This window comes from Ferrovibrio sp., from assembly GCF_041906005.1.
Classification (GTDB): domain Bacteria; phylum Pseudomonadota; class Alphaproteobacteria; order Ferrovibrionales; family Ferrovibrionaceae; genus Ferrovibrio.
On sequence record NZ_JAYRJY010000001.1, the window covers coordinates 2,176,673 to 2,287,406 of the forward strand.

A 110,734-nucleotide genomic window follows, 5' to 3' on the forward strand; every position below is an offset into this window, starting at 1 on the left:
CGCGCCGGCGTCGACCTGATCGAGCTGCACGGTGCCCATGGCTATCTGCTACATCAGTTCACCTCGCCGATTTCCAACCGGCGCAATGACCTTTATGGCGGTAGCCTCGACAACCGCCTGCGTTTCCCACTCGAAGTGTTTGATGCCGTGCGCGCCGTCTGGCCGGCGCACAAGCCGCTCGGCATCCGCATCACCGGCAGCGACTGGATGGGCGCGGAAGGTATGGAAGTCGCCGATGCGATCCGTTTCGCCTCCGCGTTGAAGGAGCGGGGCTGCGATTTTGTTGATGTCAGCTCCGGTGGCGTCTCGCCGCAGCAGAAAATCGTCACCGGTCCGGGTTATCAGGTGTCGTTTGCCGAAGCCGTGAAGAAGGCCACCGGTCTGGTCACCATGGCGGTCGGCCTGATCACCGAGCCGGCCCAGGCCGAAACCATCGTGCAGGAGGGTCGTGCCGATCTGGTGGCGATGGCGCGGGCTTTGCTGAACGATCCTTTCTGGCCCTGGCGTGCCGCCGATGCGCTTGGCGCCGACGTTCATGTGCCGCCGCAGTATCTGCGCGGTCGTGTGCGCGGCGTGGATACCCCGCGCGAAATGCTGAAGGCCGCGCGTTGACGTTACGATAGTCTTGCCGTTGGCCTCGTCCCGTCCTATTCAGGATGGGACCGTCCGGATGAGCCGGCCGGTCACGTTCTCAGGGCGGGGTGAAAGTCCCCACCGGCGGTAAGCATCTTCGGATGCAAGCCCGCGAGCGCCCGGCCGCTTTCATGCGGTGGCCGGGGTCAGCAGATTCGGTGCAAGGCCGAAGCCGACGGTTACAGTCCGGATGGAAGAGAACGGTGCGCAGTCCGTGTCGGACGGCTGTGCGGCTTTGCGCCGCACAGGCGGCCGCGCCTCTGTCGCCGTGCGCCCTGATTCTGGCAATGGCAGAGGAAAGGACGCCATCATGAATCAGAGCCAAGCAGAACATATCCCCTCGTCGTTCCATCTCGATGCCGGCGGCAGTCAGGCCGTCAGGGTCGCCTTCGTGCAATCCTGCTGGCACCGCGACATCGTGGACAAAGCCTGGGAGAGTTTCCTGGCCGAAATGGGCAAGGCCGGCCTGCGTCAGGGCAGTATCGACCGTTTTGAACTGCCCGGTGCCTTCGAAATCCCGCTGCAGGCCAAATTGCTGGCCCAGAGCGGGCGCTATCACGCCATCGTCGCCGCCGGCTTCGTGGTGGATGGCGGCATCTATCGCCACGATTTCGTGGCCGATGCGGTGATCAAGGGCCTTATGCAGGTGCAGCTCGAAACCGCGGTGCCGGTGCTGAGTTGTGTGCTCACGCCGCTGCGGTTCCACGAGCATGAAGAGCATCGGCATTTCTTCGCCGATCATTTCGTGGTGAAGGGCCGCGAGGTGGCCTTGGCCTGTGCGGCGACGCTGAAGAATATTGGTAGTCTAAAGCGCGCTACCTAGAAACAAGCGTCATGCCCGGCCTTGTGCCGGGCATCCACGTCTTTGAAGGCATCGGAATGGCCGGGTCAAGAGGCTTTCCTGGGCCCGGCCATGACGGTGGGGGCCTTAATTTCAGCCTTTGCTGATAAATTTCGCAATCCGCTCCACCGCGCCGTCCAGCTTGTCGTAGCTCTTGGCGAAGCAGAAACGCACCACGCTGCGCACATGGTCCTCGGCATAGAAGGCGCTGACCGGGATGGCGGCCACCTTCGCCTGTTCGACCATGCGGGTGCAGAAATCGGCATCGTCGATGGCGTTGCTGCCCTTTTTTGCATAGATCGGCGCGAGGTCGACATTGAGGAAATAAGTCGCCTTGCTGGGCAGCACGGTGAGGCCGGCCTCGGTCAGACCTGAAGCGAAACGGTCACGTGCCGTCTGCAGGGTCTGGCGCATGCCGGCGAAATACTCATCCGTCTTGCCCAGGCCATAGGCGACGGCGGTTTGCAGGTTGGGCGGTGTGGTGAAAGTGACGTATTGGTGCGCCTTGGCCAGCACCTTCATGATCTGCGGCGCCGCGCAGACGAAGCCGACCTTCCAGCCGGTGAGCGAAAAGATCTTGCCCGCCGATCCGATCTTGATGCAGCGTTCGCGCAGGCCGGGAATGGCAATCAGCGGCGTGTGGCTCAGGCCATCGAACAGCACATGCTCCCAGACCTCGTCGCAGATCGCGATGGCGTCGTATTTCACCAGAAAGCGGCCGAGCAGCTCCAGGTCCTCGCGCGGGAACACCGTGGCGGTGGGATTGAGCGGGTTGTTGAACACCACCGCCTTGGTTTTCGGTGAGAAGGCGGCTTCCAGCGCGGCTTCGTCCAGCCGCCAGTGCGGCGGGCGCAGGGTGACGAATTTGGCGATGCCGCCAGCACGCTGCACCAGCGGCAGATAGGCATCATACATCGGCTGGAACAGCACGACCTCGTCTCCCGGCTCGATCAGCGCCAGCAGGCTGTCGGCCAGGGCTTCCGTGGCGCCCGAGGTGATCATCACCTCGCTCTGCCAGTCGAGGTCGAGTTTGTGAAAACGTTTGTAATGCTCGGCCACCGCCTGGCGCAGCTCGGGCAGGCCCATCATCGGCGGATACTGGTTCCAGCCCGACACCACGGCCTGCGCCGCCTTGGCGCGTACGTCCTCGGGGCCCGGATCGTCGGGGAAGCCCTGGCCCAGATTGATCGCATCATGCTGCAACGCCAGCCGAGACATGGTCTCGAAGATCGTGGTGGGGGCGTCGGCGAAGATCGGATTCAGGCGGATGGTCATGGCGGCGGACAGGCTGGTTTTATGGATGGCGCCATGTAGCACGCGGCCGGGCCGGCCAAAAGGGTCAGGTTGGGTGTCAGGTTGTGTTAACCCGTTTCATCTGCCGCCGGCGCAGCAGGCCAAGCGTCAGCGCCACCAGCAGGGAACCGGTAACCCCCAGCGTAAAGGCGGCAAATCGCGGCAGGCCGGCGGCGGCAAAGGCAGGTCCGAGCAGGATCAGGCAGCAGAAAAAGGGGATATGGCTGACCATGCCGATCTGGGTCGCGCGCATGGCGGCACGGATACCGGCAGCATCCAGCCGGCGCGGCAGGAACCAGCAGACCGCCAGCAATGCCACCGGGAAGGATGCGAAGATGCCGGCGATGCGCGGGCCGAACAGTTCTGCCAGCAGGCTGACGCCGATCACCAATGCACCGGCCATGGCGCCGCGCAGCACAATCTCGAATATCGGCGAACGGCTGCGCGCGGCCGGCGCGGTCAACGGCACGGCGCGGCCTGCCTGCCAGGCGATCAGCGCAGCAATTGCCAGAACACCCAGCGAGGTCAGCAGACTGGCCGGCAGCAAGCGGATCGTCAGGCCGACGGCAAACCATGTGCCCAGCGCGCAGGCCAGCGCGGCCGGCATGGGCAGGTGCCGTATCAGGCCGATCACCACGGCGATGAACAACAGCACGGCGCCGATGGTGGCAAGGCTGCCTTGCGCGGCGGTGGCGATGAAGCCCGCATCATGCTGCAGCAGCAGAAACAGATAGGCCGGCGCGGTGACGATCGGCAAAGCCAGCACGATCCCGCCGATGAATGGTGAGCTGCGCTCCATCAGTGCGATCACACCGCCGACGAAACAGGCGGTGGCAAGGCCGCGGGCCAGAATGGCCAGCCATGCGATATCCAAGATGTTCATGGCGTCTTGTCGGTGGATTGGTCGCCGGGTTGCAGCGGCGTACCCTGGCTCAGGCGCTGGGTCGGCGCGAACAGGCGATGACCGCTGACCGCTGCGCCGGCATCGGCCGGCAGGCGCAGAAAAATGATGGTCGACAGCATCGCGGTGACGCCAACCGTGAGGAAGGCCGGGGTGAAATCGGCGGGGCCGATTTTCTCCATGCCGCCACTCCAGGTGACGGTGGCATGCAGCACCATGGCCCCCACCGCCACGCCTGCCGACAGCGACAGTTGCTGCATCATGCTGGTGAAACTGGTGGCGCGGCTCATGCGCGCATTCTCGATGTCGGAAACCGCGAGGGTGTTGATGCTGGTGAATTGCAGCGAACGGAAGAATCCGCCGAACAGCAGCAGGCCGAGGATCAGCAGATGCGGCGTATCGGGCCGGAACAGGCCGCAAATGGCGATGAAGGCGCCGCTTAAGACCGCATTGCCGATCAGCACGTTGCGAAAGCCCAGGCGGCGCAGGATCGGTCCGGCCGCTATTTTCATGGTGAGGGCGCCGGCGGCCGAGACGAAGGTGAGCATGCCCGACTCAAATGCCGTGAGCCCGAAACCGAGTTGCAGCATCAGAGGCAGCAGGAAGGGCAGGGCGCCGACGCCGATGCGGAACAGAAATCCACCCAGCACGCTGATGCGGAAAGTCGGCACGCGCAGCAGTTTCAGATCCAGCACGGGATGGGGATGGCGCCGTGCATGGCGGATATAGAGTCCGATGCCGATGCTGCCCATCACCAGCAGGCCGGCCACCACGGCATCGGGCAGCAGGCCGCGCCCGATGGTCTCGAAGCCAAAGACCAGGCCGCAGAGCCCAAGCGCTGAGAGCAGGAAGCCGCGCCAGTCCAGCGGCGGCACATTATCCTCGCGTATGTTGGGGATATAGAGCGTGACCAGCACCATCCCCAGCAGGCCGATCGGCAGGTTGATCCAGAAGATCCAGCGCCAGGAGAGATAGGTGGTGAGGAAGCCGCCCAGCGGCGGGCCGATCACAGGGCCGACCAGCGCCGGCACGGTAAGCCAGGCGATGGCGCGAACCAGTTCGGATTTCGGAATCGAGCGCAGCATGACCAGCCGGCCCACCGGCACCATCATGGCGCCGCCCAGCCCCTGCAACACGCGGGCGCCAACCAGGGTCCAGAAGGAATCCGCCAGGCCGCAGAGCAGGGAGCCGATGGTGAAAACGGCAATGGCGGCGCGAAACACGGTCCGCGCCCCGAAGCGGTCGGCCACCCAGCCGCTGACCGGGATGAAAACCGCCAGGCTGAACAGGTAAGAGGTGATGGCGAGGTTGAGCTTGAGCGGGCTCTCACCCAAGGATGCCGCGATGCTGGGCAGGGCGGTGGCCAGCACGCTGGAGTCCAGGTTTTCCATGAACAGCGCGCAGGCAACGATAAGCGGAATCAGCATCGGTGATGAGGTTGGGGTTGGCGGACAGGAAACGGCAAATTGGCATCATACACGCAATTGCCGCCACGATCCCTGCAAATGCTGCAGGGCCGATCTGCAATATCCGGCATTATCGCCGCGCGACCCCATGCCGCAGTGCGGCAATTCGCGCGGCGCGCCTGCAATTGACCATCGGCATCCATGCGGCATTTCTTTTCACATCCGGCAAATGGCGTTAGCCTGATCGAACGCTTTGCCACATTCCGCGTTGTTCCCTCGACCGGAGGCCCCTGATGCAAGCGCTGCTCGATCCCGTCTTTCTCGCCCGGCTGCAATTCGCCTTCACGGTGTCATTTCATATCGTCTTCCCGGCCTTCACCATCGGGCTGGCTAGCTATCTCGCCGTATTGGAAATCCTGTGGCTCGCGACCAAACACGAGATCTATATGCAGGTCTTCCGCTTCTGGCTGAAGATTTTCGCCGTCACCTTCGGCATGGGCGTCGTGTCGGGTCTGGTGATGAGCTATCAGTTCGGCACCAATTGGTCGGTCTTTTCCGACAAGGCAGGGCCGATCATCGGGCCGCTCATGGGGTACGAGGTGCTGTCGGCCTTTTTCCTCGAAGCCGGTTTTCTCGGCGTCATGCTGTTCGGCATGCAGCGCGTCGGCAAGGGGTTGCATGCCTTCGCCACGCTGATGGTGGCTGCCGGCACCTTCTTCTCGGCCTTCTGGATCCTGGCGGTGAATAGCTGGATGCAGACGCCGGCCGGCCATGCCATCGCACCGAACGGCCAGTTCGTGCCAGAGGATTGGTGGGTGGTGATCTTCAATCCGTCTTTCCCCTATCGCCTGGTGCATATGGTGCTGGCGGCCTATCTCACCACCGCCTTCGTGGTCGGCGCGGTAGGTGCCTGGCACCTTTTGCGCGATCGCGGCAATGCACCGGCGCGGGTGATGTTCTCGATGGCGATGTGGATGGCAGCCATCGTGGCGCCGGTGCAGATTTTCGCCGGCGACCTTCATGGACTCAACACGCTGGAGCATCAGCCGGCCAAGATTGCGGCAATGGAGGGGCATTACGATACCTATCGCGGCGCGCCGCTGATCCTGTTTGGCCTGCCCGACAACGACGCGGCGGAAACCAAATATGCCATCGAGATTCCGAAACTCGGCAGTCTGGTCCTGACCCACGACTGGGATGGTGAGGTGAAGGGCCTGAAGGATTTCCCGCGCGAAAACTGGCCGCCGGCCGCCACCGTATTCTGGAGCTTCCGTATCATGGTCGGTCTCGGCCTGCTGATGGCGGCACTGGGGCTTGTCAGCCTCGTCATGCGCCTTGGCGGGCGAATCTACCGCAATGCCTGGCTGCATCGTGCCGCGATCCTGATGGGGCCCAGCGGTTTCGTCGCCGTATTGGCCGGGTGGATCACCACGGAGGTTGGGCGCCAGCCCTTCACCATCTATGGGCTGCTGCGCACGGCCGAGTCCGTCTCGCCCATCGGCCTGCCCGGCGTGACTGCCTCGTTACTGGCCTTCATCGTCGTGTACTTCGCCGTTTTCGGTGCTGGCGTGTTCTACCTGCTGCGCCTGATGGGCAAGACGCCCGGCAGCGGCCAACCCGAAATGCACGAGCCATTGCGTGCTGCCGGCATCACGCCGGCAGCGGGGCTGCTGCCGCAGCAGCTTGATCGTCCGGCCGAGTGATGGGAGGTGCCGTCATGACCCTCGATCTTCCCCTTATCTGGGCCGTACTGATCGCCTTCGCCGTGCTGGCCTATGTGATCCTCGACGGTTTCGACCTCGGCATCGGCATTTTGTTCCCGCTGTTCAAGCAGGAAAAGGAGCGCGACACGCTGATGAACACGGTTGCGCCCGTGTGGGACGGCAACGAGACCTGGCTGATCCTGGGCGGCGGGGGCCTGCTGGCGGCGTTCCCGCTGGCCTATGCGATCGTGTTGCCGGCGCTCTATGCCCCGATCACCGTCATGCTGCTCGGTTTGATCTTCCGCGGCGTGGCGTTTGAATTCCGCTGGCGCACGCGCCGCTGGAAAGCGGTGTGGGACTGGAGTTTCGCGCTCGGTTCGCTGGCAGCCGCGCTGATGCAGGGTATTGCATTGGGCGGTCTGGTCCAGGGCATCCGTGTGGTGGACCGTGCCTATGCCGGCGGCTGGTGGGATTGGCTCACGCCATTCAGCATTCTCACCGGTATTGCCCTGGTGGTGGGATACACCTTGCTCGGTGCCTGCTGGTTGATCATCAAGACCGATGGCGGCATCCAGGATCGTGGCTATCTGCTGGCGCGGCGACTGAGCGTTTTACTGATTGTACTGATCGGCCTGGTCAGCCTGTGGACACCGCTGCTCGATCCGCAATTCCTCGGCCGCTGGTTTGCCTGGCCCAATATCGCGCTCACCGCGCCGATGCCATTGCTGGTGCTGCTGGCGGCCGGCTTTCTGTGGCGCGGCCTGCATGATTACAAACGTCCGGCCCAGCCATTCCTTGCTGCGCTGGCGCTGTTCGTGCTGTCGTATACCGGCCTGGGCATCAGCTTCTGGCCTCTGATGGTGCCGCCATCCATCACCATCTGGGATGCGGCGGCACCCGATGCCTCGCTGGGTTTTCTGCTGATCGGCGCCGTGGTGCTGCTGCCCATCATCTTGGCCTATACTGGCTATGCCTACTGGGTTTTCCGCGGCAAGGTGGATCGTCATGCGCATTACCACTGAAGGCCGTATCACTGAAGAATCAGCGGCCCCGTTATGGCAGCGGCTGCTATGGTTTGCCGCCTTATGGGCCGGTGGCGTGCTGGCCGTCGCCGGTATCGGTCTTGTCCTGCGGCTCGTGCTCAAGGGCTGAATAGCCGCAGGCTGCCAGTGCGACCAGCATATGCGCGGGTGGTGGTGCGCTGATGCTGACCGGCGCGCGCGAGGGATACAGCGGCAGGGTGATGCTGCGGCTGTGCAGATGCAGGGTCTGCTGCGATGTCTCGCCGTATTGCGCATCGCCCAGGATAGGGCAGCCCAACGAGGCCAGATGTACCCGGATCTGATGCGTGCGTCCGGTACGTGGCCGGCATTCGATCCAGCTCATCCCGTCGGCGGCACCCAGCAGGCGGTAATCGGTCACGGCATGCTGGCCATCCTCGGCGATCGCCATATGCCAGCCACCATTGCGCGTGGTGAGTTTCTTCAGCGGCGCATCCACGCGGCCTTCGGCCTGGTCCGGCCGGCCGCGCGTCACCGCCCAGTAGACCTTCTCGACCTTGCCCTCTTGGAACAGCTTGCCCAGTTTGCGCAACGCCTTGGGATGCCGGCCCAGGACCAGACAGCCCGAGGTGTCGCGGTCCAGCCGATGCGCCAGGGCCGGCGGACGCGGCAGGCCGAAGCGCAGGAAGGCGAAATAGCGCTCCAGGTTGTCGCCGCCGCCCGGTCCGGCATGCACCGGCAGGCCGGCCGGCTTGTCGAGCACCAGCATCAGCCCGTCGCGATACAGCAGACGGGCCTCGATCTGGGCGGCGGTGAGGATCGATTTCATGCTCGACACCTTCGGCATCCCGGCCTCCGCGTCAAGTCGCATGTTGCTTCAGGGGCGTGCTGTGCCCGTTCCGGTACAGTCGGCGCGACGATAACTCAGCCAGCCAAGCAGCCGCCCATCACGGGCCAGCACCGGCTCGGGCAATATGCAATCCGCGAAGGGTTCGGGCATGTTGGCCGGGGTGAAGGCCGGGCCTTTCAGCGGCCGTCCTTCCACCGGGCTGAGGCGCGGCGTCGGATTGCCGCCGCTGCCAGCCTCGCAGTCATACCCCTTTCCGTCGCTGCCGGTGACGCGTACCAGGATCATGCCGTGATTCTGCGGCACCACCTCGTCGGCCCGCGCGGGCTGCGCCGGGTGCGCGGCAAGACAGGCCATCAGGCCGGGATAGAGGCCTGGCAGGAACCGACTCCAGTCCTCGCCCTGCTGCGCGCGGACCGGCAGCATGATCTGGTCCGGTGCCACGCGGTCGGCGCAGGCGGCCAGCAGCGCAAGAAAGCCGAGCAAGGGAATGAGGAACCTATGTTTCATGCAGCGATCCAGACAAAAGAATGCGGCAGCTTCGCGGCGGCTTGACCGTTCCGTTTACGGATTCCTACCCTCGCGGTCATGCCTCACAGCACGCGATTGCCTGAAGACATAGTCCTGACACCCTATCAGCCCAGCGATGCCGCCGCCGTGCGCGTCCTGCATGCGCTGGCTTTCCGCCAACTCGCCGCCGGCCACCATACGCCGGCACAGATCGTCGCTCATGAAGCCCTGATCGCCGCCGAGGCGTACGCGGCCGATCTCGCGCGCTCGCATCTGATCCTGGCGTGCCATCCGGCAGGCACCCTTATCGCCACAGCCGGCTGGCTGGAATTCCCCGACCGACCGCAGACCGCCCGTATCCGCAAGGTCTTCGTGCATCCCGACTGGGCCCGACGCGGCCTGGGTCATGCGATGGTACGCGCCGCCGAGGCCGCCGCTGCCGCCGCGGGGTATCCGCATCTGTATGTGCGCGCCAACATCAATGCCGTGCCTTTGTATGAGCGGCTTGGCTATGTGGCCGAAAGCCATGGCGTGATGCCGGCTGGCGGTGAAAGCCTGCCGGTCGTCTATATGTCGCGCCGCGTATCCTAGATCGGAATTCTGCCGCACAAATCGGCATTCCGGCGCAATCGCGTTGCCGCGTAATGCGGCATCACATGAAACCGACATTGTCGCGCGCTGGCGAATTGGTTCGCGCCTTGCGGTGAAGCAATCAGGAAAACAAGGCTGTACCAATTTCATAGGCATGGCGCAGCCATGGCATATCGATTGCATACACGGCTAGGTCTTTCCCGGACTCATACCGCAGCAAGAAAAGAGGCATGCCATGAAACGCCGTTCCTTCGTGAAAGCCGGTCTGCTCGGGGGCGCTGCCGCAGCCGCCACCTTCGCCAAGCCCAATATCGCCACGGCGCAGGGTAAAACCTTCCAGTGGAAGATGACCAATGCCTATGGCCCCGGCTCGCCGTTCTACGTGGCCGGTCCGGGCAGCCCGACCGATTTCTGCGAAATGGTGAAGAAGATGTCGGGCGGCCGGCTGGTGATCCAGCATTTCGCCGCCGGCGAACTGATTCCCGCGCTGGAAGGCTTCGATGCGGTGTCGAAGGGCATCGTCGAGATGAATGCCGCCAACAGCTATTTCTGGGCCGGCAAGATTCCCGCCGCGCAGTATTTCACCACGGTTCCGTTCGGCCTGAATTTCCAGGGCATGACCGCCTGGCTCTATCACGGTGGCGGCCAGAAGCTTTGGGAGGATCTCTACGCGCCCTTCGATCTGTTGCCGATGGCAATGGGCAATACCGGCGTGCAGATGACCGGCTGGTATCGCAAGCCGATCACTGGCGTGGAGGATTACAAGGGCCTGAAGATGCGCATCCCTGGCCTGGCCGGCAAGGTCTATGCCACGCTGGGCGTCGATGTGAAGCTGCTGCCCGGCGGTGAAATCTTCCCAGCGCTGGAGCGCGGCGTGATCGATGCCGCCGAGTTTGTCGGGCCCTACCAGGATCGTCGCCTCGGCCTGCAGAAAGCGGCGAAATACTACTACACCACCGGCTGGCACGAGCCGTCCAACGTCACCGAACTGATCATCAACAAGAAGGCCTGGGCATCGCTGCCGGCCGACCTGCAGGAAATCGTGCGCGCCGCAGCCGCCGCCTGCAACACGATCAGCCACACCTGGTGCGAGGCCACCAATGCCGAGGCCTTGGACGATCTGGTCAAGAACCAGGGTGTGATCGCCCAGCCGCTGCCGCCGCAGGTGGTGGCCAAGCTGAAGGATGCCACCGAGGCGGTGCTGAACGACGGCGCCGCCAAGGATCCGTCGATCAAGAAAGTTCATGATGCCTTCATGACCTTCAAGGCCAACCACGACAAATGGGCTGGTATTTCGGAATCGGTCTACCAGACACAAATCCGCGGCCAGCTCAGCAAGGCATGATCTGATTCCATGTTTGCGTCGCGTCTTGAGTCCGGCGCCCGCATGCTCGATCTCGTAGTCGAGCATGCGGGGCGCCTCGCATCCTGGACCGGCTTCGCGCTGGTCTGCGTCATGGCCTTCAACGTGCTGCTGCGCTACGCCTTCCATACCGGGTCGGTGGCGATGCAGGAACTGGAATGGCATCTCATGGCGCCGGTATCGCTGCTTTGCATGGCCTATGCGATCAAGCACGAAGGCCATGTGCGGGTGGATATTCTCTATGGCCGCTTCCCGGCGCGCCTTAAACAGGTGCTGGAAGTCATATCCTGCCTCGTCGCCGTCGCCTTCGCGGTCATCATCATCCAGCTGTCTCTGGGTTATGTGATGCAGTCCTATGCGATCGGCGAGAAATCACCCGATCCCGGCGGCCTGCCATATCGTTTCATGCTGAAGGCGATGATCCCGCTTGGCTTCCTGCTGCTGCTGATCCAGAGCCTGGCCGCCACCCTGCGTGCCCTGATCCCGTTCTTCGGCGGCCATATCCCGCCCGAGTCCCAACCCGATCGTCCGTTTGAACATGCCGCTGAATGAAATCCTGGCGCTGTCCTGCATCGCCTCCTTCTTCGTCCTGCTTGCACTCGGTATCCCGGTTGCGCTCACGCTTGCCATCAGTGGTTTTTTCTTCGGCTGGATCGGCTTCGGCTCGCTGCTGTTCAACCTGTTGCCGGCCCGTATATTTGGCGTCACCGCCAATTACACGCTGATCGCCATCCCGCTCTTCGTTTTCATGGGCATGATGCTGGAGAAATCCCGCATCGCCGACGAACTGATGGAGGTGATCGGGCATCTTTCCGGCGGGCTGCGTGGCGGCATGGGGATCGGCATCGTGCTGGTCGGCGTGCTGATGGGCGCCACCACCGGCATCGTCGGCGCCACCATCGTCACGCTGGGCCTGCTCACGCTGCCGACGCTGCTGCGGCGCGGCTATAACAAGAGCATCGCCTGCGGCACCATCTGCGCCTCGGGCACGCTGGGCCAGATCATTCCGCCCAGCACGCTGATCATCCTGCTGGCCGACATTCTGGGCCAATCGGTGGGCACGCTGTTCGCTGCCGCGGTGTTGCCCGGCCTGCTGCTGTCGGGCATTTTTTGTGTCTTCCTGCTGCTGATTGGCATCTTCAAACCCGAGATGGTGCCGCCGATTCCGCAGGAAGAGCGATTCGCCATGAGCCGGCAGGAATTGCTGCGCAAGACCTTCAAGGTCGGTCTGCCGCCGATTGCGCTTGTGCTCTCCGTGCTGGGGTCGATCATTGGCGGCATCGCCGCGCCCACAGAGGCTGCCTCAATGGGCGCGCTGGGCAGCATCCTGGTGGCTGCCATCGCCGGCCGGCTGAACTGGGCCATGCTGAAGGAAACCGTTTACGCCACCGGTCGGATCACGGCGTCGATGATGTTCATCCTGATCTGCGCCCAGGTCTTTGCGCTGGCTTTCCGTGGCCTGCAGGGCGAACAGCTGGTGCATGATTTCTTCAAGCTGGTGCCCGGCGGCATCGAGGGTGTGCTGTGGTTCATGATGATCCTGATTTTCATCCTCGGTTTTTTCATCGAGTGGATCGAGATCAGCTATATCGTCGTGCCGCTGTTCCTGCCGATCCTGCAGGCAGCCAATGTTGATCTGGTTTGGGTCGCCACCCTGATCGCACTCAATATGCAGACCTCCTTCCTGACGCCGCCATTCGGCTGGGCGCTGTTCTACCTGCGCGGCGTGGCGCCACCGCAGGTGACCACCATGGATATCTACAAGGGTGTGGTGCCGTTCATCGCCCTGCAGATACTGGCCGTGGTGATCCTGTTCTACACGCCATCGATCGCCACCTGGCTGCCACGCGCCATTGGGTGGTGAAAGGGCTGGTGAAGGACGATGGGTGGCGCTGGCATCCGGCGCAGCCTTGTCGTAAAGAGCAGTCATGCTGAACACACCGCGCGCCCGCCGGGGCATGGTCACCGCCCCCCATCATCTGGCCGCCGAGGCCGGCCTGGCCGTTCTGCGCGAGGGCGGCAACGCCATCGAGGCCACGGCCGCGATGGCCGCAGCGCTCACCGTGGTCTACCCGCACATGACCGGCATCGGCGGCGATGGTTTCTGGCTGATCGCCGTGCCGGGGCGCGACGTGATCGCCATCGAGGCCTGCGGCCGTGCGGCGGCAAAGGTGACGCCGGACCTGTACAAGGCGCAGGGCCTGAGCAGCATTCCCTGGCGCGGCCCGCTGGCAGCCAATACCGTAGCCGCCACGGTCAGCGGCTGGGGCGAGGCGCTGAAGCTCAGCGCCGAACTGGGCGGCCAGTTACCACTTTCTCGTCTGGTGCAGGATGCCGCCTGGCATGCCGAAAACGGTTTCGCGGTGACGCAGAGCCAGCATGATCTCACCACAGCCAAGCTGCCCGAGCTGAAAGATGTGCCCGGCTTCGCGGCGCGCTTCCTGCCCAACGGCAAACCGCCCGCCGAGCGCAGCCTGATGAAGCTGCCTGCATTGGGTGCCACGCTGAAGGTTATCGGTGCCAAGGGCACGGAGGATTTCTATCGCGGCGATCTGGCTAGGCGTATTGCGGCCGATCTGGCTCGCATTGGCAGCCCGGTTTCGGCCGAGGACCTCGCTCGCCACCAGGCTCGCCGCGTTGCGCCGCTCAGCGTCGATATCGCGAGGGCGAAACTTTTCAACTTCCCGCCGCCCACGCAGGGTTTGGCCTCGCTGATGATCCTGGCCTTGTTCGACCGGCTGGGTGTGCGCGCGGCGGAAGGTTTCGATCATATCCATGGCCTGGTGGAAGCCACCAAGCAGGCATTCATCGTGCGCGATCGTATCGTCGGCGATCCGGATGTGATGCCCGAGGCACCGGAGAAGTATCTCGAAGCGGCCAAGCTGGATGAACTGGCCGCTCGCATCGACCGTAAAAAGGCGCTGCCCTGGCCGCAGCCCGCCTCGGGCGGCGACACCACCTGGATGGGCGCCATCGATGGCAATGGCGTGGCGGTCAGCTTCATCCAGTCGATCTATTTCGAATTCGGCTCGGGCTGCGTGCTGGAGGAAACTGGCATCAACTGGCAGAATCGCGGTTCCAGCTTCCTGCTCGACGGAAACTCCCCGCGCCTTCTCGCGCCCGGCCGCATGCCTTTCCACACGCTCAACCCGGCGCTGGCGCGCTTTGCCGATGGCCGCGTCATGGTCTATGGCACCATGGGCGGCGAGGGCCAGCCGCAGACGCAGTCCGCCTTGTTCACGCGCTATGCCATGTTCGGCGAGGGACTGCAGCAGGCGATCACTGCGCCGCGCTGGTTGCTGGGCAAGACCTGGGGCGAAAACAGCGTGACGCTGAAACTGGAAAGCCGTTTCGATCCGGCCCTGGTCGCGGCGCTGAAAGCCGCCGGCCATAATGTGGAAATCCTGGAGGATTTCACCGGCACCATGGGCCATGCGGGCGCCATCGTGCAGTATGCGGACGGCGTGCTGGAAGGCGCCACCGATCCACGCAGCGACGGCGCCGCCGCCGGATTCTGACGCTTCTGCCTAAAAATCCGCCGCCGTGGCCCGGCTTAGGGCAACAGGTCTGCCGCATTTCCGGTTTAGGCTGGACAAGCCGGCCGGCATACCGATTGCATCGTTCCGGCTGGAAACCGCCGGGATCGGACATGAGCATTCAGGTCGCGCTGCACCACCGCACCACCTATCGTTACGACAGGCTGATCAGCCTCGGGCCGCAGACGGTGCGCCTGCGTCCGGCCCCGCATAGCCGTACGCCGGTGCTGAGCTATTCGCTCAAGATCCAGCCCAAGGATCATTTCATCAACTGGCAGCAGGATCCGCAGGGCAATTATCTCGCCCGCCTGGTCTTCCCCGAACGCACCGATGTCTTCGAGGTGGTGGTCGATCTGGTCGCTGACATGGCGGTGATCAACCCCTTCGATTTTTTCCTCGAACCCGACGCCGAGCATTTCCCCTTCGACTACGACCCCGGCCTGGAGCAGGAACTGGCGCCGTTCCAGCGCGTCGATCCGCCCGGCCGGCTGCTCAGTCAGTGGCTCGCCACCGTGCCGCGCGACAAGGCCCGCACCGTCGATTTCCTCGTCGGCCTGAACCGGCGCCTGAGCCAGGAAATCAAGTACCTCATCCGCATGGAACCGGGCGTGCAGAGCGCGGAGGAAACGCTGCAGCGCAAAAGCGGCTCCTGTCGCGACACGTCATGGCTGCTGGTGCAGGCGCTGCGGCATCTGGGGTTCGCCACGCGTTTCGTCTCGGGCTACCTGATCCAGCTGGTGGCCGATATCAAGCCGCTCGATGGTCCCGAAGGGCCGGTCGCCGATTTCACCGACCTGCATGCCTGGGTCGAGGTCTATCTGCCCGGTGCGGGCTGGATCGGCCTGGATCCCACCTCGGGCCTGATGGCGGGCGAGGGGCATATCCCGCTGGCCGCCACGCCCGAACCGCAATCGGCGGCACCGATCAGCGGCGCGTTGGAAAAAGCCGAGGTGGATTTTTCCTACGAGATGAAGGTGACGCGTTTCCACGAAACGCCGCGCGTCACCAAACCGATCTCGGACGAGAACTGGCAGAAGATGCTGTTGCTTGGCGACGCAGTGGACGCCCGGTTGCAAAGCGGCAATGTGCGGCTGACCATGGGCGGCGAGCCGACCTTCGTTTCCCTCGACGATATGGATGGCGCGGAATGGAACACCGCCGCGCTGGGGCCGAACAAACGCCTGCTGGCCGGCCGCCTGCTGCGCCGTCTGGCCGACCGTTTCGCGGTCTCGCCCCTGCTGCATTACGGCCAGGGCAAATGGTATCCGGGCGAGCAGTTGCCGCGCTGGGCATTGTCCTGCCACTGGCGTCGCGATGGCGAGCCGGTCTGGCGTGACCGCGCATTGCTGGCGGCCGATGAGGATGCCGGCGACGGCGCCACGCCGCGGGATGCCGATATCTTCGCCGCCGCGCTGGCCGAACGCCTGCAACTCGATCCCGGCTATCGCATCCCGGGTTACGAAGACCTCTGGTATTACCTGTGGCGCGAGCGCCGCCTGCCGGTGAATGTCGATCCCTTCCAGTCGCATCTGGACGATCCGGAAGAACGCGCGCGGCTGGCCCGCATATTCGAACAGGGACTCGACAGGGTGGTGGGTTATGCCCTGCCGTTGCAGCGCGAAGGGCTGAACGGATCGAAACGCTGGCGTTCGGGCCCTTGGTTCTTCCGGCCGCAGACCATGTACCTGCTGCCCGGCGATTCACCCATGGGCTTCCGGCTGCCGCTCGATTCCCTGCCCTGGGTGGTGGCGAGGGATTATCCGTATCAATACGCGCCCGATCCGATGCAGAACCTGCCACCATTGCCGCCGCATGAACGCTTCCGACAGGCACACCATGTGGTGGCTGATCGCATGCAGGCCTGGGCGCGCGGGCAAACTTACGAGACGCTTCCGCGCGAGCAAAGACCGCTGCCGGCCAACCAGCAATCCGATGCCGGCGCGGTGCGCACCGCCATGTGCATCGAGCCACGCGGCGGCCTGCTGCATGTATTCATGCCGCCGCTGGAACAGGTCGAGGATTACCTCGATCTCGTTACCGCCATCGAGGATACGGCGGCGACGCTGGGCCGCAAGGTGGTGATCGAAGGTTACCTGCCGCCACGCGATGCGCGGCTGCTACATTTCAGCGTCACGCCCGATCCCGGCGTGATCGAGGTGAACATCCATCCCTCGGCCGACTGGCGCGAACTGACCGAGCGCACCACGGTATTGTATGAGGAGGCGCGGCAGACCCGGCTCGGCACCGAGAAATTCATGCTCGATGGCCGCCATGTCGGCACCGGCGGCGGCAATCATGTTGTCATGGGGGCGGCCACGCCGCCCGACAGCCCCTTCCTGCGCCGACCCGACCTGCTGCACAGCCTGGTCGGGTATTGGCAGAACCATCCTTCATTGTCCTATCTGTTCTCCGGCCTGTTCATCGGCCCGACCTCACAGCATCCGCGTGTGGACGAGGGGCGCGACGATGCGCTGGTCAACCTGGACATCGCCTTCGAGCAGGTGGCGAATAATCCGAACCCGCCCCTGTGGCTGGTCGATCGCATCTTCCGCAACGTGCTGGTCGATATCACCGGCAACACGCACCGCACCGAATTCTGCATCGACAAGCTCTATTCGCCCGACGGCCCCACCGGTCGGCTTGGCCTGGTGGAGTTGCGCGCCTTCGAGATGCCGCCGGATGCGCGCATGAGCCTGGCGCAGCAACTGCTGCTGCGCAGCCTGATCGCCGCCTTCTGGGATCGGCCCTATACGCGCAAACCCGTGCGCTGGGGCACGCGCCTGCATGACCAATTTCTGCTGCCGCATTTCTGTCTGCAGGATTTCAGCGATGTGCTGGAGGATCTGGTCGAGCGTGGCTTCGGCTTCGACCCCGAATGGTTCGCCGCCCATGCCGAATTCCGTTTTCCAAAAATCGGCGAGATCGCCACACGTGGCATCGAACTGGAATTGCGGCATGCGCTGGAGCCCTGGCATGTGCTGGGCGAGGAGGCGACCGGCAGCGGCACGGTGCGCTTCGTCGATTCATCGGTCGAACGCATGCAGGTGAAGGTGAGGGGGCTGGTCGATGGCCGCCATGTGGTGGCGGTGAATGGCCGCGCGCTGCCTTTGCGGGCCACCGGTGTGCCCGGCGAATATGTCGCCGGTCTGCGTTACAAGGCGTGGGACCCGCCCAGCGCCATGCATCCTTCCATCGGCGTGCATACACCGCTCAGCTTCGATCTGTTTGATGGCTGGAACGGCCGTTCGCTTGGCGGCTGCAGCTATCATGTGGCCCATCCAGGCGGGCGCAATTACGACACCTTCCCGGTGAATGGGAACGAGGCTGAGGCGCGGCGACGGGCGCGGTTCTTCGCCATCGGCCATACGCCGGGCCCGATGCCGATGCCGCCGCTGGGCCCGGCGCGCGAACAGCCGCTTACCCTCGATCTGCGAACCGGGTAAACTCTCGCCCGATTCGGACGGGATGATGAATTCGCCCCTGCAGGCCAAGCTTTCCCCCACCGCGACGCCGGTTTCGCCCGCGCCGGGGGAAGCCTATGACGAAATGGTCACCGGGCAGGGCGTGATCCGTCCGCATTGGCAGCCTCTGCTGGCGACGTTGAGCGAACTTGGCGCCGTCGGTCTGGCCGAACGCGCCGAACGCGGCCGACAGTATCTGGAAGACGAAGGCGTCACCTACAATCTCTACGAATTGCCTGGCAGCCCTGGGCCCAGCGGCGCGGCCATTGCGCCGCCCTTGCCGGAACAGCGTCCCTGGCGGCTCGATCCGGTGCCCGTGCTGCTGTCGGCAGAGGAATGGGCCAGCATCGAGGTCGGCCTGATCCAGCGCGCCCGCCTGCTCGATACGCTGTTGCGTGATCTCTATGGCCCGATGGACCTGCTGACGCAGCATCGCCTGCCGCCGGCTTTGGTCTACGGCCATCGCGATTTCCTGCGCGCCGCGCGCCGCACCGATGGTCAGCCGCCCAATCAGTCTTCCGGCCGCATGCTGCAGCATTATGCCGCCGAACTGGTGCGTGGACCGGATGGCATCTGGCGCGTGATCGCCGACCGCACCCAGGCGCCGGCCGGCGCGGGTTATGCGCTGCAAAACCGCCGCGTGATGTCGCGTCTGCTCGGCCAGGCTTTGCGGCAATGCCGTGTGCGGCCGCTGAATGCCTATTTCGAATACTGGCAGGCCGATCTGGCGGCCCGCGCACCGCAGCAGACCGACAATCCGCGCGTCGTTCTGCTCACTCCGGGCCCATACAACGAGGCCTATTTCGAGCATATCTATCTGGCACGCGAACTGGGCGCGACGCTGGTAGAGGGCGCCGACCTCACCATGCGCGATGGCCGCATCTTCATCAAAACCCTGGCCGGTCTTGAACCGGTGGATGTGATCCTGCGCCGGCTGGATGGCGAATGGTGCGATCCGCTAGAGCTGCGCGCCGATTCGACATTGGGCGTCGTCGGCCTGATGCAGGCTTTGCGCGATGGCCAGGTCAATATCAGCAATGCCATCGGCAGCGGCCTGGCCGGTGCCCCGGCCCTGCAGGCTTTCCTGCCGAAACTGAGCGAGCATCTGCTGGGCGATGAACTGTCGCTGCCGTCGATCGCCACCTGGTGGTGCGGCCAGGCCTATGCGCTAAAGGAAGTGGAGGCGCGTTTCGACGATCTGGTGGTGCGCAGTGCCCACGGCCTGAACGACCGGCCCGTGGTGGTCGCCTCTCTGCCTGAAGCCGAACGCGCCAGCTTTCTGGCCCAGATCAAGGCGCGGCCCGGCGATTACGTGGCGCAGGAACGCATCACGCCATCCGTCTCGCCCGGCCTGGGCGAAAAGGGACTGGAGCCGCAGCCCATCCTGCTCCGCGTGCAGGTGGTGGCCGATGGCGAGGATTATGTGGTGATGCCGGGCGGCCTGGCGCGCGTGCCCAGCAGTAACGATCCCTTTGCCGCCACCTTGCAGCGCGGCGGCATCAACAAGGATGTCTGGGTGGTGGCCAAGGATCAGGGCCCCACTGTGATTCGCGGCACGGCGACGCGCCAGCGGCTCGCGCTACGCCGCTCCTCCGGCACGTTGCAAAGCCGCGTCGCCGACGATCTTTACTGGCTCGGTCGCAGCGTCGAACGGCTGGATGGCGGCGCGCGATTGCTGCGCGCCGTGTTGTCGCGCGTGGTCGGCGAATTCTCCTCGGCCCGCGATCTGGTCGAGATGGCGGTGCTGGCACGTGCCATGGCGCGTTGTGGCCTGCTGGATCAGAAAGCCGCCGCCGCGCCGCCGGATTCGGCTTTGTTCGTCGGCAGCATCACGCGGGCCTGCGCGCCCAGCCAGTTGCTGGGCCAGACCATCGACGGCATCGAGCGTCTGGCCGCCGTGTCGCGCCACCGTTTCTCCGCCGATATGTGGCGCATGCTCAACCACCTGCTGGGTGAATTGCGCATCAGCCAGCCGGCGGCAACCGGCGATGCCGATGCCATGCTGGAATTCTGCGACCAGATGATCCGCGCCACGGCCGCCATCGCCGGCATGCTGGCCGAACATATGACGCGCGGTTCGGGTTGGCGCTTCATCGATTTCGGCCGCCGGCTGGAGCGGGCCATCTTCATTGCCCGCAGCGTTTCGGCCGCCACCACGGTTCTGAGCCAGAATAGCGAATCCGCCTTCCGCGTCGCACTCGAGGTCAGCGATTCCACGCTCACCTACCGACGCCGCTACCGTGCCGCCCTGCAGGCCGCCGCCGTGTTCGATCTGCTGCTGCTGGATGGCAGCAATCCCCATGCGCTGGCTTTCCAGCTGCAGACGATGGCGCAACACCTGGATGCTCTGCCCAATCCCGATGCGCCGCCGCGCGGCGCCGATTGCCTGGCGCTGGCCAAACCCTTTGCCGACCTGGTGGCGCTGTTCGACCGCGACGAGATTTCGCGCGATGACATGGCGCAGCTCAGCGCCCGCCTGCGCGGTAGCCTGGATGCCACCTGCGACGCGTTGATGGATGTCTCGGATCAGCTCTCGCGCAGCTATTTCAGCCATGTGCAGGTGGCGCGCGCCTTCGGGTTCGGCTCATGACGGGGTCGCCATGAAATATCGCCTGCGCCATACCACGTCTTACAGCTATTCCTGGGCGGTCGATATCTCGCATCATCTGCTGCATCTGGCCTTGCCAGAGTTGCCGCGCCAGCGGGTGAAATCCTGCATCGTCACCACCAATCCCAATGCCGGGCGAATCGCGGCCCAGGTCGATCATTTCGGCAACCGCATCGCCAACCTCACCATCGATGCGCCGCATACCCGCTTCGATGTCGAACTGCGCGCCGAGGTGGAGGTCGATCCCTGGTCGCCGCCGGATCCGAAAGCCACGCCGGCCTGGGAGGATATCCGCGAGGCGCTCTGCGGCGACGGTTTCCCCGAGCCGGTGCGCGAAAGCGAATTCGTCCATGACTCGCCGATGGCGCAGGCCAGTGACGAGGCGCTGGCCTATGCGCAGGCCAGTTTCGCGCCGCGCCGCCCGATCCTGGATGCCGTGGTCGATCTCACCAGCCGCATCTATCGCGACTTCCGCTATGATCCGGCCGCCACCGAGGTCTTTACCCCGGTGGCGGCCGTGATGCAGAAGCGTGCCGGTGTGTGCCAGGATTTCGCCCATCTGCAGATCGCCATGCTGCGTGGCCTCGGGCTGGCCGCCCGTTATGTCTCGGGCTACATCCGCACGCTGAAGTCGGGCGACAATGCGGCAACCGGCCTGCGCGGTGCCGATGCCAGCCATGCCTGGATCTCTGTCTGGTGCGGGCCATCGCTGGGCTGGATCGATCTCGATCCCACCAACAACCTGATCTGTTCCGACGAGCATGTGACGGCGGCCATCGGTCGCGATTACGGTGATATCAGCCCGGTGCGCGGCGTGGTGCTGGGTGGCGGGCCGCATCGCGTGGGCGTGGCGGTTGAATTGCTGCCGGTCGGCTGATGCCCTGGCCGAAAGGCCGGTGCGCTCCATCTCATTCCCGTCATTGTTCGAGGTATGCCATGGCCACCCATATGCCCTATACCGCCCGCACCAGCAGCGGCGATGTTTTCGAGATAAGCTTTCCCCTGCATGCCGAAACCGGATCGGCCATGCGCGTCAGCCAGCTGCTTACGGCCATTCTGGAAACGCTGGACCGCGAAATCGCTATCCTGGGCGAGACCAGCAATGGCGATGTGCTGCAGGCGTTGAGCATGGCCAGCGCGATCCGCGCCGCCATGATCCATGCACCGCTGCCCGTTACCCAGCGGCTGGCTACACAACTGCAGGCCACGGCTCTGCGCGCGATGGAGCATGCCGAACGCCGTACGCCCCAGGCAGGCCACGCGTGAGGCGGATCATGTCCGAGCGTATGCCGCGGATGGCGCTGTGGCTCGGGGCCGCAGGCGCACTGCCATTCATCGGCCTGGCGCTGGCGGTGCGGTTTGCGCCGGTGCCGGGCAATTTCGTCGCCGAAACCCTGCTCACTGGCTATGGCATCACGATCCTGAGTTTCATGGGTGGGGTACATTGGGGCCTGGCGATGCGCGACCATCGCCCGCGCCAGTATGCCGCCAGCGTGTTGCCGGCGCTGTATGCCTGGCCAGCCTTGTGGCTGTCGGCGGAAACCGGCTGGCTCTATCTCGCCGCCGGTTTCGTGCTGCTGCTGGTCTTCGACTTCTGGGCCGGCCTTCGCGGATGGACGCCGTTCTGGTATGCCCGGCTGCGCCCGCCGCTAACACTAGCGGCCTCCGGCAGTCTGCTGTTTGCCGCTCTGCTGGCCTGATCAGTTTGCCAGTCTGCCTTGCCCGTGGGCAGGCCGTGTGCGCCATCGCCCGCTTCTTACGCATGAACCCGGTGCAACGTGGCGTTCACCCCCTGGAATCCGCCTGCTGGCACTGGCATGAAACCTGCTTTGTATCTGCCAGCATCCGGTGCCGAGGCGCATCGGGCTGCGAGTATCCCCGGCCCTGGGTCTCTCACGGCCGGGTGGCGAGACGGACACTTGCGCCGGCCGTCCCGGGTTTCCCCGGGCACTGCCGGCGCTCTTTTTCCAGCTCGTTTCGTCGTATCGGTTTGTATTGTTGCAATTGTCTGCATGGCGTCGCTGGCGTCCGGCCGCTAGTCTGCCGGTCAACGTCAACGAGGAAACCCCATGAAGCTCTATTATTCCCCCACCTCGCCCTATGTGCGCAAAGTGGTCATCCTGGCTCTTGAAACCGGCCTGGATGCGAAGATCCAACGCATCCCTGCCGCCACCACGCCGGTCGCGCAGAATCCCGATGTGGCAAAAGCCAATCCGGTTGCCAAGGTGCCCACCCTGGTCACCGACGATGGCCTGCATCTCTTCGACAGCCGCGTGATCTGCGAATATCTCGACACGTTGCATGCGGGCAGGAAGTTCTTCCCCGCCGATGCCTCGCGCTGGGCCGTGCTACGCCAGCAGGCGTTGGGTGATGGCCTGCTCGATGCCGCCTTGCTGGTACGCTACGAGGGATTCCTGCGGCCGGAAGACAAGCGCTGGTCCGACTGGGCCGACGGCCAGATGAAAAAGGTGCTGGGCGCCATGGCCGAAATCGAAAAGCTGGCGCCGTCATTTGGCGACCGCGTCGATATCGGCACGGTGACGATCGCCTGCGCGCTCGGCTATCTCGATTTCCGCTTCGGCGACATGAACTGGCGGCAGAAATACCCGCAGACCGCGGCCTGGGCACAGCGTTTCTTCGAGCGGCCCTCGGTGAAGGCCACGGTGCCGGTGGGCTGATTCAGGCCGCGGCGGAGGTTATGCTGCCAGGGCGCGGCGGCGATCCTCCACCACGCGGTCGGCCAGTTTACCCGCCAGTTCCTGAAGATGGTCGAACCGCGCGGTGAAGCCGCCGACCCCCAAAGTCATCGAGCGCAGCTCCACGGCCAGGTCGTGCATCTCGGCCTCTGGCAGATAGCAATCGATCTGGTCCCAGCCCGGCCAGTCCTCGCGGGCCGCGATGCCCAGAATCTGTCCGCGCCGCGACGACACGATGGCATGCACCTTCGCGGTATATTCGTTCGGCACGGTGAAGGTGACCGACTGGATCGGCTCCAACAGCACTGGCGCGCATTTCGGCAGGCCCTCGGCCATCGCCAATCCGCCTGCGGTGCGGAACGCCTGATCGGAGGAATCCACCGAATGATACTGGCCGTCGGTCAGAGTCACCGTCACGTCGACGACGGGGAACCCCAGCGGGCCACGCTGTAGCGCTTCGCGGATACCATCATCCACGGCGGGGATGAAATTTTTCGGAATCGCACCGCCGACGATCCGGTTGACGAAGGCATAGCCGGCCCCGCGCGGCTGCGGCGCAATTTCCACCTTGATATCGGCGAACTGGCCATGACCGCCCGATTGCCGCTTGAAGCGCGCATGCTGCTGCGTGCCGTGGCGGATCGTTTCCTTGTAGGCCGTCAGCGGCGCGCTGCCATGTACGCCCACATTGAAACGCTGCTGAAGTTTGTCGAGGCTAAGCTTGAGGTGGATTTCGCCCTGGCCTTTCAGCAGCAATTGCCCCGCCGTCTGTTCGATCACCAGGCTGGGATCCTCCTCGCGCAGTTTGGCCAAAGCCGCGGTCAGTTTCACTTCGTCCTTGCGGTCGGTGGTGTGCAGGGCCATGGCATGCACCGGCGGTGCCGGGTCGGGCCAGTCGACGATGGCGCGGCCCTGGCCTTCGGCATTCAGCGTCTGGCCGGTGGCGATGTCGTCCAGCCGCCCAAGACCGACAATATCGCCGGCCTGCGCCTGCGTGGCCTTTTCCACATGATTGCCCATCAGGCGATACAGGCCGCCCAGCCGTTTGCCGCCCAGCATGGCATTTTCGACGATGCTGCCCTGCCAGAGGCGCGCCAGGCTCAGCTTGCCCGTATGGGCCTGATGCAGCGTCTTGAACACCGTGGCGCTCAAAGCCCCGCCATCGGCATTCACATCCAGCCGCGTGGCGGTGGCATCGTGATGCGGCGCCTCGTGGCGCAAGGCTTTCCACAGGCGCTGCACGCCGTTGCCACGTTCGGCCGAGCCGAAGAAGACCGGCACGATCAGGTCGTTGGCCACGTCCTTACGCAGCAGGGCATAGATATCCTTCGGTGCCGGGGCGCGATCCTCCAGCAATTGCTCCAGCAATGCGTCGTCGAAATCGGCGATGGCTTCCAGCATCTGCTGCCGTGCCTCGCTTTCGCGCGGGCGAATATCGGCCGGCATCTCGATCAGGTCGGAGGGCTTCTGCTCGCCATAGCGATAGGCGCGCTCCGATACCAGATCGACATAGCCGGTGATCGTATCGTTCTCGCGGATCGGCACCTCGCGCAGCACCAGCGGCCGGCTGGACACCTGCTGCAATGCGGCCAGCAGGTCGCGCATGCGGATGCTCGTTTTATCGAGCTTGTTGACGAACAGCAGATGCGGGATGCGCCGCGCATCCAGGAATTTCAGCAAGGGTGCCAGCGTCACCGCGCGGGCCGGATCGGGCTCCACCACCACGATGGCGATATCGGCCACCATCAGCGCACTGAAGCTCTCCTGTGCCAGTTCCACCGAGCCGGGGCAGTCAAGCAATATCCAGGGCTCGCCGAGAAAATCGCAATGCGCCAGGTTAGGTTCCACGGTCATCTGTCGGCTGCGCGCTTCTGCGGACGCGTCGCCGACCGAGGTGCCGGCCGCCACGGAACCTTTGCGCGGAATCGCGCCGGCGGCGAACAGCAGGGCTTCAAGCAGAGTGGTCTTGCCGGCCGTGTATGGACCGACAATAGCGACGACCCTGGGATGGGAAGATGAGGAGGATGCATTCGGCATGGCGGTCTCCCTGTCTGTCTCCGAACTGACTGCTGCGTGTGACGACGCGGCAAGCCTGGCGGCTGCGACTGTGATGGGGACCGGTTCTGCTGCCGGCCCTTGGGAACGCGGCACTCAACCCTCTGGCGACAGGATTCCACAAGCCCGGCACCCGCGATAGCGATCATTTCGGCATGCTGGCGGGCATGGCGTCACAGCCCTCTTGTTATTTTAGAAACGTCTAATATATATAGGAAAAGCCGCCGGCCTCACGCCTGGTGGCCGCCGAGGGCTTTCGCATGACGAATCAGGTTCTTATTCCCTGTCCCCATTGCAACACGGTGAACCGCTTGGCGCCGGAGCGTTTGGCCGACCATGGCAAATGCGGCAAATGCGGCCAGCCGCTTTTTGCCGGCCAGCCGCTCACGCTGACCGCCGCCAATTTCGAACGCCATGCCGGTTCGGCCGACTTGCCTTTGCTGGTGGATTTCTGGGCCGCCTGGTGCGGCCCCTGCCGCATGATGGCGCCAGTGATCGACCAGGCAGCAGAAGCTTTCGAACCGCGCCTGCGCGTGGGCAAGCTGGACACCGAAGCCGAGCAGGGCCTGGCGGCGCGGTTCAACATCCGCTCGATCCCCACACTGGCTTTGTTCCGCAGCGGCCGCGAGATCGCGCGCATCAGTGGCGCCATGCCGCTGCCGCAGCTCACCCGCTGGATCGAGCAGAGCCTGGCGGCGACCTAGGCCGCCAGCGCCGCGAGGATCGTCGCCGTCGACCGCACGCGGCTGATCCGCGGCATGATCGTCTCGATGGCAAAACGATGCGCTGCAGCGCCATGCACGGCGCTGCAGGCATCTTCTGCCAGAACGGTGGCATATCCCGTTTCCCAGGCGGCGCGAGCCGTCGATTCGACGCCCAGATTGGTGGAAATACCGCCAAGGATGATCGTGTCGATGCCACGGCGGCGCAGCTGCAGGTCCAGTTCAGTGCCGTAAAAGGCATTCCATTGCCGCTTCAGGATCATGATGTCGGACGGGGCCGGCGCCAACGCGGCGGCCAGTTCGAACCAGCTTTCCGGCAATCCGCCCGGCGGCACATTCAGGGGCTGGTCGACCGGCTGGCGCGGCGCATCGGCATAGTTGGCCGACCAGCCAACCCGGACCAACACCACCGGCATGCCCAGCGCGCGGCTGCGCTGCGCGAGGGCGCCGGCATTCTGCAGCACGGTCTCCACGCTATGTGGACCCTGGGCCAGGGGCATGATGCCTTTTTGCAGATCGATGAGGACGAGGGCGGTGTGGTGCGGGTCAAGCTTGTCCATGGGCGGTCTCCGGAAGGGCGGGCTTGGGGACTTTATCGTTGCTGAATATGAGGCTATCCTCATACATGGAGATATATGAGGATGGCCTCACAAAAAGCAAGCGCTGAATCGAAGCTGCCGCAACGCCGGCGCGGGCGGGAGCGTGTTGCCACGCTGTTGGCGGCGGCGGCGGCTATATTCGCCGAACGGGGCTATGACGCCGCAACGATGACCGAGATCGCCGCGCGGGCGGGCGCGGCGATCGGCTCGCTGTATCAATTCTTCCCCACCAAGGCCTCGCTGGCCGATGCGCTGCTGGAGCAGTGTATGATAGCGGTGCATGCGCATCTGGACGGGATTGCCGCGCAGGCTCCCACCATGCCGCTGGCCGATCTGGCCGATTCACTCTGTCATGCGCTGGTGACGATGCGGAGCGGCAATCCGGCGCTGGTGGTGCTGATTGAAAGCGGCAATATCGATCCAGCCATGATCGCGGCGATCCGCAAGGATATGCGTCGTCGTGTTGGCGCGATCCTGCACGGTCGCGCTCCCGGTCTGCCGCCGGCCGAGCAGGCAGCGATCGCCACGGCCGTGTTGCAGATGATGAAAGCCGCGGCGGCTATGAATGTCGATCCCACCATTGCCGGGCGCAAGGCGGCACTGAAAGAGATGGCGCGAATGCTGGAAAGCTATCTGCGGACGCGGCTCGCCTAGAGCGGCCAGAAGATCGGCAGCACCAGCATGCTGGTGACGAACACCACGGCCTGCAGCGGCAGGCCGAGCCGCCAGTAATCACCAAAACGATAGCCGCCAGGTCCCATCACCAGCAGGTTGTTCTGGTGTCCGATGGGCGAGAGGAAGGCGCAGGAAGCGCCGACCACCACCGCCATCAGGAAGGCATCGGGATTCACATTGATCTGTTTGGCGATGTCGATGCTCAAGGGCGCCATCAGCAGGGCGGTGGCGGCATTGTTCACCATGTCGGATACCCACATGGTCAGCAGCAATGTCAGGCCCAGCAGCCAGATCGGCCCGATCTCGCCTGACAGTTCGACCAGCAGCTTCGCCAGCAGACCGGTCGTGCCAGTGCTGTCGAAAGCATCGCCCACCGGCATCAGGGCCGCCAGCATCACCAGCACGGAGGCATCCACCGACTGATAGGCCTCGCGCAGACTCAGTCGCCGCGTGACCAGCAGCAACGTGGCCGCTGCACCCAGGCAGATCGCCGCCGGCGCCAGTTCGAAAATCAGCACCAGCAGGCCGGCCAGTGGAATGCCAAGGGTGAGCAGCAGGTTGCCCGGCCGGCGCAGTGGCAGGTCGCGTTGCGCCAGCGGCAGCAGGCCGAGCGCGCCGATCGCCTCGTTAACGCGCTCGGCCTCGCCCTGCAGCAGCAGCACGTCGCCGGCATGAAAGCGCCAGTCCTTCAGGCCGCCGAAGCGGTTGCTGCCTTCGCGCGCCACGCCCAGCAGATTCACCGCATGGCGCTGGCGCAGGCGCAGTTCGGCCGGCGTCATGTCGATGATGCCGCCGAAAGGCCGTACCACGGCTTCGGCGATATGCAAGTCGCTGGCCTTGTTCTCCGGTTTCACGTCGCGGCCGGGTTTGATCAATGCCAGGCCCAGCGGCTTCAGCATGGCGCCGGCCTTCTCGGGTGCGGCCTCAATCAGTAGCGTGTCGCCTTCGCGCACCGGCGTCCATTGCGCGGCACCAGGAATCTGCACGCTGCCGCGTTTCAAGCCGAGCAGCGCGGCGTCATGGTCGTCGATCATGGCGAATACATCACCCAGTAATTTTCCAATCAGCGGCGAATCCTTCTCCACCGTGGCTTCCAGCAGATATTCCTGCACGCCGCCATGATCGTCGCGTCCGGCTGCCACGCGCTGCGGCACGAGGCGCCAGCCCAATACTGCGATAAAGGCCACGCCGGCCAGCGTGACGGGAATGCCCACGGGGGCGAAGTCCAGCAGGCCGAAACCCTGGCCCAGCTTGTCGGCGCGCACGCCCGAGACGATCACGTTCGGCGGCGTGCCGATCAGCGTGATCACGCCGCCCAGCACGGTGGCATAGGATAGCGGCATCAGGGCAAGACTGGGCGAACGGCCGGCCGCCTGGCAGGCGGCAATTGCCGCCGGCATTATCAGGGCCAATGCCGCCACGTTGTTCATCACGGCAGATGCAAAAGCCGCGGGCAGGCAGAGCAGGATCAGCAGCAGGGCGGGGTGTCTCGCGCGGCTCGCGAGCCAGGTGGCCATCGTGTCCAGCAGGCCGGTACCGGCAATGGCGCGGCTGATCACCAGGGCGGCGGCCACGGTGATCACCGCTGGATGGCCGAAACCGGCAAAAGCCTCGTCCGCCTTCACCAGGCCGATGGCGACGGCGATAAACAGCACTGCCAGCGCCACCACGTCATGACGCCAGCGTCCCCAGGCGAACAGCACCAGGGCCACCACAAGCAGGGCAAGGATTTCGATCTGGGGGAGGGTCATGGGACAGGTCTGCCTTCAGTAACGGGTAGGCCCGGGGAAAGTTTCATACTAAAGTCGAATCTAGCGACTCGACCGCAACGGCATGCCGGGGGGCATGGGCGGCGAGGCTTTCCCAGGGGGATCAAAGACATGCTTGAGCGCTATTTCAAGCTGGCAGAACACGGCACCACGGTACGGGTCGAGCTGCTTGCCGGCCTCACCACCTTCCTCACCATGGCTTATATCATTTTCGTCAACCCGATGATCATGTCCAAGGCCGGCGTGGATCAGGGCGCGGCCTTTGTCGCCACCTGTGTCGGCGCGGCCTTCGCCAGTGCCCTGATGGGCCTGTGGGCCAAGTATCCGGTGGCCCTGGCGCCGGGCATGGGCCTGAATGCCTATTTCTCCTACGGCGTGGTGCTGGGCATGGGCCATACCTGGCAAGTGGCGCTGGGCGCCGTCTTCCTGTCGGGTGTGCTGTTTCTGATTATCTCGGTGCTGCCGATCCGGGAAAAGATCGTCAACGCCATCCCGATGTCGCAGAAGATGGCCATCGGGGCCGGTATCGGCCTGTTCCTCGCCATCATCGCGCTGGAGAATGCCGGCATCGTGGCGGCGCATCCGGCCACCATCGTAACGCTCGGCAAGATCGGCGCGCCGACCGCGCTGCTCGCCTGCCTCGGCTTCGTGCTGATCATCGCGCTGGATTACCGCAAGATCCCCGGCGCCATCATGATCGCCATCCTGGCGATCACTGTGGTCGGCATCGGCATGGGCCTGTCGAAATTCAACGGTATCGTCTCGGCGCCGCCGAGCCTCGCGCCCACCTTCCTGCAGATGGACATCATGGGTGCGCTGCATGTGGGCCTGATCTCCATCGTGTTCGCCTTCTTCATGGTCGACCTGTTCGACAATACCGGCACGCTGATCTCGATTGCGCCGCGTGCGGGCATGATGGACAGCCATGGCCGCCTCAAGCGCATCGGCCCGGCCTTCATGTCGGATTCGATCGCCTGTATGGTTGGCGCGGCTCTGGGCACGTCCACCGTCACCAGCTACATCGAATCCGCAGCCGGCATCCGTGCCGGCGGCCGCACCGGCCTCACGGCCGTTGTGGTGGCCGTGCTGTTCCTGGTGTCGGTTTTCCTGGCGCCACTGGCCACCAGCATCCCGGGTTTTGCCACCGCGCCGGCATTGTTCTTCGTGGCCTGCGTGATGGCCGGCAGCATCGTGAAGGTGGATTGGGAAGACGTGACCGAATATGCGCCGGCGGTTGTCACCATGATTGCCATGCCGCTGACATTCTCGATTGCCACCGGCATCGCGCTTGGCTTCATCGCCTACGTGGCCGGCAAAATCCTGTCCGGCCGCATCAAGGACGTGCACCCGATCATGGCCGTGCTGGCGATCCTGTTCGTGATCAAGTTGGCGGTGACCTGAGCGCCGCTTCGCGTTCAGCGCTTTTCCGGCGGGCGGCGGGTTACCTGCCGCCCGTTTCTTTTTTGCTACTTCCGCACCGCCAGCCCGAGCAGGATGCCGGCCAGCAGCACGATCACGCCGATGATCTCGCTGCGCGTCGGTCGTTCGCGGAACACCAGGTACGACATCAGGAACGTGAAGGCCATTTCGGTCATGCCCAGCATGCGCACATAGGCCGCCACCTGCAGGGCCATGGCGGTGAACCAGCCGGCAGAGCCAGCCGCCGAAGCCATGCCGACGATCAGGCCGGGTCGCCAGGCCGCCGCGACGCGGCGGAGTTCACCCGGTTCACGTAAAACGAGATAAGCCATCATCAGCGCGATCTGCAGCAGGATGGCATGCACAAGGGTCGTCGCTGCGGCAAGTGGCAGGAAATCCTCTCCCAGCGACAGCGAGGCGGCACGGAAACCGATGGCCGAGATGGCAAACAATGCACCCGAGCCGATGCCCACCAGCGCCGACCGTTCGGTCCAACCCAGCAGGAAGGCTCGCATGGGATTCTCGCTGCCTTTCAGCGAGATCAGCAACACGCCCAGCGTGCCGATCACAATGGCAGCCACGCCGCTTAAGGAAACTGGTTCGGCCAGGATCACCATGCCGAAGGCGGCCGCCTGCAGGGCTTCGGTTTTGGAATAGGCCGTCGCCACCACGAAGTTGCGCATCGACAGCGCCAGGATCAGGAGGTTGGTGGCCAGGATCTGCGCCACGGCGCCCGCGGTGGTCCAGAGGTAGAATTCACTATTGCCCGCCGGGATCGTCTTGCCGGTGGCCCATAGCGTGATGCCCAGATAAGCGACAGCCAGCGGCAGCCCGTATGCAAACCGGGTGAAGCTGGCGCCATTGGTGCTCAGGCGACCTTTCAGCTGCTTCTGCAGACCCGTGCGGATGGTCTGGCAGAAGGCAGCCCAGATCGTGATCGGTATCCATGCCCATTCCATAGGCAAAGGCGTAACGGCCGGCGGCGATGCAGGCAAATGAGAAGCGTTCCGTATCGGCTTGAAAACATTTTGCCGGGCAGAGCATTAATGTGCATGCTGCGTTGCAACCGGATGAAGGATTCCCATGACGACCCCCGAAGCGGAAGCGGGATGCACCTGCTGGTTCTGATAGTGGCGATTCTGCTTCTGCTGGCGCGGCCGGCGGCGGCAGAAGCATGGCGCATCGTCTGTGACGAGAATTTTCCGCCCTACAATTTCATCGACCAGGGACGCGTGGCCGGACTGGATGCCGAGATCATCGAGGCCCTGGTGCGCCGTGCCGGCGCCACGCCGCAGATCGATCCGCAGCCATGGGTGCGGGTGCAGGATCTGCTGGAGCGCGGCGCGGTGGATGCGGCCTTCCAGTTTGTCGGACGCGCCGACCGTTTTGAAAAATATTTCATGGTTGGTCCCTTCCGCACCGGTCAGACCGTTTTCGCCACGCGTCCCGACCATCGCATCCAATGGAAGACCCTGGCCGACCTGCGCGGCTATCGCATCGGCACGATCCGCGGCTACACCTACGGCGCGACGTTCGACAACGATGCCAGTCTCGCCAGAGAAGCGGCGGCGGGTGATTACAGCCAGCTTGTGCGCATGCTGGCGGCCCAACGCGTCGACGTGATCATCGGCGACCGCGAGGCGCTCAGTTATTTCGCCCGCCGCGAAATGCTGCGGCTGGATATCATAAGTCCGCCGCTGGCCGAGGTGCCGCGCTACATCGCGGTGCCGAAAACCAGGCCCGACCGCGCGGAGCGGTTGGCCGGCGCCCTGGCGTCCTTGCGCCGCGATGGCACGCTGATGGCGATTCTCAAACGTTGGGAGTGAGGCTTAACCTTTCAGCCTGGCTACTAGCTCTTCCAACTGATCGGCGACTTGATTCCAGCCGGGATGGAAACCCATCTCCTCATGGGCTTTGCGGTCGGCTTCCGACCAGTGCATCGCCGTGGCCGTGTAACGTGTCTTGTCGCCTTCGGCTTCAAAGGTGGTGACGGCGACCATGAAGGGTTTCCCGCTTGGCACCCAGCCGGGCAGGAAGGCATCGGTCGAGACGATGCGCCGGTTCGGCACCACGTCCAGGAACACGCCGTCGCAGGGATATTCCGGGCCGTTCGGATCTTTCATGGTGAAACGGAAACGGCCGCCGGGTCGCATGTCTACCTCCTGCAGATGGGTGGTCAGCGGGCGGGGTGCGAACCATTCCGCCAGATGCTGCGTCCATGCCTTGTAGACCAGGTCCACCGGCGCGTTGATCAGGCGGGTGAGGCGTAGCGGAAAGCCGGGTTCGGTGTTGCTTTGGTCGGTCATCGGTTAATCCTCAATTGGGGTTGCGATGGCCTAAGGACGGATGGCGGCAGCCAGTTCCGACATCCTGCGGAGATTTTTCAGCCGTTTTTCTGCAGGCGGTCGAGATTGAGTCGGATATGTGCCGCCTCGGCCGGGGTGCGGGCCAGTGCGATGGCGCGGTCGAAGGCTTCGCGTGCCTCGTCGGCGCGGTCCACCAGCAGAAGCAGCGCGCCCCGCACGCCATGGAAGTGGAAATAGCCTGACAGCGGTTCAGCCAGCGGCGCGATCAGCGCCAGCGCGGCTTCCGGTCCCTGCGCCTTCGATACCGCGACAGCACGGTTCAGCGTCACCACGGGCGATGGCGTCAGGCGTTCCAGCGTGGCATACAGCCGTTCGATCTGCGCCCAGTCGGTGTCGTCCGGCCGCTTTGCCCGGTTATGCAGGGCCGCGATGGCTGCCTGCACCTGATAGGGCCCGGTCCGGTGATGGCGCATCACCTTGTCTAGCAGCGCGCAGCCCTCGTCGATCAGCGCGGCATCCCATAGGGTGCGATCCTGATCCTCCATCAGCACGATGGCGCCATCGACGTCCAACCGCGCTTTTGCGCGGGCATGCTGCAACAGCAGCAGGGCAGTCAGGCCCATGATCTCGGGCTCGGCGGGAAACAGCCGCAACAGCAGGCGGGCCAGCCTGATCGCTTCCTCGCACAGCGGTAGGCGGATATGCGCCTCGCCGCCGCTGGCGGCATAGCCTTCGTTGAACAGCAGATAGATCATCGCCGCCACGGCACCCAGCCGTTCGGCGCGATCCGCTGCGCCCGGCGTGGCGAATTGCTGGCCGCTCTCCGCGATGCGGCGCTTGGCGCGGGTGATGCGTTGCTCCATCGCGGCGTCGCTGACCAGGAAGGCGCGGGCGATTTCCGCAACGCTCAGGCCAGAGATGATGCGCAAGGCCAATGCGATCTGCTGCGTCGCCGGCAGGTCGGGATGACAGCAGATGAACAGCAGACGCAGGATGTCATCGCGGTAATGGCTGCTGTCCAGCCGCTCGGCCTGCGTGGTTTCTGCATCCTCATCATCGGCCAGTATGTCGTCTTCTGGCAGCGTCACCTGACGCTGACGGCGGCGCACATCATCCAGCGCGGCATTGCGTCCGACGAATATCAGCCAGCCGGCCGGATCGCGCGGTGGACCCTGCTGCGGCCAATGCTTCAAGGCGCGCAGGCAGGCTTCCTGGAAGGCTTCCTCAGCCTGGTCGAGATCGCGGAAATAGCGCAGCAGCGCGGCCACGGCCTGTGGCCGCGCCGATTTCAGCGCCGCATCGATCCAGGCCAGATCGCTCACGCGGTTTCCTTCGCGAGGCTGCCGGCATTGAAATACCGCAGCGGCCGGATTTCAAAGGTGCCGGTGTCGCTGGCGCCGATCTGCTTCGCAGTTTCGATTGCTTCCTCCAGCGAGGCGCAATCGACGACATAGAGACCCAGCAGCTGTTCCTTGGTTTCGGCAAACGGGCCGTCCAGCACCAGTGGATCGGGACCGTGCCGCAGGCTGGTCGCCGCCGTGGTCGGCATCAGTCGCAGCACTGGACCGAGCTTGCCGGATTCAGCCAGCCGGTCGGTCACCTGCCGGCGATGGGCGATCACCGCATCGTCCTTCGCCTTCGGCCAGGCCTCGACCGCAGCTTCATCGTTGTAGCAGAGAATGGCATACAGCATCGGGCCGGGTCCTTTCGATAGTCTAAGGACGACGGAGTATGCCGCACGCCGACAGGCGGAGCGAATAAAGTTGCCCAAGGAGGAATCGGGCAAAGATTCCCAATTTGTTCCAGTCCTGCCCAGCCGCATGGCGGGTTTGGTGCCGTTTGACCAAGTTTGGCCGGCTCCAGCCCAGTTTGGCTGGTGAGCCTCTTGTTTCAGGCGCAGCGGACGGTCTACCAAGGCTGCATGAGCATGTCTGAAACAGCCCCGGCTTCTCCCGCAAGTTCTGTTGTCATCGCCGTGGATGGTCCGGTTGCCGCCGGCAAGGGTACCCTGGCCCGCCGGCTGGCCGAGTGGTTCGGCTATGCCTATCTCGATACCGGCGCGCTCTATCGCGCGGTGGGAGCCAAGGTGCTGCGTCAGGGCGGCGATCCGGCCGATCCGGTGATTGCGATCAAGGCCGCGGAATCGTTGGATGAATCCGACCGCGCCGCGCCTGAATTGCGCAGCGAGGCAGTTGGCCTGGCGGCTTCGAAAGTGGCAACCATTCCCGGCGTCCGGGCTGCTTTGCTCGATTTCCAGCGCCGCTTCGCCCACCAGCCGCCCGGCGGTAAGGCCGGCGCGGTGCTGGATGGCCGCGATATCGGCACCGTGGTCTGCCCCGATGCCCCGGTGAAACTGTTTGTCACCGCCAGCGACGAGGTACGGGCCGAACGGCGGTACAAGGAACTGCTCGACAAGGGCGAGAGCATCACCTTCGAACGCGTGCTGGCCGATCTGCGCCAGCGCGACGCCCAGGACCAGGCCCGGGCCACCGCGCCGCTGAAGCCTGCCGCCGATGCCCACTTGCTGGATACCTCGGATTTGGCTATAGAAGCCGCCGTTGCCGCAGCCCTAGAGGCCGTTGTGGCAGCCCTGAAGCGCTGACGCCCGCTTCAGGCGGCCCACTCAACCCACCCGGTTCGCTCGCGTCGGCGCCGGATGCCTGCTCGCCCCGCGGCGGTGCCTTTGATTTCGCACCCCGGCAGGCCCAACATCTAGGGGCATCTAGGAGAAAATATGGCTAAGCGTAGTGCAGCTCAGGCTGCGGAGACCTATTCCGCGGATAACGAGAATTTTGCCGCCCTGCTTGAAGAGTCGTTCACCAGCTCCTCCGCCATGGAAGGTTCGGTGGTCAAGGGCATCGTTGTCGGCGTCGAGAATGATTTCGCCCTCATCGATGTGGGCCTGAAGTGCGAGGGCCGCGTCCCTCTGAAGGAATTTGCCGGTCCGGGCCGTTCCGCCGAGATCAAGGTCGGCGACGTGGTCGAGGTGTTCCTCGACCGGATCGAGAATGCCATGGGCGAAGCGGTGATCAGCCGTGACAAGGCCCGCCGTGAAGAAGCCTGGGAAAAGCTGGAGCAGAGCTTCAATGCCAACCAGCGCGTCGAAGGCGTGATTTTCGGCAAGGTGAAGGGCGGTTTCACCGTCGACCTGTCGGGTGCCGTCGCCTTCCTGCCGGGCAGCCAGGTCGATGTGCGTCCGGTGCGCGACATCGGCCCGCTCATGGGCCAGCCCACCCCATTCCAGATCCTCAAGATGGATCGCCGCCGCGGCAACATCGTCGTGTCGCGTCGCGCCGTGCTGGAAGAGAGCCGCGCCGAAGCCCGCAGCGAGCTGGTCTCCAACCTCAAGGAAGGCCAGATCCTCGACGGCGTCGTCAAGAACATCACCGATTACGGTGCGTTCGTTGACCTCGGCGGCGTCGACGGCCTGCTGCACGTCACCGACATCGCCTGGCGCCGCGTGAACCATCCGTCCGAGGTTCTGTCGATCGGCCAGACCGTGAAGGTGCAGGTCATCCGCGTGAACCCGGAAACCCAGCGCATCAGCCTGGGCATGAAGCAGCTCGAGGCCGATCCGTGGGAGGGCGTGAAGTCCAAGTACCCGGTCACCGCGCGCTTCATGGGCCGCGTCACCAACATCACCGACTACGGCGCCTTCGTGGAGCTGGAGCCGGGCGTCGAGGGTCTGGTGCATGTCTCCGAGATGAGCTGGACCAAGAAGAACGTCCATCCGGGCAAGATCGTCTCGACCTCGCAGGAAGTCGAAGTGATGGTGCTCGAGGTCGATCCGGCCAAGCGCCGCATCAGCTTGGGCCTGAAGCAGTGCATGTCGAATCCGTGGGATGCCTTCGCCGAGAAGCATCCGGTTGGCTCGACCATCGAGGGCGAGATCAAGAACATCACCGAATTCGGCCTGTTTATCGGTCTCGACGGCGGCGTCGATGGCATGGTGCACCTGTCGGATCTCGACTGGAACAAGCCCGGCGAGCAGGTTATCGCCGAGTACCAGAAGGGCCAGGTGGTGAAGGCGCAGGTTCTCGACATCGACGTCGAGAAGGAGCGCATCTCGCTCGGCATCAAGCAGCTCGGCAATGATCCCTTCCAGTCGCTCGGCGACCTGAAGAAGGGCGGCGTGGTCACCTGCACCGTGGCGGCCGTTGATCCGCGCGGCATCACCGTCACCGTCGGTGACGGCGTGCAGGGCTACATCCGCAAGGCCGAACTGAGCCGCGACCGCGACGAGCAGCGTCCGGACCGCTTCTCGGTGGGCGACAAGCTGGATGCCAAGATCGTTACCATCGATGGCAAGGCCCGCAAGCTGACCCTGTCGGTCAAGGCGCTGGAAATGGAAGAGGACCGCAAGGCGATGGAGCAGTATGGCTCCACCGACTCGGGCGCCTCGCTCGGCGACATTCTGGGTGCCGCCATGCGCAAGAAGAAAGACGAGGACGCCGCGCAGTAAGACGCGCGTCTCTACCGAAGATGGAACCCCGGCGGAGCGATCCGCCGGGGTTTCTTTTTTATCGGCATACAGTCTTGTTGCCGTCCCCCGTCCGGTTGGCGGTATACTGGTGCCAAGTTGGGGCAGGGGGATGCCATGAAAATACGTTTCATGCTGGTCGCGCTTATCGGCTGTCTGACGATGGCCGGTCCGGTGTCGGCGCAGCAGAAGGCCGCCGCCGTGGTCGAGGATCTCTCGGCACCGGTGGCCGGCGTCGAGGTGTTCGATTTCCTCGAACCCGGCCGGGTCATCAAGCTGCCGGCCGGTGGCAAGATCACGCTCGGCTATATGCAATCCTGCCTGCGCGAGATGATCACCGGCGGCACCGTCACCATCGGCCCGCAATCCTCCACGGTTAGCGGCGGCAAGGTTCAGCAGGAACAGCTCAAATGCGCGGCCAACCTGGCACTGGGCAGCAGCCAGGCCGGCAAAAGCGGCGCCATGGTGTTTCGTCGTGGCCCCGGCACCGGCAAGACGCCGGCCAATGTGCCCGAGCCCAGCGTGACACTGCTGTATACCGCGCCGGTCTTCGCCGTCGAGCAGCCGGGCCAACTCACCATCGAACGGCTGGACCAGCCGGAAACCGTGCTGGTCTACAAGGCGGGCGGGAAGCTGTTCGATCTGGCCAAGGCCGGCAAGCCGCTCTATGCCGGCGGCATCTACCGCGCCGAGCTGAACGGCAAGAGCACGATCTTCCGCATCGATCCCGGCGCCGCCGATGGTGGCGGGCCGCTGCTGCTGCGCCTCGTCCGCTTCTGATCCTTCCATGATGCGACCGCGCCTGCGCGATCTTGCCGTCATCGTCATGGCGGCGCTCGGCGCAGCGGCCCTGCTGGCCAGCCCGGCCGGCGTGTGGCTGCGCGGCCCCTCCCTTGATCTGACCTATCCGTTGCGCCATCTGCTGTTCGGGCCGCAGGCAGCGCCGCAGCTAAGCCATGCCGTGGTGATCGCCATCGACGAGGCCACCTATCGCACGCCGCCGTTCAGCGAAACCCCGCAGGCAGCCTGGCCGCCCCTGCTGGCACCGGTGTTGAATGCCGTTGCCGCCGAGGCGGCCGTGGTGGGTTTCGACGTGGTCTATCCCACCACGCTGGATGCTTTCCAGCGCGGTTTCGAACGCGATTTTCTGATCGCGATGCGCAATGCCGCCCGCGCCGACCGGCTGCTGCTGGGCAAGGTGCAGCATTCTGAGTTGCCGATCCTGCCCCATGCCTCGCAACAGGTTGCCGTTGGCGGCGGGCGCAACATCCGCGCGTTGAACGTGTTCGAGGATCCCGACGGCATCATCCGCCGCGTGCCGCTCGAATTCACCACGGCCGATGGCGGGCGCGAGACAGGCCTGGCTGCCGAACTGGCCCAGCGTCGTGCCGGCGCGGTACTGAATCGCGATGCGAGGGGCCGTTACACGCTTGGATCGCGCCGTATCGCCACCGATGCCGGCGGCAATATTCTGGTTGGCTTCAACACCGGCGCAGGCGATGTGCCGAGTTATTCGCTGGCCGATCTGCAGGCTTGCGCGGCGGCCGGCAATACCGGGTATTTCAGGCAGCATTTCGCCGGCCGCGTCGTGCTGGTCGGCACCGTGCTGGATGTCGAGGATCGCCGTCTTACCTCGAAACGCCTGGTCACCGCCGCCGATGGCGCCAACCCGCCGCCGCCCTGTATCCTGCCGCGTCCGCAACCATCCCCGCATGTGCGCGACAGCATCCCCGGGGTGTTCATCCATGCCGCAGCGATCAATAACCTGCTGGATGGCGCCGAGCTAAAGGAATGGCCGGTTGCCGGGTTATTTACCGCCGCGCTGCTGGTTGCCCTGGCGAGCGGGCTGGCGGTGTTTTATCTGCCGCTGCTGCCCGGAATCGCCGCCGCCCTGGGCGGCGGGCTGCTGCTGCCGTTCATGGCCGCGCTGCTATTGCGCCACGGCAATGCCATGCCGTGGCTGAACATTGCCGTGGCCCTGCTGCTGGTGGTCGGCGCCACCATTGCCTATCGCTTCATGGTGGCGGATCGCGACAAGCGGCTGATCGCTCGCCTGTTCTCGCTCTATTTGCCGGCGGCCATGGTTGAGCGCATGGTGGCCAGCGGCCGTCTGCCGGGTCTGGGCGGCGAGGAACGCGAAGTCACCATACTGTTCAGCGATATCGCCGGCTTTACGTCGATCGCGGAAAGCTGCACGCCGGCCGAACTGGTGCAGGCATTGAACGGCTATTTCTCCACCATGACGGCGATCATCGAGGGTCATGGCGGTTTCGTCGACAAGTATATCGGTGATGCCATCGTGGCGGTATTCGGCGCGCCGCTGAACGATCCCAAGCATGCGGCCCATGCCCTGCGCGCGGCGCTGCATATGCGCGATGCCCTGCGGCGCGACCCCGAGCGGTTTGCCGTGAAGGGCCGCGTGCTGAATACACGCATCGGGCTCAATACCGGCCGCGCACTGATCGGCAATATCGGTTCGCCGCGCCGTTTCAACTACACGGCGATGGGCGATGCGGTGAATCTGGCCGCCCGGCTGGAAGGCGCCAACAAGCAGTACGGCACTACCATCCTGGCCAGCGAGATGACCATGCTGGCCGCCGGTGGTACCGTTCTGGCGCGGCCAATCGACAGCGTGCAGGTGGTGGGCCGCTCAGGCGCCGTGAAGATATACGAACCGCTGGCCCGGCGAGGCCGCGCCGATGCGCGGCAGAACGAGATTCTCACGGCCTATGCCGCAGCCTTCGATGCGGTGGCGGCCGGCGATGCGGCGGCGGCCAAGGCTGTTCTGCAATCCCTGCCCGACGATGCGGCGGCACAGCTCTGGCGGCAGCGGCTGGACCGCGATCCCGGTGCGGGTGTCACACCCCGCGCGCTGACCGAGAAATGACTGTCTATCCGCCATCGCCCATCAGGCTGTAGGGTGCCCAGAAGATCGGATGGGCGTAGCTGAACAGCGTCTGGCCGTTTTCCTGATAGCCCGGGCCATCCAGCAGGCTTACCATCGCTCTGCGCAACGCCTCGGCACGACCAAGCTTCGCATCGGCAGCCTGGCGGCGGAACAGGTCGGTCACCAGATCGCGGGCGGACGCCGAATGCACTGACCAGTTGGTCAGCAGCAGTGCCCGCGTGCCGGCGTAGAAGAAGGCGCGGCCCAGGCCCGAGGCGGCTTCCGCACCTGCGCCCGCGCCGGTACCGGTGTTGCAGGCCGACAGCACCACCCAGTCAGCATCCAGCTTCAGACCCAGGATTTCATCCATGGTCAGCAATCCATCGCCATCCACATCGGCCACCTGCGGCGCGGTCAGCGCCAGTGCCGGCTGGGTCAGGCCGTTCAGGTCACCGGGCACCAGGCCATGGGTGGCAAAGGCCACCACGCGGTAATTGTCCAGCCGGGTCTGCTGCACCGTCTTCTCGTTGGCCTGCTTGCCCAGGAACAGGGCTTTCGCCGGATCGCTCTGCATCGCCAGCGCCACCGAGCGCAACTCGTCGGCGGTGTCGGGCAGGCGCGGCAGCAGGCCGAGCTCGGCGCTGTCGACACCGGTGGTCTGCGGCGCGCTCCGGCGTTTCAGCTTCGCGCCACGCACGGCGACCGGATCGGCCGAGGCGATCTGCAGCGGCGCTTCGGTTGCGGCTTCGGCGGCCTGCTCGGCATTGAAGAAGGGGTCGCCGAAGCCAACCAGCGGTTCGCGTTTTGCGCCGCCGGCGGGCAGGCCACGCAGGGTTTTCAGTGCCGCCGTCGAAGGCAATTGTGTCACGGCATGGCTGCGCGCCAGCCAGGGCACGGATTTGTAGCCACCAAACAATGGGGCCGCCTTGATGTCGACTTGCGCGGGCGCAGTGGGCAACAGCGCGAGCGGTAGCAGGCCAAGCGCGCCATTGGTGACGACGAACAGGCTCTTGGCGGGTTTCCAGCCGGCCTCCACCGGTTGCAGCAGGGTCGCATATAATTCATGGGCCAGCGTCAGGTCGAAAGCCGGGATGTCGCCCAGCGTTTCTGCCTGCGGCTCCAGGGCCAGACGCAGCTTCTGCACCTTGGCCTCGATGGCCTTGGCCCCCAGCGACGCGGCGGCGAAGGCGACAGCACCCTGTTTCGGCACGACCCAGACGAAACTGTTTTCCTGCGCCAGATAGAACGACACCAGCGCTTCGCCGTCACGCAACACGGCGCGCATCTCGTCAACCGCCGGTGGGCGTGGATCGATCAGGTTGACGTAGTCTGGAAATTGCTGCTCGATCTGCTGTCGAGTCTTGGCGCGGCTGTCGCGCAGGCTGTCGACGTCCTTGCGCATGGCCAGGATCGCCTTGTCGTCGCGCTGTTCCGGCGGCAGGGCCAGCAGATTGGACAACAGGCCGAACTGCGCGGCAATCTGCTTCTGCTGATCCTGCTCCTGGCGCACCAGTTCGGCCAGCTTGGGGTCGCGCACGGCAGCCCGCGCCGCCGAAGCGGCCAATGCGCGCTGCACATTGCGGCCGCGCGCGGCGTCGGCCAGGCGGAAGCTCTCGCTGCCGGCATTGATGCCGGCGCCGGCCGGCGTGCCCTGCACACGGGCAAGCAGCACGATGTAATCCTCGATGATGGTTTGCACGAAGAAATCGCGCGTCGCCAGGCCGGTCTCCTCCGTTTCCGCCTGGCGCGAGGCAGAAAGCAGAACTGGAACGGCATCCCGGAAAGCCGCCACCGCTTCCGAATCGCGGCCGGCCGAGGCCAGGGCGATGCCAAGCAGGCCACGATCCATCGCCACCTCGAAATGCTTTTCGCCCATGCGCTCGGATTTCAGCTTCACCATCTGGCTGGCGACATCTGCGGCGTCATTGCCGCGGCCGGTGCGGGCGAGCATCAGAATGCGTGCCGGGCTGCGGCGGATCACGCGGGCGCGGCCCTCGCTCCAGTCCGCCGTGGCGGCGATCATCTTTTCATACAGCTCGGCGACTTCGGGCCAGCGTCGCTGCAATGCCAAGGTGTTGGCAACCGCCCGCAGGGTGGCGAGTGCGGCCGGCGCGTTTTCGTCATAGCCGATTTCGCGGAAAATTTCGGCCGCAGTGCGGGCCATCTTCTCGGCCTCTGCCAGGCGGCCCTGCTCAAGCAATACATTCGACAGGCTGCTGGCGAAGGTGGCAGTGCGGAAACTGTATTTCCCGTCGCGGCGCAGGTTGTTGAGCAAAGCCTGACGGATGTCGACTTCCGCTTCGGTCATGCGGCCCTGGGCCAGCTTCATATCGCCCAGGTTGGCAAGGATGAGGTCGCCGCCGCTTTCGATCGTGCCGGCTGCGGGCGGGTCGGGCCAATGTTTGGCGCGCTGCTGCGTCTCTTTGTTGTTCTGCAGGGCCGTGGCTGTGGCGGCCTCGGCCTCTCCATACTGGCCCCGGGAACTGGCGACCAGCGCCTTGGCGAGATCGATATCTGTCTGCCAGGAGGAGAGGAACATGAAATTGTTCGGCCCGCGCGTATTGGTGCTGATCTCGCGGTACAGGTATTCGGCCTGGTCGAGGTAACGCTTGGCCATGGCGAAATTGCCTGCCGTCACCGCCCCCTGCACGATACTGCGGTAGACATTGAACAGGCGGCCTTTCAGCCGGCCCTTGGCTTCGGTCTCGGCAAGCTGGATGTAATAAGCTAGGGATTCCTGCGGTTTGCCGGCCATCCGCAGCAACCCGGCATAGAGCTGCTGCATGCGATAGACATCGGCCCCGACAGAGATGCCCAGCGCAATCGCCGGTTCAAGATCGGCGAGCGCGGCGTCGGCCCGGCCGATCAGATTGGCGGCCTGGGCGCGTTCATAGAGAAAGAGGCTGCGTTGCCGGCTATCCAGTCCCGGCGGTTCGGCGGCTTCGGCCGCCGCGATCAGGTGGGCCCGCCGGGCGGGATCGGGTTTTTCCTGATCGAGGATGGCCACGATATCGGCGATACTGCGCGGCGGCGCGGCCAGCGCGGCTGCGGGTGTGCCGGTCGGCTGCTGTTGCTGCGCTGAGGCCTCCAGCCAGCGGGGTGTAACCGCCAGCCCCAGAATGACCAGAGCCACCCCGGCGAAGATCCGACGCATGATGGCTCTCCCCTTTTTTGATTGCGCACAGGCTAACCTGCCTGTCGGTCGTTGAGAAGCAAATCCTCGCCTTAATGCCGTGCGGGAATGCAGCTCTGGGGTTGCAGGAGCGGGGTGCTGGCGCCGTTTCCCGCGAAGGAACGCCAGGCCGAAGAATGGCAGGCCGAAGAATCCCTGACCAGGAACTCCAAGGCGGGTTCGGCGTTTTCCTTCCACAGCGCAAATAGGAGGATGCCATGAATGGACGCAAATCCAGCCGGGAAGAAGCGCTTGATGTCGGATTACGCGACAGTTTCCCGGCCAGCGATCCCGTGGCGGTGAGCCAGCCCACAACGGCAACGCCCGCCCGCAGCGACCATCGGAATGCCCGCGCCGGCGACAAGGCGCGGGAAGAGCTGACGGCGCAACACAGCCGGGTCAATGTCAGTACCGATCAGGATATCCGGTATTGGATGAAACGGCTTGATGTCGAGGAAAGCGAGTTGAAGGAGGCGGTTCGCAAGGCCGGTTTCTGGCCGCAGGACGTGGCGAATTACCTGGGCAAGACGCTGTAGGGCATCAGCCCTTGGCGCCGGCCAGCGGATCAAAATACAGCGCCACCTTTTTCGCCGCCTGTGCATCCAGGCAGCGGTATTTCATTGCCACAAAACCTTCGTCGGTGTAGCGCACCACATCGCCCTCTGCATCGAAGGTGATCTGCAGTTTCGGGTTCTTGATTTTCACCGTCAGCTTCAGCAATTCGCCTTCCAGGAAGGTGCCGCTGATCGGGCCGAACAACAGGCCGATATTGCTCCAGTTCTTCAGCGGGATGCGGGCCCCCTCCAGCACCACATGATCTTCGGGGCCGCATTGATTGCGGGTCGAACGCCGCTGGTCACCCTTGGCCAGACGCTGGATCAGCGGGTCGAGTATGCCGAGGAACTGTTCGCGACGGTGATCCGACAGGCCGGCGCTGACGGTTGCCTTGCGCAACTCATTGGCGATTTCGACCTTTTCCTCCGTCGTGTAGGCGGGGTCGACGAATTCCTTTTCCAGGTCGCGGTGTTCGTAAAGATAGGCGATGTATTTGAGCAGGATTTCCTTTGGCCCGTCGCCGATCACTTCCTCGAACAGCTTGAGCGCCGTCATCAGCTTGGGCGCGGAATAATAGCCGGGCACCAGCTTGTTCAGCTTTTCCGCCGTCACCAGGCGCACCATGCGCTTCTCGAACAGATCGGCCGCGCCCAGTTCCAGGGCGAAGTCGCGATCCTTGGTCAGCAGGGCATAGACTTCGCGCGTGGCGGGGAATTCCTCGGCGGGTTCTTCCGACAGCAGCGGCACTGACGAGATCAACAGGCGCCGCAGCAGCTGGATCACCGCATCGCGCAGGGCGGGCATGTTGTGTTTGGCAACCACCGCATGCAGGCGGTGGGCGAATTCCGTATCATATGCAGCGTCGTCGACCGCATAGCGTTTGTCGAGGATCGCCATCAACTGGATGATACGCAGGCGCGCATCGCGAAATTTGCCTAGCAGTTCCGGAACCGCCGATTTGGCTTGCAGGATTTCCGCCAAAGCCTCGTCGAGGATACCGGCCGCGCCGGGGTCGATGCCGGTATCGAACAGGGCCAGACAGCGGTCGGCTTTCTCGGTCCAGTTCTTGGAGAATTCGAGATGATGTGCCAGGGCGCAAAAGGCGATGCGCGTGCCGTAAAGCGGATCCGAGGGAATCAGCTGCGCCAGCAAGCGGTGGGTCAGTGGCGTGGTGGGCAGGCGTTTTTCAAAGGCCTCGACCTGGGTGATCGCCGCCGTGGTGATCGCATAAAGCTTCTTCACCTTGTCGCGTACCGGCGAGTTGGTCGCCTGGGCCTGGGCCACGGCGGCTTTCTGCACCAGGGCGGCGCACAGGTTTTCGGCGCCATTGAGCAGTTTGCCATGGCCGCTGTGATGCAGCAGCTCGATCGGGATCAGGATGTTTTCGTCGAGATAGTCGCGGCAGACACGGCCGATCATGGCACGGGCACGGCGTTCCGACAGCGCATGCGCGTCCTGACATAGGACGACGCCGCCGGTAACTTCGGTGATGCCCGTCGGTGCGCTTACGTTCATAACGGTTTGCCTGCCTTCACTCTGGCCTTCTGTTGCGAGCCGATTACGCACACTATGGCAGTGCCCGGGTTAAAAGGGAATGAGCAGGCCCTTGATTCTATTAGAAATCGGGCTTGGCGACCTGATGCTTAACCGCAGATTGTCAGACTGCGGCCTTTAACGGCCTAAACTGAAAGTCAGTCCTGGGTGCGGGGCGGGCGTTTGGGGTGTCGGCCGCCGGGATTTCCGGCTGCGGCCGCCCTAGCCAGAGGCGAAAGCGGTCGTTCGCCGAATTTGCCCAGGGTGATCAGCCGGTCATACATCACAATCGCGCCAGCCACGCCCACATTGACGCAGAAACTGGTCGGAATCTTGATCACATGGTCGCAGCGCGCCACCAGTTCCGGGCTCAGCGAGCCCATCTCGGGGCCCAGCACATAGGCGGCGCGCAGCGGATGGCGAAAGCGCGGCAGTTCGATCGCCTCGTCCAGCAATTCGATGCCGACCAACTGGCAGTTTTGCGGCAGGCTGAGCTGGGCAGCGCTGTCATAGACATACCAGGGCAGGTTTTCCGGGGTCTTGCTGGTATCCGAACGTGCCGCCGTCACCGAATAGGTGGCCCCGATGGTGAAGACGAAGCTGGCGCCAAAAGCGTGTGCCGTGCGGAACAGAGTGCCCGCATTCATCGGTTTGCTGAGGCGCTCGACGCCGATTCCGAAAAAGCCGCGCATCGCCAGCTCCCGTTCTTTGCCGTCCCATTCTTTGACAGTATGGGCCTTGCGTGTATAAGCGGCCGAAAGCATTTCAGGAGTTTAGCCATGGGCAATCCTTTCGGTCCCCTGCCGTCCCCCGGCGCGCGGCCCTTTATCGTCGAGGTCAGGCGCGGCGCGCAAGTGGAAAGCCGTCACCCGGTGGTCGCTACCGTGGTCGATGCCGACGGCAGGACGGTGGCGGCCTGGGGCGACGCGATGCAGGCGATTTTCCCCCGCTCTTCCAACAAGGCTATACAGGCGCTGCCGCTGGTCGAGTCGGGCGCCGCCGATGCTTTTGGCCTAAGCCAGGCCGAACTGGCCATGGCCTGCGCGAGCCATGGCGGCGAGGCGCGGCATACCGAAACCGTGGCGGCCTGGCTGACCCGCATCGGCCGCAAGCCCGAGGATATGGAGTGCGGCGCGCACTGGCCCTATCACGAAGAGACCGCGCGGCAACTTGCCCGCGATCATCTGGCGCCTAACAATCTGCATAACAACTGCTCCGGCAAACATGCCGGCATGGTTTCGGTAGCCACCCATCTGGGCGAGGATATCCGTGGCTATGTGAAGCCCGACCATCCGGTGCAGCGCCGTGTCACGGCGGCGATCGAGGATGTCTGTGGCGTGAAGATTGCGCCTGAGTCTGTTGGCACCGATGGCTGCTCCATGCCGACCATGGCCATTCCGTTGCACAACCTTGCCTGGGGATTCGCCCGCTTCATCACCGGCGCCGGTCTGGCGCCGGAACGCGCGAAGGCGGCGCGGCGGCTGGCGGCGGCCGTCGCTGCCGAGCCGTTCTTCATTGCGGGCTCCGGGCGTTTCTGCACGGTCGTCATGCAGGCCGGTGGCGGGAAGTTCATCGCCAAGACCGGCGCCGAAGGTGTTTACACCGCCGCTTCGGCCACGGCCGGATTCGGTATCGCGCTGAAAGTGCTGGATGGCACAGCCCGCGCCGCGCAGACCGCTTTGGGCGGATTGCTGGAGCATCTTGGCTGGCTGGACGAGGCTGGGCGCGAAGCGATCCGGCCGCTGGTCGAGCAGCCACTGAACAACTGGCGCGGCATCAACGTCGGCAGCATTGGTCTGGCGCCGCCTGGATTCTGAAGGCTAGTCGGCACATTGCAGCAGCGCGGCACCAATGGCCGCGTCGGCTGCCGCCGCCTGGCGCACGTCGCGGCCGGCATAGGGCGCCAGCCAGCGTGCCAGGGCCAGTAGCCAGGCCATTCGTCGTCGCAGCTTGCGCATGGCATTGCGGGTATCCGATGAGGCCGCCGACAGCATGGCGGTGGCGATGCGAGGTAGTTGCGGATCGATCGCATCGCGGTCGTAACGCACCAATGAATAGAGAAACAGCAGCAGGTCGCGCGCCTGCTTTTCGGCCAGCGTCATGCCCGGCAGATCGTGGTCCTCGAAATCCAGCAGGCCGGGCCGTCCATCCGCATAGCTGAAGTTGCGGATCTGCGCGCCGCCATGCCAATGGCCGGCGGCATGCAGGCGGCCGAGCAGCGCGCCGGCCTCGGCAATCAGATGCCACCGTTCGACGGGATTCGTTGTGGCCTGCAGGCGCGGCTCCAGTGCCTCGCCGGCATCGCTCAGCACCAGCCATTGTCCCGAACAGGCAATCACGGCCGGCACGGGAAAACCCGCATTGGCCAGCTTGCGGATCGCGGCGGCTTCGGCGGCCAGGCCCAGTGCGCCGGTCTGATTGCGGGGCGGCAGGAGGATCGGCAAGGCGAACAGGGTGGCGATGACGCGCTGCATCAGCACGGACGAGTGCAGGCGCGGCATGCCCGCGGTTTTTACCCAGAGCCGCCGGCCATTGTAGGTAACGGCGAAGACGCGGTTGCGCGCCGTGCTGCGCAGACTGCGGATCAGCGCGGCCAGTTCTGGATCGGCCGGATACTCGATGTCGGCGCTCATGCCGTGGGGGTATCATCCGCTGCTGGCGCGGCCTGCTGCAGGGCGTTCAGGGTCTGCTCGATCACCTCACGCGACAAGTCGCGGGTGATGAAAACCATACGGCTGCGGCGGTCGGCATCAGGCCAGGCCGGGATGGTGGCCGGCGGATGGAACAGGTGCTGCACGCCATGGATCACCACCGGCCGATCAACGCCGATGACATTCACCAGGCCTTTCACGCGTAACAGGTTGTCGCCGCGATAGGCCGCCAGCAGATCGAGCCAGGTGGCCAGCGTATTCCAGTCGAAAGGTTGCTCGAAGGTCAGACAGAAAGACTGGATCGTCGCGTCATGCCGGTTGACGTCCAGGCTGCCGTCGGAATTGCGGAAATGGTCATGATCGTGATCATGATGATGGTCGTGATCATGGTGATGATGATTGTGGTCATGATCGTGATGATGGCCGTGGTCATAGGCTTCGGCACGCAGCCAATTCTGCACATCGAAGCTCTTGGTTGCGGGATCATACAGGCCGGCGTTGAAAATCTGCTTCGGTGCGATGTCGCCGCCAATCGCCGTGAAGATTGGCGCGCCGGGATTGAGATGTTGCAGGCGGTGGCGTAGATGCTGCACGGCCTTGGGCTCGGCCAGGTCGACTTTGGTCAGCACCAGGCGGTCGGCGACGGCGGCCTGCTTGATCGCCTCCTTGTGGTGATCCAGCGTGCTGTTGCCATTCACCGCATCCACCAGCGTCACCACGCTTTCCAGCCGGCAGCGCTCGGCCACCACCGGATCGCTCATCAGGGTATGCAGCACCGGGGCCGGATCGGCCAGGCCGGTGGTCTCGATCACCACGCGCTTGAAGGGCTTCACTTCGCCGCGGTCGCGTTTGGCCGTGAGGTCGCGGAAGGTGTTCACCAGATCGCCACGCACGGTGCAGCACAGGCAGCCTGAGCTGAGCAGTACGGTATCTTCCTGGCTGGAGGCGATCAGGGCGTGATCCAGGCCGATCTCGCCGAACTCATTCACGATCACGGCGGTCTCGCCCATATCCGGATGACGCAGCAGCCGGTTCAGCAAGGTGCTTTTTCCGGCACCGAGAAAGCCGGTGATCACGGAAACCGGAATACGGGTATCGACCTGTTCGGACATCGAAAGACTCCTGTTGGAACAGGATATTTCGGGCAGGCGGGCGACGAAGTCCAGTGCGCCAGGGGTGAAACCGGTCTATAATGTCCAGTATTGCCGCCCAGCCGGCATCGTCTGGCCGCGCCAGATGCCTTTCAGGTCGGCCACCAGGCCGCCTTCGCGGGCCAGCCGAGCCAGGCCGGCTTGGCCGAGAGCGCGGTAAGCCTGGTGCGGCACGGCCGCCACCACGGCATCGAATCCCTCAAGCTGATCCAGCCGCGGTGCCAGCATCACGCCATATTCATGCTGCGCTTCGTGTGGGTCGGCCAGGGGATCATGCACGCTCACCTTGTGGCCCAGATTCTTAAGGCTGCCGATCAGGTCGGCCACCTTAGAATTGCGAAGGTCGGGCACGTCTTCCTTGAAGGTCAGGCCCAGTACCAGGATGCTGCTGCTCGGTTTGATGCGGGCCGATACGGCCTCGCCGATATAAGTGCTCATGCCATCGTTGATGGCGCGACCCGACAGGATGATGCGGGCATAATGGCCCAGTTCCTTGGCGCGGTGCGCGAGGTAATAGGGGTCGACGCCGATGCAATGGCCGCCAACCAGGCCGGGCTGGAATTTCAGGAAATTCCATTTGGTGCCGGCCGCCTCCAGAACGTCATAGGTCGAGATGCCCATCTTACCGAAGATCATGGCGATCTCGTTGACGAAGGCGATGTTGATGTCGCGCTGGGCGTTCTCGATCACTTTGGCGGCTTCCGCCGTCTTGATCGTCGGCGCCAAATGAATGCCGCCGCTGGTCACCTTGCCATAGATATCGGCTAACCGCGCCGCGACTTCTGGGGTTTGGCCGGCCACCACCTTGGTGATCTTGTCCACCGTGTGAATTTTGTCGCCGGGGTTGATGCGCTCAGGCGAGTAGCCGAGGAAGAAATCGCGGCCGCAGGCCAGACCGGATTCCTGTTCCAGAATCGGGGCGCAGATATCTTCCGTCACGCCGGGATAAACGGTGCTTTCGTAAACCACCGCTGCCTGGGGCGCCGGCCTTTGCCCAAGAGCACGACCGACGGTGCGTGAGGCCGAGCGTACCGGACCCAGATCGGGCAGGTTCTGTGCATCCACCGGGGTTGGCACGGTCACGATATAGACGCTCTTGCCCGGCAGGTCGGCCGGATCGGCGCTCAGGTGCAGGCTGGAGCTACGCAAGGCTTCTGGCTCGACCTCGCGGGTGCGGTCTTCCCCCTGGCGCAGTTCATCCACGCGGCCCTGATCGATGTCAAAGCCCAGAACCGGAAAATGCCGGGCCAAAGCCACAGCCAGAGGCAGGCCGACATAACCCAGTCCGATCACGGCAATGGTTTCGGCAGGAGAAGAGGTTGAGGCGGTCACGGGGGCTCTTTCGCTTGCGGAGGCCAAAGGAGGTACTCGGCCCGGCAGGCCCTGTCAACAAATCAACCCGAAAACCGGGTTTTCGGCGGAAAATCAAAGAGTGGCTTGACCCGCCCCCCGCCAGCCGGTAGAGCGCGGGGATGGCCCGCCGTTTGCTCTTTGTCGTCCAGGAAGCGCTGTTTTTCACCACCCACCGCCTGCCGGTCGGCCTGGCGATGCGCGATCGTGGCTGGGAGATCCATGTGGCGGGACCGGCCGATCCGGCCGTAGCGGCGCGGATAACCGCAGCCGGTCTGTATTTTCATCCAATCCCGCTGGGGCGCGGAGGGCAGAACCCGCTGGCCGAGCTGCGCCTGCTGGCTGCGCTGTTCATGCTGTATCTTCGGCTGCGCCCCAGATTGCTCCATCTGGTGTCGATCAAGCCGGTGATCTGGGGCGGCCTTGTCGCCCGCTTGCTTGGCCTGCCCGCTGTCGTGCATGCCATCACCGGCCTGGGTTACCTGTTCATCCGCGCCGAACGCCAGCGCGGTCTGCTGCATCGCATGCTGTTCCGGCTCTACCGGTTTGCCCTGCGCCATCGTAACGCGCTCACGATCTTCCAGAATCCCGACGATCTGGCGATGTTCACGCAGGAGCATCTGGTGCCTGCCGACCGCTGGGTGATGATCCGCGGCTGTGGCGTCGACATGCAGGTCTTTGCCGAACGGTCCGAACCCCTCATTGATGCCGCTCACCCGCCGGTAGTGATGTTTCCCGCCCGCCTGCTGGGCGACAAGGGGGTGCGCGAATTCGTGGCGGCTGCCGAAAAGCTACGAATGGAAGGCGCGGAGGCGCGTTTTGTGCTGGTCGGCCGGCGCGATCCCGACAATCCGACCGATATCGGCGAGGCGCAGCTGCAGCAATGGGTTGCTTCCGGCGTCGTCGAGCATTGGGGCTATGCCGAGGACATGCCAGCCATGCTGGCGCGCGCGCATCTCATCGTCATGCCGTCCTATCGGGAGGGCCTGCCGCGCGGGCTGATCGAGGCCGCCGCCATTGGCCGTGCCATCGTCACTGCCGATGTGCCCGGGTGCCGCGAAGTCGTGCGGCATGAGGTGAACGGCCTGCTGGTGCCGGTGCGCGATGGCATGGCCACAGCCGCGGCGATCCGTCGCCTGCTGGACGATGCAGTCCTGCGTCACCGTATGGCCGCGGAGGGCCGTGCGATGGCGGTGCGCGAGTTCTCGGTTGAAGGCTTTGTTGCGGCCAGCCTGGTCACCTACGAACGCCTGCTGCAGGCGCGGGGAGAGCGGCTGTGAGCGGCCACTGGATAGCTGGACTGGCGATCGCGACCGCCACTGGATTGTTTGTGATGCTGACCCTGAAGCCGCTGATTGACTGGCTGAAGCGCCGGGCCGTCTGGGATATTCCCAATGAGCGTTCCAGCCATACCGACATCACGCCACGCGGTGGCGGCATCGCAGTCAGCGCCGGCATGCTGCTCGGTATGGCGATCTGGTTCTCGATCGAACCCGATATTTATGGTTCGCTGTTATTGCTGGGCATGGCGACGTTGGCCATCGTGTCATGGCTGGACGACCGCCGTGGCGGATTGCCCGTTGGCATACGTTTCGGCATTCAGATGCTCGCCGTCGGCCTGGTATTGGCATTGCTGCCGGCGGATCGCGGCGTGACGGCCGGCTTGCTGCCGCTGTGGCTGGAGCGCGTTGCGCTATTCCTGGCCTGGTTGTGGTTTACCAATCTGTTCAATTTCATGGATGGCATCAACGGCATTAGCGGCATGGAAATGGCGACTCTCGGCATCGGCCTTGCGCTGGTGGCCGCCGATTCGGTCCCGATCGGCATGCCGGGCCTGATCGTGGCTGCGGCTGGCCTTGGTTTCCTGCCGTGGAACTGGGGTAAGGCGAAGGTTTTCCTAGGCGATGTTGGCAGCGTGCCGACCGGTTATCTGCTCGGCGGTCTGCTCTTGCTGCTGGTGCTGCATGGCGCCTGGGCGGCGGCACTCATTCTGCCGATGTATTATTGGATAGATGCCAGCGTCACGCTGCTGCGCCGGTTATGGCGCGGCGAAAAAATCTGGCAGGCCCATCGCAGTCATTTCTATCAGCAGGGCGCCCGCAAGCTCGGCAGTCATGCCGCCGTCGCCGCCCGTATCGCCGGGCTCAACCTGCTGCTGATCGCCCTGGCGCTGATCAGCCAGCATTCCTGGCTTGTGGCCATGGCGGCGGTCGGTCTGGCCGTACTGGCCTCGACTGCCCTGTGCAGGCATTTCGCCGGAACGACGAAGCCGCTAGAATAGCAACCCATGGCAATGCCGCGCGAATCCCGTGACCGCTGAACCCGCCAAGCCACGACGCCTGAACGGCCGCGTCCTGCTGGTGGCGCTGCATGACGTTGTCATGGCGGCGGCGTCTTTCCTGCTGGCGCTGGGGTTGCGCTATTGGATGACCGACATTCCCTGGTCGCCAGCCGAATCATGGGAAGGCATGTTGGTCTTCGCTGCGGTCGCTGCCGTGGTCTTCCGCTATGCGGGCCTCTATCGCGGCATCTGGCACTTCGCCTCGTTGCGCGATATGATGGCGATCCTGCGCGGCAGTATCCTGTCGCTGCTGATCTTCCTGCCGCTGTTGTTTTTCGTGACCCGGCTGGACTCCTATCCCCGCAGCGTGCTGATCCTGCAGTTCTTCATCCTGGTTGCGCTGCTGGCCGGTCCCCGTCTGCTCTATCGGGCCTGGAAAGAGGGCAGTCTGATCCAGGCGCTGAAGCGGGGCGACGACAGGCGCATCCCGGTTCTGCTGCTCGGCTCGGGCCAGCCTGCCGATGCCTTCATCCGTGAGCTGGAGCGCGGCGCGGCCGAATATCGCATCGTTGGCATCATCGACGATGCCGAACGCCGCCATGGCCGTGATCTGCGCGGTGTGCGGATTCTCGGCAGTCTTGGCGACCTAGCTGCCATCGTGCAGCAGATGCGGGAGTTGGATCGGCCACGACGCATCATCGTGACCGACGACCGTTTCAGCGGACGTGCCATTCGCGATCTGGTCGAGACCGCGGCGCAGCTCGGCATCACGGTAGCGCGGCTGCCGCGCCTGACCGAATTCCGCAAGGAAGGCGATGGCCGGCAGGAGGTGCAGCCGATTGCGGTGGAAGATCTGCTCGGCAGGCCGCAACGCGTGCTGGATCGCGCCGCTGTCGCGCGGCTGATCGGCGGCCGGCGTGTCTTGATCACCGGTGCCGGCGGCACCATTGGGTCCGAACTTGTGCGTCAGGTGGCGGCGCTGGGTCCGGCCCTGGTCGTTCTGTTCGAACAGAGCGAGCATGCCCTGTACCAGATCGACATGGAACTGGCCGAGCGCATGCCGGCCATACCGCGGATTGCCCATCTGGGGGACGTGCGCAACGCCGAGGCCGTCAGCCAGGCCTTTGCTCAGCACCGGCCCGAAATCGTGCTGCATGCCGCCGCCTACAAACATGTGCCGCTGGTGGAGGTCAATGTCGGCGAAGGCGTATTGACCAATGCCATTGGCACGCAGATCGTGGCCAATGCCTGCCGCCATCATCATGTCGCCGTCATGGTGATGATCTCGACCGACAAGGCCGTCAACCCTACCAATGTGATGGGCGCCACCAAGCGTGTGGCTGAAATGGTCTGCCAGAGCCTCGATCTCGACCGTTCCGCGGGCGGCAATGCGGGGACGCAGTTCGTCACCGTGCGGTTCGGCAATGTGCTCGGTTCTTCGGGCTCCGTCGTGCCGCTGTTCCAGCGCCAGCTCGGCAGCGGTGGTCCGCTGACCGTGACCCACCCCGATGTGACGCGATTTTTCATGACGACGCGCGAAGCGGTCGAGTTGATCCTGCAGGCGGCGGCCATGCCGCGCGACGGCCTGCATGCCGAAGGCAAGATTTTCGTGCTCGACATGGGCGAGCCGGTGCGCATCCAGGATCTGGCGCGACAGATGATCCGCCTGGCCGGCAAGCAGCCCGACAAGGATATCAAGATCGTGTTCACCGGCCTGCGGCCCGGCGAAAAACTTTACGAGGAAGTCCTGCACCAGGACGAGTCGCTGGTGAAGACGCCCGAGGAAGGCGTGTTGCTGGCCGCGCCGCGCGTGATCGACCGCGCCGAACTGGAGCAGATGCTGGCCCGGCTTTCCGACGCTGCAGCAAAGCGCGACAACGCGGCGATCCTGGCGCTGCTGAAATCCCTGGTGCCGGAATTCCAGCATGCTCCCGAAGGGCAGGACAAAGCCGCACAGGAGAAGCCCGCCACTGCGGCCGCGGACTGACCTGCGCTAGGTCTCAGTCCCGGGCTTAACCTCGGGCGATCAGCTCGGCCTGCTTGACGATGCCTTCGGCCTGGCGGATCGAGGCGATGTCAATCAGCTTGCCATCCAGTGCCACGGCACCCTGGCCCTTGGCCTGGGCATCCTTCATGGCTTCCAGAATCCGGCGCGCCTTGGTCACTTCCGATTCCGGCGGCGTATAGACATCGTTCGCCAGCGGAATCTGCGACGGGTGGATCGCCCATTTGCCTTCGCAGCCCAGGATGGCGGCGCGGTTGGCCTGAGCCTTGTAGCCCTCGTTATCCGAGAAATCGCCGAACGGCCCGTCGATCGGGCGCAGGCCGTTGGCGCGGGCGGCCACCACCATGCGGGCAATGGCGTAATGCCACATATCGCCCCAGAAATAGTCACGCGGCTTGTCGCCGTCCTTGTCGGTCAGCACGCCATAGAGCGGGTTCGGGCCGCCGATCGAGGTGGTGCGTGCCCGCGTCGAGGCCGCATAGTCGGCCACGCCGAAATGCAGGCTTTCCAGGCGTGGTGAGGCGGCGGCGATTTCGTGGATATTCTGCATGCCGAGCGCGGTTTCAATGATCGCCTCGATGCCGATGCGCTTCTTGAAGCCTTTCGCCGTCTCGATCTGGGTGAGCAGCATGTCCACGGCATAGATGTCGGCCGCCGTACCCACCTTGGGCACCATCACGAGGTCCAGCTTGTCGCCGGCGCCTTCCACCACCTCCACCACGTCGCGGTACATGTAATGGGTGTCGAGGCCGTTGATGCGCACCGACATGGTCTTGTTGCCCCAGTCCACGTCATGCAGGGCCTGGATGATGTTCTTGCGCGCCTGCGGCTTGTCATCGGGCGCCACGGCATCTTCAAGGTCGAGAAAGATCACGTCGGCGGCGCTTTTTGCCGCCTTCTCGAACAGCTTCACATTGCTGCCGGGCACCGCCAGTTCGCAGCGGTTCAGCCGGGCCGGGGCGGGGGTGATGGTCTTGAAGCTCATGGCGCTGACTCTCCCATTTGGTCTTGCTGCATCTGCTAACTGGAGCGGAGGAGCTTGGCAAGGCTGACGTTGGGAGAAGGTTTTGCGAAATAAAATTACCCCGGCCGCCGGGAATCAGCTTTTCGCCAGCGGATGATGCTGGCGCACCAGCGCCTGTTTCCGCGCTTCCAGAACATGGGTGTAGATCTGCGTCGTGCTGATATCGGCATGGCCCAGCATCTTCTGCACCGCGCGCAGGTCGGCGCCATGGGCCAGCAGGTGGCTGGCGAAGGCATGGCGCAGCACATGGGGCGATACTTTCGCGGGATCGATGCTGGCCGCCACCGCCAGGTCTTTCAGCAACTGACCGAAACGCTGGCGCGTCAGGTGGCCGCTTTCGCCGCGCGAAGGAAACAGCCAGGGCGAGGACTTGCCGGTGATGAAATCAGCACGCCAACCGGCATAATCCTCAATAGCCTGCCGTGCCGGTTCGCTTAAGGGCACCAGACGTTCCTTGCCGCCCTTGCCGCGGATCACCAGGAAACGCGGATCGTCGCCGAAGGGCGGCCAGCGCAAGGACACCAGCTCGCTCACCCGCAGGCCCGAGGCATATAGCACCTCCAGCAGAGCCGTCAGGCGCGCGGCTTCCGCCGGATCGTCGCGCAGGTTTTGCGCCTCTTGCAGCAGGCGGTCGACCTCGTCCTCGCTCAGCAGCTTGGGCAGCGGCCGTGCGCGTTTCGGCGCATCCAGCAGGGCGGCGGGATCGTCGCGCCGGATACCATCTTGCAGCAGGAAGCGGAAGAACTGCCGCAGGGCCGACAGCCGCCGTGCCGCCGTGGCCGGCTTCAGCCCGGCATCGGCCAGGCCCTGCACATACAGACGCAGGGCATCGATGCCGATACGTTCGGCGCTTTCGTTATGCACGGTCAGGAAACCCGCGAAATCGGTCAGATCGTTTTCGTAGGCATCAAGCGAATTCTTCGCCAGCCCGCGCTCGGCGCTGAGCATTTCCAGGAAGGCGTCGATATGGCGGTCGGCCGCATTCCTCATGATTGGGCCATGGCGGGATCAGAAGCCGCGCAGCAGCGCCGCTTCCAATGCGATCTGTCGCGCTTCCGTGGCCATTCCGACATTGCGCAGCGCTCCCAGCGCGGTTGCCAGGCTCTGGCCATCGGCATCCAGGCTGCCATTGGGGCCGAGCAGCGCCAGTGCCAGCGCCACGGTTTCGCCTTTCGCCTTGGCCTCGGAGGCGCGCAGCAGGTTGCGCCATACCGCCACGGGCGGCGCCTTGCGCTCGGCGCCCGCTCCGGCATTCAGCAGGCTGTCCCAACGTTCTGTCGGCACAACGATGCCAGCCCCTTCGGCCAGCGTCAGCAACTGCGCGGCGCGCGCATGGCGCTGGGCCACCGGCAGGTCGTTCTGCGCCGCCAGCCAAGCTTCATACCGGCTATCGCGCCACTCGCCGTCCTCGCCCGCGATCAGCAGCAGAGGCCAGGCTTCTGCGGCGATCTCGCCGGCGTTGTCGCGTTCCGGCGGCAAGGCCATCAGGATGTTGCGCCACAGCCGCGCGGTGCCGGTCTCGCCCGCGGCCAGCGCCATGCGGATCACGGCCGGCGCCGCGGGAATGCTGGCCTCGTTGGGCACTAGGTTGTTCAGCAACGGCTTGTAGGCCGCAGCCGTAGGCAACAGCAGGTCGCGCGCCATGGCAAGGTCATAGGCGCGGCGCACAAGTTCGGCGCGCGCCTTGGGCTCGTTGGCCGCTTTGGTGGATTGATACAGGAACGCGGCGGCGCGTGCGTTCTTGTCCTTGCCGCCGGCGATCGCCGCAGTCAGGGCGGCACGCTGCGCCTCGGGAATTTCGGCAGCGGCATAGGCTTCGGCCAGCAGTTCGGCCGGCAGCGCGCCATAACGCACAGCGCGCTCGGTCGCGCTGAGTCGCAGTTCGGCATCGGCCTTGTCATAGGCCGCCAGTGCCACCAGCAGCGATGGTGGCGCGACGTCCAGAGTGTCTTTCGGCAAAGGGCGGCCGGCTGCGCGCAGCATGGCGAAATGCAGCGGGCTGGCGCCACCCAGGCTTTCCACCTTCGCCCGTGCATCGCCGCGCAGGGCGGCAGCCAGGGCGTTGAAAGCCGGATCCTCGCCGCCACCGCCATCGCGCCACAGGCTGAGCGCCAGATCGCCGCCTGCGATATCCTTGGCGCTGTAGCGGCACAGCACGGCCGCTTTCTGCCAATACGGCGAGGCATCCTCGCGCAGTGCCGACGCAGCCAGGCTGCAGGCCTGTGCCAGGTCGTTTTTCAGCAATGCCATTTCGAACGGCAGCTGGCGGAAGATCGGATCCTTCAGGTCTGGCGGCTGCGGCGTGCCAAGCTGTTCGGCGGCAGCGATCTGGCCCAGACGGAACAATTGCTCGACCCGCAGGCCAAGTAGGCTGGGGGTGCCGCCACTGCCAACCGGTGCCTGTGCGGTGGTGAGCAGCAGGCGACGCTGCAGGTCGCGCAGGGCGCTGGCTGCCACAGGCGCCGGCAGCACGCCAAGCGCCTGCATGGCTTGGGCGCGGCTGGTACCTTGCCACATCGTGGCCCCAAGGCCGCCATTGCCGTCATCCAGCAGGCCCGCGATGGCGGGATCGGGCGCCGATAGCGGCTGGCTGACGAATGCGGGCGCCTTGCCGTTGGGCGGAGCGAGTTCGGTGGAGGGCTGGGGAGCAGGCAGGGGGGCGGTTTGTATGCCGCCGGGCTGGCCCAGTCCAGACTGTCCTGCACTAGGCTGGCCCGCACCAGGCTGGCCCTGGCCGATGGGCGGTGTGCTGTCCTGTGCCGGGGCGGCAGTGTCGGGGCGCTGTTCCGTCCCAGGTTGACTTGCCCCGGGTTGGCTAGCCCCGGGCGGGGTCAGGCGGATCGGTTGCGCCCGCAGATCAAAGCCGGCAATCAGAACCGCCTGTACGGCCAGTCCCGCGAGCAGGAGGCCGCGGCCGGTGAACCGGCGGGGCAGGGCGGAACCGGCATGCATCGGTTATTTCCCGAGCCGGTCGGCCGGGATCACCTTCTCGACCTTGGCGCGCGGAGCCGGAATGTCCCAGCTTGCCAGGAAGGTAACGCCACCGCCGATCAGCAGCACGAGAAACAGGAACAGGACAATCGACATACGGGCCATGCGGCTCGAACTCCGGGTTGCAGCGGGCCGGCGGAACGGGTGGCGCGCTGGAATTGTGACGCGATTGCTTTATTGTACCGGCGCGGCCCCCATCAGGCAATCGCGGGCCGCATGGCTCTGTCACAGTAGCCGTCGGGAAGGTCGGTCCGGATCGCGGGCCAGGATCACAGGAATGGGCGTCAGTATTATCGATACCGTCTCCGGCGTGGCTGCCACACCCGACTCGACCGCGGATGCAAATGCCGGCGCGGAGGGTCTGCGCAGCCTGGTGCTGGTTGGCCTGATGGGAGCGGGCAAAAGCTCGGTTGGCCGCCGGCTGGCCGGGCGGCTGGGGTTCGATTTCCTCGATGCCGATATCGAGATCGAAAAGGCGGCCGGCGCCACGATTCCGGAAATCTTTGCCGCGCATGGCGAGGCGGCCTTCCGCGATGGCGAGCGCAAGGTGATTGCCCGATTGCTGGAGCAGCCGCATATCGTGCTGGCCACTGGCGGTGGTGCCTACATGAACCCTGAGACGCGCGCCCGCATCCGCGAACGCGGCCTTTCGATCTGGCTCAAAGCCGAGCTTGACGTGCTGGTCAAGCGTTGCGCCCGGCGCAGCAACCGCCCGCTGCTCGCCAATGGCGACCTGCGCGGCACGCTGCAGCGCCTGATGCAGGAGCGCTATCCGGTTTATGCCGAGGCCGACATCGCCGTGATCAGTGCCGACGGACCGCATGAGGCGGTGGTCGAGCAGATCCTGCAGGCTTTGCCGCTGGCCTATCGCAAACTGGCCGAACGGCATCACGCCGAACCGGCGCATTCCTCACCGACAGAGTAAGACCATGACAGAGCAAAAGGTGCGCGTCGCACTGGGTGATCGCGCCTACGATATCCTGGTCGGTGGCGGCCTGCTGGAACGCGCGGGCGAGCATATCGCGCCGCTGCTGCGCCGGCCCTATGCCGTGATCGTCACCGACGAGAATGTGGCGGCCCGGCATCTCGACACGCTGAAGCGCGCGTTGGCGCTGAAGAATATCGGCTGCGAGGCCGTGATCCTGCCGCCAGGCGAGAAACAGAAATCCTATGCTGGTTTCGAGCAGATCTGCGAGGCGCTGCTGGCACTGAAGGTCGAACGGCGCGACCATGTCATCGCCCTGGGCGGTGGCGTGATCGGCGATCTTGTCGGTTTTGCCGCCTCGGTATTGCGCCGGGGCATGGATTTCATCCAGGTGCCCACTTCCCTGCTGGCGCAGGTTGATTCTTCCGTCGGCGGCAAGACCGCGATCAACAGCCGCCAGGGCAAGAATCTGATCGGCGCCTTTCATCAGCCGCGCCTGGTGCTGGCCGACGTGGCTCTGCTGGATACCTTGTCGCCGCGCGAGCTGCGCGCGGGTTATGCCGAGGTCGTGAAATACGGCTTGCTGGGCGATGCCGAGTTTTTCGCTTGGCTGGAGCAGAATGGCGCGAAGCTGCTGGCCGGCGACATGGCCCTGCGCACGGAAGCCGTGGCGCGCTGCTGCGCCCACAAGGCGCGTATCGTGGCAGCCGACGAACGCGAGGAGGGCGAGCGAGCCCTGCTCAATCTGGGCCATACCTTCGGCCATGCGCTGGAAGCCGAAACCGGCTATTCCCAACGCCTGCTGCATGGCGAGGGCGTTGCCGTCGGCATGGGCCTGGCTTTCCGCCTGTCGGCGAAGCTCGGCCTGTGCGGCGGCGAACTGGCGCCGCGCGTGGAGCGTCATCTGGCGGAGAGCGGCCTGCCGGCGCGGCTTCTGGATGTCGATGGCGCAAAGGCCTTCTCGCCGGCCGTGCTGCTGGAGCATATGAAGCAGGACAAGAAGGTGCGTGACGGCAAGCTGGTCTTCATCCTGGCCGAGGCCATCGGCCGCGCCGTGCAGCGCAACGACGTGATGCCCGAGGCGGTGGATACCCTGTTGCGCGAGCAACTCGCCGTCGCGGCATAAGCGCCGCCATGCCAGTTGCCCTGATCACCGAGGTTCTGTCAGTCATCGCGCCGTTGTTCGTGCTGGCCGGTTTCGGCTGGCTATGGGCGAAACGCGGCCGTCCCTTCCAGGTCGAGACTGTCAGCCTGCTCGCCACCAATATCGGCACGCCCTGTCTGGTGTTGCACAGCCTGCTGTCGTCCGAGATCAATCGCGCCATGCTGGGCACGATGGTACTGGCCAGCATGATCGCGCTGGCGGTGGTGATGGCGGCCAGCGCGCTGGCTTTGCGGCTGCTTGGCCTGCCGGTGCGCAATTTCATCTCTTCGCTCACCTTCCCCAACGCCGGCAATGCCGGACTGTCGCTTTGCCTGTTCGCTTATGGCGCGGAGGGTCTGGCGCTCGGCATCCTGTTCTTCGCCGTGGCATCGCTGGGCAACTGGACGATCGGCCAGTCGATCATGGCCGGACGCGGCAACCTGCGCGAGGTGCTGCGTTCGCCGATGATCTACGCGATCCTGTTCGGCATCCTGGGCAATCTGGTCGCCCTGCATCCGCCGCTGTGGATCATGCGCAGCCTGCAGGTGGCCGGCGGCATCGCCATTCCGCTGATGCTGCTTACGCTCGGCGTCTCGCTCGCCACGCTGAAGGTGCAGGATCTGAAAAACGGTCTGATCCTGTCGCTGCTGCGGCTGGGTCTGGGGATCGGGATCGGCTTCGGCCTGAGTTGGTTTCTGGGTCTGGAAGGCGCGGCACGCGGCACTTTCATCATCCAGTGCGCCATGCCGGTGGCCGTGGTGAATTATGTGTTTGCCGCGCGCTTCAATCGCGATCCGGCCGCCACGGCCAGCCTGGTGGTGATTTCCACCCTGCTCAGTTTCGCGACTCTTCCTGTTCTGCTGCTGGCAGTTTTGCGCTGAAGCCCATCATGTCGCCATGGCCGTTCTGCCGGCCCAGGGCCTGTGTACCAAGTGCCTGTGCTGTCGGCGCGATTCCGGCCACGCCGACGCCCGAACGCACCACGAAATAGGCCAGGATTGCGCTGCGCACCCGCGAGGTGAGCGTCTTTTCCCGGCGCATTGGGTCGCGGTCGACCTGGGTGGCGAATTGGTGCCGGTCGATGCCTTCGACCGTGCAGATGGCGTCCAGGGCCGCCCATTCCAGATGCTCCAGCCGTATACTCGTGCGGCCCCGGCCCAGACGCAGGTTGCGGGTCACCAGGCTGGGACCGTTACTGGCGGCGGCAGAAGCATGCTGAGGTCGACGGGTCATCGGCATAACTGCAACCTATAATGGATGATAAAAAAACTATCAAATGAAAAGGTTGCAATATCCACATAAATCTGACTCGATAAGTTGTGTAATAGAATCAACTAGATGCAGAAATTCCCCGCATTGCTGCCTCGGCGGGCGTGAGGGCGGTGATAGCCAGGGCGTGCACGCCGTCGGCGAGCTCCGCAGCCAACAGGCTGTAAATCTGGCGCTGGCGCTGGACCCGGCTGGTGCCGGCAAAGGCCTCGGCCACAATGGTCAGGCGGAAATGGGTTTCCCTGGCGGGCAGGCCCTTCATCGCGGCATGCCCGGCATGCATGGCGGATTCGTCAATCAGTTCCAGTATCTGGGGCTGCAGGGCTCGGCTCAGATTGCTGCGGATCCGCTCGGCCAACGACATGACGAAAACTCCCCGATCGCTCAAGAAAAATGCAGGTCGGCTATAACCCTATGGCAGGGGCTATTGCCTTGCCAGTGTCACCCCTAAGACCCATACTTTCACGATCATGTCGCGCGCCCGATCCGCCCAGCAGAAAATCTTCCTCGATGCCGAGGCCGAAGCCGCCTTTGGCCGGCGCGGCATGCGCTGCTGCGATCATCCCGGCTGCAAGCAGGAGGGGCGTTTCCCCGCGCCGAAAAGCCGCGAACCACGCGACGGGCGCTGGCATTTCTGTCTCGATCATGTGCGGCAGTATAATGCCGGCTGGGATTTCTTCCGTGGCATGAGTGCCGATGATGTCGAACGGTATCAGCGCCAGGATGTGCTGGGCCATCGTCCCACCTGGCGGCTGGGCACCAAGCCGCAGCGCGAGGAACCGCAAGTCTGGGTCAAGGACGATCTGGGCATCCTGGCCGAAGTGGGCATCACGCTGGGTGCCGGTCGGCGCAAGACGAAGGCCGAACTGCAACTCGATCCGCGCGAACGCGAGGCCCTGCTGCAACTGGGCTTCGATCTGGAGAAATTAACGCTGCCGCTGCGGAAGGCCGACCTGAAGGCGCAGTACAAGCTGATGGTCAAACGGTATCATCCCGACGCCAATGGCGGCGATAAACAGGCCGAAGAACGGCTGAAAAGCATTAACCAGGCCTATGCCTTTCTCCAGACCCGCGGCTATACTTGAACAAATGATCTCCCCCAAGGCGCATATTAAAGCCCAAGCAAGAACCCGAGAGTGACGATGACGGCCCTTCAGACCAAGTCCGTTTCCATGCCGGCGAGCGATCTGCCGGATATCACGGTTTCCGTACGCGACGTGTTCGGTATCGATAGCGACATGAAGGTGCCGGCCTTCAGTCAGCCCAGCGAGCATGTGCCGGATCTGGATCCGAGCTATCGCTTCGATCGCGAAACCACGCTCGCGATCCTGGCCGGTTTTGCCTATAACCGCCGCGTCATGGTGCAGGGCTATCATGGCACCGGCAAATCGACCCATATCGAGCAGGTCGCCGCCCGCCTGAACTGGCCATGCGTGCGCATCAATCTCGACAGCCATATCAGCCGCATCGACCTGGTCGGCAAGGATGCCATCGTGCTGCGCGACGGCAAGCAGGTGACCGAATTCCGTGAAGGCATCCTGCCCTGGGCGCTGCAATCGCCGGTGGCCCTTGTATTCGACGAATACGATGCCGGCCGCCCGGACGTGATGTTCGTGATCCAGCGCATCCTGGAAGTCGAGGGCAAGCTCACGCTGCTCGACCAGAACCGCGTGATCCGCCCGCACAAGGCTTTCCGCCTGTTTGCCACGGCCAACACCGTCGGCCTGGGCGACACCACCGGGCTTTATCACGGCACACAGCAGATCAACCAGGGCCAGATGGACCGCTGGAGCATTGTCTGCACGCTCAATTACCTGCCGGCTGACGACGAAGTCGCCATCGTGCTGGCGAAATCGCCCAGCTATACCGGCGAACAGGGCAGGAAGACGATCCAGAACATGGTAGCCGTGGCTGAGTTGACCCGCGCCGGCTTCATCAACGGCGACATCTCGACGGTGATGAGCCCGCGTACCGTCATCACCTGGGCCGAGAATGCCCGTATCTTCGGCAGTGTCGGTTTCGCCTTCCGGCTCACCTTCCTCAACAAGTGCGACGAGCTGGAGCGGCCGATGGTGGCGGAATACTACCAGCGCTGCTTCGGTGAGGAATTGCCGGAAACCGCGGCCAAGGCCGACCTGAACTAAGCCGGCGCCGCAGTCTGGAGTTCCTGGCATGGCCAACAAGCCGGAAAGCCCGATCGAACCCTTCAAGCGCGCGCTGACTGCGGCGACGCGGGCCATCTCGCATGACCGCGATCTGCAGGTTAGCTTCGGGCCGGAGACGCCCGGCCTGCGTGGCAAGCGTGCGCGCCTGCCGGTGCCGGGGCGCGAGTTGCCGGCGACGGAAGTGGCGCAGATTCGCGGTATGGCCGATGCCATGGCTTTGCGTCTGCGCCATCATGATGACGGCCTGCATTCCCGCCTGCTGCCCCAGGGCGGCACGGCGCGTGCGGTGTTCGACGCCGTCGAGCAGGCTCGCGTCGAGGCGATTGGCGCCAACCGCATGGCCGGCGTGGCGCAGAACCTGAATGCCGCGCTGGAAGAACGCTGCCGCAGCAAGGGCTACGCCAAGATCAGCGACCGGTCCGAGGCGCCGCTGGCCGACGTGCTCGGCCTGCTGGCGCGCGAGCGCCTGACGGGCGAGGCGGTGCCTGCCCAGGCACAGAAGATGGTGTCGCTGTGGCGTGACTGGATCGAGGAGAAGGGCGGCGCCGATCTGGACGAGATGCTGAACCGCATCGACGATCAGCGGGCCTTCGCCAAGGTGGCGCGCAAGCTGATCAAGGATCTTGAGCTGGTCGACGATGAAAACGGCGACCTGAATGATGAGGACGAGGGCGAGGATCAGGACAGTCAGGGCCAGCAGCCCCAGAGCCAGTCCGATGGTTCCGAGTCCGAGCAGGGCGACGCATCGTCCAGCGGCATGGAGCAGGCCGATGCGGCCGATGCCTCCGGCGGCGAGGCGGTGGAGATGGATGCCGAAGCCGGCATGGAGGAGCAGGTTGCCGGATCCGGCGAGGAAGCCGGCAAGGGGCGCCGCCCGCCCGGCTCCGACATGATGGGCCATAACCGCGAGGCGGTTTACAAGGCCTATACCAAGCAGTTCGACGAAGTCGTGGGCGCCGACGACCTGTGCGACGCCGAGGAGCTTGGCCGTCTGCGCCATCACCTGGATCAGCAGCTTTCCAATCTCCAGTCGGTTGTCGGCAAACTGGCCAATCGCCTGCAGCGCCGCCTGATGGCGAAGCAGTCGCGGTCGTGGCATTTCGATCTTGAGGAGGGCATCCTCGACGCGGCCCGGCTGGCGCGCGTGGTGGCGAATCCCACGCTGCCGCTCAGCTACAAGCAGGAAAGCGACACCGATTTCCGCGATACTGTCGTCACCCTGCTGATCGACAATTCCGGTTCCATGCGCGGCCGGCCGATCACGGTGGCGGCGATGTGCGCCGATATCCTGGCTCGCACGCTGGAACGCTGCGCGGTGAAGGTCGAGATTCTCGGTTTCACCACGCGCGCCTGGAAAGGTGGCCAGAGCCGCGAGAAATGGCTGTCCGACAACAAGCCGGCGCAGCCCGGCCGCCTGAACGATTTGCGCCATATCGTATACAAGGGTGCCGATGCGCCCTGGCGCCGCGCCCGTCGCAATCTGGGTCTCATGCTGCGCGAGGGCCTGCTGAAGGAAAACATCGACGGCGAGGCGCTGATGTGGGCGCATGACCGTCTGCTGGCGCGCACCGAACAGCGTCGGATCCTGATGGTGATCTCCGACGGCGCGCCGGTGGACGATTCGACCCTGTCGGTCAATCCGGGCAATTACCTCGACCGCCATCTGCGCGAGGTGATCGACTGGATCGAAAAGCGCTCGCCGGTGGAATTGACCGCCATCGGTATCGGCCACGACGTCACGCGCTATTACAAACGCGCCGTCACCATCGTTGATGCCGAACAGCTCGGCGGCGTGATGATGGAAAAGCTGGCCGAATTGTTCGACGAAGCACCGCCGATGCAAAAACCTGCGCGGGGCCGGGGCGGACGTCGCGCCGCCTGACAATCGCCTGGTTCGGCGTCAGTTCAGTTTCTTCAGCGATGCCAGCAGATTGGTCAGGCCGCTTTTCGCTTTTTCGCTCAACGCTTCGCTTGCCGGCGCCTGTGGTGTTGCTGCGGCCTGTTGTGTAGTCGATGCCTGCTCCGGTGCGACGGGCCCGGTGGACGCGCCACCCAGCACACGATTGATTGCCGCGATCAATTGCGGCAGGGCGATGGGCTTGGCGACGTAATCATCCATGCCGCCGGCGATATAGCGTTCGCGATCGCCTTCCATGGCGTTGGCGGTGAGGGCGATGATCGGCAGGCGGGAACACTCCTGCGGCAGGCGGCGGATCGTTTGCGTCGCCGTCAGGCCGTCCATTTCCGGCATCTGCATGTCCATCAGCACAAGGTCGTACGGCGCTTTCTGCACCTGTTCGCAGGCTTCGATGCCATTGGTCACCAGATCGGCCTGATGACCAAGCTGCCGCAGCATCAGGCCGATCACCATCTGGTTCACCTGATTGTCCTCCGCCACCAGGATCCGCAGGGATCTCTGCGTCGCCGGGCCATCGGCCTGGGCGGCGGCGATTTCGGTCTCTACCGGCTGGCCTTCATGCAGTGGCAAGGTGAACCAGAATATGCTGCCTTCCCCCTCGGTACTCTCCACGCCGATCTTGCCGCCCATCAATTCGATGAGCTGCTTGGAGATCGCCAGGCCCAGTCCGGTGCCCCCAAAGCGGCGGGCGATCGAACTGTCGGCCTGGCTGAAGCGACCGAACAGATGTTTGATCTTGTCGGCGGCGATGCCGATGCCGGTATCGCGCACCTTGACGGTCAGATTGAAGCGGCCTTCCGACTGGTGCACGGCGTCGACGATGATTTCGACTTCGCCCCGGTCGGTGAACTTGATGGCATTGCCGGTGAGGTTGAACAGGACCTGGCGCAGCCGCGCCGGGTCGCCCTTGGCGAAACGCGGCACTTCCGGCGCGACGCAGGTGCTCAGGCGCAATCCCTTCATCACGGCGCGGGGGTTCATCATGGAAACCGCGCTCTCGATCACGCGCGGCAGGTCGAAATCGATCGATTCCAGGTCGATGCGGCCGGCTTCCAGCTTGGAAAAATCGAGGATGTCGTTGATCAGGGTCAGCAGATGTTCGGCCGATTCGCGTGCCGTGATCACCAGCTTGTGCTGCTGCTGCGACAGTTCGGTGTTCTGCAGCAGGCCGATGGTGCCCAGCACGCCGTTCATGGGGGTACGGATTTCATGGCTCATCATCGCCAGGAATTCTGATTTGGCGCGGCTGGCTTCCTCGGCGCGTTCCTTTTCCTCCGAGAATCGGTCGGCCAGTTCACGCAGGCGGAAGGATTGCTGTTCGACCTGCCGGTTGGCGGCTTCCAGATCGGTGATGTTGCGCTGCAGGGTTTCCTGCTGCTGCTTCAGGGCCGTGATGTCGGTGCGGATGCCCACGACGCCACCGTCGCTGGTGCGGCGTTCGGTGTTGCGCAGCCAGCGGCCATTGGCCAGCCGCGTCTCGGTGCTGCCGCTGCCCTTGCGGAACAATTCGACGCGTTCGGCCAGCCATTCCTCCAGGAAGGCCGGCTCCATATCCACCATCTGGCGCTGGATGCTGGCGCGCAGGATATCGCTGAACTTGGTACCCGGCACCAGCAGGTCGCTGATCTCCCTGTAGAACTCGCGGTATTTCGAGTTGCACAGGACCAGGCGCTCGTCCTTGTCGTAGAGGATGAAGCCGTCCGAGATGCTCTCGATGGCGTCGAACATCTGCCGCTCCGCCTGTTTGATCGCGGTGATGTCGGTGCCGATGCCGACCAGGCCGCCATCGATGGTGCGCTGTTCGTGCACAAGCAGCCAACGGCCATCGGGCGTTTGCCGTTCCAGCGCAATGCCGGCAGGGTTGCGATGCTGCTTCAGCCGTTCGGCAATCCAGCTTTCCGGGTCCTTGGCATCGGGTCCGAAGGTGCCGTTGGCGACGCCCTGACGCAGCATGTCCTCGAAATGCATGCCGACCTGTATGACGCCCCTCAGGCCAGGGAAGTATTCGAGGAAGCGCTGGTTGAACATAACCACGCGATCATCGGCATCATAGAATACAAAGGCCTCGCTGATCGCTTCGATGGCATCGCGCAGACGCTGCTCGGCCAGTTTCAGATCGGTGATGTCGTCGATGATGGCGATCACGCCGCCTTCGGCGGTACGGCGGCGCTGATTGCGCAGCCAGCGTCCCTGCTTGAGGCGAACGTCGATCGGCTGGCCAGAAGGGTTGTAAAAATCCGCTTTCAGGCGGGCGACGTAATCCATCACATTCACGCCATCGCCCATGCGGTCCTGCTGGGCACTCACCAGTTCCATCATCTGGTCGTAATGAATGCCGGCCGGTGCCTGGTCCGGATCGTGGCCGGTCAGGTCGTAGAAGCGGCGATTGGCCATGGCAAGGCGGCCATCGCGGCCATACAGCGCGAAACCCTCGGCCAGAGATTCGATGGCATCACGCAGGCGCTGTTCGGCATTCTTCAGATCCGAAATGTCCGACACGATGGCAATGACTGTACCTTCTGCCGTGCGGTGGCGCACGGTACGCAGCCAGTATCCCGGTTCCGCCTCGACATCGAACGGCAGGCCGCTCGGGTTATCGAAATCCGCTTTCAGTTTTGCCACATAGGCCAGAGCTTCTTCCTCCCGGCCGACCTCGCGAGCCAGCCGCACAATATTTTGCAGAAGGTCATCGTTATGCGTGCCCGGGCCAACCTGGTCCGGCTCATGCCGGGTCAGTTCGTAGAACCGCTGGTTCACCGTGATGATCCGGCCGTCGCGGCCATACAGGACAAAACCTTCAGCCAGCGACTCGATGGCGTCGCGCAGGCGCCGTTCGGCCAGTTTGAGGTCGCTGATGTCGTTGAAAACGGTGATTACGCCGCCATCCAGTGTGCGGCAGCGTTGCATGCGCAGCCAGATGCCGGGATAGGGTTCGCTGTCTACCGGTTGTCCGGTGGGATTGAGGAATTCCGCGCTGAGGGCCTCGACGTAATTATCAATATCGAAGCCCGGTGCGTATTCCTGCCGCCGTTCGGCGGTGATGCGCATGATGTCCTTGAAATGGGTGCCGGGCTTTACCTGGGCCGGATCCTGCCGCGTCATTTCGTAATAGCGCTGGTTGGCCATCACCATGTAACCGTCCCGGTCATACAGGATGAAGCCCTCGGTCAGGGCGGCGATGGCATCGCGCAGGCGCTGTTCGGCCAGTTTCAGGTCGGTGATGTCGCTGACGACGGAAATCGTGCTGCCATCCGCGGTACGGTGACGTACGCTGCGCAGCCACTGGCCGGGCAGGGCCTCGCCGTCGATCGGCTTGCCTGAAGGATGGCGGTAATCGCGGTGCAGCGCCGCGGCATAGCCGGCATGATCGGAATCGGGCCAGTGATCGCGGCGCATTCTGAGGACTTCGCGGAAGACATCCTCATAAGTCACGCCCGTCTTGATGATGTCGGGGTTGTGGCCGGTCAGCTTGTAGAAGTTATGGTTTGCTAGGCGCAGGCGGCCATCGGGCCCGTAGAGAATAAAGCCGTCCGACAGGCTTTCGATGGCATCGCGCAGGTGCTGCTCGGCCAGTTTCAGGTCGGTGATGTCGTCAATCACCGAAATGATGCCGCCGTCGATGGTGCGATGGCGCTGGGTGCGCAGCCAATAGCCGGGGCGGATCTCGGCGTCGATCGGCTTACCCGAAGGATGCCAGAAATCCCGGCGCTGCTGTTCCTTGAAAGCGGCGGCATCGAAATCCGGCCAGCGCGCGATACGGCGCTGGGTGATGATTTCCAGCATCTCCTCGACATGCGTGCCGGCGCGGATCTGTTCGGGATCGTGGCTGGTGAGTTCGTAGAAGCGATGGTTGGCAACCATCAGGCGACCATCATTGCCATACAGCACGAAGCCGCTGCCCAATGCCTCGATGGCATCGCGCAGCCGTTGTTCGGCGAATTTCAGCGCGGTGACATCGCTGGTGATGCCGACCGATCCCCCTTCGCTGGTCGGGCTGATCGAGAACCGCAGCCAGCGACCATCCGCCATGCGCCATTCATACATATAGCCGCGTTTTTCCGTGGTCAGGCGCCGGGTGCGGAAGGCGAGGTGGCGCTGCCGGGCTTCCGGGGTCGAGGCGGTGCCGAAATCGGCGGCGGTGACTTCCAGGACCTCGCGATAACTGATGCCTTCGCGACCAATGAAGGCCTGAAAGCTTGGCAGCAGGTCAAGCGTGTTGTGGTTGAACAGGGCCAGATTGTCGTTGCTGTCGAACAGCACGAAGCTGTCGGGCATTGACTCGACGGCGTCGCGCAGGCGCTGTTCGGCCCAGGATGCGCGCTCGCTCTGATGATGCAGGATCAGCAGGAAACCGATACTGGCCAGGCTGGCCAACAGCATCGCGGCGCCGCTGAAAGCAAGGTTCTCGCGCCAGCTGGAAAGAAGGGTATCGCGCGAAACGCCGGCGGCGACAATCAGCGGAAAACCGGGAACGCGACGGAATGCGAGATACCGCCGCACGCCATCTGGCAGGCCAGACGTCAGGTAAAGGCCCGCATCCACATTGTCATACTGGCCGCTGAATAGCGGGATGCCTTGCGTTGAACTGCCGATGCCAGGACCGGTTTCGGGGATGCGCGCGATGCGGAAGCCATTGGCATGATGCAGGGTAAGCGAATTATCCGGCGTGATGGCGGCTTCGCGGTAGAAGCTCATGAAATATTCGGGATCGACCGCCGCCACGATGATGCCGCCAAAGCTGCCGTCGGGCTTGTTGAAGCGGCGGCTGACGTTGAGTGTCCATAAGCCCGTAAGGCGGTTCTGCATTGGCTCGCCGATGAACAGGCCGGCGTGGCTGCGTTCGCGATGGACCGTGAAATATTCACGGTCGGCGGCGTTGAACGGGCGTGGCTGCAGGCTGGCGCTGTCGAGGATGGAATTGCCGGCGTCGTCGAGTGCCAGAAAGGCGCGCACCTGCGGCATCTCGGCCAGGCGGCTGTTCATCCGTTCGCGCAATGCGGCCAGCGAATGGAAGTTCTGGGTGCCGGCCATGCCGCTCAGCGTTTCGGTGTAATTCAGCAGGAAAATGTCGACGGCCGAGAAACTGCGGCTGGCGTGTTCTTCCATCATGATCGCCAGCGACCGGGCCGTGGCCTGGCCATTCGCGATTTCGTCATCATACTGGCGATAGAGTTGCAGCCCGAGCACGCCGCCAAGCAGAAGCAGCAGGGCGGCCACGAACAGGATCGGCAGCCTCATTGCGGCGCGGCTGGCCGGAATGATTCTCGGGGGCTGGCCAGGGCGATTTTCAGGGGCCGCCATCATCGGGTATCAGTGCCTTGCTGGGCTGCAGGAAAGATGCGGATCATCATGGAAGCCAAATCTAAACAATTGATAAGTCTAGCACTGCTTCTGCTGCTGGCTATCGGCTCGGCGATGCCTGGCCGAGGGCTGCGGGCCGAACCGCTGCAGGTCCGCAGCGCCGCGCTGGAGCTTAACCCCGAACAGCCGGGTCAGGTGCAACTTGGCCGGCTGCAGTATCTGGGCGGCCTGATCCTGGCGGCCGAAGGCGATGTTTTTGGCGGATATTCCGGAATTGTCGTGGATGCCGATGGTGCCGGGCTCTGGGCGATTTCCGATATCGGCCACTGGCTGCGGCTGGATTTCACCCGCGATGCCGCCGGCCTGCCCGCCGGCATCGCGGCGGCCAGGCATCTGCCGCTGAACGATGCCCAGGGCCGGCCGATCGAGCGCAAATCGCTGAAAGACGCGGAGGCCCTGCGCCGCCTGCCTGATGGGTCGTGGCTGGTGAGTTTCGAACGCGCCCATCGGCTCTGGACCTATGCCGAGCCCGGCGCCGCCGCAGGGTTCGCCCTGCCGGTGCCGCCCGGTTTCGAAACCCAGCCCGATAATGGCGGGGCAGAAGCCGTGGCGGTCTGGCCGAATGGCGACTTGCTGCTGTTCAGCGAAGAAAAGGAGGTTGCGTCCGGCCATACAGCCGCGTGGCTGCGCCGGGGCGGTGCCGGTGTTCAGGGCGATGTCTGGTCGGACTTGTCCTGGCCCGCCCGTGACGGCTTCAAGCCGACCGATGCCGTGGCCCTGCCCAATGATGATGTTCTTGTGCTGGAGCGCTTCTTCACGCCACTGAGCGGACCGAAAGCCCGGATCAGCCGGCTGGCCGCCACATCCATCCGGCCCGGTGCGGCCTTGCAACCGGAAACCCTGGCGGAATGGGCGCGGCCGGTTTCGGTCGACAACATGGAAGCGCTGGATATGCGCCGCGCCGAAGATGGCAGCCTGTGGCTCTATGTGATGTCGGATGACAACCAGAACCGCCTGCAGCGCACGTTGCTGATGGTGTTCAGGTTGGAGCCGTAAACGAAAACGCCGCCGGCATCTCTGCCAGCGGCGTTTGCAATCCCGAAGGATGAAGAGCTTCAGGCCGCCTTGGTGGCCAGGGCCTTCTTGATCTTGCGCTTCAGCACCTTGGCTTCGTCAGACAGGCGTTCGTCGCGGGTCTTCAGCAGCCAGTTGTCGATACCGCCGTTATGTTCCACCGAGCGCAGGCCATGTGAGGAAACGCGCAGCGTCACGTCGCGACCCAGCGCTTCGCTGATCAGCGAAACGACATGCAGGTTCGGCAGGAAGCGACGCCGGGTCTTGTTGTTGGCGTGGCTGACGTTGTTACCGGACTGAACGCCCTTGCCGGTCACTTCGCAACGACGGGCCATGATGAACCTCTAACTTTCCAGTGTGAGTCTTAAATTTGGCGGCCGGTTATAGGGTCTTACCCCCCACCCGTCAACTCGAATCCCGGGTCGGGGATAGGCCGGCGGGCAAGGCGCGAGGCCGCATTCGCGGCGGGCATGGAAAAAGCCCGGTTTTGCCGGGTGTTGCCGCCGGCCGGACTGGCATAAAGGCGCGTTGACTCCACCGGCCCGACCCCGTATACAGCGGGACCGATTTTGCCGGGGGTCCGCAGGCCCCCGGTTCTATTTGCGTGTATTCGTCTTTTTCCGCGGTTTTCCGGGATAAAGACGGCTGTCAGACGGAGAGCCGCTGTGAAACGGACCTATCAACCCTCCAAGCTGGTGCGCAAGCGCCGCCATGGTTTCCGCGCCCGCATGGCCACCAAGGGCGGCCAGAAGGTTATTGCCGCGCGCCGCGCCATCGGCCGCAAGAAGCTCTCGGCCTAATTAACCCGCGATGGCGTCGGGCGGTGTCGAACGACTCCGCCGCCGCGCGGATTATCTCCGGGTGCAGGCGGCCGAGCGGCGAGTGGCGCTGCCCGGTCTGCTGCTGCAGGCTGCGCCGGGCGAAGCCGGGTGCCGCCGTGTCGGTTTCACCGCATCCCGTAAGGTCGGCAATGCCGTGGCCCGCAACCGGGCCCGCCGCCGCCTGAAGGCCCTAGCCGGCGAAATCCTGCCGATGCATGCCGCCAGCGGCCATGATTATGTGCTGGTGGCCCGCCAGGCCACGCCGGCGCGCGAGTTCCAGGCGCTGCGCCGCGATCTTGAAAGCGCGCTCAAGAAACTGAAACTCTGGCAGTCGGCTGTGCCGGCTGTGGCTGATGAAACGGGAGAGAAGGGCGCGGCATGACACCTTTTGCCCGACTGCTCAGTCTGCCGATCAAGGCCTATCGCCTGATTCTGTCGCCCTGGATCGGCCATGGCTGCCGCTACCAGCCGACCTGCTCGTGTTATGCGCTCGAAGCGCTGGAAAAGCATGGCGCCGCGCGCGGCAGCTATCTGGCCGTCCGTCGTCTGGCGCGCTGCCATCCTTTTGGTGGCAGCGGTTACGATCCGGTACCGCCGGCGCACAACGATACATCTTCCATTAAAAATTCCTCCGTACAGCAAGGCTCAGTCTGATGTCTGACCAGAAGAACCTCATTATTGCGATCGTCGTGTCGGTGGCGATCCTGCTCGGTTTCCAGTTTTTCATCGAAAAGCCGAAGCAGGACCGGCTGCGCGAGCAGCAGGCGACGCAGCAGAGCCAGACTCCGCCCGCCGACGCCGCGCCGGTGCCCGGCGCTTCCGGTCTGCCGCCATTGCCCAATCTGGCCCAGCAGGCGGCTGAACTGGCGTTGACGCGCGAGAAGGCGCTGGCCGAAACGCCGCGCGTGAAAATCGAAGGCAAGCGGCTGGTTGGTTCGATCAACCTGGTCGGCGCGCGCATCGACGATGTCGTGCTGCCCGAATACAAGGAAACCATCCAGGCCGACAGCAAGCCGATCCACCTGCTGTCGCCGGCCGGTGCTCCCTCGCCCTATTACGCCGAATTTGGCTGGACGGTGAGCGGCAACGGCATCGCCCTGCCGAATGCCCAGACGCGCTGGACCGCGGACAAGACTGTGCTCAAGCCCGGCCAGCCGGTGACGCTGACCTGGGATAACGGTCAGGGTCAGGTCTTCAGCCGCAAGATCGAGATCGACGACAATTATCTCTTCACCGTGACGCAGGCGGTGGAGAACAAGGGCGACAAGGCGATCACCCTGTTTCCCTATGCCCTGGTTTCGCGCCACGGCACGCCCAAGACCGATGGCCTCTACATCCTGCATGAAGGCCCGCTCGGCGTGTTCCGCGACAAGGCGGGCGACAACGGAACCCTTAAGGAGTTGAGCTACAAGGACCTGTCTGACGACAAGGCGCGCGAATATGACACAGTCGGTGGCTGGCTCGGCTTCACCGACAAATACTGGCAGACCGTGCTGGTGCCCGGCGTCGAGCAGACGGTGAAAGCCCGCTTCACCCACGCCAAGCCCAACACCGGTGCCGACCGCTACCAGGCCGACTATCTCGGTGCCGGCCAGCAGCTTGAGCCCGGCAAAACCGTCAGCGCCACCACGCTGCTGTTCGCGGGGGCCAAGGAAGTCAGCGTGCTCGACCGCTATGAGGAGCAGCACAAGATCCTGCGCTTTGAATTGTCGGTCGATTGGGGCTGGTTCCATTTCCTGACCAAGCCGATGTTCTACAGCATCGACTTCCTGAAAGGCGTGCTCGGCAATATCGGTCTGGCCATGCTGGCCGTCACCGTGATCGTCAAGCTGCTGTTCTTCCCGCTCGCTTACAAATCCTATGTGGCGATGAGCGCGATGAAGAAACTGCAGCCCGAGATGCAGAAGCTGCGCGAGCGTTACGGCGAAGATCGCGCCAAGATGCAGCAGGAGCTGATGGCGCTCTACAAGAAGGAGAAGGTCAATCCGGCCGCCGGCTGTCTGCCCATCCTGCTGCAGATCCCAGTCTTCTTCGCGCTCTATAAGGTGCTCTACATCGCCATCGAGATGCGCCATGCGCCCTTCTATGGCTGGATCCACGATCTTTCCGCGCCCGATCCCACCTCGTGGATCAATGGCTTCGGCTTCCTGCCCTGGGCGGTGCCCGATCTTGGCCCGCTGGCCGTGATCTCGATCGGCGTCTGGCCGATCGTCATGGGCGTGTCGATGTTCCTGCAGATGAAGATGAACCCGACGCCGCCGGATCCGGTGCAGCAGAAGATTTTCGCCCTGATGCCGGTGGTGTTCACCTTCATGCTGGGCCATTTCGCCGCCGGCCTGGTGATCTACTGGAGCTGGAACAACACGCTGTCGATCCTGCAGCAGTATGTGATCATGAAGCGCATGGGCGTGAAGATCGGCGGCGGCGCCGAGACGCCCGATCCCGCGGCCAAGCCTACACCGAAGTCGAAGAAGTAAGGCGCATGGCCGACCTGCCGGCCGTCGAGGAAGATTACGGCCCGGCCGCGCTGGAACGCGGCCGGCTGCTCTTTGCCGGACCCTGCGAGTTTTTTGCCGGCGCCATGACCATGCCGCAATTGCCGCCGGCGCGCGGACCTGAAATCGCCTTCGCCGGGCGATCCAATGTCGGCAAGTCCTCGCTGGTCAACGCACTCTGCGGTCGCAAAGCGCTGGCGCGCACGTCCAACACGCCGGGCCGCACCCAGCAGCTCAATTTCTTTGACCTGGGCAATGGCACGCTCAGCCTGGTCGACTTGCCGGGTTATGGCTATTCGTCGGTCGGCAAGGCCAAGGCGGCGGCCTGGACCGAAACCACCCGCGCCTACCTGAAGGGGCGGCCGGAACTGAAACGCGTCTGTCTGCTGGTAGACAGTCGACACGGTCTGAAAGCCGGCGACGAGGATATCATGACGCTGCTGGATAAGTCGGCGGTGGTTTATCAGGTGGTGCTGACCAAGGCCGATAAGACCTCGGCCGCCGAACTGGCCGCAACCAAGACGGCTATGGCGCAGACATTAAAACGTCATGTCGCCGCGCATCCCGTCATACGCGTCACCTCCAGCGAAAGCGGTTTTGGTATCCCGGAAATGCGGGCCGAGCTTGCGGCCCTGGCTTAGACCCTCGTATAACCGCTAACAGCAACAAAACGCCGAGAAGCAGCCATGAAGACGACCGGCCCGCAACCGCTGGAAACGCATCTGCAGCAGACCGCCAAGGTCCTGTCCGAGGCCCTGCCGTATATGCGCCGCTTCGCCGGCCAGACCATGGTGATCAAATACGGCGGCCATGCCATGGGCGATGAGGCCCTGGCGATGCAGTTCGCCCGCGATGTCGTGCTGATCAAGCAGGTCGGGATCAATCCCATCGTGGTGCATGGCGGCGGCCCGCAGATCGGCGCCATGCTCGAGCGGCTGAAGATCAAGTCCGAATTCGTCGACGGCCTGCGCGTGACCGACCAGGCCACCGTCGAGATCGTCGAGATGGTGTTGGCCGGTTCGATCAACAAGCAGATTGTCACCGCGATCAACGCCGCCGGCGGCACCGGCATCGGCATTTCGGGCAAGGACGGCCGCCTGATCGAGGCGCGCAAGCTGCGCCGCTCCGTACGCGACCCGGGCTCGAATATCGAGAAGCTGCTCGACCTCGGCTTCGTCGGCGAGCCGATGCGCATCAATCCCGATATTCTGCGCAGCCTGCAGAATTCCAACCTGATCCCGGTCGTCGCGCCGATCGGCGTCGGCGAGAATGGCGAGACCTACAACATCAATGCCGATACCTCGGCCGGTGCGATCGCCGCCGCCGTCGGCGCCAGCAAGCTGCTGATGCTCACCGACGTGGCCGGCGTGCTGAACAAGGACAAGAAACTGATCCCGTCACTCACCGCCAAGGATGCGCTGGTGCTGATGGGCGATGGCACCATTTCGGGTGGCATGATCCCCAAGGTGGAAACCTGCCTCGATGCCGTGCGCGGCGGCGTGCAGGCGGCGCATATCCTGGATGGCCGCATCCCGCATGTGCTGCTGCTGGAGCTGTTCACTGCCCATGGCGTCGGCACGATGATCGAGAGAACGCCGTAAAGACAAGGCGTCTGAGACGGAAGAAAAAGCCGCCCGCGTCTGAGGGCGGCTTTTTTTATCGTGCCGCCTGTTGCCGGCGGTTAACCAGGAAGATGCCGGCCACGATTACGGCCGCAGCCAACCAGGTGATCAGGCCATAGCGTTCGCCGAACACGAAGGTCCCAATCCCCAGGCTCGTCGCGGCCATCACATAGCCGATCTGGCTTAAGTAAACCGGGCCGGCCACGCGCTGCAGTTCGAAATAGGGCAGGAAGCTCAAACAGGCAAACAGGCCGGCTGCCGCCAATACCCAGTCGGCATCGATGCTGCCGGCGGGCAGATGCACGGCATCGAATGCCGCGCTGCCCAGCAGCAGCCAGAAGGCGGCGCCCAGCAATGTGCCGGCGGCCAGCGCCAGTGGGGCGGCATCCTGCGGCCAGGCGCGCGTGCGGTAGATGTTGCCGGCGGCCAGCGAAACCGGCGCGATCAGGGCCAGCAGCATCCAGGGCAGGGTGGCGTCATCCACCGGCCCGGAACGCGGCAGCAGGATCATGAGAATGCCGATCAGGCCCAGCGCGATGCCGCCGGCGCGCATCCAGGCCAGCCGCTCCATGCGCAGGCTGAGAGCGAAAATGTAGGTCAGCATGGCGGGGAAGGCATAAACGATGCTGGGCAGGCCGGCGCCGATATGCGAAACCGCCAGGAAAACCATCGCGCTGGGCAAAGCCAGGGTGATCAACCCGCTGATGGCATAATACCGCAGATGCCGGGGCTTCAGCGGTGGGTACACGCCGTTCAGCGTGGCAAGCAGCAGCAGCAACAGGCCGCCCAGCAGGTTCTGCCAGAAGGCAAAGCCGATCATCGGAATGCCGTCAGCCGCCGCCACCTTGGCAAAGGGCGGCGCGAAGCCCAGCGCGACGCCGGTGGCGATCAGCAGCAGCAGGGGATAGAAACGGGATTGGCGCAGACGGGCAGGCATGATGGCTGATTGACTTCGTGATGGGGTTGGGTTGCCCGACCTATCGCGGGACGCGGCATGGGTAAAGGCGGTATGGAGAAGATTGTGCGGTCGGTCACGATCACCAAAGCCACGATCAACTGAACAGCCAGTTGCGAAAGGCGCGGATCGCCGGTTCGCGTTCCCGCCCGGCCAGGTGCAGCAGGTAATAGCCGCCCCGTCGCCGCACGCGATGTTCGGGCAGCGGTTCGGCCAGGCGTCCGTTGGTCAGTTCGGCCTGCACGAAGATATCGGGTACCAGGGCAAGACCCAGGCCGTTCACGGCGGCTTCGATTGACATGAAGAAATGCTCAAACGCCGGGCCGCGGAGTTGCGTGGGCGGCTTCAGTCCGGCGGCGCTGAACCATTCGGCCCAGGCTTCCGGTCGTGTCGAATGGGTCAGCAGCACATGGCGCTTCACATCCTCGGGTTTCTTCACCGGTTTGCTTTTCAGCAAGGCTGGCGCGCCGACCAGGATCACGGTCTCGGCGAACAGGAATTCCGCCTTCAGTTCGGCCGGCCAGGCTTCGTTCCCGTACTGGATGCCCACATCCACCGGCTCGGTGGCGAAATTGATGGGGCGGTCGGCGCTGGTCACATCCACGGCAATCTCGGGATGCAGATGCTGGAAATCGGCCAGGCGCGGCATGAACCAGCGCATGGCAAAGGTCGGCAGCATGGTGATGGCCAGCCGGTTCGCCGGGCGGCCGGCGCGCGCGATCAGCCGGGTGGCGGCGGCCATGCGTTCGAAGGCTTCGCTCAGGGCCGGCAGATAGGCGGCGCCGGCCTCGGTCAGCTGCAGGCCGCGCGGGCCGCGGCGGAACAGCGCGATGCCCAGTTCCTCCTCCAATTGCTTCACCAGCCGGCTCACTGCGCCCTGGGTGACATGCAACTCCTCGGCGGCGCGGGTGAAGCTCAAATGCCGGCCGGCGGCGGCGAAGGCGCGCAGGGCGTTCAGCGAGGGCAGATCATGAGAAAAACTCATAGCGAGCCGAGATTAAATCGATTGTCGCCGCAATGCCAGCCGCTATGATCCGCCCAGTTTCAGCCCCCCCGGATTAAAGAGGCCCCCGATGAACGCCCTTGCCCCGACCAAGACCGCCGCCGCCACGAAAGCAATCCGTCCCTTCCATCTCGCCTTCCCGGTGCGCGACATTGCCGAAGCGCGCAAATTCTATGGCGAGCTGCTGGGCTGCGGCGAGGGGCGCTCGGCCGAGCATTGGGTCGATTTCGATTTCTTCGGCCATCAGGTGGTGGCCCATCTGGCGCCGGAAGAATGCGGCACCAAGGCGTTCAGCTCGGTCGACGATCATCAGGTGCCGGCCAAGCATTTCGGCGTGATCCTCTCCATTCCCGATTGGAAGGCGCTGGCCGAAAAACTGAAAGCCGCCGGCATCAAGTTCATCATCGAGCCGTATGTGCGCTTCGAGGGCGAGGTGGGCGAGCAGCACACCATGTTTTTCCTTGATCCCTCGGGCAACGCGCTCGAGTTCAAGGCATTTGCCAACGACGACATGATCTTTGCGAAATAAGTATCGCACTGGTTACTAGCTTATTCAGCAGAGCGCCGACACTCCGTGTTCGGCGCTCTTTTTCTATGCGCATCAAAAGATTCCGGATTGCCTTTATGCAGGTCCGGGGCCTTAAGTAAGGCCTTCGCGTTGGGAACGCTCCTTTTTCTGTGTGTGCCGGAATGCGCGATTTGCTCATAACGATGCTGCAGATGTGGCTCGCTCTTCTGGCGGGCGTCATCCTGTTCCAGTTACTGACCCGGCAGATCAATCTCGTTGGGCTGCTGACGGATCGGAACGGACGCGTGGTGCCGGAAAAGGCCCAGCAGCTTGTCGCCGCTTTGCTGGTTCTGCTGTTTTACCTGCTCGATGCTGCTGGAGTCGTGGCCAGGGGTGGAGCCTCCTTGCCCGAACCCGGCGCCGAACTGATTGCGCTGCTGGGCGGCAGCGGCCTGTTATCCGTTCTGGGCGAGGGATGGCGGCGTTTTGCGAAAAGGGATTGAAGACGAATAGCAACTCCAGGGGGAAGCGGGGGTTTCATGGTTGACCAAACCGACAATAAACCATTGGCGCCCGCGCCGGTGCGGACGGGGTATGACATACCGGTCATCATTATTGCGGCTGTGATCGCCGCGATCCTGCTGGGCAGCTCCATGCTGGCTTGCAAGGGTGCCTGCGGCTCGGTCACCAGCCTGTCAGACCAGCTCAAGCTCGGTCTGTTCGGCCTGCTGATCGCTTTTGGCTCCATCGTGCTGGCGCTGATCCTGACGCACCGGATTGACCTGCGGGAAATGCTGGAAGACGACAATGGCGGTGCCAGCCTGGCCCGTTTCCAGATGCTGCTGTTTACCTTCGTGATCGCGGGCCTGTATCTCACCGTGCCGCTCAAGGATGGTGCGCTTGCCGACATTCCAACCGGTGTGCTCGGCCTCATCGGCATCAGCGGCGGTACCTATATGCTCAGCAAGGGAATCTCCAAGGCGGGCAGCGGCAATCCCTGATTCCAGCAGGTGGCTTGAGGATCACTTTGCCGACGGTATCGGCCGGCACCAGTGGCATATATGGAGGGGGCATATATGAAGCAGACATTGGCAGCATGGACCGCCTGCAGCTTTCTGCTGCTCGCGGGCTGCAGCGAAAATCAGCAGTCGATCTATCGGGAAGCGAATCTGGGGAGCGGTATCAGCCCGATCACCGATGCCAAGCAGCGAATTGTCGTCAACCGCCAGGTTTCTTTGGATGACAAGGGCAATGTAATGCCAGGCCGGATTATCTGCGCGGAGCCCAGTCCCGATGTATCTCAGGCTATCGCAGAGGCCATCAAGGCCAGCGGTAGTTTCGATCTCAGCAAGGCCAGTCCTGCCGGTGCGACGCCGGGCGAGAAGGCCATCGCGGTGGGCTTTGAGCGCAGCGTAGCAGCGCAGGTGGCGCAACTGGGCGAACGACTGGCTGCGATTCAATTGCTGCGGGACAAGATGTATCGTGCCTGCGAGGCGTATGCGAACGGCGCGGTCGGTCCTACGGCCTATACCCTGATGCAGGCCCGCCTCGACAAGACCATGGCCACGCTGCTGTCCAGCGAGATGGCTGCCGGCGCTTTCGGGCGTGCGCTGGCCGCTGTGGGCGGCGGCGCATCGACATCCGGTGTCGATCCGAAGGCGCTCAAGGATGCCGAGAAGGGCGTTCTGGACGCCAAGGATGCCCTCGTTGCGGCGAAGGACGACGCTGCCAGAACGGCGGCGGCGCAGAAACTGAACGATGCCGTCGCAACCTTGACCACGCTGGAACGCCTGTCGGGTGGCACTGGCGCTGGCATCGCCGGCGGGCTGTCGCTGCCCGGCAGTATTGCCGGGCACCCGGGCGCGGCCGGTGCGGCCTTTGTCGCGCGCATCCATCGCGGTTATATCGACGATGATGGACTTGAGCCCCTGGTTGACGCCTGCATCACGGCCATGGAGCGGGTGAAGGCGCCGGTTGATCAACTGAAGGCCGCTTTCAGGGAGACGTCCCCGCTGGCAAAGGTGAATATCGATACAGCGCTTAGCAATCTCAGGGATGCGGAGAATAAGCTGCAGAACTCGGAAAAGCGTTTGGCCGATCTTGAGGCCAAGGTCAGGGACTTGCGAGCCAAGCGTGAGCGCAGCAAGGAGGAGGCGGCCGAGCTCGCCGATGTTGAAACCTATGGAATCCCGCGTGCGAAGACCGCGATCGGGGTTGATCGGCAGAATATCGAGAACCTGAAGCGGGCGGTTCTGGCGGCTGGCGCATCTGCGCCAGCGCCGGTGATGAGCGCCGGTGAGCGGATCGCCGAAACCTATCTGAACGCAGGGGAGCCTTTTGCCGCCTTTTGCTATACGGCGGTGTTCGCCGAGGATGCCCCGTTCGTGGGGACCCGGCTGAAGGCCAAGCAGGATCTCCGCACCATCGACGCCACACGGCCGCCGCGCGACCTGAAAGGCGAAGCCTGCACGGCCCTGCTCAAGGATGCGACTATTGCGGGTTTTGTCGGCGGCGATCTTGCCAAGGCCCCGGCGCATACCAGGGCGGCACTGAAGTCCTATTGCGGCATCGAGGCGAAATAGCTAGAGCCGGGCGAGCGCCGCTTCGGCCACGCGTTCGCCCCATTCCTGCACGAAATGCCCGGCCTCGGGCAGCTCCAGCGGCTCGGGGCAGCCCCTGATGATCCTGTGCAAGGCCCGCATCGCCGGCGGGCCCAGCACCGGGTCGGTCATGCCGATCGCCATGAAGCTTTTGCCGGTCCAGTCCTTCATCCAGAAATCACGCGCCCGGCGCGACAGGGCGGCGCCCGGTGCATCCATGCCGTCGGGCACGAGGTTGGGAAAGCGCCGCACGCCGGCCTTGTAATCGGCATCGGGATAGGGCGCCTCATAGGCTGCGGCCTCGGCGTCGCTCAAATGCGGGCAGCTGCGTTTCATCAGCTTGGCGATCTGCATGTCGGGGTTCTTGTTGTTCCACTCGCGCCAGGCCAGGAAGCCTTCCCCGAGCGGCACGTCGCCGGTGCCCAGTGCCGTGTTCATTGCCAGCAGGCCGGAGAAACGCTCGGGCATCTTCATCGGGATGGTGAGGCCCAAGAGCCCGCCCCAGTCCTGCACCACCAGAACCACGTCGCGCAGGTTCAGCGCGCGGATCAGCGCGACCAGGCTGTCGCGATGGAAATCGAAGGTGTACGCGCTCTCATCGCGCGGCTTGTCGGACTTGCCGAAGCCGAACAGGTCGGGCGCCACCACGCGATGGCCGGCCGCCGTGAAGACCGGGATCATGCGCCGGTAGAGATAGCTCCAGGTCGGCTGGCCATGCAGGCAGAGGAAGGTCCTGGCGCCATGCTTGCCCTCGTCGAGGTAATGCATGCGCAGGCCGTTGTCGTGGGTCAGGTAATGCGGCCGGAAGGCATAGCCCGGCAGGTCGTCAAAGCGCGCGTCCGGCGTGCGCAGGGCCTCGATCATGGCGTCCTCTCCCTTTTGCTTCAGGAGAGGACGGCCCGGTCAGGATGTCAACGTTTCTTCGCCTTCGACTTTGGGGCGGCCTTCTTCTTCGGCGCCGGTTTCTTCGCCCCGCTTTTGACGATGCCGGGCGTGGCGCCTTCCTTGCCGAAGACGCGGGTGAAGATGGTGTCGACATGCTTGAGGTGATAGCCCAGGTCGAACAGGGCCGTGACCTGCGCGGGCTTGAGCCGCTTGGTCACCTCGGGTTCGCCCAGCAGGGCCTGCAGGAAGTCGCCGCCATGCTGCCAGATCCGGTGGGCGTGGCGCTGCACGATCTTGTAGCTGTCCTCGCGGCTGACGCCGGCCTGGGTCAGCGCCAGCAGCACGCGCTGGGAATGCACCAGGCCGCCGAAGCGGTCGAGATTCTTCATCATGTTGTCGGGATAGACCACCAGCTTCTCGATCACCCCGGCCAGGCGATTGAGCGCGAAATCGAGATGCACGGTGGCATCCGGGCCGATGCCGCGCTCCACGCTGGAATGGCTGATGTCGCGCTCGTGCCACAGCGCCACGTTCTCCAGCGCCGGGATCACGGCCGAGCGCACCAGCCGGGCCAGGCCGGTCAGGTTCTCGGTCAGCACCGGGTTGCGCTTGTGCGGCATCGCGCTGCTGCCCTTCTGGCCGGGCGAGAAGAACTCCTCCGCTTCCATCACTTCACTGCGCTGCAGATGGCGGATTTCGATGGCGAGCCGCTCGACCGACGAGGCCACCACGGCCAGATGCGCGAAATAAGCCGCATGGCGGTCGCGCGGGATCACCTGGGTCGACACCGTTTCCGGCACCAGGCCCATTTTCTTCGCCACCCATTCCTCGACGAAGGGATCGATATGGGCATAGGTGCCCACCGCGCCCGAGATGGCGCAGGTGGCCACTTCCTCGCGCGCCGCGACAAGACGTTTCCGTGCGCGCTGGAACTCGGCGTGGAAGCCGGCCAGCTTCAGACCGAAGGTGGTGGGCTCGGCATGGATGCCGTGGCTGCGGCCGATGGTGGGCAGCAGCTTGAATTCAAACGCGCGCTCTTTCAGCGCGGCCAGCACGCGGTCGCAATCGGCGATCAGCAGATCGGCGGCGCGCACCAGCTGCACGTTCAGGCAGGTATCCAGCACGTCCGACGAGGTCATGCCCTGGTGCACGAAGCGCGCCGCGGGGCCGACATATTCCGCGAGATTGGTGAGGAAGGCGATCACGTCGTGTTTGGTCTCGCGCTCGATGGCGTCGATGCGCTTGATCTCCCACTTGCCCTTCTTCCACACCTCTTTCGCCGCCGCCTTCGGGATCACGCCCAGTTCGGCCTGGGCATCGCAGGCATGGGCCTCGATCTCGAACCAGATCCGGAAGCGCTGTTCCGGTTCCCAGATGGCGGCCATTTCGGGACGGGTGTAACGCGGGATCATGCGGATGCCTCAGCAGGGAAGAACGGGGCCAGGAGGAACTCGACTCGGGGCGCGGGGAACGCGCCGGAAAGCCGCGCCGTGTTTACGCCCTCCGGCCCCTGCGGGCAACTGGCCTTCCGGCGGAGGCGGGCGGCCGGCGCTGGGGCGCCCTTTCGCGCCGGGCGGCAACGGTTTTGCGTCGTTTTGCGATGGTTTTGATGTGTTAAGCCATTGAAATTGCGTGAATCGGCCTTTTCGGTCCCTGAAAGGGCGGGTTTTCAGGGCATGCCTCCGGACATACCTCCGGCAATATCGGAACATAGAACGAACATTTCCCGGATCAAGGGGTCATCCAAAGGGTCCTGATTGACAGCCGCCCAGGGTCCGGCCAGCAAGGGGCATGACCGGCCTGCTGATCTCCGACCTGCGCGACCGTCCGGCTTATGCCGATGCCGTGGCGCGGCGCATCTGGGCCGCCTTCTGGCGCCACAAGGATGTGCCGCTGGCCGATATCCGGGCCGGCATCGCCCGGCATATGGAAGCGGATGGTTTGCCGTTTACGCTGGTGGCCGAGCAGGGCGGCGATGTCTGCGGCACGGTCTCGGTGATCGCCAGCGACGAACCGGCGCGGCTGGATCTCACGCCCTGGATCGCCGCGCTCTGGGTGGATGAAGATGCCCGCGGCCGGGGGGTGGCGCGGGCCCTGCTGCAGGATGCCGCCGCACGCTGCAAGGCGCTGGGTGTCGAAACGCTGTTCCTCACCGCGCGGCCGCACCTGCGCGGTTTCTATGAAGGCTTAAGCTGGCGCGCCATCGATGACGATATCGGCCCGGCGAAACTGATCGTCTTCGAGAAGGCGGTGGCATCGGACGCCTGAACATTCCTGCACAGGGGGCTGAAAAAGCTTTCGATCCCGTCCCGTCACGCCTGCGGATATGCATGGCGTGCGGCGCATATGGCGCCGCTTCAGCACGGAGACGGCAATGCCTGCCTATGACCTGATCAGCAACTATCTCTGCCCTTACACCCAGCGCGCCGCGATCCTGCTGGCCGAAAAGGACGTGACCTTTGGTCGCACTTATATCGATCTGGCAAACAAGCCCGACTGGTTTCTGCAGGTTTCGCCACTGGGCAAGGTGCCGGTGCTGCGTGCAGGCGACGCCGCCATCTTCGAGACATCCGTGATCTGCGACTATATCGAGGAGGCCGAACCGGCGCGGCCCCTGCTGCCGTCCGCTGCGCTGGATCGCGCCCGCGAACGCGGCTGGGCCGAATTCGCCTCCGCCGTCATCGCGGATGTGTTCGGTTTCTACACCGCGCCCGACGAAGCCGCCTTCGAGCGCAAATGCGCAGATCTGCGGGCGAAGTTCGGCTGGCTGGAGCGCAATCTGGGCAAGGGCCCCTATTTCGCCGGCACCCGCTTCGGTCTGGTCGATGCGGCCTTCGCACCGATCTTCCGCCTGTTTGATACCTTCGATCAATTGGGCTCTTTTGGCGTTTTCGACGGATTGCAGCGCGTGGCGGCCTATCGCGCTGAACTGGCCGCACGACCAAGCGTGCGGGGCGCCGTGGTGGCCGATTACGCCGCGATCTTCCGGCAATACCTGTCAGAGCGCGGATCGCATTTGTCCCGTCAGATGACGCGTGCGGCCTAGGTCTGGCCGACCAGCAACGGTGCCGCCTGCTTCAGCTTCGCCGCCAGCGCATCACCGGCACGGCGGATGCGGGGCAGGCGCGCCATCTCGGGATGCACCAGCAGCCACAGCGGCAGGTCCAGCGCCGGCAGTGGTCCGCCGATACGGGACAGTCCGGGGATCGAGCCGCCGACGAAGCAGGGCAGGACGCCGCAGCCGATGCCCGATTTCACTGCCTGGGCCGCGCCGAGCAGGGTATTGGCGCGGAAACGAATGTCGTGGTCGGCGACGTTGCGCGCAATCCATTCGCCCGGTCCGGTGCAGGCCAGCGCCGCGTCGAAACCGACCCAGGGCAAACCGGCAATTCCACCCAGCGTCTCCGGCACCGGCATGCCGTGGGCGGCATAAATGCCCATCGCCACGGTGCCGACGCGCCGGCCGCGCAGGGCCTCGTCCGGCTTCGGCGTAATGCGCAGGGCGAGGTCGGCTGCGCGCTGGGCCAGTGACAGCACCTGGTTCGAGACCACGAGGTCGATGGTCAGGCCCGGCTGCTCGCGGCATAAGGCGGCGAGGATGCCGGGCAGCAGATATTCCGATACGGCATCGGGTGCAGTGAGTCGCACCGGACCATCCTTGCCGTTGTCACGCCCGCCGATCCTGCGTTCCAGCGCGGTGATATCGTCGCGCAGGCGCAGGGCCAGGCCTCGCATGTCCTCGCCGGCGGCTGTCAGGCGCAGGCTGGTGGGTGTGCGTTCGAACAGCCGTGTTCCCAGCCGGTCCTCGATCTGCCGCAGGCGCCGCGACAGCGTGGGATGGCTGGTCGCCAGGGCAACGGCGCTGGCTGACAATGTGCCGTGTTCCGCCACCGCAAGCACGATGCGCAAATCGTCCCAGTTCAGGCCCGGCGGAGCGGCGGTTGCGGATGCAGAGGTCATGGCATGTCGTGGATTGGCGGCTATCCAAAATTTAGCCTCCGGCTTGGCTGGCGATCAAGGCGATTGTCCCCACACAATTCTCCCGCTGCGCATCGCCGCATCCCGCGCTAGGCTTTGCCGCCCCCAGCCGGAGTCATGCCCATGCCCACCACCGCCAACCTGATCGCCTTCGCGCTCGTTTCGCTTGGCATGGTGCTCACGCCCGGGCCGAACATGATCTACCTGATCTCGCGCTCGATCTGCCAAGGGCGGATGGCCGGGCTGATCTCGCTGGGGGGCGTGGCGCTGGGTTTCGTGGTTTACATGCTGGCGGCCGCCTTCGGCATCACGGCGTTGCTGCTGGTGGTGCCCTATGCCTACGAGGCCTTGTGCTACGGCGGCGCGGCCTATCTGCTCTGGCTGGCGTGGCAGGCACTGAAACCCAACGGCCGCTCGCCCTTCCAGGTGAAGCAACTGCCGCAGGATTCACCCCGCAAACTCTTCACCATGGGCTTCATCACCAATCTGCTCAATCCGAAGATCGCGATGCTCTATCTCTCGCTGCTGCCGCAGTTCATCACGCCCGAGTCCGGCCATGTGCTGGGCCAGTCGCTGGTGCTGGGTTTCACGCAGATCACCATCAGCGTCAGCATCAACGCCCTCATCGCGCTCACCGCCGGCAGCATCGCGGGCTTCCTCGGTACGCGCCCGCTCTGGCTGCTGATCCAGCGCTGGCTGATGGGCACCGTGCTGGCCGGCCTGGCCGTGCGCATGGCGCTGGAAGCCAGGCGGTAGGGCGCTAGCCTTTGCCGTCTCCGCCGATGCGGCCGTAACGCTTTTCCTTCGGCCGCAGGGTCGGGCGCTTCACCTCGCCCTGCCTGTCCCGCAGGCCTTCGGGCAGAGTTGGGTCGTTGCTGATGTCGTCATGATGTTCGGCGGCGAAAAGATCGTTGCCATAGGTGCCGGGGCCGTAGCGTTTCTGCGATGGCGAGTCCTTCACCAGCGGCGTGGTATGGGCCGGGCCATGCGGGCTGCCGCCGTCGCCGGGTTCCAGGGTGAACTGGCGTGGCGGCCTGGGAGACGACTTGGGCGGGGTGATCTGCTTGGGCATGGTTTCCTCCTCGGTTGCAGAAGAGGAAACCATCGTCGGATGCTCAGGTTCCCCGTCGCCACCGCGCCAGCGCCAGCATGGCGCCGCCCGCGATCAGCCCCCAGAAGGCGCCGCCGATCCCGAACAGGGTCAGGCCGCTGGCTGCCACGATGAAGGTGATCGCCGCCGCCTCGCGGCTTTGGGCGTCGCTCAGGGCGGCAACAAGGGAGGAGGCAAAAGCGCCGAGCAAAGCCAGCCCGGCCACGGCCTGGATCAGCAAAGGCGGCGCGGCGCTGAACACCGCCGTGGCCGCCGTGGCCAGCAGGCCGAACAGCACATAGAAAATCCCGGCCACCAGGGCGGCCACCCAGCGCTTGTTCGGATCGGGATGCGCCTCGGGGCCGGCGCAGATCGCGGCCGTGATGGCGGCGAGGTTCACCGCATGGCCGCCGAAGGGCGCGGCTGCCAGCGAAAAGAGCCCGGTGGCGCGGAACAGCGGCGTCGGATCGGGTTTATAGCCATTGGCCTGCAGCACGGCGATGCCGGGGATATTCTGGCTCGCCATGGTGACGATGAACAAGGGCAGCGCGATGCCCAGCATGGCCGAGGGCGAAAACGCCGGCATGATGAACGCGGCCTGCGGCCACAGGCTGCCGAGTTTATCGGCCGAGATCTCGCCGCCGGCCAGGATGAAGCCCAGCGTCACCAGCACGGCGGCGGGCATGGCGTAGAGCCGCTTCCATTTCGCTACCAGCGCCCAGACGATCACGATCGACAGCCCCGCCACCGGCATGGCCGCCACCGCCTTCACCGGCGCCAGGCAGAGCCCGAGCAGGATGCCGGCCAGCATGGCGTTGGCGAGCGCCGCCGGGATGGCGGCCACGGCGCGGCCGAGCGGTTTCCATATGCCGGCGATGGTGAGCAGGATGCCGCAGAGGATGAATGCGCCCACGGCGGCGCTGAAACCACCCTCGGCGACGGCGCTGGAGGCCAGCAGCGCGCCGCCCGGCGTGGACCAGGCGATGCTGATCGGCAGACGCGTCTTCCAGCTTAAAACGATGGCGCAGAGTCCCATGGCAAGGCTGAGGGCCATCAGGCCCGAGGCGGCCTGGGCCTGGCTGGCGCCTACGGCGGTCAGGCCCTGCAGGATCACGGCGAAGGACGAGGCGAAGCCGACGAAGGCCGAGAGCAGCCCGGCAGCAATGGCTGAAGTCAGCGGGGCCGGCGTCAGGGAGGTGGGGTGGGAAGCGGCGGTATCGGTTGTCATGGCCCGTTGTGTGTAACGCGATATACGGGTTCCCGCCAATCCGTCCGCGCCCCTGCATACATGTTTGCCCGCTGGACCCTGAATCACGCAACCGTATACAATCCCGGCACTGGATTGTCCGGCCGATTCGACGGCCGGCAGCGGCGCAGTCGACGCGCGGGGGCGCAGCATATGGCGCGGGCAATATTCAAGCAGGCTGGCGTTAAACAGATCCCGGCGAAACGGATCCCGGCAAAACAGATTCCGGTGGCAGGCCGCAAGATCACCGCGGCCGAAGCGCAGGCCGTGCCCCAGCGTGTATCCCGGCCCCGTGGCAGCGCGCCGGGCGGCGGCACGCCGGGCGGCCGGCGCGGCGCCATCGACGACGCCACCATCTACCACAGCGTCTACACCGCCATTGTCGACCACATCATCATGCCCGGCACCAAGCTGCCCGAGGATGTGCTGGCCAGGGCCTTCGGTGTCAGCCGCACGCGCATCCGCAAGGTGCTGCTGGCGCTGTCGCACGAGAACCTGGTGACCCTGCAGCACAATCGCGGCGCCTCGGTCACCAAGCCCAGCGTGCAGGAGGCGCGCGAGGTATTCGCCGCCCGCCGCATCGTCGAGACCGGCATCGCCGCCGAACTGGCCCGCCACATCACCGTATCGCAGATCGCAACGCTGCGCCGCTTCGTGGCCCGCGAACACGCCGCCGAAACCGCGCGCGACCGCAGCACCGGCATCCGGCTGTCGGGCGAGTTCCACCTGGAACTGGCAAAGCTGATCGGCAACGAGCCTTTAAGCGGGTTCCTGCGCGCGTTGATCTCGCGCACCTCGCTGATCATCGCGGTCTACGAGGCGCCGGGCAAGGCCATGTGCAGCCATGCCGAACACGGCGCGCTGCTGGACAGACTCGCCGCCCGCGATGTCGCCGGCGCAGTGCGCTACATGGAAGAGCACCTGCAGCGGCTGGAAGACAGTCTCGACCTTGCCGCCGCCAAACGCCGGCCAGTCGATTTGCAGGGCGTATTCGCGCAACTGGCCGCCACGCGGCGCTAGCGGTTCAAAGCCGAGAAAGAGAAATCGTCATGCTCGGGCTTGGCCCGAGCATCCGCGAATACATTTTCAAGAGACAAGAAGACGTGGATGGCCGGGTCAAGCCCGGCCATGACGGTGCAGGACGGGGTTACCCGGCCTTGAGCGGATGCACCTGCATCCAGTGGCGCGCGATGTCGATGCGACGGGCGAACCACACCTTCTCGTGCCGCTGCATGTAGTCCATCAGCCGTGCCAGAGCGGCGGCCCGGCCCGGGCGGCCGATCAGCCGGCAATGCAGGGCCACCGTCATCATCTTCGGCGCGCCGTCCTGCCCCTCGCGGTAGAGCATGTCGAAGGCATCCTTCACATGGCTCTCGAAATCGGCGCCGGTGGCAAAGCCATGCAGCTGGCCGAACTTCATGTCGTTGTTGTCAAACGTATAGGGCAGCATCAGCAGCGGCTTCTTGCCGATGCGGGTCCAGTAGGGCAGGTCGTCGTCGTAGGAATCCGAGCAATAGGCGAACCCGCCGTCCTCGGCCACGAGCTTCAGCGTGTTGCCGGACAGCCGCCCGGTATACCAGCCCAGCGGCCGTTCGCCGGTGGCCTGCCTGATCGCCTCGATGGCGAGTTTCATATGGGCGCGTTCGGTGGCGAGCGGCATGCGGGAATAGTCGAACCAGCGCCAGCCATGGCTGGCCACTTCATGGCCCTGTTCGTGCATCGCGGCGGCGGCTTCCGGGTAACGCGCCACCGCCATGCCCACCGCCCATGAGGTGAAGGGAATGCCGCGGTCATGGAACAGGCGCAGGATGCGCCACAGGCCGGCGCGGCTGCCATACTCGTAGACCGATTCCACCTGCTCGTCGCGCATCTTCTCGCGCGGCGTGCCGCCCGGCACCTCGTGCAGGAAGACTTCCGACGTGCGGTCGCCATGCAGGATGCTGCGTTCGCCGCCTTCCTCGTAATTCACCACGAAGCTGACCGCGACGCGCGCCCCATTCGGCCATTTCGGATCGGGCGGATTGGGGCCGTAGCCCTTCAGGTCGCGCGGATAGGGTTTTGTCCCCAGTGCCCTGGCGACGATGTCGGGCGCCTGTTTTTTCTTCGCGGCTTTTTTCTTCGCCATGATGTCAGCCCAGCAGTTCGGCCAGCGTTCGCGCCACCACCTCGGTGGCCTTGTAAAGATCGGTCAGCACCAGCTTCTCGTCGGCGCGGTGGCCGTTGGCTTCCAGCAGGTTGCGCGGGCCGGCGCCATACAGCACGGTCTTGATTCCGGCGGCCGAATAATGCCGTGCGTCTGTGTACAAGGGGATTCCCTCCGTACCCACAGGCTTGCCCATGATCTCGCTGGCGTTGCGGGTCAGGATATTGATCAGCTTTTCCACGCCCGGCACGGCGCCGAAGGGCCGCGCCAGCATGATGCGGGTGACGTGGGCGGTGATGCCCGGCAGGTCCTGCACCGCATGGGCGATCAGGTTGCGCAGGTTGGCTTCCACCTGCTCGGGATTCTCTTCGGGGATGATGCGGCGGTCGAGGCGCAGGCTCACCTTGTCGGGCACCACATTGGTATTGATGCCGCCCTTGATCAGGCCCACCACCAGCGAGGGCGAGGTGATGCCCTCTGTCTTGGAGTGGATGCCCGACAGCGTGTCGCGATAGGCATACAGCGCGTTCAGGATTTTCGTGGCCGCTTCCAGCGCGTCATGGCCGGTATCGGGGCGGGCGGCATGGGCCGACTTGCCATTGACGGTGACCTCCAGATGCAGGCAGCCGTTATGGGCCGTGGTGACGGCATAGGAGAAGCCGGCCGAGAAGGCATAGTCCGGCTTGCTGATGCCCTGTTCGATCAGCCATTGCGGACCGATGGCGCCGCCGGCTTCCTCGTCATAGGTCAGGTGCAGTTCGATGGTGCCGTTCAGCCTGGCGCCGGATTGCTCCAGCGCCAGCAGGGCATAGGCATAGGTGACGAAATCGGATTTCGACACCGCCACGCCGCGGCCATACATCACGCCGTCCTTCACCACGGCCGCGTAAGGATCGACGCTCCAGCCCTCGCCGGGCGCCACCACGTCGCCATGGGCATTCAGCGCCACGACCGGGCCGCCGCTGCCGAATTTCTTGCGGATCACCAGATTGGTGCACGAGATCATGCCGTTCTGCTTCACCAGATCGTCGGGCACCGGATGGCGCTCGACGGTGAAGCCCAGTTTCTCAAGCAGCTCGGCGGCGCGGTTGGCATGCGGCGCGCAATCGCCCGGCGGATTGTCGGAGGGCACCTTCACCAGCTCGGCCAGCAGGCTTTGCATGTTGCCCTGCTGGGCGGCAATGAAATCGTGGATGGCCGTGATGGCGGCCTTGTCGAGGGGCATGGAGAACTCGTTCAGTTGGCGGCGAAAGATGGGTCGAAATGCTCGATGAAATGCAGCAGGGCACGGGTTGCCAGCTCCACGTCGTCGGCCAGCACGGCTTCCAGCGGATTGTGGCTGATGCCGCGCGTGCAGCGCATGAACATCATCGCCACCGGGCAGAGCGGCGCCAGCGTGGCGGCATCGTGGCCGGCCCCTGACGGCAGCCGCATGGTGGGCACATGCTGGGCCTTGATGGCAGCCTCGGTCAGATCCATCAGCTTCGGATGGCAGGGCGTGGCGGTGCTTTTGTAGAGTTCGGTGACCGTGAAGGTCAGCTTGCGGCGGGCGCAGACCATCTCGATCTCGCGCAGCACGGCATCCACCGCCGCATCGCGCACATCGTCCTCGCCGGCGCGGATATCGATGGAGAACACGGCCTTGCCCGGAATCACGTTCATCGCGCCGGGCAGGGCTTCCAGCATGCCGACCGTGCCCACCAGCGTGGGTGTGCCGGTGCAGCGTTCCTCGATGAACTGCACGATCTCGGCCGCTGCCACCAGGGCATCCTGGCGTTGGCCCATCGGCACGGTGCCGGCATGGCCCGCCAGGCCGGTGATCTCGGCGCGCAGGCGGCGGGCGCCGGAAATCGCGGTCACCACGCCGAGCGCCAGGCCCTCGTTCTCCAGCACCGGGCCCTGTTCGATATGCAGCTCGACGAAGGCGGCGATGCTGCCCGGCTTGCGGGCGCAGAAGCCCACCTTGTGCGGATCGAGGCCGTAAGCCTTGTAAGCCTCGCCCATGCTGATGCCCTGACGGTCCTTCACCTCCAGTATGGCGGGATCGAAAGTGCCGGCGATGGCGCGGCTGCCGGTCATCGACGAGCCGAAGCGGGTGCCTTCCTCGTTGGCGAAGCCCACCACTTCGATGGCGAAGGGCAGGCGCTTGCCGCGTTTATGCAGGTCGGCCACGCAGGCAATCGGTGCGATCACGCCCAGCATGCCGTCGTATTTGCCCGCATTGCGCACGGTGTCGAGATGCGAGCCGGTCATCAGCGCCGGCGCCTTCGGGTCGGTGCCGGCATAACGGCCAACCACGTTGCCGGCACAATCATGCTCCACCTCCATGCCGGCCTCGCGCATCCACTCGGCCACCCGCTCGTGCGCGGCCTTCTGCTCGGGCACCAGAAAGGTGCGGACCAGGAAGTCGGGGCTTTCGCTGATCCGGCCCAGTTCGTCGAGCTGGGCCAGCATGCGGTCGGCAAAACGATTCGCAGACATGGCGGGATCCTTGTGCGGAAATCGGCTGGGGATTGTATACAGTTTTCCTGACGATAACACCGCCGCCCGCCTCTGGCCAAGCGTGGCGGCATGGATTAGCCATTAACGACCAAGGGGCGGGAGAATTCATGCACGATCCGGAAAAGCTGCTGGTGGCCATGTTCGACGCGGCTCGCGCCGCCGCCGATCCGGCCATCTGCCTGCCGCCCCATCTGCCCAGTCCCCCGAAAGGCAAAACCGTCGTGGTGGGGGCCGGCAAGGCCGCCGCCAGCATGGCGCAGGCGCTGGAACGCCACTGGCCGCAGGATGCCCCGCTGGATGGCATCGTGGTCACGCGCTACGGCCACGACCTGCCCTGCGAGCGCATCGTGGTGGTGGAGGCCGCGCATCCGGTGCCCGATTCCGCCGGCGAGAAGGCGGCCGAGCTGATCCTGCACAAGGTGCGGGGGCTGGGGCCCGAGGATCTGGTGATCTGCCTGATCTCGGGTGGCGGCTCGGCCCTGCTGGCGCTGCCCGCGCCGGGACTGTCGCTGGCCGACAAACAGGCGGTGAATCAGGCATTGCTGAAATCGGGCGCCAACATCGCCGAAATGAACTGCGTGCGGAAGCATCTCTCCGCCATCAAGGGCGGGCGACTGGCGGCTGCCGCGGCGCCGGCGCGGCTGGTGTCGCTGCTGATCTCCGATGTGCCGGGCGACGATCCGGCGGTGATCGCTTCGGGCCCGACCGTGCCCGATCCCACCAGCTTCGCCGATGCCCGCGCGGTGATCGAGAAATACGACATCGACCTGCCGTCGGCGGTGCAGAAGCATCTGCAGGCCGGCAAAGGCGAAACGCCCAAGTCCGGCGATGCCGCCTTCGCCAACACGCAGACCATCCTGGTCGCCACGCCGCAGATGGCATTGGAGGCTGCCGCCAAGGTGGCGCACGCTGCCGGCATCAAACCGCTGATCCTGGGCGATGCCATCGAAGGTGAGGCGCGCGAAGTCGCCATCGTGATGGCCGGCATCGCGCGGCAGGTGCGCCGCCATGGCCAGCCGGCCGGCGCGCCCTGCGTGCTGCTGTCGGGCGGCGAAACGACGGTGACCGTTCGCGGCAAGGGGCGCGGCGGCCGCAATGCCGAATTCCTGTGCGCGCTGGCTGTGGCACTGGATGGCATGGAGAATATCTATGCGCTGGCCGCTGATACCGACGGTATCGACGGCAGCGAGGATAATGCCGGCGCCTGGCTGGCGCCCGACAGCATCCTGCGCGCGGCGCTCAAGGGCATCGACGCGAAAACCTGCCTGGCCGACAACGATGGCTATGGTTTCTTCCAGGCGGCCGGCGGCCTGGTCACCACCGGCCCGACGCTGACCAACGTCAACGATTTCCGCGCGATTCTGATTCTGTAGACTCGACAGGATATCGATGCCGCCGTCGTGGGGCTTGCCGGCGCTGCGACGGTCGTTTCTCATGTCCCAAAGCGAATCAGCCCAGACGGAGCAGGCCATGCATATCGAACCCGGCATCATCGACGCGGCCCGCCTCACCGGCGCCAATCTCGCTGCCGCTGGCCTCCTGGCAACCCAGGCGCGCGGCCTGATCCGCGCGCCGCACCACATCGTGCAGCAGGTGGTGAAGACCCTGCTGGCGGCATCGGTGTTTTCCGTGCTGATGCAGGTCTGGCACCTGCCGGTCGGACCCTCGGAACTGCACCTGATCGGCGCCACCACCGTTTACCTGCTGTTCGGCTTCACGCCTACGCTACTGGGTTTCGGCCTCGGCCTGCTGCTGCAGGCATTGCTGTTCGAACCGCAGGACCTGCTGCATCTGGGCGTCAACACGCTGTCGCTCGGCCTGCCGCTGGTCGCCATGCACGCTTCCTTCGGCCGCCGGCTCTTTGCGGTGAACGCCGCCGAACGCTTCACCCTGCTGCGCGTGCTGCGGCTGGATGCGGTCTATTATGCCGGCGTGGTGGCGATGGTCGGTTTCTGGCTGCTGCTGTCGTCCGACGCCTTCGCCGTGGCCGACTGGGCGCGCTGGGCCCTGGCCTATATGCCGGTCGTGCTGCTGGAGGCGATGCTGTCATTCATCGCCGTTACCGTGATCGGCCGCTGGCGCCGCCATGCCCCGGTGCAGCTTTATACCGAACTGGGCCGCCTGCATCTGGCCTGAAGCCGAAAGGCCGGGCCAGAACCGGGCTTGACCCGGCCGGCCGTCGCGTCATGCTGGCGGGACCTGATCTGATCGGTTCCGCCGGATGCCGCCCGTCTCTCTCCGTCTTCTCTTTCTGCTGCTGCCGCTGGTCTTCATGGCCGGCTGCCGCGAGATGCAGTCGGATTACCGGCGCCCGCCAGCCATGCCGCCCGCCGCGGTGGCCATGCCGGCCGGCATCGGGTTCAATCCCGGCGGGCCGGAACTTGCCAGCTATACCGATGCGACCGGCCAGTACCCGCTGGCCAGCCGCCGCACCTGGTGGCAGGCCAGCCACAGTGTCGACGGCTTTTCGCGGCTCGACCAGATACTGCCGGCCAACATGGTGGCAAAAGCCGATGCGCCCAGCCTATGGCGTCGCGCCGTCAGCGAGCCAACGATCACCTATGCCACCCAGCAGACCGGCAGTCGCCGTTTAACCATCGACGAGTATCTGGCGCGTAATCCCGCCACCGGCCTGCTGATCGCCCGGGGCGACACGATTCATGTCGAACGGTATCAGTATGGCCGCACCGATGTGCACCGGCTGACCTCCTTCTCCATGGCCAAGACGGTGACGGCGCTGCTGGTCGGCCTGGCCGTGGCCGATGGCGCCATCACCTCCATCGACGATCCGGCCGAGCGTTACGTGCCCGGCCTGAAAGACAGCGAATACGGCCGCACGCCGATCCGGCACCTGCTCACCATGTCGTCGGGCGTGCGGTTCGACGAGGATTATTCCGGCCGCGACGATGTCAGCCGCATGGTGGCCGCGATGATGTTCCCGCAGGCCACTGGCGGGCCGGCCGCCGTGCGGCAGTTCAACCAGCGCATCGCGCCGCCGGGCCAGCGCTGGTCCTATGCCTCGGCCGAGACGCAGGTGCTGGGCCTGGTGCTGCGGGCCGCGATCAAGCGGCCGATCACCGAGTATCTGTCCGAACGCATCTGGAAGCCGATCGGCGCGGAGTCTGATGCCAGCTGGGTGGTCGATGCCTCGGGGCAGGAAGCCACCTTTGCCTATTTCAATGCCGTGCTGCGCGACTATGCACGCCTTGGCATGCTGCTGGCCAACGGTGGAAAGGTGAGCGAACGGCAGGTGATACCGGCCGACTGGCTGCGCGAGATGACACGGGCGCATTTCACCAGCACGCAGACCGGCCGCTGGTTCGGCTATGGCTTCCAGACCTGGATATTCCCCGACAATGACGGCAGCTTCGCTTTGCTCGGCGTGCGCGGCCAGGCGATCTATGTCGATCCGGCGCGCCGGCTGGTTATGGTGCATACCGCCGTACGGCCGCAGGCGCGCGATCCCGGCGGCGCCGAAACCACGGCCCTGTGGCGCGGCGTGAAGGCGGCATTTCCGAAAGTATCGCCGTGAGGCGACGGCTGGCCCCGGTCGCGCGGGATACGCTATAGAAGGTTGGCGACAAGGAGCCTGTACAACCGTGACCGTGACCCTGGCCGATCTCAACCGCATGGCTGCTGCCGATTTTGTGGCGAGCTTAAGCAGCATCTTCGAGCATTCGCCCTGGGTGGCCGAGCGCGTGGCTGGCCGGCGGCCGTTTTCCAGCCTCGACAGCCTGCATGGCGGCATGGTGGAGGCGATGTGGGCGGCCAGCGACGCCGAGAAGATCAGCCTGCTGCGCGCCCATCCCCAGTTGGCCGGCAAGGAGGCCGAGGCCGGCACGCTGACTGCGCATTCGACGTCGGAGCAGGACAGCGTCGGCCTGACGCGCCTGAGCGCGGAGGAGAAAGCCAGGATCGTGCAGCTCAATGCCGCCTATCTGGACAAACACGGTTTCCCGTTCATCATCGCGGTGAAGCTGCGCACCAAGGCGCAGATATTCGCCGCCTTCGAACAGCGGATCGGCAACGATCGCGTCATTGAGTTCACTACGGCGCTGTCGGAGGTGGGCAAGATCGCCCGTATCCGGCTCGAAGCGCTGCTGGGCCAGTAAGGGAGATTACGATGGGCCGCCTGAGCACCCATGTTCTGGACACCATGCACGGCAAGCCGGCCGCCGGCGTGGCCGTGGAGCTTTATGCACTGGAGGGCGAAACGCGCCGTCTGGTGAAAAAGGTCGTCACCAACGCCGATGGCCGCACCGACGCGCCGTTGCTGATCGGCGAGGAATTCAAGCCCGGCCAGTATGAACTGGTGTTCCAGGCCGGCGATTATTTCCGCAAGGCCGGCGTGGCGCTGCCGCAGCCGGCCTTCCTCGATACCGTGCCGATCCGTTTCGGCCTGGCGGAACCCGACGGGCATTATCACGTTCCGCTGCTGGTTTCGCCCTGGAGCTTCTCGACCTATCGGGGGTCCTGACCATGACCGACCATGCCGCCTTCATGCGCCGCGCGATTGATTTGAGCCGCGAACACATGAATGCCGGCCATGGCGGGCCGTTCGGCGCCGTGGTGGTGCTGGATGGCGCAATCGTCGGCGAGGGCTGGAACCGCGTTACCTCGACAAACGATCCCACCGCCCATGCCGAGGTGACGGCGATCAGGGAAGCCTGTGCGCAACTCGGGCGCTTCGATCTGAAAGGCGCGGTGCTCTATACCAGTTGCGAACCCTGCCCGATGTGTCTGGCCGCCACCTACTGGGCGCGCATAGACACCGTCTATTACGCCAACGAACAGGCCGATGCGGCGGCGATCAATTTCGACGATGCCTTCCTCTACCGCCAGCTCGCGCTGCCGCGCGAACGCCGCACCATGAAATGCGAACAGATCCTGCGCGACGAGGCGCTGGTCGTGTTCCGCGAATGGGACGCCAAGGCGGACAAGATTCCGTACTGACAGTCCGGCCTAGTCCAGCTTGGCGCCGGCGGCGATCCAGGCGCCGAGGATGGCGCGTTCTTCATCCGTGATTTCGGTGGCATTGCCCGGCGGCATGGCTTCGCTGCGCACCGCCTGCTGATTGATCAGAGCGGCGAAGCGGCGCATCTGCTCGGGCGTTTCCAGCATCACACCCTTGGGTGCCTCGGCGATGCCGTCAAAGGTGGGGCGCGCGGCATGGCAGGCGACGCAACGTGCCGCCACGATTTTCTGCGCATCCTCAACGGTCGCGCCGCCCGCCAGCGCCTTGTGGCGCGGGTCCCACTGGCTGAAGAACACCAGGCCCACCACCAGCAGGAAAGCCACGGCGAGGAATTCGTAGCGTGTGCCACGGCCCTGGTTCTTCAGGTTGAAGAAATGCCGCACCAGGCCGCCGATGATCATCACCACGGCCAGGATCACCCAGCCATAGGGATGGCCGTAGGTGACCGGATAATGGTTGCTGATCATGGCGAACAGCACCGGCAGGGTCAGGTAGTTGTTGTGCAGCGAACGCTGCTTGGCCTGCTTGCCATAGCTCGGGTCCGGTACCTGGCCGGCCAGCATCTGCGCCACCGCCTTGCGCTGGTTGGGGATGATGTTGTGCGCCACGTTGGCGGTCATGATCGTGCCGATCAGCGCGCCGACATGCAGATAGGCGGCGCGTGCCGAAAACACCTGGGTATAGCCCCAGGCGGCAGCGACCAGCAGCACAAAGCCGACAACGGCCAAGGCCGCATCGTTCTTGCCCAGCGGCGATTTGCACAGCCGGTCGTAGATCACCCAGCCCAGCACCAGCGAGGCGACGCTTAAGGAGATGGCTTCCCAGCGGCCCATCGGCAGCACCTTGGCGTCGATCAGGTAGAGGTCGGCGCCGACGTAATACAGCGCGCCGAGCAGGAAGAAACCCGACAGCCAGGTGAAATAGGATTCATACTTGAACCAGTGCAGCTCCTTGGGCAGCTGCGGCGGGGCGACCGAGTATTTCTCGGTGAAATAGAAGCCGCCGCCATGGATCAGCCAGGCCTGGCCCAGCACGCCCGGCTGCTGGTCGATGCCTTTGCGCAGGGAGTTGTCGAGCCAGACGAAGAAGAATGACGAACCGATCCAGGCGATGCCGAAGATCAGGTGCATCCAGCGCAGCACCAGATTGAGCCATTCCAGGGCCAGGTCGATCATGTTTTCCCCTCAGGTCCGCGCCGGAAGCGGTGTTGTGCGGCGCGGCAGCGGGTTCAAGCCGTAACGAGCGGGGGCAGGATCGTCAACCCGGATTGTGTACAATTTTACCGGCTGGGCTGCCCGCGTCGGCCCCGATGCCGGCCTGGTCAGCGCGGCGGCACCGGCACGGGCAGGCCCGGCACGTTGCAGGTGATGATCCGCACGATGCGGCCATCGCTGTCGCGCAAGGGCAGCACGATGCGATCCCAGTTGTTGATGGTGATCTCCATCGGCATCTCGTGCCAGGTGTAGAGCGGCTCCGGACGCAGCAGCATGGCGCGGTAGGTGGCGATATAGAAATTGCTGGCCAGCGAGCCGGTGACGATATCGGACGTGCGTTTGCCGGTCATGTCGAAGCCGGCGATGCGGGCCACCTCGCTGCCATAGAGGCGATAGCGGTAATCCGCGCCGTCATCCAGGATATCGAGCAGAAGGATGTAGCCCAGCGCCGGCCGCAATTCGAAGGGATCGATATGCTCCGGCCGCACGCTGCCATGGCGCTCGCGCAGGGCCTGCCAGTGCCGCAGCAGGAAGGGCAACTGTTCGGTCGGCAGGTCGTCGGGCGCCGGATTCCAGCGCACCACGGGCGGCCGCAGACCCAGGGCCAGGAAAGGGGCGGCCAGCTTTGTCTGTCCGCCTTCCACCAGTTCGTCACGCATGGCATCGATGACCGCCAAGTCGCTCACAGGGCTCTCCCTTGTTGCGGATCCAGCTTGGCGGTCTTGCCGATAAGCCGCAAGAGGCGGTCAGTTCAGGTGGCGTGGCGGTTTGGGTGCCAGTTGCGCCAGCATGGCGCGCACGCCATCCAGATGCGGATTGAGGTTAAGGGCCGCGACGAAGGCTTCGATGGCGGCGGCGATTTCGCCCTGACGCAGACAAATCTGGGCAAAGCCGCAGATGGCGCCGAAATGGCGCGGTTCCAGTTCCAGGGTGCGGTGGATATCGGCGATGCTCTGCAGGTCGCGCTGCGCCAGGTAATGCAGGGTAGCGCGCTTGTTCCAGGCTTCGGCCCAGTCAGGCGCAGTGTCGATCAGGGCGTCGAGAATCGTTTTGCCTTCAGCCAGGCGACGCCGTGCGATCGCGGAAATGGCGCGCTGCATGCGGGCCTCCAGCGCGGCATCACCATGGCTGGTCCAGATTGCCCAGATTTCATCCTCGATTTCATGGGCCGGTCGCGGTGGCGGAACGGCCTGCAACGCCACGAACAGGGTGGCCAGGCGGCCGTGGTGCGGCATGTCCACCTGCGCGGGTGGGCGCAGGATCAGCTTCAGCGTATCGGCAACCAATTGCAGCATGGCGGTTGAAGCCTGCGGAATTTTCCGAATCCGGCTGGTCGGCCCGGGGTTCCGGCCTATCACTTAGTCTGCACGCGCCGGGAGACGAGGGCATGCGGTTTGCTTTCCATATGATCGCCTGTTTGTTGCTGGCCTGTGTCGCGCAGCCGGCACAGGCAAAGGATACGCGGGCCAGCGAGGATGTCTGGCAGGCTTTGCGCGCCGGGCGCGCCGTGGCGGTGATGCGCCATGCCCTGGCGCCGGGCACCGGCGATCCGCCCGGTTTCTGGCTCGATGACTGCGCCACGCAGCGCAATCTCTCGGCCGAAGGCCGCGCCCAGGCGCGGCGCGTTGGCGCGGCGTTGCGCGCCAATGGCATCGCGGCGGCCATGGTGAAAAGCAGTGCCTGGTGCCGTGCGCGAGACACCGCAAGCGAACTCGGCCTCGGGCCGGTGGAGACCGAACCTTCGCTGAATTCCTTTTTCGGCGAGTCCAGCCGCGCGCCGGCCCAGATGGCGGCGTTGCGTGCCGCGATCGCCGCGCTGCCGCGCGACAGGCCGGCGGTGCTGGTGACGCATCAGGTGGTGGTCACCGCGCTGAGCGGCATCTATCCGCAAAGCGGCGAGATGGTGGTGCTGGCACGCGACGGGCTGGCCGTGCTGGGGCGCATTCCGGTACCCTGACGTCACTCATAATGTTCGATGGTCAGCGTGACGTGGTCGGCGACGAAGCGCGCCCGCACGAATTCCACCGGCTTGCCTTGCGGATCGACATTGACGGTTTCGGTCACCAGGATCGGGCGGGTGCGCGGCAGGTCGGCCAGCCGGGCATCGCCGGCGCTGATCAGCTTGGCCGAAACGCGTGTGCTGCGGCGGCGATAATCATTGATGCCGACGGCTTTCAGCGCCGCAGTGATGCTGCCCTCGCGGGCGAAATGCTCAGGCATGTCGGGGAAGCGCCCGACCGGGAAATAATGGCTGCTGACGCCGACCGGCTTGCCGTCGGCCTTGTTCAGCGTCTCGATCTGCCAGAGCGGTGCGCCGGTGGGAATGCCCAATGCGCGGGCGATGTCGGCCGGGGCGGCCACCTGCTCGGCGAAGATCATCTCCCGCGTCGGTTTCTTCTGCATGGTCTGCAGGTTTTCGGTGAAGCGCGTGCGCGGGCCCAGCATGTATTCGAAACTGTCCTCGGCCACGAACATGCCGCGGCCCTGTTCGATGCTGACCAGGCCGGTCTCGGCCAGGCGGTTCATTGCCTGGCGCACCGTGTGCCGGTTGACGCCGAAACTCTGCGCCAGCTGCTTCTCGGTCGGCAATTGCACGCCCGGCTGGTAATCGCCGCGCCGGATCGCCTGTTCCATCGCCGCCGCGATCTGGCGCCAGACTGCCATGCCGCTGCCGCGCTCGATGGGACCGGGTTCGGTCATGCCGGATTCGGCTTTGCCGTGTTCAGCTTTGCCATGTTCAGCTTTGCCTGTCGGGTCGGTCATAAAAGCTTCTCCGAAACGTGGCTTGATGGGGCGGCGATACTGGGATAGACATATAGATGTCTAGACGAATTTAGACCCTTGCGCAAGAGGTCCAGATGACCCCCCAGCCTTCCAACGGACAAACCGGCGCCGCCGAACAGGACGCGCGCCGCCGTCGCCTCAGCCTGCTGGCCCGCGCCGACCGCCAACGGCTGGAAGCCGCGTGGGAAAGCCTGGAGCCCAAGCCGGCCTTCCGCCGCCTCAAGCTGCCCGAGACGGGCCTGGCGATGGTGCGGGCGCGGGCCGGCGGCAACGGCCAGCGCTTCAATCTGGGCGAGATGACGCTGACGCGTTGCGTGGTGGCACTGGAAGAGGGCGGCAGCGGGAACAGCATCATGGGCGTGGGTTATGTCGCCGGGCGCGACAAGCGCCGCGCCGAGCTGGCGGCGCTGTTCGATGCGCTGGCCCAGCAGCCACAGCATGCCGCGATGGTCGAGGCTGCGTTGCTCACCCCCACGCAGGATGACGCAGCGGCGGCCCGGCAGGCGCGCGCGGCGAAGGTGGCGGCCACCAAGGTCGATTTTTTCACGCTGGTGCGCGGCGAGGACTGAGGCATGAACCCGATGCAGACAGATGTGCAAATCACGCCCCCCGCCGCCGGTTTCCATGACCCGGTGCAGCAGAGCCAGCAGGCATTCCGTGTGCTGCTGGATGCCATGGCGCGGCCCGGCCGCGTGCTGGAGCTGAGCGATGAATGCGGCCGCCCTGAAGGTCTTTCGCCCGTGCTGGCGGCCGGCCTGCTCACGCTGGCCGATCTCGATACGCCCGTGTGGCTGGGGGCTGGCTTCGATACCGATGCGGTGAAGGCTTGGCTGCGTTTCCATACCGGCGCCCCGCTGGCCGCCAGACCCGATCAGGCTGCGCTGGCATTGCTGGATGCGGCGCATGTGCCGGCGCTGGACAGTTTCGGCCTGGGCAGCGACGAGGCGCCCGAGCGCGGCGCCACATTGCTGGTGCAGGCGCCGTCGCTGACTGGTGCCGCCGCCATGACCTGGCGCGGACCCGGCATCAGGGAGAGCGTGACGATGCCGTTCTGCGGGTTGGACGTAGCCCTGTGGCGTCAGCGCGCGCAGCTTGCATCGGTATTTCCGCGCGGACTCGACATCTATCTCGGTTGCGGCCGGCAGGTGATCGGCCTGCCGCGCAGCACGACGATTTCCTTCGGGGAGGCCTGATCATGTATGTGGCCGTGAAAGGTGGCGAAACCGCCATCGAAAATGCCCATGCGTTGCTGGCGGAAGATCGCCGCGGCGCTGCGGCTGTGCCTGAGCTGAGCGTGGACCAGATCCGTGAGCAGCTTTCCCTCGGCGTCGACCGCGTGATGACCGAAGGCTCGGTCTACGATCCCGAACTGGCCGCGCTGGCGCTGAAGCAGGCGCGCGGCGACCAGGTGGAAGCCATCTTCCTGCTGCGCGCCTATCGCACGACCTTGCCGCGCCTGGCGGTCTCGCTGCCCATCGACACGGCGAAGATGCAGGTGTCGCGCCGCATCTCCTCCTGCTTCAAGGATCTGCCGGGCGGGCAATTGCTCGGCCCCACCTTCGACTACACCCATCGCCTGCTGGATTTCAGCCTGCTGGCCAATGGCGAGGCACCGGACATGGCGGCGCGCGGCGAACTGGCCGCCGAGTTGCCGCAGGTGGTCGACCTGCTGAACGCCGAGGGCCTGATCGAACAGGAAACGCCCGATGCCGATGATGCGCCAGTGGGCGATCTGACGCGCGAGCCGCTGATGTTTCCGGCCGGCCGCGATGTGCGGCTGCAGAACCTGGCCCGCGCCGATGAAGGCTATCTGCTTGCTTTGGGCTATTCCACCCAGCGCGGTTACGCCAAGTCGCATCCCTTCGTGGGCGAAATTCGCTCGGGCGAAGTGAGCGTCGAGATCGAAATCCCAGAACTGGGCCTGGTGGTCGATATCGCCGATATCACGGTGACGGAATGCCAGATGATCAACCAGTTCAAGGGCTCGAAAAGCGAAAAGCCGAAATTCACCCGCGGTTATGGCCTGGCTTTCGGCTATGCCGAGCGCAAGGCGATGGCGATGTCGCTGGTCGACCGCAGCCTGCGCGCGCAGGAGCTGGGCGAGGACCTGACCGCGCCGGCGCAGGATGCCGAATTCGTGCTCTATCACGCCGACAATGTGGAAGCCTCGGGTTTTGTGCAGCATCTGAAACTGCCGCATCACGTGGATTTCCAGTCGGAGTTGACGCTGGTGCGCATGATGCGGGCCGAGATCGAGGCTGCCGAAGCCGGTGCCGGCGCACCGCAAGCCGAATTCGAGGAGGCCGCGCAATGAACCTGCAGCAGGATTACGCCGCCAGCGCGGCGCAGGCGCCGCTGGCGGGTTATAACTTCGCCTTCCTGGACGAACAGACCAAGCGCATGATCCGCCGCGCCATCCTCAAGGCCGTGGCGATCCCGGGTTATCAGGTCCCGTTCGGCAGCCGCGAGATGCCGCTGCCCTATGGCTGGGGCACCGGCGGCATGCAGGTGACGGCTGCGGTGATCGGCGGCAACGATGTGCTGAAGGTGATCGACCAGGGCGCCGACGACACCACCAATGCCGTGTCGATCCGCCGCTTCTTCGTGCGCATGACCAACGTGGCCACCACCGAGAAGACGCGGGAGGCGACGCTGATCCAGACGCGCCACCGCGTGCCGGAAACGCCGCTGCAGGAAGGCCAGATCCTGGTCTATCAGGTGCCGATCCCCGAGCCTTTGCGCTGGCTGGAACCGCGCGAGACCGAGACGCGCAAGATGCACGCGCTGTCGGAATACGGTGTGATGCATGTGAAGCTGTATGAGGACATCTCGCAGCACGGCCATATCTCGACCACCTACGATTATCCGGTGCTGGTGAATGGCCGTTACATGATGCGCTGCTCGCCGATCCCGAAATTCGACACGCCCAAGCTGCACATGAATGCCGCCCTGCAGCTGTTCGGTGCCGGCCGTGAGAAGCGCATCTATGCCGTGCCGCCTTATACCGACGTCAAGCCGCTGGATTTCGACGACCATCCCTTCGAGATCGAACGCTGGCCGGAAGCCTGCGCGTTGTGCGGATCGCATGACAGTTTCCTCGACGAGGTGATCCTCGACGACAAGGGTGGGCGCATGTTCGTCTGTTCGGATACCGACTATTGCGGCGAGCGCCAGGCGGCCGGCCATCGCGGCCACATGGCCGCCCCTTATAAGGAGGCTGCGGAATGACCGGGACGCAGGTGACCGAGATGCCGTTGCTCAGCATCGAGGGGCTGAACAAGAGCTTTGGCCGCCAGGCGGCCTGTCGCGACGTGACGTTCGAACTCTGGCCCGGCGAAGTGCTGGGCATCGTAGGCGAGTCCGGTTCGGGCAAGTCCACCCTGCTCAATGCCATTGCCGGCCGTGTCGGCATCGATTCGGGCCGCGTGCTCTATCGCACGGCTGACGAGCGGATCGTCGACCTGGCCGCCGCGCCGGAATCCCAGCGCCGCCAGCTGATGCGCACCGAATGGGGCTTCGTGCAGCAGCATGCCCGCGACGGCCTGCGCATGGATTTCTCGGCTGGCGCCAATATCGGCGAGCGCCTGATGGCCCTGGGTCAGAAGCATTACGGCTCTCTGCGCGAAACCGCGCTGGACTGGATGCAGGCGGTGGAAATCCCGCCCGAACGCGTCGACGATCTGCCGCGCACCTTTTCGGGCGGCATGCAGCAGCGCCTGCAGATCGCCCGCAACCTGGTGACCCGCCCGCGTATCGTGCTGATGGACGAGCCGACCGGCGGACTGGATGTCTCGGTGCAGGCCCGTCTGCTCGATCTGCTGCGCCGCCTGGTGCAGGAATACAATGTGGCGGTGATCGTGGTGACCCACGATCTGGGCGTCGCCCGCCTGCTGGCGCATCGCCTGATGGTGATGCGGCGCGGCCAGGTGGTTGAGGCCGGCCTGACCGACCAGTTGCTCGACGATCCGCAGCATGCCTATACGCAACTGCTGGTCTCGTCCGTGCTCAGCGTGTGAGGCCGCCATGGATATGATCCGCGTCGAAAATCTCGACAAGACTTTCACCCTGCATCTGCGTGGCGGCGTGGCCCTGCCGGTGCTGCGCGGCACGTCTTTGACCGTCGCGGCCGGCGAATGCGTCACCCTGCACGGCCCCTCGGGCGCCGGCAAATCGACCTTGCTTCGCTCGATCTACGGCAATTACCGGCCGCAGCACGGCCGCATCCTGATCCGCCATGATGGCGATCTGGTGGATATCGTCAGCGCCGCGCCGCGCACGGTGCTGGAGATCCGGCGCCGCAGCCTGGGTTACGTGACGCAGTTCCTGCGCGTGATCCCGCGCGTCTCGACGCTGGATATCGTGGCCGAGCCTTTGCTGGCGCGCGGCGTGGCCGATGCCCAGGCACGGGAGCGGGCGGCCGAGCTGCTCACCCGCCTGCAGATCGCCGAGAAGATGTGGAGTCTGCCGCCCTCCACCTTCTCGGGCGGCGAGCAGCAGCGCATCAACATCGCCCGCGGTTTCGCGGCTGACTACCCGATCCTGCTGCTGGACGAGCCGACAGCCTCCCTGGACGAGCAGAATCGCAAAATTGTCATAAATCTGATCGATGATGCGCGTCGGCGCGGCACCGCCATCGTCGCCATCGTGCATGATGCGGAAACCCGCGCCGCGATCACCACCCGTCTGTTGCCGTTGCAAGCCCATGGAGTTGCGGCATGAGTCCTGAACTGGTCATCACCAATGCCCGTATCGTCGGCCGCGACGCCGAAATCCCCGTCGGCAGCCTGCAGGTGCGCGACGGTGTGATCGCTGATATCGATACCGGCCGCCTGCCTGTGGCGAATGCCATCGATTTCGGCGGCGATTACCTGCTGCCCGGCCTGGTCGAACTGCATACCGACAATCTGGAGAAACATTTCGCTCCGCGCCCCGGCGTGCGCTGGCCTGGCAAGCTGGCGGTGATCAGCCACGATGCCCAGGTGGCCGCCGCCGGCATCACCACCGTGCTGGATGCCATCGCCGTGGGCGATGTGCGCGACGGTTCGGTGCGCATGGAAATCCTGCGCGACATGATCGCCGCCATCGAAGCCAGCCAGAAGGAAGGCATGCTGCGTGCCGAGCATTTGCTGCATCTGCGCTGTGAGGTGTCGTTCGGGTCGCTGATGGATCTGATCGAGCCAATGTCGCATTTGAGCTGGCTCAAGCTGGTTTCGGTGATGGATCACACACCCGGTCAGCGCCAGTTCGTCAAGCCCGAGAAGTATCGCGAATACTACCAGGGCAAGTTCGGCATGACCGACGAGCAAATGGACGCCTTCATGGCGACCCAGATCGCGGCGGCCGAGGCCCATGGCGCGAAGAATCGCCGTGCCCTGGTCGAGCTGTGCCGCGCCAAGGGCCTGCCGCTGGCCAGCCATGACGACGCCACGCCCGACCATGTGGCCGAGGCGGCCAGCGACGGCATGGTGGTGGCGGAATTCCCCACCACGTTTGAAGCGGCCGAGTTGTCGCGCCAGCATGGCATGCATGTGATGATGGGTGGCCCCAACCTTGTGCGCGGCGGCTCGCATTCGGGCAATATCTCGGCCCGCAGCCTGGCCGAGCGCGGCCATCTCGACATCATCTCGTCGGATTACGTGCCCAGCAGTATGATCCAGTCAGTATTCCTGCTGCCCAGGCAGGTGCCAGGCATCGACCTGCCCAAGGCCGTGGCGATGGCGGCGACCAATCCGGCCGAATCGATTGGCCTGACCGATCGCGGCGTGATCGAACCGGGCAAGCGCGCCGACCTGCTGCGTGTCAGCCTGATCGACGATACGCCGGTGGTGCGCGCGGTCTGGCGCGCCGGCCAGCGCGTGATGTAAGCTCGAAAGGTATCGCCATGCAGATCGTCGACCAGATCATCACCCTGCTGGAACAGGCCGGCGCCGAGCGCTACGGCATGGAAGCCGTCAGCCAGCTCGAACATGCGCTGCAATGTGCCATGCATGCCGAACGCATGGGCTCGACTCCGGAGCTGATCACGGCGGCCCTGCTGCATGATATCGGCCATCTTGTCGGTGCGGGCGACGAGGGCCTGGCCGAGCAGGGCGTCGATGCCCGCCACGAGGATGTCGCGGCCGAATGGCTGGGTCGCTATTTTCCCGATGCGGTGGTCGAGCCGGTGCGGTTGCATGTGGATGCCAAGCGGTATCTCTGCCGGGCCGAGCCTGCCTACTGGGCCGGCCTGTCGCCCGCCTCGAAAACCAGCCTGGAGGTGCAGGGCGGCATCTACGGCGAGGCCGAGGCCGCCGGCTTCATGGCGCGGCCTTTCGCGGCGGATGCCGTGAACCTGCGCCGCTGGGACGATGCCGCCAAGTCGCCGCGGCTCAAGACCCCCGATCTGGCACATTACCGCCCGATCATCGAAGCCGCGCTGAAGGCTGCCTGAAGATATGGGCAGAGGTGGCCGTCTTGTGCTTGTCGTCGGTCCCAGTGGGGTCGGCAAGGACAGCGTGCTGGACGGCGCCCGCGCAGCCCTGAAAGATAATCCCGATGTGGTATTCCCGCGCCGCGTGGTGACGCGCGCGCCGGGCCTGGGCGGCGAGGATTACATCCCGGCCACAGAGTCCGATTTCGCTGCCCAGGCCCAGCGCGGCGGCTTCGCGCTGCACTGGCCGGCCCATGGCCTGCATTACGGCATTCCGAAAAGCATCGATGGCGATCTGGCCGCCGGCCGGCAGGTGGTGGTGAATGTCTCGCGCGGCAGCATCGACGAGGCGCGGCGCAAATACCCCGGCCTGCTGGTGATCGGCATCACGGCCTCGCCCGAGGTGCTGCGGCGCCGGCTGGAGCAGCGCGGCCGCGAAAGCCCCGCCGAAATAGAAGAGCGCCTCGGCCGCGCCGCCGCCTTCAGGCTGCAGGGCGACGACGTGGTCATCCTCAATAACGACGGCGCACTGGCCGACACCGTGCAGGCCTTCCTCGCCCTGCTGCAAAAGCCGGTCTGATCCGGCATACTGGCGGCCATCTCTCGCTGGAGTCGCCGCCCATGGACAATCTGGATATCCTGCTTCCCCTGTTCAGCATCACCGTTGCCATTGCCTTGGGTGCGGCCAGCCCC

106 protein-coding genes and 1 riboswitch (2 of these 107 cut by a window edge) are annotated in these 110,734 nt (G+C 64.7%); of the genes, 66 read left to right on the top strand and 40 right to left on the bottom strand.

The window, feature by feature from the left end:
• Positions 1 to 612 carry the 3' portion of an NADH:flavin oxidoreductase/NADH oxidase gene (locus ACE3OO_RS10655; RefSeq protein ID WP_374302619.1) on the top strand. 498 nt of this gene lie to the left of the window's left edge, so the window shows 612 of its 1,110 coding nt (coding positions 499–1,110); its start codon lies off the left edge, out of view; it ends in the stop codon at positions 610 to 612.
• Between the two features lie 71 nt (positions 613 to 683).
• Positions 684 to 839, top strand: a riboswitch (FMN riboswitch).
• 104 nt (positions 840 to 943) lie between these two features.
• Positions 944 to 1,456 carry a 6,7-dimethyl-8-ribityllumazine synthase gene (locus tag ACE3OO_RS10660; protein ID WP_374302621.1) on the top strand — a complete coding sequence of 171 codons (513 nt, stop codon included), beginning with the start codon at positions 944 to 946 and terminating at the stop codon, positions 1,454 to 1,456.
• A 111-nt stretch (positions 1,457 to 1,567) separates the two neighbouring features.
• Here the strand turns inward: ACE3OO_RS10660 and ACE3OO_RS10665 are convergent, their stop codons facing one another.
• The 3 genes from ACE3OO_RS10665 to ACE3OO_RS10675 form a co-directional block, all read right to left on the bottom strand.
• Positions 1,568 to 2,749, bottom strand: coding sequence for an aminotransferase (locus tag ACE3OO_RS10665; protein WP_374302622.1), 1,182 nt, complete (start codon positions 2,747 to 2,749; stop codon positions 1,568 to 1,570).
• Positions 2,750 to 2,825: 76 nt separating this feature from the next.
• A complete protein-coding gene (locus ACE3OO_RS10670; RefSeq protein ID WP_374302624.1) occupies positions 2,826 to 3,650 on the bottom strand; it encodes a hypothetical protein in 825 nt (274 codons plus the stop codon).
• Entirely contained in the window at positions 3,647 to 5,095 is a 1,449-nt protein-coding gene (locus ACE3OO_RS10675) for a DHA2 family efflux MFS transporter permease subunit (RefSeq protein ID WP_374302626.1), read from the bottom strand. The genes ACE3OO_RS10670 and ACE3OO_RS10675 overlap by 4 nt, the downstream gene beginning before the upstream one ends.
• A 272-nt stretch (positions 5,096 to 5,367) precedes the next feature.
• Between ACE3OO_RS10675 and ACE3OO_RS10680 the strand changes: the two genes are divergently transcribed.
• Both ACE3OO_RS10680 and cydB read left to right on the top strand, forming a co-directional pair.
• Entirely contained in the window at positions 5,368 to 6,777 is a 1,410-nt protein-coding gene (locus ACE3OO_RS10680) for a cytochrome ubiquinol oxidase subunit I (RefSeq protein WP_374302628.1), read from the top strand.
• A gap of 14 nt (positions 6,778 to 6,791) precedes the next feature.
• Positions 6,792 to 7,799, top strand: coding sequence for a cytochrome d ubiquinol oxidase subunit II (gene cydB / locus ACE3OO_RS10685; protein WP_374302630.1), 1,008 nt, complete (start codon positions 6,792 to 6,794; stop codon positions 7,797 to 7,799).
• A 61-nt stretch (positions 7,800 to 7,860) separates the two neighbouring features.
• Here cydB and ACE3OO_RS10690 read toward each other — a convergent pair whose 3' ends face one another.
• Together ACE3OO_RS10690 and ACE3OO_RS10695 are read right to left on the bottom strand one after the other, a co-directional pair.
• Positions 7,861 to 8,625, bottom strand: a complete 765-nt coding sequence (locus ACE3OO_RS10690; protein WP_374302632.1) for an RluA family pseudouridine synthase — start codon at positions 8,623 to 8,625, stop codon at positions 7,861 to 7,863.
• A 30-nt stretch (positions 8,626 to 8,655) separates the two neighbouring features.
• Complete coding sequence (locus tag ACE3OO_RS10695; protein ID WP_374302634.1) at positions 8,656 to 9,135, bottom strand: hypothetical protein; 480 nt, start codon at positions 9,133 to 9,135, stop codon at positions 8,656 to 8,658.
• 96 nt (positions 9,136 to 9,231) lie between these two features.
• Here ACE3OO_RS10695 and ACE3OO_RS10700 point away from each other — a divergent pair, with 96 nt between their 5' ends.
• From ACE3OO_RS10700 to ACE3OO_RS10750, 11 genes are all read left to right on the top strand, one after another.
• Complete coding sequence (locus ACE3OO_RS10700; protein WP_374302636.1) at positions 9,232 to 9,726, top strand: GNAT family N-acetyltransferase; 495 nt, start codon at positions 9,232 to 9,234, stop codon at positions 9,724 to 9,726.
• Positions 9,727 to 9,961: 235 nt separating this feature from the next.
• On the top strand, positions 9,962 to 11,071 hold the full coding sequence (locus ACE3OO_RS10705; RefSeq protein ID WP_374302638.1) for a TRAP transporter substrate-binding protein: 1,110 nt from the start codon (positions 9,962 to 9,964) through the stop codon (positions 11,069 to 11,071).
• 9 nt (positions 11,072 to 11,080) lie between these two features.
• Positions 11,081 to 11,641 (top strand): TRAP transporter small permease subunit, encoded by a 561-nt coding sequence (locus ACE3OO_RS10710; protein ID WP_374302640.1) that lies wholly within the window; start codon positions 11,081 to 11,083, stop codon positions 11,639 to 11,641.
• On the top strand, positions 11,628 to 12,953 hold the full coding sequence (locus ACE3OO_RS10715; protein WP_374302642.1) for a TRAP transporter large permease subunit: 1,326 nt from the start codon (positions 11,628 to 11,630) through the stop codon (positions 12,951 to 12,953). Before ACE3OO_RS10710 ends, ACE3OO_RS10715 begins: the two co-directional genes overlap by 14 nt.
• A gap of 64 nt (positions 12,954 to 13,017) precedes the next feature.
• Complete coding sequence (locus ACE3OO_RS10720; protein WP_374302644.1) at positions 13,018 to 14,607, top strand: gamma-glutamyltransferase family protein; 1,590 nt, start codon at positions 13,018 to 13,020, stop codon at positions 14,605 to 14,607.
• Between the two features lie 131 nt (positions 14,608 to 14,738).
• Positions 14,739 to 18,068 carry a DUF2126 domain-containing protein gene (locus ACE3OO_RS10725; RefSeq protein ID WP_374302646.1) on the top strand — a complete coding sequence of 1,110 codons (3,330 nt, stop codon included), beginning with the start codon at positions 14,739 to 14,741 and terminating at the stop codon, positions 18,066 to 18,068.
• Between the two features lie 22 nt (positions 18,069 to 18,090).
• On the top strand, positions 18,091 to 20,676 hold the full coding sequence (locus ACE3OO_RS10730; protein WP_374302648.1) for a circularly permuted type 2 ATP-grasp protein: 2,586 nt from the start codon (positions 18,091 to 18,093) through the stop codon (positions 20,674 to 20,676).
• 10 nt (positions 20,677 to 20,686) lie between these two features.
• The gene (locus ACE3OO_RS10735; protein WP_374302650.1) at positions 20,687 to 21,571 is read left to right on the top strand and encodes a transglutaminase N-terminal domain-containing protein; all 885 of its coding nucleotides are present in this window, start codon (positions 20,687 to 20,689) and stop codon (positions 21,569 to 21,571) included.
• A 59-nt stretch (positions 21,572 to 21,630) separates the two neighbouring features.
• Positions 21,631 to 21,960 carry a hypothetical protein gene (locus ACE3OO_RS10740; RefSeq protein WP_374302652.1) on the top strand — a complete coding sequence of 110 codons (330 nt, stop codon included), beginning with the start codon at positions 21,631 to 21,633 and terminating at the stop codon, positions 21,958 to 21,960.
• An 8-nt stretch (positions 21,961 to 21,968) separates the two neighbouring features.
• Positions 21,969 to 22,394 (top strand): DUF3429 domain-containing protein, encoded by a 426-nt coding sequence (locus ACE3OO_RS10745; RefSeq protein ID WP_374302654.1) that lies wholly within the window; start codon positions 21,969 to 21,971, stop codon positions 22,392 to 22,394.
• Between the two features lie 369 nt (positions 22,395 to 22,763).
• Entirely contained in the window at positions 22,764 to 23,372 is a 609-nt protein-coding gene (locus tag ACE3OO_RS10750) for a glutathione S-transferase (RefSeq protein ID WP_374302656.1), read from the top strand.
• An 18-nt stretch (positions 23,373 to 23,390) separates the two neighbouring features.
• On the opposite strand, the gene ACE3OO_RS10755 is transcribed toward ACE3OO_RS10750, so the two are convergent.
• Positions 23,391 to 25,427, bottom strand: a complete 2,037-nt coding sequence (locus ACE3OO_RS10755; RefSeq protein ID WP_374302658.1) for an elongation factor G — start codon at positions 25,425 to 25,427, stop codon at positions 23,391 to 23,393.
• A 278-nt stretch (positions 25,428 to 25,705) separates the two neighbouring features.
• Here ACE3OO_RS10755 and trxC point away from each other — a divergent pair, with 278 nt between their 5' ends.
• Positions 25,706 to 26,149 (top strand): thioredoxin TrxC, encoded by a 444-nt coding sequence (gene trxC / locus ACE3OO_RS10760; protein WP_374302660.1) that lies wholly within the window; start codon positions 25,706 to 25,708, stop codon positions 26,147 to 26,149.
• Here the strand turns inward: trxC and ACE3OO_RS10765 are convergent.
• Positions 26,146 to 26,727 carry a hydrolase gene (locus ACE3OO_RS10765; RefSeq protein WP_374302662.1) on the bottom strand — a complete coding sequence of 194 codons (582 nt, stop codon included), beginning with the start codon at positions 26,725 to 26,727 and terminating at the stop codon, positions 26,146 to 26,148. The genes trxC and ACE3OO_RS10765 overlap by 4 nt on opposite strands.
• An 81-nt stretch (positions 26,728 to 26,808) precedes the next feature.
• Here ACE3OO_RS10765 and ACE3OO_RS10770 point away from each other — a divergent pair, with 81 nt between their 5' ends.
• Positions 26,809 to 27,420, top strand: coding sequence for a TetR/AcrR family transcriptional regulator (locus ACE3OO_RS10770; RefSeq protein WP_374302664.1), 612 nt, complete (start codon positions 26,809 to 26,811; stop codon positions 27,418 to 27,420).
• Here ACE3OO_RS10770 and ACE3OO_RS10775 read toward each other — a convergent pair.
• Positions 27,417 to 29,192: an SLC13 family permease gene (locus tag ACE3OO_RS10775; protein ID WP_374302666.1), complete on the bottom strand. Its 1,776-nt coding sequence runs from the start codon at positions 29,190 to 29,192 to the stop codon at positions 27,417 to 27,419. The genes ACE3OO_RS10770 and ACE3OO_RS10775 overlap by 4 nt on opposite strands.
• Before the next feature lie 129 nt (positions 29,193 to 29,321).
• Here ACE3OO_RS10775 and ACE3OO_RS10780 point away from each other — a divergent pair, with 129 nt between their 5' ends.
• Positions 29,322 to 30,611 (top strand): NCS2 family permease, encoded by a 1,290-nt coding sequence (locus ACE3OO_RS10780; RefSeq protein WP_374302668.1) that lies wholly within the window; start codon positions 29,322 to 29,324, stop codon positions 30,609 to 30,611.
• 65 nt (positions 30,612 to 30,676) lie between these two features.
• Here ACE3OO_RS10780 and ACE3OO_RS10785 read toward each other — a convergent pair whose 3' ends face one another.
• Positions 30,677 to 31,588, bottom strand: a complete 912-nt coding sequence (locus ACE3OO_RS10785) for an EamA family transporter (protein WP_374302670.1) — start codon at positions 31,586 to 31,588, stop codon at positions 30,677 to 30,679.
• 150 nt (positions 31,589 to 31,738) lie between these two features.
• On the opposite strand from ACE3OO_RS10785, the gene ACE3OO_RS10790 reads away from it, so the two are divergent.
• The gene (locus ACE3OO_RS10790; RefSeq protein WP_374302672.1) at positions 31,739 to 32,455 is read left to right on the top strand and encodes a substrate-binding periplasmic protein; all 717 of its coding nucleotides are present in this window, start codon (positions 31,739 to 31,741) and stop codon (positions 32,453 to 32,455) included.
• Between the two features lie 3 nt (positions 32,456 to 32,458).
• On the opposite strand, the gene ACE3OO_RS10795 is transcribed toward ACE3OO_RS10790, so the two are convergent.
• From ACE3OO_RS10795 to ACE3OO_RS10805, 3 genes are all read right to left on the bottom strand, one after another.
• Positions 32,459 to 32,935 carry an SRPBCC family protein gene (locus ACE3OO_RS10795; protein WP_374302673.1) on the bottom strand — a complete coding sequence of 159 codons (477 nt, stop codon included), beginning with the start codon at positions 32,933 to 32,935 and terminating at the stop codon, positions 32,459 to 32,461.
• Positions 32,936 to 33,012: 77 nt separating this feature from the next.
• Entirely contained in the window at positions 33,013 to 34,257 is a 1,245-nt protein-coding gene (locus ACE3OO_RS10800) for an RNA polymerase sigma factor (protein WP_374302675.1), read from the bottom strand.
• Complete coding sequence (locus ACE3OO_RS10805) at positions 34,254 to 34,628, bottom strand: YciI family protein (protein WP_374302677.1); 375 nt, start codon at positions 34,626 to 34,628, stop codon at positions 34,254 to 34,256. The genes ACE3OO_RS10800 and ACE3OO_RS10805 overlap by 4 nt, the downstream gene beginning before the upstream one ends.
• Positions 34,629 to 34,862: 234 nt before the next feature.
• Here ACE3OO_RS10805 and cmk point away from each other — a divergent pair, with 234 nt between their 5' ends.
• The 4 genes from cmk (at position 34,863) to ACE3OO_RS10825 (ending at position 40,302) form a co-directional block, all read left to right on the top strand.
• Positions 34,863 to 35,537: a (d)CMP kinase gene (cmk, locus tag ACE3OO_RS10810; RefSeq protein ID WP_374302679.1), complete on the top strand. Its 675-nt coding sequence runs from the start codon at positions 34,863 to 34,865 to the stop codon at positions 35,535 to 35,537.
• 132 nt (positions 35,538 to 35,669) lie between these two features.
• Entirely contained in the window at positions 35,670 to 37,397 is a 1,728-nt protein-coding gene (gene rpsA / locus ACE3OO_RS10815) for a 30S ribosomal protein S1 (RefSeq protein WP_374302681.1), read from the top strand.
• 135 nt (positions 37,398 to 37,532) lie between these two features.
• A complete protein-coding gene (locus tag ACE3OO_RS10820) occupies positions 37,533 to 38,195 on the top strand; it encodes a hypothetical protein (RefSeq protein ID WP_374302683.1) in 663 nt (220 codons plus the stop codon).
• A 7-nt stretch (positions 38,196 to 38,202) separates the two neighbouring features.
• Positions 38,203 to 40,302 (top strand): adenylate/guanylate cyclase domain-containing protein, encoded by a 2,100-nt coding sequence (locus tag ACE3OO_RS10825; protein ID WP_374302685.1) that lies wholly within the window; start codon positions 38,203 to 38,205, stop codon positions 40,300 to 40,302.
• A gap of 4 nt (positions 40,303 to 40,306) precedes the next feature.
• On the opposite strand, the gene ACE3OO_RS10830 is transcribed toward ACE3OO_RS10825, so the two are convergent.
• Complete coding sequence (locus ACE3OO_RS10830; protein WP_374302687.1) at positions 40,307 to 43,456, bottom strand: CHAT domain-containing protein; 3,150 nt, start codon at positions 43,454 to 43,456, stop codon at positions 40,307 to 40,309.
• Positions 43,457 to 43,692: 236 nt separating this feature from the next.
• Between ACE3OO_RS10830 and ACE3OO_RS10835 the strand changes: the two genes are divergently transcribed.
• Positions 43,693 to 44,010: a DUF3606 domain-containing protein gene (locus ACE3OO_RS10835; protein WP_374302689.1), complete on the top strand. Its 318-nt coding sequence runs from the start codon at positions 43,693 to 43,695 to the stop codon at positions 44,008 to 44,010.
• A 4-nt stretch (positions 44,011 to 44,014) separates the two neighbouring features.
• Here ACE3OO_RS10835 and ACE3OO_RS10840 read toward each other — a convergent pair whose 3' ends face one another.
• Together ACE3OO_RS10840 and ACE3OO_RS10845 are read right to left on the bottom strand one after the other, a co-directional pair.
• Positions 44,015 to 45,544, bottom strand: coding sequence for a hypothetical protein (locus tag ACE3OO_RS10840; RefSeq protein WP_374302691.1), 1,530 nt, complete (start codon positions 45,542 to 45,544; stop codon positions 44,015 to 44,017).
• A gap of 176 nt (positions 45,545 to 45,720) precedes the next feature.
• A complete protein-coding gene (locus ACE3OO_RS10845; RefSeq protein ID WP_374302693.1) occupies positions 45,721 to 46,254 on the bottom strand; it encodes an RNA methyltransferase in 534 nt (177 codons plus the stop codon).
• 87 nt (positions 46,255 to 46,341) lie between these two features.
• Here ACE3OO_RS10845 and ACE3OO_RS10850 point away from each other — a divergent pair, with 87 nt between their 5' ends.
• Positions 46,342 to 47,379 (top strand): asparaginase, encoded by a 1,038-nt coding sequence (locus ACE3OO_RS10850; RefSeq protein ID WP_374302695.1) that lies wholly within the window; start codon positions 46,342 to 46,344, stop codon positions 47,377 to 47,379.
• A 3-nt stretch (positions 47,380 to 47,382) separates the two neighbouring features.
• On the opposite strand, the gene ACE3OO_RS10855 is transcribed toward ACE3OO_RS10850, so the two are convergent.
• From ACE3OO_RS10855 to ACE3OO_RS10865, 3 genes are all read right to left on the bottom strand, one after another.
• The gene (locus ACE3OO_RS10855) at positions 47,383 to 48,195 is read right to left on the bottom strand and encodes a hypothetical protein (protein ID WP_374302697.1); all 813 of its coding nucleotides are present in this window, start codon (positions 48,193 to 48,195) and stop codon (positions 47,383 to 47,385) included.
• Entirely contained in the window at positions 48,192 to 49,325 is a 1,134-nt protein-coding gene (locus ACE3OO_RS10860) for a GTP-binding protein (RefSeq protein ID WP_374302698.1), read from the bottom strand. Before ACE3OO_RS10860 ends, ACE3OO_RS10855 begins: the two co-directional genes overlap by 4 nt.
• Positions 49,326 to 49,400: 75 nt before the next feature.
• Positions 49,401 to 50,696 (bottom strand): nucleotide sugar dehydrogenase, encoded by a 1,296-nt coding sequence (locus ACE3OO_RS10865; RefSeq protein ID WP_374302700.1) that lies wholly within the window; start codon positions 50,694 to 50,696, stop codon positions 49,401 to 49,403.
• A gap of 140 nt (positions 50,697 to 50,836) precedes the next feature.
• On the opposite strand from ACE3OO_RS10865, the gene ACE3OO_RS10870 reads away from it, so the two are divergent.
• The 3 genes from ACE3OO_RS10870 to ACE3OO_RS10880 are packed head-to-tail and all read left to right on the top strand — an operon-like array spanning position 50,837 to position 54,982.
• Positions 50,837 to 51,994, top strand: coding sequence for a glycosyltransferase family 4 protein (locus ACE3OO_RS10870; protein WP_374302702.1), 1,158 nt, complete (start codon positions 50,837 to 50,839; stop codon positions 51,992 to 51,994).
• 53 nt (positions 51,995 to 52,047) lie between these two features.
• Complete coding sequence (locus ACE3OO_RS10875; RefSeq protein ID WP_374302704.1) at positions 52,048 to 52,995, top strand: glycosyltransferase family 4 protein; 948 nt, start codon at positions 52,048 to 52,050, stop codon at positions 52,993 to 52,995.
• Between the two features lie 28 nt (positions 52,996 to 53,023).
• Positions 53,024 to 54,982 (top strand): polysaccharide biosynthesis protein, encoded by a 1,959-nt coding sequence (locus tag ACE3OO_RS10880; RefSeq protein WP_374302706.1) that lies wholly within the window; start codon positions 53,024 to 53,026, stop codon positions 54,980 to 54,982.
• Between the two features lie 25 nt (positions 54,983 to 55,007).
• Here the strand turns inward: ACE3OO_RS10880 and ACE3OO_RS10885 are convergent, their stop codons facing one another.
• From ACE3OO_RS10885 to ACE3OO_RS10900, 4 genes are all read right to left on the bottom strand, one after another.
• The gene (locus ACE3OO_RS10885) at positions 55,008 to 55,985 is read right to left on the bottom strand and encodes a CoA ester lyase (RefSeq protein WP_374302708.1); all 978 of its coding nucleotides are present in this window, start codon (positions 55,983 to 55,985) and stop codon (positions 55,008 to 55,010) included.
• A 114-nt stretch (positions 55,986 to 56,099) separates the two neighbouring features.
• Entirely contained in the window at positions 56,100 to 57,014 is a 915-nt protein-coding gene (locus tag ACE3OO_RS10890) for a site-specific tyrosine recombinase XerD (RefSeq protein ID WP_374302710.1), read from the bottom strand.
• Between the two features lie 18 nt (positions 57,015 to 57,032).
• Positions 57,033 to 58,976, bottom strand: a complete 1,944-nt coding sequence (locus ACE3OO_RS10895) for a hypothetical protein (protein WP_374302712.1) — start codon at positions 58,974 to 58,976, stop codon at positions 57,033 to 57,035.
• 3 nt (positions 58,977 to 58,979) lie between these two features.
• Complete coding sequence (locus ACE3OO_RS10900) at positions 58,980 to 59,120, bottom strand: hypothetical protein (RefSeq protein ID WP_374302714.1); 141 nt, start codon at positions 59,118 to 59,120, stop codon at positions 58,980 to 58,982.
• Between the two features lie 172 nt (positions 59,121 to 59,292).
• Between ACE3OO_RS10900 and ACE3OO_RS10905 the strand changes: the two genes are divergently transcribed.
• From ACE3OO_RS10905 to ACE3OO_RS10915, 3 genes are read left to right on the top strand one after another with little or no spacing between them, the layout of a single operon-like run.
• The gene (locus ACE3OO_RS10905; RefSeq protein WP_374302716.1) at positions 59,293 to 59,940 is read left to right on the top strand and encodes a shikimate kinase; all 648 of its coding nucleotides are present in this window, start codon (positions 59,293 to 59,295) and stop codon (positions 59,938 to 59,940) included.
• Positions 59,941 to 59,944: 4 nt separating this feature from the next.
• Complete coding sequence (aroB, locus tag ACE3OO_RS10910; protein WP_374302718.1) at positions 59,945 to 61,066, top strand: 3-dehydroquinate synthase; 1,122 nt, start codon at positions 59,945 to 59,947, stop codon at positions 61,064 to 61,066.
• A gap of 8 nt (positions 61,067 to 61,074) precedes the next feature.
• Positions 61,075 to 61,965, top strand: coding sequence for an AEC family transporter (locus ACE3OO_RS10915; RefSeq protein ID WP_374302720.1), 891 nt, complete (start codon positions 61,075 to 61,077; stop codon positions 61,963 to 61,965).
• Here ACE3OO_RS10915 and ACE3OO_RS10920 read toward each other — a convergent pair.
• Together ACE3OO_RS10920 and ACE3OO_RS10925 are read right to left on the bottom strand one after the other, a co-directional pair.
• Positions 61,919 to 62,317 (bottom strand): ribbon-helix-helix domain-containing protein, encoded by a 399-nt coding sequence (locus tag ACE3OO_RS10920; RefSeq protein WP_374302722.1) that lies wholly within the window; start codon positions 62,315 to 62,317, stop codon positions 61,919 to 61,921. The two genes, ACE3OO_RS10915 and ACE3OO_RS10920, sit on opposite strands and share 47 nt — an antisense overlap.
• Positions 62,318 to 62,414: 97 nt before the next feature.
• Positions 62,415 to 62,717 carry a BolA family protein gene (locus ACE3OO_RS10925; protein ID WP_374302724.1) on the bottom strand — a complete coding sequence of 101 codons (303 nt, stop codon included), beginning with the start codon at positions 62,715 to 62,717 and terminating at the stop codon, positions 62,415 to 62,417.
• Positions 62,718 to 62,823: 106 nt separating this feature from the next.
• Between ACE3OO_RS10925 and ACE3OO_RS10930 the strand changes: the two genes are divergently transcribed.
• The 3 genes from ACE3OO_RS10930 to cobT are packed head-to-tail and all read left to right on the top strand — an operon-like array spanning position 62,824 to position 66,400.
• Positions 62,824 to 63,438, top strand: coding sequence for a J domain-containing protein (locus tag ACE3OO_RS10930; protein WP_374302726.1), 615 nt, complete (start codon positions 62,824 to 62,826; stop codon positions 63,436 to 63,438).
• Between the two features lie 57 nt (positions 63,439 to 63,495).
• Entirely contained in the window at positions 63,496 to 64,497 is a 1,002-nt protein-coding gene (gene cobS, locus ACE3OO_RS10935; protein WP_374302728.1) for a cobaltochelatase subunit CobS, read from the top strand.
• Between the two features lie 28 nt (positions 64,498 to 64,525).
• Entirely contained in the window at positions 64,526 to 66,400 is a 1,875-nt protein-coding gene (gene cobT / locus ACE3OO_RS10940) for a cobaltochelatase subunit CobT (protein ID WP_374302730.1), read from the top strand.
• Positions 66,401 to 66,418: 18 nt separating this feature from the next.
• Here cobT and ACE3OO_RS10945 read toward each other — a convergent pair whose 3' ends face one another.
• Positions 66,419 to 71,674 (bottom strand): PAS-domain containing protein, encoded by a 5,256-nt coding sequence (locus ACE3OO_RS10945; RefSeq protein ID WP_374302732.1) that lies wholly within the window; start codon positions 71,672 to 71,674, stop codon positions 66,419 to 66,421.
• A gap of 177 nt (positions 71,675 to 71,851) precedes the next feature.
• Here ACE3OO_RS10945 and ACE3OO_RS10950 point away from each other — a divergent pair, with 177 nt between their 5' ends.
• The gene (locus tag ACE3OO_RS10950) at positions 71,852 to 72,793 is read left to right on the top strand and encodes an esterase-like activity of phytase family protein (RefSeq protein WP_374302734.1); all 942 of its coding nucleotides are present in this window, start codon (positions 71,852 to 71,854) and stop codon (positions 72,791 to 72,793) included.
• Positions 72,794 to 72,852: 59 nt separating this feature from the next.
• On the opposite strand, the gene rpmB is transcribed toward ACE3OO_RS10950, so the two are convergent.
• Positions 72,853 to 73,146: a 50S ribosomal protein L28 gene (rpmB, locus tag ACE3OO_RS10955; protein ID WP_374302736.1), complete on the bottom strand. Its 294-nt coding sequence runs from the start codon at positions 73,144 to 73,146 to the stop codon at positions 72,853 to 72,855.
• Between the two features lie 330 nt (positions 73,147 to 73,476).
• Between rpmB and rpmH the strand changes: the two genes are divergently transcribed.
• From rpmH to argB, 6 genes are read left to right on the top strand one after another with little or no spacing between them, the layout of a single operon-like run.
• Positions 73,477 to 73,611, top strand: coding sequence for a 50S ribosomal protein L34 (gene rpmH, locus ACE3OO_RS10960; protein ID WP_374302739.1), 135 nt, complete (start codon positions 73,477 to 73,479; stop codon positions 73,609 to 73,611).
• Between the two features lie 10 nt (positions 73,612 to 73,621).
• Positions 73,622 to 74,014 carry a ribonuclease P protein component gene (gene rnpA / locus ACE3OO_RS10965; RefSeq protein WP_374302741.1) on the top strand — a complete coding sequence of 131 codons (393 nt, stop codon included), beginning with the start codon at positions 73,622 to 73,624 and terminating at the stop codon, positions 74,012 to 74,014.
• Positions 74,011 to 74,286, top strand: coding sequence for a membrane protein insertion efficiency factor YidD (gene yidD, locus ACE3OO_RS10970; RefSeq protein WP_374302743.1), 276 nt, complete (start codon positions 74,011 to 74,013; stop codon positions 74,284 to 74,286). Before rnpA ends, yidD begins: the two co-directional genes overlap by 4 nt.
• Positions 74,286 to 76,109, top strand: a complete 1,824-nt coding sequence (yidC, locus tag ACE3OO_RS10975) for a membrane protein insertase YidC (RefSeq protein WP_374302744.1) — start codon at positions 74,286 to 74,288, stop codon at positions 76,107 to 76,109. The genes yidD and yidC overlap by 1 nt, the downstream gene beginning before the upstream one ends.
• 5 nt (positions 76,110 to 76,114) lie before the next feature.
• The gene (gene yihA / locus ACE3OO_RS10980) at positions 76,115 to 76,768 is read left to right on the top strand and encodes a ribosome biogenesis GTP-binding protein YihA/YsxC (RefSeq protein WP_374302746.1); all 654 of its coding nucleotides are present in this window, start codon (positions 76,115 to 76,117) and stop codon (positions 76,766 to 76,768) included.
• Between the two features lie 45 nt (positions 76,769 to 76,813).
• Complete coding sequence (argB, locus tag ACE3OO_RS10985; RefSeq protein ID WP_374302748.1) at positions 76,814 to 77,728, top strand: acetylglutamate kinase; 915 nt, start codon at positions 76,814 to 76,816, stop codon at positions 77,726 to 77,728.
• 55 nt (positions 77,729 to 77,783) lie between these two features.
• On the opposite strand, the gene ACE3OO_RS10990 is transcribed toward argB, so the two are convergent.
• Together ACE3OO_RS10990 and gcvA are read right to left on the bottom strand one after the other, a co-directional pair.
• The gene (locus ACE3OO_RS10990; RefSeq protein ID WP_374302750.1) at positions 77,784 to 78,686 is read right to left on the bottom strand and encodes a DMT family transporter; all 903 of its coding nucleotides are present in this window, start codon (positions 78,684 to 78,686) and stop codon (positions 77,784 to 77,786) included.
• Positions 78,687 to 78,801: 115 nt separating this feature from the next.
• Positions 78,802 to 79,689 carry a transcriptional regulator GcvA gene (gcvA, locus tag ACE3OO_RS10995; protein WP_374302752.1) on the bottom strand — a complete coding sequence of 296 codons (888 nt, stop codon included), beginning with the start codon at positions 79,687 to 79,689 and terminating at the stop codon, positions 78,802 to 78,804.
• Between the two features lie 88 nt (positions 79,690 to 79,777).
• On the opposite strand from gcvA, the gene ACE3OO_RS11000 reads away from it, so the two are divergent.
• From ACE3OO_RS11000 to ACE3OO_RS11015, 4 genes are all read left to right on the top strand, one after another.
• The gene (locus tag ACE3OO_RS11000) at positions 79,778 to 80,236 is read left to right on the top strand and encodes a VOC family protein (protein WP_374302754.1); all 459 of its coding nucleotides are present in this window, start codon (positions 79,778 to 79,780) and stop codon (positions 80,234 to 80,236) included.
• Positions 80,237 to 80,427: 191 nt separating this feature from the next.
• Positions 80,428 to 80,718: a hypothetical protein gene (locus ACE3OO_RS11005; protein WP_374302756.1), complete on the top strand. Its 291-nt coding sequence runs from the start codon at positions 80,428 to 80,430 to the stop codon at positions 80,716 to 80,718.
• 36 nt (positions 80,719 to 80,754) lie between these two features.
• Positions 80,755 to 81,216: a hypothetical protein gene (locus tag ACE3OO_RS11010; protein WP_374302758.1), complete on the top strand. Its 462-nt coding sequence runs from the start codon at positions 80,755 to 80,757 to the stop codon at positions 81,214 to 81,216.
• 75 nt (positions 81,217 to 81,291) lie between these two features.
• Positions 81,292 to 82,797: a hypothetical protein gene (locus ACE3OO_RS11015; RefSeq protein ID WP_374302760.1), complete on the top strand. Its 1,506-nt coding sequence runs from the start codon at positions 81,292 to 81,294 to the stop codon at positions 82,795 to 82,797.
• Here the strand turns inward: ACE3OO_RS11015 and ACE3OO_RS11020 are convergent, their stop codons facing one another.
• Both ACE3OO_RS11020 and purB read right to left on the bottom strand, forming a co-directional pair.
• The gene (locus ACE3OO_RS11020) at positions 82,798 to 83,679 is read right to left on the bottom strand and encodes a haloalkane dehalogenase (protein ID WP_374302762.1); all 882 of its coding nucleotides are present in this window, start codon (positions 83,677 to 83,679) and stop codon (positions 82,798 to 82,800) included.
• 47 nt (positions 83,680 to 83,726) lie between these two features.
• A complete protein-coding gene (gene purB / locus ACE3OO_RS11025; RefSeq protein ID WP_374302764.1) occupies positions 83,727 to 85,112 on the bottom strand; it encodes an adenylosuccinate lyase in 1,386 nt (461 codons plus the stop codon).
• 379 nt (positions 85,113 to 85,491) lie between these two features.
• Here purB and ACE3OO_RS11030 point away from each other — a divergent pair, with 379 nt between their 5' ends.
• Both ACE3OO_RS11030 and ACE3OO_RS11035 read left to right on the top strand, forming a co-directional pair.
• Entirely contained in the window at positions 85,492 to 85,968 is a 477-nt protein-coding gene (locus ACE3OO_RS11030; RefSeq protein ID WP_374302766.1) for a GNAT family N-acetyltransferase, read from the top strand.
• A gap of 106 nt (positions 85,969 to 86,074) precedes the next feature.
• Positions 86,075 to 86,746 (top strand): glutathione S-transferase family protein, encoded by a 672-nt coding sequence (locus ACE3OO_RS11035; protein WP_374302767.1) that lies wholly within the window; start codon positions 86,075 to 86,077, stop codon positions 86,744 to 86,746.
• Here ACE3OO_RS11035 and ACE3OO_RS11040 read toward each other — a convergent pair.
• Entirely contained in the window at positions 86,743 to 87,660 is a 918-nt protein-coding gene (locus ACE3OO_RS11040; RefSeq protein ID WP_374302769.1) for a LysR family transcriptional regulator, read from the bottom strand. The genes ACE3OO_RS11035 and ACE3OO_RS11040 overlap by 4 nt on opposite strands.
• Positions 87,661 to 87,801: 141 nt before the next feature.
• On the opposite strand from ACE3OO_RS11040, the gene ACE3OO_RS11045 reads away from it, so the two are divergent.
• Entirely contained in the window at positions 87,802 to 88,434 is a 633-nt protein-coding gene (locus ACE3OO_RS11045) for a LysE family translocator (protein ID WP_374302771.1), read from the top strand.
• A 4-nt stretch (positions 88,435 to 88,438) separates the two neighbouring features.
• On the opposite strand, the gene ACE3OO_RS11050 is transcribed toward ACE3OO_RS11045, so the two are convergent.
• Together ACE3OO_RS11050 and ACE3OO_RS11055 are read right to left on the bottom strand one after the other, a co-directional pair.
• Positions 88,439 to 88,750, bottom strand: coding sequence for a hypothetical protein (locus ACE3OO_RS11050; protein WP_374302773.1), 312 nt, complete (start codon positions 88,748 to 88,750; stop codon positions 88,439 to 88,441).
• Between the two features lie 43 nt (positions 88,751 to 88,793).
• The gene (locus tag ACE3OO_RS11055; RefSeq protein WP_374302775.1) at positions 88,794 to 89,996 is read right to left on the bottom strand and encodes a benzoate/H(+) symporter BenE family transporter; all 1,203 of its coding nucleotides are present in this window, start codon (positions 89,994 to 89,996) and stop codon (positions 88,794 to 88,796) included.
• A gap of 171 nt (positions 89,997 to 90,167) precedes the next feature.
• Here ACE3OO_RS11055 and ACE3OO_RS11060 point away from each other — a divergent pair, with 171 nt between their 5' ends.
• On the top strand, positions 90,168 to 91,034 hold the full coding sequence (locus tag ACE3OO_RS11060; protein WP_374302777.1) for a GntR family transcriptional regulator: 867 nt from the start codon (positions 90,168 to 90,170) through the stop codon (positions 91,032 to 91,034).
• Positions 91,035 to 91,161: 127 nt separating this feature from the next.
• Here the strand turns inward: ACE3OO_RS11060 and puuE are convergent, their stop codons facing one another.
• From puuE to ACE3OO_RS11075, 3 genes are read right to left on the bottom strand one after another with little or no spacing between them, the layout of a single operon-like run.
• Positions 91,162 to 92,139, bottom strand: coding sequence for an allantoinase PuuE (gene puuE, locus ACE3OO_RS11065; RefSeq protein WP_374302779.1), 978 nt, complete (start codon positions 92,137 to 92,139; stop codon positions 91,162 to 91,164).
• 4 nt (positions 92,140 to 92,143) lie between these two features.
• On the bottom strand, positions 92,144 to 93,382 hold the full coding sequence (locus tag ACE3OO_RS11070) for an ArgE/DapE family deacylase (RefSeq protein WP_374302781.1): 1,239 nt from the start codon (positions 93,380 to 93,382) through the stop codon (positions 92,144 to 92,146).
• 11 nt (positions 93,383 to 93,393) lie between these two features.
• Positions 93,394 to 94,638, bottom strand: a complete 1,245-nt coding sequence (locus tag ACE3OO_RS11075; protein ID WP_374302783.1) for an allantoate amidohydrolase — start codon at positions 94,636 to 94,638, stop codon at positions 93,394 to 93,396.
• Positions 94,639 to 94,766: 128 nt separating this feature from the next.
• Between ACE3OO_RS11075 and ACE3OO_RS11080 the strand changes: the two genes are divergently transcribed.
• From ACE3OO_RS11080 to ACE3OO_RS11105, 6 genes are all read left to right on the top strand, one after another.
• Positions 94,767 to 96,032, top strand: coding sequence for a glycerate kinase (locus ACE3OO_RS11080; RefSeq protein WP_374302785.1), 1,266 nt, complete (start codon positions 94,767 to 94,769; stop codon positions 96,030 to 96,032).
• 97 nt (positions 96,033 to 96,129) lie between these two features.
• A complete protein-coding gene (locus tag ACE3OO_RS11085; protein WP_374302787.1) occupies positions 96,130 to 96,795 on the top strand; it encodes an energy-coupling factor ABC transporter permease in 666 nt (221 codons plus the stop codon).
• A gap of 85 nt (positions 96,796 to 96,880) precedes the next feature.
• Positions 96,881 to 98,191, top strand: coding sequence for a serine hydrolase domain-containing protein (locus ACE3OO_RS11090; RefSeq protein WP_374302789.1), 1,311 nt, complete (start codon positions 96,881 to 96,883; stop codon positions 98,189 to 98,191).
• 67 nt (positions 98,192 to 98,258) lie between these two features.
• Positions 98,259 to 98,771 carry a 2-oxo-4-hydroxy-4-carboxy-5-ureidoimidazoline decarboxylase gene (gene uraD, locus ACE3OO_RS11095; protein ID WP_374302791.1) on the top strand — a complete coding sequence of 171 codons (513 nt, stop codon included), beginning with the start codon at positions 98,259 to 98,261 and terminating at the stop codon, positions 98,769 to 98,771.
• Positions 98,772 to 98,782: 11 nt separating this feature from the next.
• Positions 98,783 to 99,136, top strand: a complete 354-nt coding sequence (gene uraH, locus ACE3OO_RS11100) for a hydroxyisourate hydrolase (protein ID WP_374302793.1) — start codon at positions 98,783 to 98,785, stop codon at positions 99,134 to 99,136.
• 2 nt (positions 99,137 to 99,138) lie between these two features.
• Entirely contained in the window at positions 99,139 to 99,612 is a 474-nt protein-coding gene (locus ACE3OO_RS11105; protein ID WP_374302795.1) for a nucleoside deaminase, read from the top strand.
• Positions 99,613 to 99,621: 9 nt separating this feature from the next.
• On the opposite strand, the gene ACE3OO_RS11110 is transcribed toward ACE3OO_RS11105, so the two are convergent.
• From ACE3OO_RS11110 to ACE3OO_RS11120, 3 genes are all read right to left on the bottom strand, one after another.
• The gene (locus ACE3OO_RS11110) at positions 99,622 to 100,809 is read right to left on the bottom strand and encodes a urate hydroxylase PuuD (RefSeq protein ID WP_374302797.1); all 1,188 of its coding nucleotides are present in this window, start codon (positions 100,807 to 100,809) and stop codon (positions 99,622 to 99,624) included.
• A gap of 146 nt (positions 100,810 to 100,955) precedes the next feature.
• On the bottom strand, positions 100,956 to 101,534 hold the full coding sequence (locus tag ACE3OO_RS11115; RefSeq protein WP_374302799.1) for a PAS domain-containing protein: 579 nt from the start codon (positions 101,532 to 101,534) through the stop codon (positions 100,956 to 100,958).
• A gap of 60 nt (positions 101,535 to 101,594) precedes the next feature.
• Positions 101,595 to 102,143, bottom strand: coding sequence for a tetratricopeptide repeat protein (locus ACE3OO_RS11120; RefSeq protein WP_374302801.1), 549 nt, complete (start codon positions 102,141 to 102,143; stop codon positions 101,595 to 101,597).
• A gap of 92 nt (positions 102,144 to 102,235) precedes the next feature.
• Between ACE3OO_RS11120 and ACE3OO_RS11125 the strand changes: the two genes are divergently transcribed.
• Positions 102,236 to 102,805 (top strand): histidine phosphatase family protein, encoded by a 570-nt coding sequence (locus tag ACE3OO_RS11125; RefSeq protein ID WP_374302803.1) that lies wholly within the window; start codon positions 102,236 to 102,238, stop codon positions 102,803 to 102,805.
• A gap of 2 nt (positions 102,806 to 102,807) precedes the next feature.
• Here ACE3OO_RS11125 and phnF read toward each other — a convergent pair whose 3' ends face one another.
• Positions 102,808 to 103,611: a phosphonate metabolism transcriptional regulator PhnF gene (gene phnF, locus ACE3OO_RS11130; RefSeq protein WP_374302805.1), complete on the bottom strand. Its 804-nt coding sequence runs from the start codon at positions 103,609 to 103,611 to the stop codon at positions 102,808 to 102,810.
• A 95-nt stretch (positions 103,612 to 103,706) separates the two neighbouring features.
• Between phnF and phnG the strand changes: the two genes are divergently transcribed.
• The 10 genes in view from phnG to ACE3OO_RS11180 are tightly spaced (at most 41 nt apart) and all read left to right on the top strand, a layout consistent with a single transcriptional unit that may run on beyond the window.
• A complete protein-coding gene (gene phnG / locus ACE3OO_RS11135) occupies positions 103,707 to 104,201 on the top strand; it encodes a phosphonate C-P lyase system protein PhnG (protein WP_374302807.1) in 495 nt (164 codons plus the stop codon).
• A gap of 24 nt (positions 104,202 to 104,225) precedes the next feature.
• Positions 104,226 to 104,825, top strand: a complete 600-nt coding sequence (gene phnH, locus ACE3OO_RS11140; RefSeq protein ID WP_374302809.1) for a phosphonate C-P lyase system protein PhnH — start codon at positions 104,226 to 104,228, stop codon at positions 104,823 to 104,825.
• A 2-nt stretch (positions 104,826 to 104,827) separates the two neighbouring features.
• On the top strand, positions 104,828 to 105,946 hold the full coding sequence (locus ACE3OO_RS11145; protein ID WP_374302811.1) for a carbon-phosphorus lyase complex subunit PhnI: 1,119 nt from the start codon (positions 104,828 to 104,830) through the stop codon (positions 105,944 to 105,946).
• Positions 105,943 to 106,860 carry an alpha-D-ribose 1-methylphosphonate 5-phosphate C-P-lyase PhnJ gene (locus ACE3OO_RS11150; protein ID WP_374302813.1) on the top strand — a complete coding sequence of 306 codons (918 nt, stop codon included), beginning with the start codon at positions 105,943 to 105,945 and terminating at the stop codon, positions 106,858 to 106,860. Before ACE3OO_RS11145 ends, ACE3OO_RS11150 begins: the two co-directional genes overlap by 4 nt.
• Before the next feature lie 20 nt (positions 106,861 to 106,880).
• Complete coding sequence (gene phnK, locus ACE3OO_RS11155; RefSeq protein ID WP_374304684.1) at positions 106,881 to 107,648, top strand: phosphonate C-P lyase system protein PhnK; 768 nt, start codon at positions 106,881 to 106,883, stop codon at positions 107,646 to 107,648.
• A gap of 7 nt (positions 107,649 to 107,655) precedes the next feature.
• Entirely contained in the window at positions 107,656 to 108,351 is a 696-nt protein-coding gene (gene phnL, locus ACE3OO_RS11160; RefSeq protein WP_374302815.1) for a phosphonate C-P lyase system protein PhnL, read from the top strand.
• Complete coding sequence (locus tag ACE3OO_RS11165) at positions 108,348 to 109,496, top strand: alpha-D-ribose 1-methylphosphonate 5-triphosphate diphosphatase (RefSeq protein WP_374302817.1); 1,149 nt, start codon at positions 108,348 to 108,350, stop codon at positions 109,494 to 109,496. The genes phnL and ACE3OO_RS11165 overlap by 4 nt, the downstream gene beginning before the upstream one ends.
• A gap of 17 nt (positions 109,497 to 109,513) precedes the next feature.
• The gene (locus tag ACE3OO_RS11170; protein ID WP_374302819.1) at positions 109,514 to 110,062 is read left to right on the top strand and encodes a phosphonate degradation HD-domain oxygenase; all 549 of its coding nucleotides are present in this window, start codon (positions 109,514 to 109,516) and stop codon (positions 110,060 to 110,062) included.
• A gap of 25 nt (positions 110,063 to 110,087) precedes the next feature.
• Positions 110,088 to 110,621 (top strand): phosphonate metabolism protein/1,5-bisphosphokinase (PRPP-forming) PhnN, encoded by a 534-nt coding sequence (gene phnN / locus ACE3OO_RS11175; protein ID WP_374302821.1) that lies wholly within the window; start codon positions 110,088 to 110,090, stop codon positions 110,619 to 110,621.
• Positions 110,622 to 110,662: 41 nt separating this feature from the next.
• Positions 110,663 to 110,734, top strand: the 5' end (the start) of a protein-coding gene (locus ACE3OO_RS11180) for a LysE family translocator (protein ID WP_374302823.1). 582 nt of this gene lie beyond the right edge of the window; 72 of the gene's 654 nt are visible here — the first part of the coding sequence; the start codon lies at positions 110,663 to 110,665; its stop codon lies beyond the right edge, outside the window.

What these genes read in the sequence shown, in the direction of transcription:
- ACE3OO_RS11020 (WP_374302762.1), bottom strand. Translation starts at nt 83,679, where the DNA reads ATGATCGAGGCCCTGCGCACGCCGGACGCGCGCTTTGACGACCTGCCG.
- yidC (WP_374302744.1), top strand. Translation starts at nt 74,286, where the DNA reads ATGTCTGACCAGAAGAACCTCATTATTGCGATCGTCGTGTCGGTGGCG.
- ACE3OO_RS10720 (WP_374302644.1), top strand. Translation starts at nt 13,018, where the DNA reads ATGCTGAACACACCGCGCGCCCGCCGGGGCATGGTCACCGCCCCCCAT.
- argB (WP_374302748.1), top strand. Translation starts at nt 76,814, where the DNA reads ATGAAGACGACCGGCCCGCAACCGCTGGAAACGCATCTGCAGCAGACC.
- ACE3OO_RS10680 (WP_374302628.1), top strand. Translation starts at nt 5,368, where the DNA reads ATGCAAGCGCTGCTCGATCCCGTCTTTCTCGCCCGGCTGCAATTCGCC.
- ACE3OO_RS10835 (WP_374302689.1), top strand. Translation starts at nt 43,693, where the DNA reads ATGAATGGACGCAAATCCAGCCGGGAAGAAGCGCTTGATGTCGGATTA.
- ACE3OO_RS10905 (WP_374302716.1), top strand. Translation starts at nt 59,293, where the DNA reads ATGGGCGTCAGTATTATCGATACCGTCTCCGGCGTGGCTGCCACACCC.
- puuE (WP_374302779.1), bottom strand. Translation starts at nt 92,139, where the DNA reads ATGGCGAAGAAAAAAGCCGCGAAGAAAAAACAGGCGCCCGACATCGTC.
- ACE3OO_RS10795 (WP_374302673.1), bottom strand. Translation starts at nt 32,935, where the DNA reads ATGACCGACCAAAGCAACACCGAACCCGGCTTTCCGCTACGCCTCACC.
- ACE3OO_RS11045 (WP_374302771.1), top strand. Translation starts at nt 87,802, where the DNA reads ATGCCCACCACCGCCAACCTGATCGCCTTCGCGCTCGTTTCGCTTGGC.
- ACE3OO_RS10840 (WP_374302691.1), bottom strand. Translation starts at nt 45,544, where the DNA reads ATGAACGTAAGCGCACCGACGGGCATCACCGAAGTTACCGGCGGCGTC.
- ACE3OO_RS11055 (WP_374302775.1), bottom strand. Translation starts at nt 89,996, where the DNA reads ATGACAACCGATACCGCCGCTTCCCACCCCACCTCCCTGACGCCGGCC.
- ACE3OO_RS11090 (WP_374302789.1), top strand. Translation starts at nt 96,881, where the DNA reads ATGCCGCCCGTCTCTCTCCGTCTTCTCTTTCTGCTGCTGCCGCTGGTC.
- ACE3OO_RS10665 (WP_374302622.1), bottom strand. Translation starts at nt 2,749, where the DNA reads ATGACCATCCGCCTGAATCCGATCTTCGCCGACGCCCCCACCACGATC.
- ACE3OO_RS11030 (WP_374302766.1), top strand. Translation starts at nt 85,492, where the DNA reads ATGACCGGCCTGCTGATCTCCGACCTGCGCGACCGTCCGGCTTATGCC.
- ACE3OO_RS10925 (WP_374302724.1), bottom strand. Translation starts at nt 62,717, where the DNA reads ATGTCGTTGGCCGAGCGGATCCGCAGCAATCTGAGCCGAGCCCTGCAG.
- ACE3OO_RS10845 (WP_374302693.1), bottom strand. Translation starts at nt 46,254, where the DNA reads ATGCGCGGCTTTTTCGGAATCGGCGTCGAGCGCCTCAGCAAACCGATG.
- ACE3OO_RS10750 (WP_374302656.1), top strand. Translation starts at nt 22,764, where the DNA reads ATGAAGCTCTATTATTCCCCCACCTCGCCCTATGTGCGCAAAGTGGTC.
- ACE3OO_RS11170 (WP_374302819.1), top strand. Translation starts at nt 109,514, where the DNA reads ATGCAGATCGTCGACCAGATCATCACCCTGCTGGAACAGGCCGGCGCC.
- ACE3OO_RS11125 (WP_374302803.1), top strand. Translation starts at nt 102,236, where the DNA reads ATGCGGTTTGCTTTCCATATGATCGCCTGTTTGTTGCTGGCCTGTGTC.
- ACE3OO_RS10825 (WP_374302685.1), top strand. Translation starts at nt 38,203, where the DNA reads ATGATGCGACCGCGCCTGCGCGATCTTGCCGTCATCGTCATGGCGGCG.
- ACE3OO_RS10705 (WP_374302638.1), top strand. Translation starts at nt 9,962, where the DNA reads ATGAAACGCCGTTCCTTCGTGAAAGCCGGTCTGCTCGGGGGCGCTGCC.
- ACE3OO_RS10725 (WP_374302646.1), top strand. Translation starts at nt 14,739, where the DNA reads ATGAGCATTCAGGTCGCGCTGCACCACCGCACCACCTATCGTTACGAC.
- ACE3OO_RS10735 (WP_374302650.1), top strand. Translation starts at nt 20,687, where the DNA reads ATGAAATATCGCCTGCGCCATACCACGTCTTACAGCTATTCCTGGGCG.
- uraH (WP_374302793.1), top strand. Translation starts at nt 98,783, where the DNA reads ATGGGCCGCCTGAGCACCCATGTTCTGGACACCATGCACGGCAAGCCG.
- ACE3OO_RS10785 (WP_374302670.1), bottom strand. Translation starts at nt 31,588, where the DNA reads ATGGAATGGGCATGGATACCGATCACGATCTGGGCTGCCTTCTGCCAG.
- ACE3OO_RS10660 (WP_374302621.1), top strand. Translation starts at nt 944, where the DNA reads ATGAATCAGAGCCAAGCAGAACATATCCCCTCGTCGTTCCATCTCGAT.
- ACE3OO_RS10945 (WP_374302732.1), bottom strand. Translation starts at nt 71,674, where the DNA reads ATGAGGCTGCCGATCCTGTTCGTGGCCGCCCTGCTGCTTCTGCTTGGC.
- cydB (WP_374302630.1), top strand. Translation starts at nt 6,792, where the DNA reads ATGACCCTCGATCTTCCCCTTATCTGGGCCGTACTGATCGCCTTCGCC.
- aroB (WP_374302718.1), top strand. Translation starts at nt 59,945, where the DNA reads ATGACAGAGCAAAAGGTGCGCGTCGCACTGGGTGATCGCGCCTACGAT.
- ACE3OO_RS11165 (WP_374302817.1), top strand. Translation starts at nt 108,348, where the DNA reads ATGAGTCCTGAACTGGTCATCACCAATGCCCGTATCGTCGGCCGCGAC.
- ACE3OO_RS10895 (WP_374302712.1), bottom strand. Translation starts at nt 58,976, where the DNA reads ATGCATGCCGGTTCCGCCCTGCCCCGCCGGTTCACCGGCCGCGGCCTC.
- ACE3OO_RS10715 (WP_374302642.1), top strand. Translation starts at nt 11,628, where the DNA reads ATGCCGCTGAATGAAATCCTGGCGCTGTCCTGCATCGCCTCCTTCTTC.
- rpmB (WP_374302736.1), bottom strand. Translation starts at nt 73,146, where the DNA reads ATGGCCCGTCGTTGCGAAGTGACCGGCAAGGGCGTTCAGTCCGGTAAC.
- ACE3OO_RS10950 (WP_374302734.1), top strand. Translation starts at nt 71,852, where the DNA reads ATGCCTGGCCGAGGGCTGCGGGCCGAACCGCTGCAGGTCCGCAGCGCC.
- cmk (WP_374302679.1), top strand. Translation starts at nt 34,863, where the DNA reads ATGTCTGAAACAGCCCCGGCTTCTCCCGCAAGTTCTGTTGTCATCGCC.
- trxC (WP_374302660.1), top strand. Translation starts at nt 25,706, where the DNA reads ATGACGAATCAGGTTCTTATTCCCTGTCCCCATTGCAACACGGTGAAC.
- ACE3OO_RS10710 (WP_374302640.1), top strand. Translation starts at nt 11,081, where the DNA reads ATGTTTGCGTCGCGTCTTGAGTCCGGCGCCCGCATGCTCGATCTCGTA.
- ACE3OO_RS10915 (WP_374302720.1), top strand. Translation starts at nt 61,075, where the DNA reads ATGCCAGTTGCCCTGATCACCGAGGTTCTGTCAGTCATCGCGCCGTTG.
- ACE3OO_RS11145 (WP_374302811.1), top strand. Translation starts at nt 104,828, where the DNA reads ATGTATGTGGCCGTGAAAGGTGGCGAAACCGCCATCGAAAATGCCCAT.
- ACE3OO_RS10920 (WP_374302722.1), bottom strand. Translation starts at nt 62,317, where the DNA reads ATGACCCGTCGACCTCAGCATGCTTCTGCCGCCGCCAGTAACGGTCCC.
- purB (WP_374302764.1), bottom strand. Translation starts at nt 85,112, where the DNA reads ATGATCCCGCGTTACACCCGTCCCGAAATGGCCGCCATCTGGGAACCG.
- ACE3OO_RS10990 (WP_374302750.1), bottom strand. Translation starts at nt 78,686, where the DNA reads ATGCCTGCCCGTCTGCGCCAATCCCGTTTCTATCCCCTGCTGCTGCTG.
- ACE3OO_RS10790 (WP_374302672.1), top strand. Translation starts at nt 31,739, where the DNA reads ATGCACCTGCTGGTTCTGATAGTGGCGATTCTGCTTCTGCTGGCGCGG.
- yidD (WP_374302743.1), top strand. Translation starts at nt 74,011, where the DNA reads ATGACACCTTTTGCCCGACTGCTCAGTCTGCCGATCAAGGCCTATCGC.
- ACE3OO_RS10695 (WP_374302634.1), bottom strand. Translation starts at nt 9,135, where the DNA reads ATGAAACATAGGTTCCTCATTCCCTTGCTCGGCTTTCTTGCGCTGCTG.
- ACE3OO_RS11150 (WP_374302813.1), top strand. Translation starts at nt 105,943, where the DNA reads ATGAACCTGCAGCAGGATTACGCCGCCAGCGCGGCGCAGGCGCCGCTG.
- rnpA (WP_374302741.1), top strand. Translation starts at nt 73,622, where the DNA reads ATGGCGTCGGGCGGTGTCGAACGACTCCGCCGCCGCGCGGATTATCTC.
- ACE3OO_RS11075 (WP_374302783.1), bottom strand. Translation starts at nt 94,638, where the DNA reads ATGTCTGCGAATCGTTTTGCCGACCGCATGCTGGCCCAGCTCGACGAA.
- ACE3OO_RS10875 (WP_374302704.1), top strand. Translation starts at nt 52,048, where the DNA reads ATGCTGACCCTGAAGCCGCTGATTGACTGGCTGAAGCGCCGGGCCGTC.
- ACE3OO_RS11035 (WP_374302767.1), top strand. Translation starts at nt 86,075, where the DNA reads ATGCCTGCCTATGACCTGATCAGCAACTATCTCTGCCCTTACACCCAG.
- cobS (WP_374302728.1), top strand. Translation starts at nt 63,496, where the DNA reads ATGACGGCCCTTCAGACCAAGTCCGTTTCCATGCCGGCGAGCGATCTG.
- ACE3OO_RS10870 (WP_374302702.1), top strand. Translation starts at nt 50,837, where the DNA reads ATGGCCCGCCGTTTGCTCTTTGTCGTCCAGGAAGCGCTGTTTTTCACC.
- ACE3OO_RS10780 (WP_374302668.1), top strand. Translation starts at nt 29,322, where the DNA reads ATGCTTGAGCGCTATTTCAAGCTGGCAGAACACGGCACCACGGTACGG.
- ACE3OO_RS10900 (WP_374302714.1), bottom strand. Translation starts at nt 59,120, where the DNA reads ATGGCCCGTATGTCGATTGTCCTGTTCCTGTTTCTCGTGCTGCTGATC.
- ACE3OO_RS11080 (WP_374302785.1), top strand. Translation starts at nt 94,767, where the DNA reads ATGCACGATCCGGAAAAGCTGCTGGTGGCCATGTTCGACGCGGCTCGC.
- ACE3OO_RS11005 (WP_374302756.1), top strand. Translation starts at nt 80,428, where the DNA reads ATGTGGCTCGCTCTTCTGGCGGGCGTCATCCTGTTCCAGTTACTGACC.
- ACE3OO_RS10860 (WP_374302698.1), bottom strand. Translation starts at nt 49,325, where the DNA reads ATGTCCGAACAGGTCGATACCCGTATTCCGGTTTCCGTGATCACCGGC.
- ACE3OO_RS11015 (WP_374302760.1), top strand. Translation starts at nt 81,292, where the DNA reads ATGAAGCAGACATTGGCAGCATGGACCGCCTGCAGCTTTCTGCTGCTC.
- phnG (WP_374302807.1), top strand. Translation starts at nt 103,707, where the DNA reads ATGACCCCCCAGCCTTCCAACGGACAAACCGGCGCCGCCGAACAGGAC.
- ACE3OO_RS11050 (WP_374302773.1), bottom strand. Translation starts at nt 88,750, where the DNA reads ATGCCCAAGCAGATCACCCCGCCCAAGTCGTCTCCCAGGCCGCCACGC.
- ACE3OO_RS10740 (WP_374302652.1), top strand. Translation starts at nt 21,631, where the DNA reads ATGGCCACCCATATGCCCTATACCGCCCGCACCAGCAGCGGCGATGTT.
- ACE3OO_RS11000 (WP_374302754.1), top strand. Translation starts at nt 79,778, where the DNA reads ATGAACGCCCTTGCCCCGACCAAGACCGCCGCCGCCACGAAAGCAATC.
- ACE3OO_RS10730 (WP_374302648.1), top strand. Translation starts at nt 18,091, where the DNA reads ATGATGAATTCGCCCCTGCAGGCCAAGCTTTCCCCCACCGCGACGCCG.
- ACE3OO_RS11110 (WP_374302797.1), bottom strand. Translation starts at nt 100,809, where the DNA reads ATGATCGACCTGGCCCTGGAATGGCTCAATCTGGTGCTGCGCTGGATG.
- ACE3OO_RS11040 (WP_374302769.1), bottom strand. Translation starts at nt 87,660, where the DNA reads ATGACCTCTGCATCCGCAACCGCCGCTCCGCCGGGCCTGAACTGGGAC.
- ACE3OO_RS10745 (WP_374302654.1), top strand. Translation starts at nt 21,969, where the DNA reads ATGTCCGAGCGTATGCCGCGGATGGCGCTGTGGCTCGGGGCCGCAGGC.
- ACE3OO_RS10675 (WP_374302626.1), bottom strand. Translation starts at nt 5,095, where the DNA reads ATGCTGATTCCGCTTATCGTTGCCTGCGCGCTGTTCATGGAAAACCTG.
- ACE3OO_RS10930 (WP_374302726.1), top strand. Translation starts at nt 62,824, where the DNA reads ATGTCGCGCGCCCGATCCGCCCAGCAGAAAATCTTCCTCGATGCCGAG.
- ACE3OO_RS11070 (WP_374302781.1), bottom strand. Translation starts at nt 93,382, where the DNA reads ATGCCCCTCGACAAGGCCGCCATCACGGCCATCCACGATTTCATTGCC.
- phnF (WP_374302805.1), bottom strand. Translation starts at nt 103,611, where the DNA reads ATGACCGACCCGACAGGCAAAGCTGAACATGGCAAAGCTGAACACGGC.
- ACE3OO_RS10765 (WP_374302662.1), bottom strand. Translation starts at nt 26,727, where the DNA reads ATGGACAAGCTTGACCCGCACCACACCGCCCTCGTCCTCATCGATCTG.
- ACE3OO_RS10890 (WP_374302710.1), bottom strand. Translation starts at nt 57,014, where the DNA reads ATGAGGAATGCGGCCGACCGCCATATCGACGCCTTCCTGGAAATGCTC.
- ACE3OO_RS11120 (WP_374302801.1), bottom strand. Translation starts at nt 102,143, where the DNA reads ATGCTGCAATTGGTTGCCGATACGCTGAAGCTGATCCTGCGCCCACCC.
- ACE3OO_RS10755 (WP_374302658.1), bottom strand. Translation starts at nt 25,427, where the DNA reads ATGCCGAATGCATCCTCCTCATCTTCCCATCCCAGGGTCGTCGCTATT.
- ACE3OO_RS10770 (WP_374302664.1), top strand. Translation starts at nt 26,809, where the DNA reads ATGGCCTCACAAAAAGCAAGCGCTGAATCGAAGCTGCCGCAACGCCGG.
- phnK (WP_374304684.1), top strand. Translation starts at nt 106,881, where the DNA reads ATGCCGTTGCTCAGCATCGAGGGGCTGAACAAGAGCTTTGGCCGCCAG.
- ACE3OO_RS10830 (WP_374302687.1), bottom strand. Translation starts at nt 43,456, where the DNA reads ATGCGTCGGATCTTCGCCGGGGTGGCTCTGGTCATTCTGGGGCTGGCG.
- ACE3OO_RS11085 (WP_374302787.1), top strand. Translation starts at nt 96,130, where the DNA reads ATGCATATCGAACCCGGCATCATCGACGCGGCCCGCCTCACCGGCGCC.
- ACE3OO_RS11060 (WP_374302777.1), top strand. Translation starts at nt 90,168, where the DNA reads ATGGCGCGGGCAATATTCAAGCAGGCTGGCGTTAAACAGATCCCGGCG.
- ACE3OO_RS10690 (WP_374302632.1), bottom strand. Translation starts at nt 8,625, where the DNA reads ATGCCGAAGGTGTCGAGCATGAAATCGATCCTCACCGCCGCCCAGATC.
- ACE3OO_RS10805 (WP_374302677.1), bottom strand. Translation starts at nt 34,628, where the DNA reads ATGCTGTATGCCATTCTCTGCTACAACGATGAAGCTGCGGTCGAGGCC.
- ACE3OO_RS10670 (WP_374302624.1), bottom strand. Translation starts at nt 3,650, where the DNA reads ATGAACATCTTGGATATCGCATGGCTGGCCATTCTGGCCCGCGGCCTT.
- gcvA (WP_374302752.1), bottom strand. Translation starts at nt 79,689, where the DNA reads ATGAGTTTTTCTCATGATCTGCCCTCGCTGAACGCCCTGCGCGCCTTC.
- phnL (WP_374302815.1), top strand. Translation starts at nt 107,656, where the DNA reads ATGGATATGATCCGCGTCGAAAATCTCGACAAGACTTTCACCCTGCAT.
- ACE3OO_RS11010 (WP_374302758.1), top strand. Translation starts at nt 80,755, where the DNA reads ATGGTTGACCAAACCGACAATAAACCATTGGCGCCCGCGCCGGTGCGG.
- ACE3OO_RS10775 (WP_374302666.1), bottom strand. Translation starts at nt 29,192, where the DNA reads ATGACCCTCCCCCAGATCGAAATCCTTGCCCTGCTTGTGGTGGCCCTG.
- cobT (WP_374302730.1), top strand. Translation starts at nt 64,526, where the DNA reads ATGGCCAACAAGCCGGAAAGCCCGATCGAACCCTTCAAGCGCGCGCTG.
- ACE3OO_RS10820 (WP_374302683.1), top strand. Translation starts at nt 37,533, where the DNA reads ATGAAAATACGTTTCATGCTGGTCGCGCTTATCGGCTGTCTGACGATG.
- ACE3OO_RS10850 (WP_374302695.1), top strand. Translation starts at nt 46,342, where the DNA reads ATGGGCAATCCTTTCGGTCCCCTGCCGTCCCCCGGCGCGCGGCCCTTT.
- ACE3OO_RS10885 (WP_374302708.1), bottom strand. Translation starts at nt 55,985, where the DNA reads ATGAGCTTCAAGACCATCACCCCCGCCCCGGCCCGGCTGAACCGCTGC.
- rpsA (WP_374302681.1), top strand. Translation starts at nt 35,670, where the DNA reads ATGGCTAAGCGTAGTGCAGCTCAGGCTGCGGAGACCTATTCCGCGGAT.
- ACE3OO_RS11105 (WP_374302795.1), top strand. Translation starts at nt 99,139, where the DNA reads ATGACCGACCATGCCGCCTTCATGCGCCGCGCGATTGATTTGAGCCGC.
- ACE3OO_RS10855 (WP_374302697.1), bottom strand. Translation starts at nt 48,195, where the DNA reads ATGAGCGCCGACATCGAGTATCCGGCCGATCCAGAACTGGCCGCGCTG.
- yihA (WP_374302746.1), top strand. Translation starts at nt 76,115, where the DNA reads ATGGCCGACCTGCCGGCCGTCGAGGAAGATTACGGCCCGGCCGCGCTG.